General features: G+C 72.8%; 95 protein-coding genes, 2 rRNA genes and 1 riboswitch (1 of these 98 cut by a window edge). Of the genes, 38 read left to right on the top strand and 59 right to left on the bottom strand.

From position 1 onward, the window contains the following. Window positions 1-1,190, bottom strand: the 5' portion of a protein-coding gene (locus ACEZDE_RS20785) for a peptidase domain-containing ABC transporter (RefSeq protein WP_380537958.1). Its footprint begins 982 nt before the window's first position; the window shows 1,190 of its 2,172 coding nt (coding positions 1-1,190); it begins with the start codon at window positions 1,188-1,190; the stop codon falls past the left edge of the window. Window positions 1,191-1,469: 279 nt separating this feature from the next. On the opposite strand from ACEZDE_RS20785, the gene ACEZDE_RS20780 reads away from it, so the two are divergent. From ACEZDE_RS20780 to ACEZDE_RS20760, 5 genes are all read left to right on the top strand, one after another. Beyond that, entirely contained in the window at window positions 1,470-1,925 is a 456-nt protein-coding gene (locus ACEZDE_RS20780; RefSeq protein WP_380537956.1) for an XRE family transcriptional regulator, read from the top strand. Between the two features lie 195 nt (window positions 1,926-2,120). Then, entirely contained in the window at window positions 2,121-2,582 is a 462-nt protein-coding gene (locus ACEZDE_RS20775) for a ParH-like protein (RefSeq protein WP_380537954.1), read from the top strand. Continuing rightward, the gene (locus tag ACEZDE_RS20770; RefSeq protein WP_380537952.1) at window positions 2,575-3,900 is read left to right on the top strand and encodes an MAB_1171c family putative transporter; all 1,326 of its coding nucleotides are present in this window, start codon (window positions 2,575-2,577) and stop codon (window positions 3,898-3,900) included. Before ACEZDE_RS20775 ends, ACEZDE_RS20770 begins: the two co-directional genes overlap by 8 nt. A 181-nt stretch (window positions 3,901-4,081) precedes the next feature. Beyond that, window positions 4,082-4,777: a hypothetical protein gene (locus ACEZDE_RS20765; RefSeq protein ID WP_380537950.1), complete on the top strand. Its 696-nt coding sequence runs from the start codon at window positions 4,082-4,084 to the stop codon at window positions 4,775-4,777. Window positions 4,778-4,905: 128 nt separating this feature from the next. Then, entirely contained in the window at window positions 4,906-5,694 is a 789-nt protein-coding gene (locus tag ACEZDE_RS20760; RefSeq protein ID WP_380537948.1) for a YcnI family copper-binding membrane protein, read from the top strand. 126 nt (window positions 5,695-5,820) lie between these two features. On the opposite strand, the gene ACEZDE_RS20755 is transcribed toward ACEZDE_RS20760, so the two are convergent. Next, window positions 5,821-6,693 (bottom strand): LLM class flavin-dependent oxidoreductase, encoded by an 873-nt coding sequence (locus tag ACEZDE_RS20755; RefSeq protein WP_380537946.1) that lies wholly within the window; start codon window positions 6,691-6,693, stop codon window positions 5,821-5,823. A 155-nt stretch (window positions 6,694-6,848) separates the two neighbouring features. Between ACEZDE_RS20755 and ACEZDE_RS20750 the strand changes: the two genes are divergently transcribed. From ACEZDE_RS20750 to ACEZDE_RS20725, 6 genes are all read left to right on the top strand, one after another. Next, window positions 6,849-7,514, top strand: coding sequence for a TetR/AcrR family transcriptional regulator (locus tag ACEZDE_RS20750; RefSeq protein ID WP_380537944.1), 666 nt, complete (start codon window positions 6,849-6,851; stop codon window positions 7,512-7,514). A gap of 109 nt (window positions 7,515-7,623) precedes the next feature. Next, entirely contained in the window at window positions 7,624-8,502 is an 879-nt protein-coding gene (locus ACEZDE_RS20745) for a hypothetical protein (protein WP_380537942.1), read from the top strand. 268 nt (window positions 8,503-8,770) lie between these two features. Continuing rightward, window positions 8,771-10,123, top strand: a complete 1,353-nt coding sequence (locus tag ACEZDE_RS20740) for a Cys-Gln thioester bond-forming surface protein (protein WP_380537940.1) — start codon at window positions 8,771-8,773, stop codon at window positions 10,121-10,123. Window positions 10,124-10,277: 154 nt separating this feature from the next. Beyond that, a complete protein-coding gene (locus ACEZDE_RS20735; RefSeq protein ID WP_380537938.1) occupies window positions 10,278-10,733 on the top strand; it encodes a MarR family winged helix-turn-helix transcriptional regulator in 456 nt (151 codons plus the stop codon). Continuing rightward, window positions 10,730-12,577 carry an MFS transporter gene (locus tag ACEZDE_RS20730; protein WP_380537936.1) on the top strand — a complete coding sequence of 616 codons (1,848 nt, stop codon included), beginning with the start codon at window positions 10,730-10,732 and terminating at the stop codon, window positions 12,575-12,577. Before ACEZDE_RS20735 ends, ACEZDE_RS20730 begins: the two co-directional genes overlap by 4 nt. A 152-nt stretch (window positions 12,578-12,729) precedes the next feature. Next, entirely contained in the window at window positions 12,730-13,806 is a 1,077-nt protein-coding gene (locus tag ACEZDE_RS20725) for a YihY/virulence factor BrkB family protein (RefSeq protein WP_380537934.1), read from the top strand. A 73-nt stretch (window positions 13,807-13,879) separates the two neighbouring features. Here ACEZDE_RS20725 and ACEZDE_RS20720 read toward each other — a convergent pair whose 3' ends face one another. Next, on the bottom strand, window positions 13,880-14,530 hold the full coding sequence (locus ACEZDE_RS20720; RefSeq protein ID WP_380537932.1) for a TetR/AcrR family transcriptional regulator: 651 nt from the start codon (window positions 14,528-14,530) through the stop codon (window positions 13,880-13,882). Between the two features lie 89 nt (window positions 14,531-14,619). Between ACEZDE_RS20720 and ACEZDE_RS20715 the strand changes: the two genes are divergently transcribed. Next, window positions 14,620-16,227 carry an FAD-dependent monooxygenase gene (locus tag ACEZDE_RS20715; RefSeq protein ID WP_380537930.1) on the top strand — a complete coding sequence of 536 codons (1,608 nt, stop codon included), beginning with the start codon at window positions 14,620-14,622 and terminating at the stop codon, window positions 16,225-16,227. Between the two features lie 51 nt (window positions 16,228-16,278). On the opposite strand, the gene ACEZDE_RS20710 is transcribed toward ACEZDE_RS20715, so the two are convergent. Then, complete coding sequence (locus ACEZDE_RS20710) at window positions 16,279-16,920, bottom strand: hypothetical protein (protein ID WP_380537927.1); 642 nt, start codon at window positions 16,918-16,920, stop codon at window positions 16,279-16,281. Between the two features lie 134 nt (window positions 16,921-17,054). Between ACEZDE_RS20710 and ACEZDE_RS20705 the strand changes: the two genes are divergently transcribed. Continuing rightward, window positions 17,055-17,732: a response regulator transcription factor gene (locus ACEZDE_RS20705; protein WP_380537925.1), complete on the top strand. Its 678-nt coding sequence runs from the start codon at window positions 17,055-17,057 to the stop codon at window positions 17,730-17,732. Beyond that, complete coding sequence (locus ACEZDE_RS20700; RefSeq protein WP_380537922.1) at window positions 17,725-19,245, top strand: sensor histidine kinase; 1,521 nt, start codon at window positions 17,725-17,727, stop codon at window positions 19,243-19,245. Before ACEZDE_RS20705 ends, ACEZDE_RS20700 begins: the two co-directional genes overlap by 8 nt. Window positions 19,246-19,356: 111 nt before the next feature. Here ACEZDE_RS20700 and ACEZDE_RS20695 read toward each other — a convergent pair whose 3' ends face one another. Further along, on the bottom strand, window positions 19,357-20,139 hold the full coding sequence (locus ACEZDE_RS20695) for a DUF899 family protein (protein ID WP_380537920.1): 783 nt from the start codon (window positions 20,137-20,139) through the stop codon (window positions 19,357-19,359). Window positions 20,140-20,338: 199 nt separating this feature from the next. Between ACEZDE_RS20695 and ACEZDE_RS20690 the strand changes: the two genes are divergently transcribed. After that, window positions 20,339-20,722, top strand: coding sequence for a hypothetical protein (locus ACEZDE_RS20690; protein ID WP_380537918.1), 384 nt, complete (start codon window positions 20,339-20,341; stop codon window positions 20,720-20,722). Between the two features lie 152 nt (window positions 20,723-20,874). Here the strand turns inward: ACEZDE_RS20690 and ACEZDE_RS20685 are convergent, their stop codons facing one another. Continuing rightward, complete coding sequence (locus ACEZDE_RS20685) at window positions 20,875-21,486, bottom strand: TetR/AcrR family transcriptional regulator (RefSeq protein ID WP_449341710.1); 612 nt, start codon at window positions 21,484-21,486, stop codon at window positions 20,875-20,877. 128 nt (window positions 21,487-21,614) lie between these two features. On the opposite strand from ACEZDE_RS20685, the gene ACEZDE_RS20680 reads away from it, so the two are divergent. Continuing rightward, window positions 21,615-22,634, top strand: a complete 1,020-nt coding sequence (locus tag ACEZDE_RS20680; protein WP_380537914.1) for an aldo/keto reductase — start codon at window positions 21,615-21,617, stop codon at window positions 22,632-22,634. A 29-nt stretch (window positions 22,635-22,663) separates the two neighbouring features. Here the strand turns inward: ACEZDE_RS20680 and ACEZDE_RS20675 are convergent, their stop codons facing one another. From ACEZDE_RS20675 to ACEZDE_RS20655, 5 genes are all read right to left on the bottom strand, one after another. Next, window positions 22,664-23,941, bottom strand: a complete 1,278-nt coding sequence (locus ACEZDE_RS20675; protein ID WP_380537912.1) for a vWA domain-containing protein — start codon at window positions 23,939-23,941, stop codon at window positions 22,664-22,666. Further along, window positions 23,941-25,188: an AAA family ATPase gene (locus ACEZDE_RS20670; RefSeq protein WP_380537910.1), complete on the bottom strand. Its 1,248-nt coding sequence runs from the start codon at window positions 25,186-25,188 to the stop codon at window positions 23,941-23,943. The genes ACEZDE_RS20675 and ACEZDE_RS20670 overlap by 1 nt, the downstream gene beginning before the upstream one ends. Before the next feature lie 121 nt (window positions 25,189-25,309). Further along, window positions 25,310-26,758, bottom strand: coding sequence for a hypothetical protein (locus ACEZDE_RS20665; RefSeq protein WP_380537908.1), 1,449 nt, complete (start codon window positions 26,756-26,758; stop codon window positions 25,310-25,312). Window positions 26,759-26,899: 141 nt separating this feature from the next. Continuing rightward, a complete protein-coding gene (locus ACEZDE_RS20660; RefSeq protein WP_380537906.1) occupies window positions 26,900-28,072 on the bottom strand; it encodes a glycosyltransferase in 1,173 nt (390 codons plus the stop codon). 9 nt (window positions 28,073-28,081) lie between these two features. After that, entirely contained in the window at window positions 28,082-28,594 is a 513-nt protein-coding gene (locus ACEZDE_RS20655; protein ID WP_380538059.1) for a DinB family protein, read from the bottom strand. 311 nt (window positions 28,595-28,905) lie between these two features. Here ACEZDE_RS20655 and ACEZDE_RS20650 point away from each other — a divergent pair, with 311 nt between their 5' ends. Continuing rightward, entirely contained in the window at window positions 28,906-29,457 is a 552-nt protein-coding gene (locus tag ACEZDE_RS20650) for a hypothetical protein (protein ID WP_380537904.1), read from the top strand. 94 nt (window positions 29,458-29,551) lie between these two features. On the opposite strand, the gene ACEZDE_RS20645 is transcribed toward ACEZDE_RS20650, so the two are convergent. The 4 genes from ACEZDE_RS20645 to ACEZDE_RS20630 all read right to left on the bottom strand — a co-directional run bounded on the left by ACEZDE_RS20645 (window position 29,552) and on the right by ACEZDE_RS20630 (window position 31,985). Further along, window positions 29,552-30,328 (bottom strand): alpha/beta hydrolase, encoded by a 777-nt coding sequence (locus ACEZDE_RS20645; protein ID WP_380537902.1) that lies wholly within the window; start codon window positions 30,326-30,328, stop codon window positions 29,552-29,554. Window positions 30,329-30,546: 218 nt separating this feature from the next. Next, window positions 30,547-30,759, bottom strand: a complete 213-nt coding sequence (locus tag ACEZDE_RS20640) for a hypothetical protein (protein ID WP_380537900.1) — start codon at window positions 30,757-30,759, stop codon at window positions 30,547-30,549. Between the two features lie 69 nt (window positions 30,760-30,828). Beyond that, a complete protein-coding gene (locus tag ACEZDE_RS20635) occupies window positions 30,829-31,404 on the bottom strand; it encodes a YbhB/YbcL family Raf kinase inhibitor-like protein (RefSeq protein WP_380537898.1) in 576 nt (191 codons plus the stop codon). Beyond that, on the bottom strand, window positions 31,401-31,985 hold the full coding sequence (locus ACEZDE_RS20630; protein ID WP_380537896.1) for an isochorismatase family protein: 585 nt from the start codon (window positions 31,983-31,985) through the stop codon (window positions 31,401-31,403). Before ACEZDE_RS20630 ends, ACEZDE_RS20635 begins: the two co-directional genes overlap by 4 nt. 413 nt (window positions 31,986-32,398) lie before the next feature. On the opposite strand from ACEZDE_RS20630, the gene ACEZDE_RS20625 reads away from it, so the two are divergent. Further along, entirely contained in the window at window positions 32,399-32,779 is a 381-nt protein-coding gene (locus ACEZDE_RS20625; RefSeq protein ID WP_380537894.1) for a peptidase M23, read from the top strand. A gap of 244 nt (window positions 32,780-33,023) precedes the next feature. Continuing rightward, the gene (locus ACEZDE_RS20620; RefSeq protein ID WP_380537892.1) at window positions 33,024-33,779 is read left to right on the top strand and encodes a hypothetical protein; all 756 of its coding nucleotides are present in this window, start codon (window positions 33,024-33,026) and stop codon (window positions 33,777-33,779) included. A gap of 22 nt (window positions 33,780-33,801) precedes the next feature. On the opposite strand, the gene ACEZDE_RS20615 is transcribed toward ACEZDE_RS20620, so the two are convergent. The 3 genes from ACEZDE_RS20615 to tdh form a co-directional block, all read right to left on the bottom strand. Beyond that, window positions 33,802-34,800, bottom strand: coding sequence for a LysR family transcriptional regulator (locus ACEZDE_RS20615; RefSeq protein ID WP_380537890.1), 999 nt, complete (start codon window positions 34,798-34,800; stop codon window positions 33,802-33,804). 4 nt (window positions 34,801-34,804) lie between these two features. Beyond that, entirely contained in the window at window positions 34,805-36,016 is a 1,212-nt protein-coding gene (locus tag ACEZDE_RS20610; RefSeq protein ID WP_380537888.1) for a glycine C-acetyltransferase, read from the bottom strand. Between the two features lie 82 nt (window positions 36,017-36,098). Then, window positions 36,099-37,127 carry an L-threonine 3-dehydrogenase gene (gene tdh, locus ACEZDE_RS20605; protein WP_380537886.1) on the bottom strand — a complete coding sequence of 343 codons (1,029 nt, stop codon included), beginning with the start codon at window positions 37,125-37,127 and terminating at the stop codon, window positions 36,099-36,101. A gap of 305 nt (window positions 37,128-37,432) precedes the next feature. Between tdh and ACEZDE_RS20600 the strand changes: the two genes are divergently transcribed. After that, the gene (locus ACEZDE_RS20600) at window positions 37,433-37,906 is read left to right on the top strand and encodes a carboxymuconolactone decarboxylase family protein (RefSeq protein ID WP_380537884.1); all 474 of its coding nucleotides are present in this window, start codon (window positions 37,433-37,435) and stop codon (window positions 37,904-37,906) included. Window positions 37,907-38,105: 199 nt separating this feature from the next. Continuing rightward, the gene (thrS, locus tag ACEZDE_RS20595; protein WP_380537881.1) at window positions 38,106-39,332 is read left to right on the top strand and encodes a threonine--tRNA ligase; all 1,227 of its coding nucleotides are present in this window, start codon (window positions 38,106-38,108) and stop codon (window positions 39,330-39,332) included. A gap of 77 nt (window positions 39,333-39,409) precedes the next feature. Here thrS and ACEZDE_RS20590 read toward each other — a convergent pair whose 3' ends face one another. The 7 genes from ACEZDE_RS20590 to ACEZDE_RS20560 all read right to left on the bottom strand — a co-directional run bounded on the left by ACEZDE_RS20590 (window position 39,410) and on the right by ACEZDE_RS20560 (window position 49,512). After that, window positions 39,410-39,679 carry a hypothetical protein gene (locus tag ACEZDE_RS20590; protein ID WP_380537879.1) on the bottom strand — a complete coding sequence of 90 codons (270 nt, stop codon included), beginning with the start codon at window positions 39,677-39,679 and terminating at the stop codon, window positions 39,410-39,412. Window positions 39,680-39,771: 92 nt separating this feature from the next. Continuing rightward, window positions 39,772-41,469 (bottom strand): thiopeptide-type bacteriocin biosynthesis protein, encoded by a 1,698-nt coding sequence (locus ACEZDE_RS20585; RefSeq protein ID WP_380537877.1) that lies wholly within the window; start codon window positions 41,467-41,469, stop codon window positions 39,772-39,774. Between the two features lie 11 nt (window positions 41,470-41,480). Then, window positions 41,481-43,424, bottom strand: coding sequence for a TOMM precursor leader peptide-binding protein (locus tag ACEZDE_RS20580; protein ID WP_380537875.1), 1,944 nt, complete (start codon window positions 43,422-43,424; stop codon window positions 41,481-41,483). After that, window positions 43,421-45,268 (bottom strand): hypothetical protein, encoded by a 1,848-nt coding sequence (locus ACEZDE_RS20575; protein WP_380537873.1) that lies wholly within the window; start codon window positions 45,266-45,268, stop codon window positions 43,421-43,423. The genes ACEZDE_RS20580 and ACEZDE_RS20575 overlap by 4 nt, the downstream gene beginning before the upstream one ends. Further along, window positions 45,265-46,461: a hypothetical protein gene (locus ACEZDE_RS20570; protein ID WP_380537871.1), complete on the bottom strand. Its 1,197-nt coding sequence runs from the start codon at window positions 46,459-46,461 to the stop codon at window positions 45,265-45,267. The genes ACEZDE_RS20575 and ACEZDE_RS20570 overlap by 4 nt, the downstream gene beginning before the upstream one ends. Then, window positions 46,458-49,169 carry a lantibiotic dehydratase gene (locus tag ACEZDE_RS20565; RefSeq protein ID WP_380537869.1) on the bottom strand — a complete coding sequence of 904 codons (2,712 nt, stop codon included), beginning with the start codon at window positions 49,167-49,169 and terminating at the stop codon, window positions 46,458-46,460. The genes ACEZDE_RS20570 and ACEZDE_RS20565 overlap by 4 nt, the downstream gene beginning before the upstream one ends. Before the next feature lie 163 nt (window positions 49,170-49,332). After that, the gene (locus ACEZDE_RS20560) at window positions 49,333-49,512 is read right to left on the bottom strand and encodes a thiazolylpeptide-type bacteriocin (protein WP_380537867.1); all 180 of its coding nucleotides are present in this window, start codon (window positions 49,510-49,512) and stop codon (window positions 49,333-49,335) included. Between the two features lie 254 nt (window positions 49,513-49,766). Here ACEZDE_RS20560 and ACEZDE_RS20555 point away from each other — a divergent pair, with 254 nt between their 5' ends. Then, window positions 49,767-52,922: a discoidin domain-containing protein gene (locus ACEZDE_RS20555; RefSeq protein WP_380537865.1), complete on the top strand. Its 3,156-nt coding sequence runs from the start codon at window positions 49,767-49,769 to the stop codon at window positions 52,920-52,922. A gap of 98 nt (window positions 52,923-53,020) precedes the next feature. Here the strand turns inward: ACEZDE_RS20555 and ACEZDE_RS20550 are convergent, their stop codons facing one another. From ACEZDE_RS20550 to ACEZDE_RS20535, 4 genes are all read right to left on the bottom strand, one after another. Continuing rightward, window positions 53,021-53,839 carry a hypothetical protein gene (locus ACEZDE_RS20550; RefSeq protein ID WP_380537863.1) on the bottom strand — a complete coding sequence of 273 codons (819 nt, stop codon included), beginning with the start codon at window positions 53,837-53,839 and terminating at the stop codon, window positions 53,021-53,023. 143 nt (window positions 53,840-53,982) lie between these two features. Next, the gene (locus ACEZDE_RS20545; RefSeq protein ID WP_380537861.1) at window positions 53,983-54,348 is read right to left on the bottom strand and encodes a hypothetical protein; all 366 of its coding nucleotides are present in this window, start codon (window positions 54,346-54,348) and stop codon (window positions 53,983-53,985) included. Window positions 54,349-54,352: 4 nt separating this feature from the next. After that, complete coding sequence (locus ACEZDE_RS20540; RefSeq protein WP_380537859.1) at window positions 54,353-54,487, bottom strand: hypothetical protein; 135 nt, start codon at window positions 54,485-54,487, stop codon at window positions 54,353-54,355. Window positions 54,488-54,678: 191 nt separating this feature from the next. After that, window positions 54,679-55,215: an NUDIX hydrolase family protein gene (locus tag ACEZDE_RS20535; RefSeq protein WP_380537857.1), complete on the bottom strand. Its 537-nt coding sequence runs from the start codon at window positions 55,213-55,215 to the stop codon at window positions 54,679-54,681. Between the two features lie 144 nt (window positions 55,216-55,359). Between ACEZDE_RS20535 and ACEZDE_RS20530 the strand changes: the two genes are divergently transcribed. Next, window positions 55,360-55,935: a TetR/AcrR family transcriptional regulator gene (locus ACEZDE_RS20530; protein ID WP_380537855.1), complete on the top strand. Its 576-nt coding sequence runs from the start codon at window positions 55,360-55,362 to the stop codon at window positions 55,933-55,935. Between the two features lie 69 nt (window positions 55,936-56,004). Further along, entirely contained in the window at window positions 56,005-57,192 is a 1,188-nt protein-coding gene (locus ACEZDE_RS20525; RefSeq protein ID WP_380537853.1) for a GDSL-type esterase/lipase family protein, read from the top strand. 52 nt (window positions 57,193-57,244) lie between these two features. Here the strand turns inward: ACEZDE_RS20525 and ACEZDE_RS20520 are convergent, their stop codons facing one another. Further along, window positions 57,245-59,467, bottom strand: coding sequence for a glutaminase family protein (locus ACEZDE_RS20520; RefSeq protein WP_380537851.1), 2,223 nt, complete (start codon window positions 59,465-59,467; stop codon window positions 57,245-57,247). 676 nt (window positions 59,468-60,143) lie between these two features. On the opposite strand from ACEZDE_RS20520, the gene ACEZDE_RS20515 reads away from it, so the two are divergent. Further along, window positions 60,144-61,697 (top strand): alpha-L-arabinofuranosidase B, encoded by a 1,554-nt coding sequence (locus ACEZDE_RS20515; protein WP_380537849.1) that lies wholly within the window; start codon window positions 60,144-60,146, stop codon window positions 61,695-61,697. Between the two features lie 61 nt (window positions 61,698-61,758). Here the strand turns inward: ACEZDE_RS20515 and ACEZDE_RS20510 are convergent, their stop codons facing one another. Then, window positions 61,759-64,629 carry a penicillin acylase family protein gene (locus ACEZDE_RS20510; protein WP_380537846.1) on the bottom strand — a complete coding sequence of 957 codons (2,871 nt, stop codon included), beginning with the start codon at window positions 64,627-64,629 and terminating at the stop codon, window positions 61,759-61,761. Between the two features lie 65 nt (window positions 64,630-64,694). Continuing rightward, window positions 64,695-66,338 carry an ABC-F family ATP-binding cassette domain-containing protein gene (locus ACEZDE_RS20505; RefSeq protein ID WP_380538057.1) on the bottom strand — a complete coding sequence of 548 codons (1,644 nt, stop codon included), beginning with the start codon at window positions 66,336-66,338 and terminating at the stop codon, window positions 64,695-64,697. Between the two features lie 397 nt (window positions 66,339-66,735). Here ACEZDE_RS20505 and ACEZDE_RS20500 point away from each other — a divergent pair, with 397 nt between their 5' ends. Further along, entirely contained in the window at window positions 66,736-67,044 is a 309-nt protein-coding gene (locus tag ACEZDE_RS20500; RefSeq protein ID WP_380537844.1) for a hypothetical protein, read from the top strand. Window positions 67,045-67,056: 12 nt separating this feature from the next. Here the strand turns inward: ACEZDE_RS20500 and ACEZDE_RS20495 are convergent, their stop codons facing one another. The 6 genes from ACEZDE_RS20495 to ACEZDE_RS20470 all read right to left on the bottom strand — a co-directional run bounded on the left by ACEZDE_RS20495 (window position 67,057) and on the right by ACEZDE_RS20470 (window position 73,438). Further along, window positions 67,057-67,710, bottom strand: a complete 654-nt coding sequence (locus ACEZDE_RS20495) for a TMEM175 family protein (RefSeq protein ID WP_380537842.1) — start codon at window positions 67,708-67,710, stop codon at window positions 67,057-67,059. A 188-nt stretch (window positions 67,711-67,898) separates the two neighbouring features. After that, window positions 67,899-69,185, bottom strand: a complete 1,287-nt coding sequence (locus tag ACEZDE_RS20490; protein ID WP_380537840.1) for an MFS transporter — start codon at window positions 69,183-69,185, stop codon at window positions 67,899-67,901. 5 nt (window positions 69,186-69,190) lie between these two features. Then, window positions 69,191-69,796: a GNAT family N-acetyltransferase gene (locus tag ACEZDE_RS20485; protein ID WP_380537838.1), complete on the bottom strand. Its 606-nt coding sequence runs from the start codon at window positions 69,794-69,796 to the stop codon at window positions 69,191-69,193. Beyond that, on the bottom strand, window positions 69,781-71,034 hold the full coding sequence (locus ACEZDE_RS20480; RefSeq protein WP_380537836.1) for a type III PLP-dependent enzyme: 1,254 nt from the start codon (window positions 71,032-71,034) through the stop codon (window positions 69,781-69,783). The genes ACEZDE_RS20485 and ACEZDE_RS20480 overlap by 16 nt, the downstream gene beginning before the upstream one ends. Then, the gene (locus ACEZDE_RS20475; protein WP_380537834.1) at window positions 71,031-72,392 is read right to left on the bottom strand and encodes a DUF6271 family protein; all 1,362 of its coding nucleotides are present in this window, start codon (window positions 72,390-72,392) and stop codon (window positions 71,031-71,033) included. Before ACEZDE_RS20475 ends, ACEZDE_RS20480 begins: the two co-directional genes overlap by 4 nt. Next, window positions 72,374-73,438, bottom strand: coding sequence for a phytanoyl-CoA dioxygenase family protein (locus ACEZDE_RS20470; RefSeq protein ID WP_380537832.1), 1,065 nt, complete (start codon window positions 73,436-73,438; stop codon window positions 72,374-72,376). The genes ACEZDE_RS20475 and ACEZDE_RS20470 overlap by 19 nt, the downstream gene beginning before the upstream one ends. Window positions 73,439-73,701: 263 nt before the next feature. On the opposite strand from ACEZDE_RS20470, the gene ACEZDE_RS20465 reads away from it, so the two are divergent. After that, on the top strand, window positions 73,702-74,343 hold the full coding sequence (locus ACEZDE_RS20465; protein ID WP_380537830.1) for a DUF4328 domain-containing protein: 642 nt from the start codon (window positions 73,702-73,704) through the stop codon (window positions 74,341-74,343). 23 nt (window positions 74,344-74,366) lie between these two features. On the opposite strand, the gene ACEZDE_RS20460 is transcribed toward ACEZDE_RS20465, so the two are convergent. Genes ACEZDE_RS20460 through ACEZDE_RS20450 form a run of 3 tightly spaced genes read right to left on the bottom strand, consistent with a single transcriptional unit; the run spans window position 74,367 to window position 81,237 of the window. Continuing rightward, the gene (locus ACEZDE_RS20460) at window positions 74,367-75,968 is read right to left on the bottom strand and encodes a DUF6020 family protein (protein ID WP_380537828.1); all 1,602 of its coding nucleotides are present in this window, start codon (window positions 75,966-75,968) and stop codon (window positions 74,367-74,369) included. Beyond that, on the bottom strand, window positions 75,965-77,545 hold the full coding sequence (locus ACEZDE_RS20455) for a hypothetical protein (RefSeq protein WP_380537826.1): 1,581 nt from the start codon (window positions 77,543-77,545) through the stop codon (window positions 75,965-75,967). Before ACEZDE_RS20455 ends, ACEZDE_RS20460 begins: the two co-directional genes overlap by 4 nt. Next, a complete protein-coding gene (locus tag ACEZDE_RS20450; RefSeq protein WP_380537824.1) occupies window positions 77,542-81,237 on the bottom strand; it encodes a bifunctional glycosyltransferase/CDP-glycerol:glycerophosphate glycerophosphotransferase in 3,696 nt (1,231 codons plus the stop codon). Before ACEZDE_RS20450 ends, ACEZDE_RS20455 begins: the two co-directional genes overlap by 4 nt. A 274-nt stretch (window positions 81,238-81,511) precedes the next feature. Between ACEZDE_RS20450 and ACEZDE_RS20445 the strand changes: the two genes are divergently transcribed. The 4 genes from ACEZDE_RS20445 to ACEZDE_RS20430 are packed head-to-tail and all read left to right on the top strand — an operon-like array spanning window position 81,512 to window position 85,538. Next, window positions 81,512-83,062, top strand: coding sequence for a hypothetical protein (locus ACEZDE_RS20445; RefSeq protein ID WP_380537822.1), 1,551 nt, complete (start codon window positions 81,512-81,514; stop codon window positions 83,060-83,062). An 18-nt stretch (window positions 83,063-83,080) separates the two neighbouring features. Further along, window positions 83,081-83,530, top strand: coding sequence for a MarR family winged helix-turn-helix transcriptional regulator (locus tag ACEZDE_RS20440; protein WP_380537820.1), 450 nt, complete (start codon window positions 83,081-83,083; stop codon window positions 83,528-83,530). Then, window positions 83,527-84,972 (top strand): MFS transporter, encoded by a 1,446-nt coding sequence (locus ACEZDE_RS20435; protein ID WP_380537817.1) that lies wholly within the window; start codon window positions 83,527-83,529, stop codon window positions 84,970-84,972. Before ACEZDE_RS20440 ends, ACEZDE_RS20435 begins: the two co-directional genes overlap by 4 nt. Further along, window positions 84,969-85,538 (top strand): isochorismatase family protein, encoded by a 570-nt coding sequence (locus ACEZDE_RS20430; protein WP_380537815.1) that lies wholly within the window; start codon window positions 84,969-84,971, stop codon window positions 85,536-85,538. Before ACEZDE_RS20435 ends, ACEZDE_RS20430 begins: the two co-directional genes overlap by 4 nt. Before the next feature lie 27 nt (window positions 85,539-85,565). On the opposite strand, the gene ACEZDE_RS20425 is transcribed toward ACEZDE_RS20430, so the two are convergent. The 7 genes from ACEZDE_RS20425 to ACEZDE_RS20395 all read right to left on the bottom strand — a co-directional run bounded on the left by ACEZDE_RS20425 (window position 85,566) and on the right by ACEZDE_RS20395 (window position 93,512). Beyond that, window positions 85,566-86,753, bottom strand: a complete 1,188-nt coding sequence (locus tag ACEZDE_RS20425; protein WP_380537813.1) for a hypothetical protein — start codon at window positions 86,751-86,753, stop codon at window positions 85,566-85,568. Window positions 86,754-86,784: 31 nt separating this feature from the next. Beyond that, complete coding sequence (locus tag ACEZDE_RS20420) at window positions 86,785-87,453, bottom strand: response regulator (RefSeq protein WP_380537811.1); 669 nt, start codon at window positions 87,451-87,453, stop codon at window positions 86,785-86,787. Beyond that, window positions 87,450-88,688, bottom strand: coding sequence for a sensor histidine kinase (locus ACEZDE_RS20415; protein WP_380537809.1), 1,239 nt, complete (start codon window positions 88,686-88,688; stop codon window positions 87,450-87,452). Before ACEZDE_RS20415 ends, ACEZDE_RS20420 begins: the two co-directional genes overlap by 4 nt. Before the next feature lie 41 nt (window positions 88,689-88,729). Beyond that, window positions 88,730-89,539, bottom strand: a complete 810-nt coding sequence (locus ACEZDE_RS20410; RefSeq protein WP_380537806.1) for an ABC transporter permease — start codon at window positions 89,537-89,539, stop codon at window positions 88,730-88,732. Continuing rightward, on the bottom strand, window positions 89,536-90,480 hold the full coding sequence (locus tag ACEZDE_RS20405) for an ABC transporter ATP-binding protein (protein ID WP_380537804.1): 945 nt from the start codon (window positions 90,478-90,480) through the stop codon (window positions 89,536-89,538). Before ACEZDE_RS20405 ends, ACEZDE_RS20410 begins: the two co-directional genes overlap by 4 nt. Before the next feature lie 67 nt (window positions 90,481-90,547). After that, the gene (locus tag ACEZDE_RS20400; protein WP_380537802.1) at window positions 90,548-92,677 is read right to left on the bottom strand and encodes a SpoIIE family protein phosphatase; all 2,130 of its coding nucleotides are present in this window, start codon (window positions 92,675-92,677) and stop codon (window positions 90,548-90,550) included. A 40-nt stretch (window positions 92,678-92,717) separates the two neighbouring features. After that, on the bottom strand, window positions 92,718-93,512 hold the full coding sequence (locus ACEZDE_RS20395; RefSeq protein WP_380537800.1) for a VOC family protein: 795 nt from the start codon (window positions 93,510-93,512) through the stop codon (window positions 92,718-92,720). 170 nt (window positions 93,513-93,682) lie between these two features. Here ACEZDE_RS20395 and ACEZDE_RS20390 point away from each other — a divergent pair, with 170 nt between their 5' ends. Further along, window positions 93,683-95,272, top strand: a complete 1,590-nt coding sequence (locus ACEZDE_RS20390) for an SDR family oxidoreductase (RefSeq protein WP_380537798.1) — start codon at window positions 93,683-93,685, stop codon at window positions 95,270-95,272. A gap of 25 nt (window positions 95,273-95,297) precedes the next feature. Here the strand turns inward: ACEZDE_RS20390 and ACEZDE_RS20385 are convergent, their stop codons facing one another. After that, a complete protein-coding gene (locus ACEZDE_RS20385) occupies window positions 95,298-96,533 on the bottom strand; it encodes a S53 family peptidase (RefSeq protein WP_380537796.1) in 1,236 nt (411 codons plus the stop codon). A 476-nt stretch (window positions 96,534-97,009) separates the two neighbouring features. Here ACEZDE_RS20385 and ACEZDE_RS20380 point away from each other — a divergent pair, with 476 nt between their 5' ends. Further along, on the top strand, window positions 97,010-97,297 hold the full coding sequence (locus ACEZDE_RS20380) for a hypothetical protein (protein ID WP_380537794.1): 288 nt from the start codon (window positions 97,010-97,012) through the stop codon (window positions 97,295-97,297). 76 nt (window positions 97,298-97,373) lie between these two features. Here the strand turns inward: ACEZDE_RS20380 and ACEZDE_RS20375 are convergent, their stop codons facing one another. Continuing rightward, on the bottom strand, window positions 97,374-98,144 hold the full coding sequence (locus tag ACEZDE_RS20375; RefSeq protein ID WP_380537792.1) for a GntR family transcriptional regulator: 771 nt from the start codon (window positions 98,142-98,144) through the stop codon (window positions 97,374-97,376). A 147-nt stretch (window positions 98,145-98,291) separates the two neighbouring features. Then, entirely contained in the window at window positions 98,292-99,365 is a 1,074-nt protein-coding gene (locus ACEZDE_RS20370; protein ID WP_380537790.1) for a glycoside hydrolase family 19 protein, read from the bottom strand. Window positions 99,366-99,596: 231 nt separating this feature from the next. Between ACEZDE_RS20370 and ACEZDE_RS20365 the strand changes: the two genes are divergently transcribed. Together ACEZDE_RS20365 and ACEZDE_RS20360 are read left to right on the top strand one after the other, a co-directional pair. Beyond that, window positions 99,597-102,425, top strand: a complete 2,829-nt coding sequence (locus ACEZDE_RS20365) for an alpha/beta fold hydrolase (protein ID WP_380537788.1) — start codon at window positions 99,597-99,599, stop codon at window positions 102,423-102,425. Then, window positions 102,422-103,288, top strand: coding sequence for an ABC transporter permease (locus ACEZDE_RS20360; RefSeq protein ID WP_380537786.1), 867 nt, complete (start codon window positions 102,422-102,424; stop codon window positions 103,286-103,288). Before ACEZDE_RS20365 ends, ACEZDE_RS20360 begins: the two co-directional genes overlap by 4 nt. Before the next feature lie 98 nt (window positions 103,289-103,386). Here ACEZDE_RS20360 and ACEZDE_RS20355 read toward each other — a convergent pair whose 3' ends face one another. The 3 genes from ACEZDE_RS20355 to ACEZDE_RS20345 all read right to left on the bottom strand — a co-directional run bounded on the left by ACEZDE_RS20355 (window position 103,387) and on the right by ACEZDE_RS20345 (window position 105,867). Then, the gene (locus ACEZDE_RS20355) at window positions 103,387-104,583 is read right to left on the bottom strand and encodes a transglycosylase family protein (protein WP_380537784.1); all 1,197 of its coding nucleotides are present in this window, start codon (window positions 104,581-104,583) and stop codon (window positions 103,387-103,389) included. A 5-nt stretch (window positions 104,584-104,588) separates the two neighbouring features. Beyond that, a riboswitch (cyclic di-AMP (ydaO/yuaA leader) is annotated at window positions 104,589-104,750 on the bottom strand. Between the two features lie 149 nt (window positions 104,751-104,899). After that, the gene (locus ACEZDE_RS20350) at window positions 104,900-105,184 is read right to left on the bottom strand and encodes a hypothetical protein (RefSeq protein ID WP_380537781.1); all 285 of its coding nucleotides are present in this window, start codon (window positions 105,182-105,184) and stop codon (window positions 104,900-104,902) included. A 158-nt stretch (window positions 105,185-105,342) separates the two neighbouring features. Further along, window positions 105,343-105,867, bottom strand: a complete 525-nt coding sequence (locus tag ACEZDE_RS20345; RefSeq protein ID WP_380537778.1) for a MarR family winged helix-turn-helix transcriptional regulator — start codon at window positions 105,865-105,867, stop codon at window positions 105,343-105,345. An 83-nt stretch (window positions 105,868-105,950) separates the two neighbouring features. On the opposite strand from ACEZDE_RS20345, the gene ACEZDE_RS20340 reads away from it, so the two are divergent. Next, window positions 105,951-106,505, top strand: coding sequence for a YceI family protein (locus ACEZDE_RS20340; RefSeq protein ID WP_380537775.1), 555 nt, complete (start codon window positions 105,951-105,953; stop codon window positions 106,503-106,505). 98 nt (window positions 106,506-106,603) lie between these two features. Here ACEZDE_RS20340 and glnII read toward each other — a convergent pair whose 3' ends face one another. From glnII to ACEZDE_RS20325, 3 genes are all read right to left on the bottom strand, one after another. Beyond that, window positions 106,604-107,626: a glutamine synthetase gene (gene glnII, locus ACEZDE_RS20335; protein ID WP_380537773.1), complete on the bottom strand. Its 1,023-nt coding sequence runs from the start codon at window positions 107,624-107,626 to the stop codon at window positions 106,604-106,606. 209 nt (window positions 107,627-107,835) lie between these two features. Continuing rightward, a complete protein-coding gene (locus ACEZDE_RS20330) occupies window positions 107,836-109,056 on the bottom strand; it encodes a beta-ketoacyl-[acyl-carrier-protein] synthase family protein (RefSeq protein WP_380537771.1) in 1,221 nt (406 codons plus the stop codon). 181 nt (window positions 109,057-109,237) lie between these two features. Beyond that, on the bottom strand, window positions 109,238-109,903 hold the full coding sequence (locus tag ACEZDE_RS20325; protein WP_380537768.1) for a YigZ family protein: 666 nt from the start codon (window positions 109,901-109,903) through the stop codon (window positions 109,238-109,240). A gap of 199 nt (window positions 109,904-110,102) precedes the next feature. Between ACEZDE_RS20325 and ACEZDE_RS20320 the strand changes: the two genes are divergently transcribed. Beyond that, window positions 110,103-111,455: an NAD(P)/FAD-dependent oxidoreductase gene (locus ACEZDE_RS20320; protein ID WP_380537765.1), complete on the top strand. Its 1,353-nt coding sequence runs from the start codon at window positions 110,103-110,105 to the stop codon at window positions 111,453-111,455. 18 nt (window positions 111,456-111,473) lie between these two features. Beyond that, the gene (locus tag ACEZDE_RS20315) at window positions 111,474-112,817 is read left to right on the top strand and encodes a DUF5685 family protein (RefSeq protein ID WP_380537762.1); all 1,344 of its coding nucleotides are present in this window, start codon (window positions 111,474-111,476) and stop codon (window positions 112,815-112,817) included. Between the two features lie 317 nt (window positions 112,818-113,134). Here the strand turns inward: ACEZDE_RS20315 and rrf are convergent. Both rrf and ACEZDE_RS20305 read right to left on the bottom strand, forming a co-directional pair. Continuing rightward, a 5S ribosomal RNA gene (rrf, locus tag ACEZDE_RS20310) occupies window positions 113,135-113,251 on the bottom strand. Window positions 113,252-113,301: 50 nt separating this feature from the next. Next, a 23S ribosomal RNA gene (locus ACEZDE_RS20305) occupies window positions 113,302-113,404 on the bottom strand; the annotation flags it as partial.

Raw genomic sequence — 113,404 nt, 5'->3', positions numbered from 1 at the left:
AGCGCCTGGCGGGCCGCGCCGATCCGGGCCGCGGTTCGGCCGCGCAGCCGCACGGTGCCCTGGTAGGCGGTGAACAGCGTCTCCCAGCGCTGGGCGGCGCGCGCCTCGACGCCGTTGGCCTTCAGCGGGACGATCGCCTCCAGCGCCTCGACCAGGTAGCTCTGCTCCTCGGAGCGGGCTCGCAGCTCCTGTTGGGAGAGCGTGCGCATCCTGCGGTAGGTGATGCCGAGCACCAGCAGTTGGGCCAGGAACAGCGGTATCAGCGCGGCGGCGTAGAGCGGTGACAGCAGTAGCAGTCCGATCAGGTAGCCCACCAGCAGGAAGCCGTCGATCAGGGTCGACAGCAGCTGCTGGACCAGGGTCTCCCGGGTGGAGGCCACGCTGGACAGCCGCATCAGCAGGTCACCCCGGCCGCGGTCGAGGAAGAAGCCCATCGGCAGCCGGAACAGGTGGGTGACGAACCGTCTGCTCATCATCTGGTCGCCGCGGACCCGGACCGCCAGCAGCGCCAGTGCCCGTCCGAAGGACAGCGCCCCGCAGAGCAGGGCCACCGCGGCGATGCCGACGCCGATGCCGGTGAGCGAGCCGAGCCGGTCCCCCGGCACCACCGAGTCGACCACGGCCTTGGTGAGCAGCGGGGTGGCCAGGGCCATCACCTGCAGCCCGGCGGCCAGCGCGACCGTCGCGCCCAGCACCCGGCGGGAGCCGCGGGCGCCCACGAACTGGGCCAGGTAGCGGACCATCGGCGCGGCCCGCAGCGGCGTCCTCCGGCGTTCGAAGCCGGCTCCGGGGACCATCCTGAGCAGCACCCCGCCGTATCCGGCGGCGAAGCGGGCCCGGTCGTGCCGGCGGCGGCCGTGGGTGGGGTCGGTGGTGTGCACCCAGCGTGCGGTGACCCGGGTGACCACCACGAAGTGGTGCCGCGACAGAAAGGCGATGGCCGGGCCTTCGAGCGGCTGCTCGAAGGGGTCGGCGGAGCGGTCGACGGTGACGGTGAGCCCCGCCGCCTCGGCGGCGGAGACCAGCGCGGGCACCGACACCCCGTCCCGCCCCGAGCCCACCAGGGCGCGGCAGTCGGGGACGGAGGTGCTCCGGCCGTGGTGGCTGAGCACCATGGCCAGGCAGGCAAGACCGCACTCGCTCTGGGTGAGCTGATACCGCATCGGCACCTGCCGACCACGTCGGGCCATGCGCACGCCACCTCCCTCGTCTCTCGGTCTCATGTCAGCTGATGTGAATCGACTGGAGATTGTGTTCATCTCCGCTGACGCCCTTGAGCATGCCCGGAGCGCGGCTGGACTGTCAAGCGCCGTGAATGACGGATGCAAGTCCATTCATCTCAGCTGAGATGACCCGTGCGGGACAACCCGCTCCCGGGGGATGCGGTCTATGCGGATAGCAGCTAGGGTGGGCGCTCAGTACACGTTGCTTCACACAGGTTTGCGTCGGAGCGCGAAGAAGGAGGCGCTGTGACGGAGTCCGAGCAGTCCCCGGCGGCTCCCGCAGGAGATCCCGCGGGGGGTCTGGCCCAAAGGATCGACGCACTGTTCCAGGCGGTCCGCCGCCCGAACCGTGAGCAGTTCAGCCATGAGGAAGTCGCCAAGGCCTGCCGGGAGTCCACCGGCGAGACCTTCTCCGCGACCTACCTGTGGCAGCTGCGCACCGGTCGGCGGGACAACCCGACCAAGCGTCATCTGGAGGCCCTGGCCCAGTTCTTCCAGGTCCCGCCCGCCTACTTCTTCGACGAGGAGCAGGGCGCGGAGATCTCCAGGGAGCTGGCGCTGCTCGGCGCCCTGCGCGACGCGGGCGTGCGCAACATGGCGCTGCGCGCGGTGAACCTGTCCCCCGAGGGGCTGGACACCGTGAGCGATCTGATCGACGCGATCGCACGGCGCGAGGCCACCCGGGGCAAGGGCTCCCAGTAGTCCGCCCGCCGAGCGGCAGTCCGCGAGACGGTTCCCGAAGTCGCCGGCAGCAGCCGGGCCGGGGTGATGAAGCATGGGGGTCACAGGGTGCGTGTCGGCTGTCTTCACAACAGGGGCCTGGTCCGGCGATGTCGAAGAATCGACGACCAACTCCGGCTCCCCGAGGCCTTCGACGAGGACGACCTACTGGAGCGGGTGTCCGGCTTACGCGGTCGCCGGATCGAACTGATGCCGGTCACCGCACGCGACGACCTGCCCTGCGGCCTGCTGATCGCCACCGGCCAGGCCGACTACATCCTGTACAACGCGGACACCGAGCCGCTGCACCGGCGCCACATCCTCACCCATGAGTTCGCGCACCTGCTGTTCGACCACGTCGGCTCGACGGCGGTCAAGCTCGCCTCGGCCAAGGTGCTGATGCCCCATCTGGCGCCGTCCCTGGTCGAGCGGGTGCTCGGCCGCACCGTCTACACGGAGCCGCAGGAGCAGGAGGCCGAGTTACTGGCGTCCATGATCCTCAGCCGGTCCCGGACCGGCGGCGGACCGGCGGCGAGCGCCCAGACCTCGGGCCACTGGCTGGACTCCCTGCTCACCGTCCCCGAAGCCGTACCCGAAGCCGCCCCCGGTTTCGGATCCGCTGCGGGTGTCGATGGGTGACCTGGTCCTCTACCTGGCCCTGGCCGCGGGTGCGTTGGGCATCGGCATCGGCCGCTTCGTCGCCGCACGCCGCGAGGAGATCACCGCGGCCATGCGCCACGCCTACGGCTTCGCCTACATCCTGAGCGCGGCGATGGCCCTGCTGGCCCCGCCGACGGTGACTCTGGTCGACCGCGCCGCCCTGACCCTCGGCCTGCCCGACCTGTTCGACCTTTTCGACCTGCTCGGCGACATCCTGCGCTGCTGCACCGCCTGCCAACTCCACCTGCTCACCGCGGCGCTGGCCCTGCCGTCCAGGCCCGGGGCCTACCGGCGCGCCACCAGGAGGCGGCTGCTCACCGCCGCCGCGGTGGTCGCAGCCATGGTCCTGCTCTATGCCACCGCCCAGGTCAGGATCGTCAACGGCACCCAGCAGACCGGGAGTTCCCGGGGCTGGCTGCTGGCCGGCTACGACGCGCTGGTGACCGGATACGTGGTCGCCTGCCTGACCGCGCTGGCCCTGCGACTGGCCCAGCGCGCCCGCGCCGCCGAACCGGGCCCGCTGCGCACCGGCCTGCGCCTGCTGCTGCTCAGCACGGTGGTGGGCCTGCTCTGGACCGCCTGGGGCCTGGACGACGTGGTCGACGCCGCCCGCTCCGGCGCGCAGGCCTGCGGCGAGGACCCGGTCTCCGCGCTGCTCGGCGCGGGCTGCGTCGGGCTGCTGGTCATCACGGCGGCGACGGCCCTGGTCGGCAGACTCCGCACCGGCTGCGCCGACTGGTACGCCGCCTACCGCCGCTACCGCGCGCTGACACCGCTGTGGGCGGCGCTGCACCGCACCTTCCCGGAGATCGCGCTGATGGCCCCGGCCGGCCCGCTGCCGCCCCGGAACGCGCGGTTCGCGCTCTACCGCAGGGTCATCGAGATCCACGACGCCCGACTGCTGCTGCGCCGACACGTGGACGAGGAGTCGGTCGCCCGGGTACGCCGCACCGTCCTGGACGGCACGACGCCGCCGGGACGGGTGGAGGCGACCGTCGAGGCGGCGATCCTGGCCACCGCGTTGGCCCAGGCACGCAGCGGGACGCCGCCGACGCCGCCGGGCGGGGCCCGTCCCGCTCCCGCTGGCCCCGGCCCGACCGCCGCAGTTGTTGCTGCCCCTGCCCCTGCCCCTGCTGTTGCGGCGGCGGCCGACCTCGGCTGGGCCGGTTCCGCCGCCGCGGTGACCGGGCTCGACTCGGAGGCCGACCGGTTGGGCCGCGTGTCCCGCGCCTTCACCCGCTCCGCGGAGGTCGCCGCGATCCGGCGCAGCGTGCGGGCGTCCGGGTCGATGCGGTAGGGGGCTGAGGGTTCCGGAGGTCGTGCTTCCGGGGGCCGTGGTTCCGGGACCGGTTGTTCTGCGGGGGGGGCGATGTGCGGGCGTGCCTCGGGTGCGTACAGTAGCGGGGTCGTAGCACCCCGATTGCCTTGGCCGCGCATGGCCACGAAGGCTGCGGCCCCGGCGAGAGGATTCCGGCACGGTGCGTGCGTCTCTCGCGCTGAGGAGCCTGCGGGCGGGCATGTTCGCCGCCGTGTGCACGGCTCTGGCGGCTGCCGCGCACATCCTGTCGATGCAGGCGGTGCCCGGGGCGGCCAGCGTGGCCGTGGGATTCGCGGTGGTGGGGGTGTTCGGCTTCCTGGCGGGCTCCCACGAGCAGTCGATGCGGGCGATCGGCTGCGCGATGGGCCTGGTCCAGGTCGGCCTGCACCTGCTGTTCGACGCCACGATGCCGGTGCCGGGCCCTGCCATGGCCGGTATGCACGGTATGACGGGTATGCAGGACATGCAGACCATGCCGGGCATGGCCGATATGGCGGGGATGCCGGCCATGGCGGGTATGGCGGGCATGTCAGGCCCCGCGGTCGGCGCCGCGCACCACGCCATGAGCAGTCAGGCGGTCGCCGCCCACGCCCTCGCGGCGCTGCTGGCGGCCTGGTGGCTGCGGCGCGGAGAGGCGGCACTGTGGTCGCTGCTGCGCCATGCCGCCGCCCTCGCCCCCTGTCTGACCACCTGGCTGCGGGCCTGGATCACCCCGTCCGTGGAGCCCCCCGACCTCTTCGGCGCGGGCCACGGCTGGAGGGCGGCCTCCGGGCCCCGGTTTCACCTGATGCTCCGTCACGCGGTGATACGTCGCGGGCCGCCGTCGGCCGGACCGGTCCTGGTCCCGACCGTGTGAGCTGCCGCAGGCCTGCGGCGGCTCCGTCCCCGGCTCCCCGGTGCCTGTCCCCCGGGGGGCTGCCTTCACCGTTGGTCTCCGGCGGTTCTTCGCGATGCCGCCGACCCGAGCAGTTGGAGCATTCCACCATGTCCCTCACCTCTGTCACCCAGAGCCCCCGTTCGACCGGCACCGGCACGGCCACCCGCGGGCTGCGCCGCGCGGCCACCGTCGCCGCGCTGACCGCCGCCGCCGTCCTGGCCGGCGCGGGCGCGGCGTTCGCCCACGTCACCGTCCACCCCGACAGCTACCCCCAGGGCGCCTCTGACGGCACCCTGACCTTCCGGGTCCCCAACGAGGAGGACAAGGCCGACACCACGCAGGTCGACGTCTTCTTCCCGGCCGCCCAGCCGATCGCCTCGGTGCTGGTGGCCCCGCTGCCCGGCTGGACCTCGACGGTCAAGACGGTCAAGCTCGCCAAGCCCATCGTCACCGACGACGGGAACATCACCGACGCGGTCTCCGAGGTGCTCTGGACCGGGGGCAAGATCGCCCCGGGCCAGTACCAGGACTTCACCGTCGCCTTCGGCCAACTCCCCACCGGGGTCGACCAACTGGTCTTCAAGGCGCTGCAGACCTACTCGGACGGCAATGTCGTGCGCTGGATCGACGAGACCGTCAAGGGCCAGCCCGAGCCGGACCACCCGGCCCCGGTGCTGACGCTGACCGCCCCCGTCCCCGACGGCGGCGACAGCGCCGCGCCCTCCGCGGCGCCCAGCGCTGCCGCGTCCGCGGCGCCGAACACCAGCGCCGCCGCCACGGCCGCCAAGCCGAGCGACTCCACCGCGCGCGGCCTGGGCATCGCCGCCCTGGTCGTCGCCGTCCTGGCGCTGGCCGCGGCCGGTCTCGGCCTGGTCCGCGCACGCTCACGCCAGTAGCACCCTCGCCGCCGCACGTCGGCGAACGTCGGCGAACGTCGGCGCCGCGCACGTCAGCGCCACCGCGCCGACCCCGCCTCCGGCGATCCCCCTCCCGGGATCGCCGGAGGCGGGCCTGATCGTGCGTCAGCGGGCGGCGACCCGCACCCCGGCGATGAGTTCGTCGGCGACCCATCGGGCGACCCCGGCGGGGTAAGGGGCCGGGAGGCCGAGGACGAGGTGCTGGAAGCCCGCGGCGACCGCCGCGTCGATCGCGTCCCGGGTGTCGCGGGGGCGGTCGTAGTCGACCGCCAGGTGCATCGAGCGGGTGACGGCGGCGGGGTCGCGGCCGATCTCGGTGCAGTAGCGGTCCAGCAGCGCGCTGCGGTGGACGGCGTCGTCCAGGTCGCCGCCGGGGATGTTCCACACGTCGGCGTGCTCGGCTGCCACCCGCAGCGTCGCCGCCGAGCGTCCGCCGATCAGGATCGGCGGGTGCGGGCGCTGGACCGGCTTCGGATTGCCGAAGGCGCCGGTGAGTCGGACGTAGTCACCGGCGAAGTCGAACGGCTCGGTCTCGGTCCACAGCCGCCGGATGACGGTGCACGCCTCGGCCAGGCTGCCCACGGAGTGGGCGAAGTCGTGGAACGGCAGCCCGTGCGCCTCGTATTCACGCCGGGCCAGCGGGTGGTCCGGGCGCGAGCCCGCGCCGATCCCGAAGTCGAGCCGTCCGCCGGAGACCACGTCGACGGTCGCGGCGATCTTGGCCAGCATCGCCGGCGGCCGGAACCGGTTGCTGGTCACCAGCAGGCCGACCCGCAGCCGCTCGGTCTGCGCGGCGAGGGCGGAGAGCAGGGTCCAGCCCTCGTAGGCCGGTCCGCCCGGGTCGCCCTGGATCGGCATCAGGTGGTCGAACAGCCAGGCGTGCTCGATCTCGGCGACGGTGTCCGCCTCCCGCCAGACCCGGAGGACGTCGCGGTAGTCGACCTGCATGGGGGCGGTCATGATCCCGAAGCTGGGCATGGGATGGGTCCTTTCTGGCTGCGCCGGTTCGGCGCTTTCCGCAGGCCTGCCGGGGTCCTTGCGCCACAGGGCCCCTGCTAGCATCGAGAGCAAGCGGAGCAGCGTTCCGGTAAAAACCATATGGAACGTCGTTCCGCTTGGCAAGGCGTGACGGCATGAGCGACGGAGGCGGCAGCGCAGTGGCCGACATCGACGGCAGCGACATCGGCAGCGACGGCAGCGACATCGGCAGCGGGCCGGGCCCGGCGGCCCCCCGCCAGCGGGCCGACGCCCGGCGCAACAAGGAAGCGCTGCTGGAGGCAGCCGCCGCGGCCTTCGTAAGCTCCGGCGTGCACGCGCCCGTGCGCGACATCGCGACCAGGGCGGGCGTCGGCGTCGGCACGATCTACCGGCACTTCCCGACCCGGGCCGATCTGATCGTCGCTGTCTACCGGCACCAGGTCGAGGCATGCGTCGAGGCGGGCCCGACCCTCCTGGCGAACAGCGGCTCCGCGCACGCCGCCCTGACCCGGTGGATCGACCTCTTCGTCGACTTCCTGGTCACCAAGCACGGCCTCGCCGAGGCGCTGCGGTCCGACGACCCCACCTTCGTGACCCTGCACGCCTACTTCATCGACAGCCTGGTCCCGGTCTGCGCCGAACTCCTCGACGCCGCGGCCGAGGCGGGCGAGATCCGCCCCGACATCAAGGCGATCGAGCTGATGCTCGCCGTCGGCAACCTCTGCATCGGCGCCGATCGCGACCCCCGCTACGACACCCACCGCATGGTCGCCCTGCTCCTCGCGGGCCTGCGGCTCCCCCGGGCGCAGTCAAGTTCTTGACCGCTGTTCAGCTTCGGTCCATCGCTCCGTCTAGGCATGCACATGCCGTTTGGGAAGACTGGTGCGGTCCTCGGATCCACCGTCCCGCCCATGTGAGGGAGCGTCACCCATGCGCGCACCGTACCGGACCAAGGCCGCCCGTCGATCTGTCGTCGTGGCCGCCGCCACCTGCGCCGCGACGGCGCTCGCGCCGGTCCTCGGCGCGCACGCCGCGGGCTCCGGCTGGACCGTCACCGGGAGCAGCCAGCACAGCACCCTCACCGCCGGGGAGGGCGTCACCACCGTGCACAACGGCAGCGACACGGTCCTCTACCGGGGCGCGGGCTCGATCCCGCTGTCCGTGCTGGTCCAGGGCTGGAGCCACATCGGCGACCCGGACTCGGTCGGCGGCTATGTCTTCGACGCCTACCAGAGCGGCGCCTCCACTCCCACCAGCAAGATGTTCCGGGTCACCACGCCATCCGGCGCCGCCTACGAGTACACCCACGCCCTGGTCCCGGGCGAGCTCTACAACAACTCCTTCGACGCGGTCTCCCCCGACACCCAGTGGATGGTGGCCGGCGAGTGGGGCACCATGGACCACCTGCAGATCTACCCCACCCCGCTGCTGAACCCGGCGACCCCGGCCACCGGCGGCAGCCTCGCGCTGTCCGACGAGATCCGGCTGGACCACCCGGTCAACGACATCCAGGGCTGCGACTTCACCAGCGCCACCCAACTGCTCTGCGTCTCCGACGACTCCAGCCGCTCGCTGTTCGGCGACGACAAGCCGCTGCTGGAGGTGGACCTGCCGCACGCCCTGGACGGCGCCGACATCACCGGCCACGTCACCGACCTCGCCCCGATCCCGCAGACCAGCATCTGCTCGGGCAGCTTCGAGGCCGAGGGCGACGACTACGACACCGCCACCGGCGTCCTGCGGGTCGAGGTGATCCAGCCCAGCATCTGCGGCGCGGCCACCACCGTCTACACCTACACCCGCGGCTGAGGCCACCGAGGCCGAGGCCACCGCCCCCGATGAGGTCGAACGTCTGCCCGGTCTGAGCGGGAAAGGTCAAGAGGTGCTCTCGAACAGAGCACTTCTTGACATGCTCTACCCCCGAGTAAGGAAAGTTAGGTAAATCCCACTAGTATGCCCTTGCCACAGGGGGCACGCGATCTGCTGCCGCGTCAGCGGACCAAGCGAACGTGGTGCCGCGTAGCCCCTGGAACCATCGAAAGGGCAAGGCATGTTCGGAATACCAGGGCGGGGAGCAGTGAGGCTCGGTGCCGCGCTGCTGGCGGCGGGGGCGTTCGCGGCGGGTGCGCTGACGACGGCTACGACGGCGGCGGCGGACCAGAACGGCAGTGCGGTCGCCGTTCTCGGCAACGTACTGCACGGCCAGAGCGTCGACATCCCCCACGAGGGGCGGGGCACCGCCGGGACGGTGGCGCTCAAGGAGGACGGGCAGAGCCTGGAGGTCTACTGCATCGACCTCTACCACGGCACCAGCTCCGGGGTGAAGTACCAGGAGACCGGCTGGGACCAGTCCGTGCTCTCCAACAACCCGGACCGCGGCAAGATCCAGTGGATCCTGGAGCACAGCTACCCGGTGCTCAGCGCGTCCGCCCTGGCCCAGGAGGCCGGCGTCAACGGCCTGACCCAGGACGAGGCCGCCGCCGCGACCCAGATCGCAATCTGGCACTTCTCCGACAAGACGGACGCCACCAGCAAGGACAAGACCACCACGGCGGTCGCCAGTTGGCTGGAGCAGAACGCCACCAACGTCTCCGAGCCGGCCCCCTCGCTCGCCCTCTCCCCGGCCTCGGTCGCGGGCCAGAGCGGTGACAAGCTCGGACCGATCACGGTGACCACCAACGCCAAGTCGGTGGACGTCAAGCTCACCGCGCCGAGCGGGGTGCAGCTGGTCGACGGAAACGGACAGGCCGTCACCAATGCGGGCAACAACGACAAGCTGTATGTGAAGGTGCCCGCGGGCGCCGACGCGGGCACCGCGCAGCTCACCGCCTCGACCACGACCAACCTCCCGGTCGGCCGCGCGTTCAAGGCCCTGAAGGGCAACAGCCAGACGATGATCCTCGCCGGGACTGCCCCGGTCCAGGTCAGCGCCTCGGCCTCGGCCTCGTGGGCGCCCAAGGGCCCGGTCCCGGCGGCCAACGCCACCGAGGACTGCAAGCAGGGCGGCGTGGACGTCGTCGTGAGCAACGGCGGCGACCAGCCGTGGACCGCGCAGGTCAACGGCCAGTCGGTCACCGTCGCGCCGGGCGCCAGCGAGACCGTGCTGGTCCCGGTCAAGGAGGGTGACACCTACAGCATCACCGTCACCGGCCCGAACGACTTCAGCAAGACCTTCACCGGCGCGCTGAAGTGCCAGCCCACCGGTGGCGGCGGCACGCCGAGCGCGAGCCCGACCCCGTCGGTCTCGGCCACGGCGACCTCCCCCGCCTCGGGTCCGGCCACTCCCTCGCCCTCCGCGAGCGGCGGCCTGGCCGAGACCGGTGCGAGCAGCACCACCCCGGTCATTGCCGGTGTCGGTGCGGCGCTCGTGGTCATCGGCGGCGGCGTGGTGCTCTTCCTGCGCAAGCAGCGGGGCGCGCACGCGGGCTGACCCCCGGGTGAACTGACGCAGTGAAGCAGTGGGGTGTGCACGGCCGGTCGGCCGCGCACACCCCTTCTGCTTTTCCACGGGCGCGGCACCCTATTGCTAAGGCTGCTTTATAACGTAGCTTTAGCACATGAACGATGACACGGACCCTGCGGACGTGGACGCAGACACGGGCGCCGACGCGGGCATCGACGTCGACCGGATCGCCGCGACCCTGCTCGCGAGCGTCGGCATGCTGCTGAGACGGGTGCGGCAGATCCCCACCGGCGGCGGCCTCTCGCTGCCCGAACGGCAGGCCCTGTCCCGGCTGGACCACTCCGGCCCGGCGACCTCCTCGGAGCTGGCCCGGCAGGTGCAGATCACCGCGCAGGCGATGGGGGCCACCCTCGGCGCGCTGCAGGCCCGCGGCATGGTCGAGCGGCGTCCGGACCCGCAGGACGGCCGACGGGTGATCCTGAACGTGACCGACGCCGGGCGGCAGGAGCTCAGCGAGAAGCGCAACGCCAGGGCCGAGCTGTTCGCCCGCGCCCTCGGCGACACCTTCACCCCCGAGGAACTGAGGCAACTCGCAACGGCCGCGCCGCTGCTGGAACGACTGGCGCAGAACATATGAGCAACGACGCGACCGCCCCCGACACCGGCCGTGCCGCCAGCGGTGCCGCCAACGGCGCCACCGGCCGTGCCAGCGACCGCTACAAGTGGACGGCGCTGACCAACACCACCGCCGCGGTCTTCATGTCCGCGCTGGACGGCTCCATCGTGCTGATCGCACTGCCCTCGATCTTCCGGGGCGTGCACCTGGACCCGCTGGCACCGGGCAACATCGCCTACCTGCTGTGGATGATCATGGGCTACCGGCTGGTCCAGGCCGTCCTGGTGGTCACCGTGGGCCGACTGGGCGACATGTTCGGCCGGGTCCGGATCTACAACTCGGGGTTCGCGGTCTTCACTCTGGCCTCGATCCTGCTGTCGTTCGACCCCTTCGACGGCGGCCACGGCGCGATGTGGCTGATCGGCTGGCGGCTGCTGCAAGCGGTCGGCGGGTCGATGCTGGTGGCGAACTCGGCCGCGATCCTGACCGACGCCTTCCCCAAGGAGCAGCGCGGCTTCGCCCTGGGCGTCAACCAGGTCGCCGGACTGGGCGGGATGTTCATCGGCCTGGTGGCCGGCGGCCTGCTCGCGGCCTGGGACTGGCGCGCGGTGTTCTGGGTGAACGTCCCGGTCGGCGTCTTCTTCACGGTGTGGGCCTACCGGACGCTGCGCGAGACCGGGCAGCGCGGCGGCGGGCGGATCGACTGGTGGGGCAACGTCACCTTCGCGGTGGGGCTGAGCGCGATCCTGATCGCGGTCACCTTCGGCCTCCAGCCCTACGGCGGGCACACCATGGGCTGGACCAACCCGCTGGTCATCGGTCTGGTCGTGGGCGGCCTCGCGCTGCTGTCGGCGTTCACCGTGGTCGAGAGGCGGGTCGCCGCACCGATGATTCAGCTGAGCCTGTTCCGGCGGCGTGCCTTCACCTTCGGCAACCTGGCCGGCCTGGCCATCTCGATCGGCCGGGGCGGGATGCAGTTCGTGCTGATCATCTGGCTCCAGGGCATCTGGCTGCCACTGCACGGCTACGACTACAGCGCCACCCCGCTGTGGGCGGGCATCTTCATGCTGCCGCTGACCGCCGGGTTCCTCGCCGCCGGGCCCGTCTCGGGCTACCTGTCCGACCGGATCGGCTCGCGCGGGCTGGCCACCGGCGGCGCGCTGCTGTTCGGCGCCAGCTTCCTGGGCCTGATGCTCCTTCCGATCGACTTCAGCTACTGGGTCTTCGCCGTGCTGATCGCGCTCAACGGGATCGCCAGCGGGATGTTCGCCTCGCCCAACTCGTCGTCGATCATGGGCAGCGTCCCCGCGGGGCTGCGCGGCGTCGCCTCGGGCATGCGCGCCACCTTCCAGAACTCCGGCACAGCGGTCTCGATCGGGGCGTTCTTCTCCCTCATGATCGCCGGGCTGGCCCGCAGCCTCCCGCACACGCTCACCACCGGCCTCCAGCAGCAGGGCGTGCCGGCCCACATCGCCGCCCAGGTCGGCGGCCTGCCCCCGGTCTCCTCGCTGTTCGCCGCCCAACTGGGCGTCAATCCGATGCAGCACCTGCTCCAGCCGACCGGCGCGCTGACCCGGCTGACGGCGGCGCAGCAGCAGGCGCTGACCGGGCGTGAGTTCTTCCCGAACCTGATCTCCGGGCCGTTCCACTCCGGCCTGGTCGTCGTCTTCGCGTTCGGCGCGGCCCTGGCCTTCCTCGCCGCCCTCGCCTCGATGCTGCGGGGCGCAAACCCCGCGCCCGTCCCTGCCTCCGTTCCTGTCCCCGCTCCCGCCTCCGACAGCGGCGAGCCGACGGCGCCCGGAGCGGAGGGAACGCCGCGGCGCGCACCGGAGGCGCGCACGCCGTCGGCTACCGAGCGGGACTGAGCGGGCGGCGGCCGAGCCGACGCGGTGAGCCGATGCGGTGAGCCGACAAGCCCTGGAGCGGCGGTGTCTGCTGCTCCAGGGCTGTCGGCGCGTCTGCGGGGTACACGGACTCTGCCGAACGCAGGGCGCGACCTCGACCGAAGGACCGGGCATTGGCCACGATCATCGACCGCCTCGACGACTACCAGCGCCGCCACCGCTGGCTGAGCCTCCCGCTGGGCGTCGTCTACAAGTTCGTCGAGGACCAGGGCACCTACCAGGCCGCCCTGCTCACCTACTACGGCTTCGTGTCCCTGTTCCCGCTGCTCCTGCTGCTGACCACCGGCCTGGGCTTCGCCCTGCACGGCAGCCCCCACCTGCAACAGCAGGTCCTGCACTCGGCGTTGAACCAGTTCCCGGTCATCGGGGACCAGATCGGCGCGAACATCCACTCCTTCCACGGCAACGCCTTCGCCCTCGCCGTGGGCATCGCCGGCAGCCTCTACGGCGCCATCGGCGTGGCGCAGGCGGCGCAGAACGCCCTCAACCGGATCTGGGCCGTGCCCCGCCACCTCCGTCCCAACCCGCTGGTGAGCCGACTGCGCAGCCTGCTGCTGCTCGGCCTGCTCGCCACCGGCGTCATCCTCACCGCCGCCCTGACCGCGCTGTCGTCCACCTCGCACGTCTTCGGCGTCGACATCAGCTGGGCCGCGCGGATCGGCGCCGTCGTGTTCTCGGTCGCGCTGAACGCCGCGCTGATCATGCTGACGTTCCAGGTCCTGACGGCCCGTGTGCTGCGCCGGTCGCAGTTGTGGCCCGAGGCGGTGGCCGGGGCGGTGATCTGGCAGGTCCTGCTGGTCGCGAGCACCTACAGCGTCAACCACACGCTGCGCGGCAGCACGGCCACCTACGGCATGTTCGCCATCGTGCTGGGCCTGCTCGCCTGGCTCTACCTCGGCGCGATGACCTTCGTGCTGTGCGCGCAGAGCGCGGCGGTGCGGGCCCACCACCTGTGGCCGCGCAACCTGCTCGCCCCCTTCGTCGACGACCTCACCCTCACCGGGGCGGACAAGCGCGCCTACACCTCCTACGCCACCACCGAGTCCTACAAGACCTTCGAGAACGTCCGCGTGGTGTTCGACCAGGCGACGCCTCCAGCACAGGCGCTGCCCCCGGCACAGCCGCCGGTCCCGGCTCCGGCACCGGCGCCCGCCGACGAGCAGCGGGACGGCACGGAGGCGGCGTCCTGACGGAGAGCATCCTGACGAGGAGTGTCCTGACGGAGAGTCAGGCCTGGCTTCGCTGCGGCCTCCGCTGCGGGCGTCACCGCCGCGGGGTCAGCTGCCGCAGTCCGTTCTCCAGGAGCGCGAACCCGAGTTCCGCGGCGGCCACCGCGTCCGGGTAGCGCTCGTCGGCCGACTCGCCGTGCTCCAGACGTTCGGCGTTGTCGTCGGCCAGCGCCCAGCGGACGCCGACGATCTGGACCGCGGCCAGCCTCGCGGTGAGTTCCGGGACGTCCGCCGTCTCCCGCAGCGCCTGGGCGAGTGCGCGTTCGGCTCCGGTCTTGAACCGGTCCATCCGGGCGACCAGCGTGGGCGCGTCGAGGATCATCCGGCGGACCCGCCGCACCTGGGGGTGGTCGTTGAGCCCGGTGATCGGGTCCCGTTCGCGCAGCCCGGTGAGGAAGTGCTCACTCACCGCGGCCAGCGGATCGGTGCCGGGCGGGCGGGCCCGCACCACGCGGGCGAGTTCGGTCTCGTGGTCGGCGAGGCGGTGCACCACGAGGTCCTCCTTCGCCGGGAAGTAGGCGAAAAGCGTGCGCTTGGACACCTCGGCCGCCTCGGCCACCTCGGCCACCGACACCTGGTTGAAGCCGTGCTCCAGGAACAGCGTGATCGCCGCGTCGGAGATCGCCGCATGGGTCCGCTGCTTCTTCCGCTCCCGCAGCCCTGGATTGCCTGGCTTGCCGTCCACGCTCCACACCGTAGCAGGAGACTGCCCTCGGGATATTTCTGCACTTGGTATACATTTACCCCGAGGCGAGAAATCGAGAGGTGGGACGGATGAAGGCGTTGACCGACAGCACGACCGAGGTCGTCATCGCGGGCGCGGGCCCGACCGGACTGATGCTGGCGTACGAACTGGCCCTGGCCGGAGTCGAGACCCTGGTGCTGGAGAAGCTGCCCGAGCGCACCGAGCAGGCCAAGGGTGGCGGGATCCAGCCGCGCACCGCCGAACTGCTGGAGTCGCGCGGGCTGCTGGAACCGCTGCTGCGGCGGGCCGTGCCGGGCGAGCCGGTCGGCGGGCACTTCGCGGCCCTGCCGGTGCCGCTGGACTGCAGCCCCTGGCAGACCCGGCACCCGTTCCCGATCGCGATCCCGCAGGGGGAAGTCGTAGCGGTGCTGGAGGAACGAGCGGTCGCCGCGGGCGCGCGGGTGCGGCGCGGCGCGGCCGTGGCGGAGGTCGAGGCAGGTGCGCCGGTCGCGACGGGTACGGCAGGCGCCGCTGCCGTGGAGGGTGACGACGACGCGGTCGTCGTCGTGACCGCGGACGGTCTGCGGGTGCGGGCCCGCTACCTCGTGGCCTGCGACGGCGGCCACAGCACGGTGCGGAAACTGCTCGGGCTGCCGTTCCCCGGCAGGCCGGGGACGCATCAGGCCGTGCTGGCCGACATCCGGCTGTCCGCCGTGTCGCCGCTGGTGCCGGAGCAGGTGGGGCACATGAGCGCGCTGACCCGTCAGGCGGGCGGCTACTGGGCCATGCTGGTCCCCCGCGGCGGCGACCGGTACGGGATCACCTTCGGGCGGGCCGGCCAGGCGGACGACCCCGGCGACACCCCGGTCACCCACCAGGAGGTCGACACCGCACTCCAGGCCGTGTACGGCGAAGGGACGGTCCTCGGCGCCGTCGAGAACGCCTCCCGGTTCACCGACGCCACCCGGCAGTTGGAGCAGTACCGGTCCGGCCGGGTGCTGTTCGCGGGCGACGCCGCGCACATCCACCCGCCGCTGGGCGGCCAGGGTCTCAACCTCGGCATACAGGACGCGTTCAACCTCGGCTGGAAGCTGGCCGCGGTCGTCCAGGGCCGGGCGCCGAGCAGCCTCCTGGACAGCTACCACGCCGAGCGCCATCCGGTCGGGGCCCAGGTCCTGCACCACACCTCGGCGCAGCGCGTCCTGGCGGGCCCGAGGCCGAGCGAGGACGTGGCCGCGCTGCGCGACATCGTCATCGACCTGCTGCGGCTGCCCGACGCCAACCGCCACCTCGCGGGCCTGATGTCCGGCCTCGCACTGCATTACCCGCTGGTTGGTGAACACTCACTCACCGGCCGGCGGATACCTGACGCCGACCTGGTCACCGACGCAGGACCCACCCGGCTGTCGGCGCTGCTCCGCTCCGGACACGCCGTCCTGCTCGACCTGTCCGGAGCCGTCCGTTCCGACCTCTCCCTCCCCCCGCGGGTCGACCTCGTCCGCGCCACCGCCACCGGCAGCGGGAGCAGCGGCACCGGCACCGCCACCGGCGGCGAGGCGGGCACCGTACTGGACGCCGCCGCCCTGCTCATCCGCCCCGACGGCTACGTCTGCTGGGCGACGGACAACCCCGCCGCCCACGCCGACACCCTCCCTGCCGCAATCGCCGACAGCCTCGGCCTCGCGGCGACGCCCTGAGCCAAAGTTCAGAGCCAACGTTCAGAGCCGAAGCCGGAACCTGACCCGGAGTCAGCCGTCGACGACGGTGTTGCCGGTGACGGTGCCGCTGGTCCCGTCCAGCGTGATCAGGTGGCGTATGCCGTCGGGGCCCAGCACGGTGACCTGCCAGGCGGTGCCGCCGCCCTGTTCGGGGACCGGCTCCAGCGACTCGACCTTGCCGCCGGACACTGTGGCGGCGGCCTTCTGTGCGGCCTGGTCCGCCGGGAGCGAGGGCAGCGGGGCGGGCGCGAGCCGCGTCCCCGCACCCCCGGGGACGGCCTGCGACATCGCCTGGCTGCCCTTCACCACGACCGATCCCAGCGGACCGTCCGGGGCGCCGACCATGACCCGCTTGACGCCGGGCAAGCCGGGCAAGCCGTCCGGACCCACTGGGCCCGCCGGACCCACCGCCACGGCGCGCACCCCGAACCGCTCGCCCTGGTGGCGCACCACGGCCGCGGTGGCCAGCACCGTTCCGCCGACCACCACCACGACGACTGCTGCCCCGGCCGCGACCAGGCGCGACCGGCGGCCGGTCGCCCAGCGGCGGGCCTTCGACAGTTCCGCCTTCGCCGTCGGCTCCGCAGTCTCCGCCTCCTCCGGTGGCACGGGCCGGTCGGTGTGGTCGGGCGTGTTCGGCGGCACGGGTTCCGGCAGTACAGGTTCGGTCATCTCGGCTCCGTAAGGTCGTCGGCGGCCCGGGAGGGCCAGATGGTGCCGAGGATGCACCACCGCTCCTGAAGGCCTGCTGAAGATCCTGAAGACCTCTTCAGCCAGCCGGTTGCCCGAGCTGTCATCCTGTACCGGTGCGCGTACTGGTGGTCGAGGACGAACGGCGGCTGGCCGCCGCACTGCAGCGCGGACTGGAGGCGGAGGGCTTCGTCGTCGACGTCGCCCTCGACGGGGTCACCGGACTGCGGCAGGCCGGTCGTGCCCCCTATGACGTGATCGTCCTCGACATCATGCTGCCCGGCCTCAACGGCTACCGGGTCTGCTCCATGCTCCGCGCGGCGGGCAACGACGCCGGCATCCTCATGCTCACCGCCAAGGACGGCGAATGGGACGAGGCGGAGGCCCTGGACACCGGGGCCGACGACTTCCTGTCCAAGCCGTTCTCCTTCATGGTGCTGGTCGCCCGGCTGCGCGCGCTCGCGCGCAGACTCGGCAGCCGACCGCCCCAGGTCCTGCGGCTGGGCGACCTGGCCATCGACGTCTCCGCCCGCACCTGCACCCGGGCCAGCGGCACGATCCACCTCACCGCCCGGGAGTTCGCCGTCCTGGAGCAGCTGGCCCTGCGCGCCGGGCAGGTGGTCTCCAAGCGCGACATCCTCGACCACGTCTGGGACCGGAACTACGACGGCGACCCCAACGTGGTCGAGGTCCACGTCAGCGCCCTGCGCCGGAAGATCGACACTCCGTTCGGCCGCACCGCCGTGCAGACCGTGCGCGGCGTCGGCTACCGCCTGGCGGTGGACGGTGGCTGAACCGGTCGTGGCGGAGGCGGCGGTCGCGGCGGAGGCGGCGGCGCCCGCGGACACGCACCCGGCCGGACGGGGCGTTCACGCCGTCGGACGCCGGGTCCGTGCCGTCCGCGCCCGGCTGACCCCCAGCTCGGTACGCGCCCGCGCCACCCTCGCCGCCTCGCTGGTGGTGGCCGTCGCCCTCGGCGTGGCCTCGCTGGCCATGCTCTCGCTGCTGCGCGCCGACCTGCACGGCAATGCCGAACAGGGAGCACAGCTGCAGGCCGTGGCGGTCGCCAAGCTCGCGGCCGACGGACGGCTGACCAAACTGGTCCCGCTGGACCACGGCGCCGACTTCATCCAGGTGGTCGACGCCGACGGGAAGGTCATCGCGGCGAGCCAGAACATCGCCGGGCTCCCAGCCATCAAGCCCGTTCCCCCGATCGCCCCCGTCGGGCCCCGGGGCGCCAAGGTCCCCGCCCGGGTCGCCGTCGCCGCCAAGGGGTGGGACGTGGGTCCGCTGGGCGTCGAGCTGCACCAGCAAGTGACCAGCGTCGCCACCGACACGCCCCAGGGCCAGGTCGTCGTCCGCGCCGGGGTCTCGCTGCGCGCGGCCGACGCCGCCGAGTCCACCACCGCCTTCGTCCTGGCCGTCGGCTGCCCGCTGCTCCTGCTCACCGTCGGACTGGTCACCTGGCGCGTCACCGGCCGCGCGCTGCGCCCGGTGGAGGCGATCCGCACCGAGGTCGCCGCGATCGGCGAGCAGGCGCTGCACCGCCGGGTCCCGATCCCGCGCGGCGACGACGAGATCACCCGACTCGCCACCACCATGAACGCCATGCTCGACCGGCTCCACCTGGCCCGGCAGCGCCAGCGCCAGTTCATCGCCGACGCCTCGCACGAACTGCGCAGCCCGATCGCGGTCCTGCGGACCCAGCTCGAAGTCGCACTGACCCACCCCGACCCGGAGGTCAGGACCGGCCTGGTCGAAGGAGCCCTGCAGGACACCGACCGGCTGCAGGCCCTGGCCGCGGACCTGCTGCTGCTGGCCCGGCTGGACGCTGGTCCGGTCGACCGGCCGACAGCCCCGGTCGACCTCGGCGGGATCGTCCGCGGCACCGTCCTCGACCGCGGCGACGAGCGCTGCGCGGTCATCCTGGACCTGCCGGAGGAGGAGGTCCTGGTGCCGGGCAACCGGCTGTGGCTCACCCGGCTGGTCACCAACCTGCTGGACAACGCCCAACGGCACGCCCGGCAGACGATAACCGTCCGTGTGTACCGCGACGCCGACCGTGGCACGGGCCGGACCGAGAGCGTGCTGGAGGTGCACAACGACGGCCAGGCGATCGAGCCCGCCGACCGGTACCGCATCTTCGAGCGCTTCACCCGGCTGGACGACGCCCGCAGCCGCGACCACGGCGGCGCCGGGCTCGGTCTCCCGATCGCCCTGGACATCGTCCAGCACCACGGCGGCACCCTCGTGGTCGCCGACTCAGCGCACGGCGCCGCCTTCCGGGCCCGCTTCCCCGTCAGCTGAGCCGTCGTCCAGCTGAGCCGTCGTCGACTGAGCCGCCGTCAGCCGGGCCGAAAGCGGCACCGGCGACCACCGGCACCGGCCACCGCCACCGGCACCGTCGGTGACGACGCGTCAGTGGTGGTCGCCCTGTCGGCCGAGGGTCTCCTCGGGGGTCGCGTCGGGGCGGGTCCACTGCGGCGCGGGACGGCCGGTCGGGCCCCAGGTGGGGTTCCCGTCCACGTCCAGACGCCAGTACCAGCACGGGTTGTTGCCCTCCGGCCAGCCCTCGGGGTTGTCCTCCCAGGCCTCGCGGCGGCCGTAGGGGGTCCGGTCGAGCAGGGCGAAGGAGCCGCTGAACGCCTCGTTGCCGCGGCCGGTCGTGGCGTAGGTGAGGAACACCCGGTCGCCGTCGCGCAGGAAGCAGGTGAGGGAGCCCATGCTGCCGCCGACCGGCGGCTCTACGTCGCGCACCGAGTACCAGGGGTCGCTGTAGCCCATGAAGGCGACGAAGGGAGCCACCTCGTCCCAGCGGCCCGTGGTCAGGACGGCGTACGAGATGCCGGCGGCGTTGAGGTAGACGGCGTCCCTCAGGTGCCAGGCGGCGTTGGTGCAGCCCTCGCACTGCCCCTGGTGCGGCGCGCCGTCGTGCCACATGTGCTTGTAGACCATGAGCTCCTCGCGGCCCTGGAACAGGTCGAGGAACGGGACCGGGCCGTCGGGCCCGACCACCTCGACCTTTCCGTCGAACTCCACCATCGGCAGCCGCCGCCGGGCCGCGGCGATCGCGTCGCCCTCGTGGGTGTGCGCCTTCTCGCGCACCAGCAGCTCGTCCCGCGCCGCCTGCCAGGTGGCCAGGTCGACGATCGGCGGCTTGCCGGGGAGGCTGCCGCTCGCGGTGCCGGACGTGGTCGTCATGGTGCCCTCCGTGCTGTCTCGTTCCGTGGCGTCACACAACGCCCATGGAACAGGACTCCCGACCCGGCCGAAACTCATCGCGGCAGAACGGGCCGTTCCGTTCGGCGCCCGAGGGCACCGGCGCCGACGGACCGTTTAGGGGGGCGTGGGCAGGCAAGGCTACCGGTACGCATGAACCCGCCACCGGAGGAGGTCCGGCGTGAGCAGCGACAGCACCACCGACGGCAGCGGCTATCGGGACCGCTGGATCGAGTGCACCCCCGACGCCCTGCGGATCCGCGGCTACTACTTCCCCTGGGGGACGAAGAGCATCCCGTACCCGGCGATCCGGTCGGTCCGCCGGGTCGAGACGAGTGCGCTGCGGGGACGCGCGCGGATCTGGGGCACCGCCAACCCCCGCTACTGGGCCAGCCTGGACCCCGGGCGACCGGGGAAGCAGACCGCGCTGCTCCTCGACCTCGGGCGGTTCGTCCATCCCTTCATCACGCCGGACGACCCCGACGCGGTGGAACGCCTGCTCCAGGAGCGGAGCAACCTCGGCCCGGCGACCGGTGACGGCGAAGGGCGCGGCCCGCTCGTGTGACCGGGACGGCGGGGTTCATCCGTCCCGCGGGGTTCTCCGTCCAGCGGGGTTCGTCCGGCCGGTCGCGCGCACCCGAGGCCCGCGCCGGGCAGCGCGCTGCCGAAGGCGACCGCGGCCGGATCCACCGCGGTCAGGGTCACCCCGCGGTCAGATCACCCCCGCTGCCGCGGGCCGTTGCGCAGGCCGTCGATCAGGACGCCCACCATGCGCGCGCTGTAGCCGGGGTCCGCGCCGGGCACCGGCAGGCACAGGTGGGCGATGGCGAACAGCAGGTCACCGGCGCTGACGTCGTCACGGATCGCGCCGTCGGCCGCCGCGGCGTCGAGCAGCGCGGTGAGGGCGGGGGTGAGCCGCTGCAGGAAGTAGCCGGGCAGGGCGTCGTAGGCCGGGTCGCCCGAGTGCAGCGCCGAGGCGAGTCCCCGCTTGGTGCCCAGGAGTTCGGTGTACTGCTGGAGCCACTTCACCAGGGCCGTGCCGGGCTCATGGGCGGCGCTGAGCGGTGGTCCGGCGGCAGCGCAGGCGTCGATGTTGCTCTGCACCACGGCCTTGACCAGGTCGGAGCGCTGCGGGAAGTGGCGGTAGAGCGTCCCCACTCCCAGTCCGGCCAGGTCGGTGATCTCCTTCGCCGGGGCGTCGACCCCCGTGCTGTCGAAGACCGCCCTCGCGGCGTCGAGCAGCGCGGTGACGTTGCGCTGGGCGTCCGCCCGCAGCCGACGCGGGACGGCGGGCGCAGCGGTTGAGGGTGATGGCGCGTTCTCTGGCACATCTCGCACAGGAGTCCTCTTCCCTTCGCTCCTCCTCCGGTTGCATAACCGGAAAGGCTTTCCGTATAGTCGAAATCAAGCGGAAAGCCTTTCCGCTTAGCTCCAGAGTAAGCCATCGGGAGGCAGCCATGCAGTACCGCAACCTCGGCCGCACCGGCATCAGGATCAGCCCCTACGCCCTGGGCACGCTGATGTTCGCCTCGTCCATCGGCAATCCCGACCACGGGGACTCGATCCGCATCATCCACAAGGCGCTCGACGCCGGGATCAACTTCGTCGACACCGCCGACGCCTACGGCGACTCCGAGGAGGTCGTCGGCAAGGCCCTCAAGGGACGTCGCGACAACGTCGTCCTGGCGACCAAGGTGAGTCGGCCGATGGGCGACGACCCCAACCAGCAGGGCACCTCGCGCCGCTGGATCGTCAAGGCCGTCGAGAACTCGCTGCGCCGCCTGCAGACCGACCACATCGACCTCTACCAGATCCACCGGCTCGACCCCGGCACCGACGTCGAGGAGACCCTCTCCGCGCTGACGGACCTGATCCGCGGCGGAAAGGTACGCGCCGTCGGGACGTCCACCGCGCCGGCGTCCGACATCGTCGAGGCACAGTGGGTGGCCGAGCGGCGCGGCCTGGAGCGCTTCCGCACCGAGCAGCCGCCCTACTCCCTGCTCAACCGCGGCATCGAGCGCGAGGTGCTGCCGGTCACCCAGCGGTACGGCATCGGCACGCTCGTGTGGGGGCCGTTCGCGCAGGGGCTGCTCACCGGTCGGGTCCGCAGGGACCAGGAGAACGGACTGCGCCGGGCCGGCCTCTTCAAGCACCTCAACGACGAGCGCCGGATCGACGCGGTGGAACAGCTCATCCCGGTCGCCGCGGACGCGGGCATGCCGATGACCCACCTCGCGATGGCCTTCGCCATCGCCCACCCCGGCGTGACCAGCGCGCTGATCGGCCCGCGCACCATGGACCACCTCGACGACCTGCTCGGCGGCCTCGACGTCGCCCTCGGCGACGACGTGCTCGACCGGATCGACGCGATCGTCCCGCCCGGCACCGACGTCGGCTCCCTCGACCAGGCCTACGTGCCCCCGGCCCTGCGAGACGCATCCCTACGCCGCCGCCCGCCGAGCGAGCGCTCCGCCTGACCACCGCCGCCGAGCGGTTCCCGGACCGTTCACCGGGCCCCCGGGGGCGAGCCGATGTCGACCACCCGGGCCCACTCCGGCGGCGAGTCGGGGGCGTAGTCGGGATTCTCCTCGTCGTCCTGCCACCCGGCTTCGTGCTGCCGGGGGAACAGCCCGACCACCGTCCGGCACGGCGGGCGTTCGGACGGCCAGGGGGTCTGACCGTCCGTCAGCACCACGATGACGTCCGGCCTCGGCCTCGAACGCAGCGCTCTGGCGAAGCCCGCGCGCAGGTCCGTGCCGCCGCCGCCCAGCAGCGGTATCCCCTCGGCCCGGCACAGCTGGTGCACGGTCTGCGCCACCGCGTCGCACGGCAGCACGGAGACCAGGTCGCGACGTCCGCCCACGGCACGGGTGATCGCGGCGACCTCCAGCAGCGCGCTGCCGAGTTCGGTGTCGCTGACCGACCCGGAAGTGTCGATGACCACGCAGACCCGGGGCGGCCGGCGCCGCAGGCTCGGCAGGACCGTGCCGGGCACCGCGGCCGAGCGCCGCGACGGACGGCTGTAGCTGTAGTCCTCGCCCACGCCGGGCCCCGAGGTCGCCGACCGGACCGCCGCGCCCAGCAGTTCCCGCCACGGCTGCGGCGGGTGGAACACCTCCTCGGCCCATCGCCGCCACCCCTTCGGCACACTGCCCGGACGGCCGGTGAGGCCCTGCGCCACCCGGAACCGCACCACGTCGCGTTCCTGCGCGCTGAGGCCGTGCGCGCCGTCCGGTCCCAGCTCCCATTCCCGTTCGAGTCCGTCGGCGCCGCTGCCGCAGTCCAGCCAGGCAAGGTCCTGGGTGTGCGGCCCGAGCCGGAACCCGCGCAGGTAGTCCTCCATCAACTGCCCCTCGGGCAGCCCGAGCAGCCTCGGCTCCACCGCGCCGTCGGGCCGGACCAGTCCGTCGCCGAACGCGTCGTCGTTGATCTCGCAGTCCGCGGCGATGTTCATCCGCAGCCGCTCCCCCGGCCCGCTCAGCCCGTGCTCGCGGGCGAACCGGTCGCCGCGCCCGTGGTGGTCGCGCAGCAGGTGCGACACCTCGTGCACCCACACCCCGGCCAGTTCCTCCACCGGAGTGCGGGCCACGAACGCCGGGGAGACGTAGCAGCGCCAGTTCCGGTCGACGGCCATCGTCGGCACCCGCCGCGACTCCACCGTGCGCAGGGCGAACAGCGCGTCCGCCAGGTAGGGCCGGGCTCGGGCGGCGAGCAGCCGGGCGGCGAAGAGTTTGTCGCGGTCCAGTGCCAGCAGGGTCGGCGCGGACGGCGGGTGAGGGGTCATCAGTGGAGGCCGCCCTTCGCGGCGACCGCGATCCGGGCCGCCGCCCGGTCCGCGCGCCGGGACAGGGTCACCGTTCCGGCCAGCCGCTCGATCGACCTCGGGATGTCCCAGTCCTGCTGCCGCAGCGAGGCGAGCGTGGTGGCCGGGACGACCACCAGGTCCGGGGCCCCGGTCTCGACCGCGCGGACCAGGAGCGCCCACGCCGCGTCCCAGCGATCCCGGTCCGGCCGGTTGCGGACCGCCGCCACCACGCCGTCGAGCACGGCCTGCCGCAGGTCCCCCCGCTCGGGCAGGACCGCGGCGGCCGGGTCGGCGAGGAGATCCTCGGGGTCGGGCAGGTCCATCCGGTCAAGACCGGCCATCAGCTCCAGCCCCGGACCGTCCCCCACCGTGCCTCTGACCAGCAGGGAGAGAACTTCTCTGGACGATCCGGCCGCGGTCGCGAAGGCGATCAGACACAGCGTCATCTCCCAGCTCCGAGGCGACGGCCAGGGTCCGCCCCGGCGGGCCTCGCCGCTGGGCAGCCGGTGCACCAGCCCGGGACGGGCGGCCAGCAGCCCGCACACCGCCCGGCGTGCGGTGGCCACCGCCTGCGGCAGCCGCTCCGGGTCGAGCCGGGGCAGGGTCGCCCGCGGCCAGGTCCCGCCCAGGCCCCTGACCACGACCTCGTGGTCGTGCACCCACTGGAGGTGGACGAACCGGTTGGCCAGCGGCGGGCTCAACTCCCAGCCGTCGGCCGCCGAGGCGCGCGGGTTGGCGGCGGCCACGATCCGGACCCCGGTCGGCAGCCGCAGCGCGCCGATGCGCCGTTCCAGGACGACCCGGAGCAGGGCGGCCTGGACGGCCGGCGGAGCGGTGGACAGCTCGTCCAGGAACAGCAGCCCGCGCCCGGCCCGGACCAGGCGCACGGCCCAGTCCGGCGGAGCCATCGGGACGCCCTGTTCGGCGGGATCGGAGCCGAGGACGGGCAGCCCGGAGAAGTCGGACGGCTCGTGCACACTGGCGATCACCGTGGTCAGCGGGAGGTCCAGGGCCGCGGCGAGCTGGGTCAGTGCCGCGGTCTTGCCGATCCCCGGCTCGCCCCACAGGAGCACCGGCAGGTCGGCCGCCACGGCCAGGGTCAGCGCCTCCAGTTGGACATCGGGTCGCGGTTCGGTAGCCGCCTGGCGCAGCAGGGTGAGGAGCTCACCGGCGACGTTGAGTTGGGAGAGGTGGGAAGTGTCAGCGAACGGGGTGCTTATGGGCATAGGTGATCACCTTTGGTCAGAGGTGGACTGAAGCGGGCGCCTCCCGTCCGAACGGGGAGGCACGGGAGGGTGGAGGGGCACAACAGGTCGGCAGCGGGCAGACGGGCACAGCGGGCAGGCGCTACATCGCGTGGCGTGGGTGTGCGCGGCGGCGACGCAGCTTTCGGTCAGCCGCGGTGCGGCGGGCGGGACGGACCTGCTCTGCCCCGGCCCCGGGCACCGGCACGGGCTCGGAGCCGGGGCCGCATCCGATCAAACCGGCCCGGAACAGCCCGTAGGTGACCCGCCGGGCAGCGGCAGCCTCCAGCGCGTCCAACAGATCGCCGCCGCGCAGCAGTGCTTCCGGACCGAGCAGGTTCTCGACGACAGCCAGCGCGCCGACGGTGTCGCCGTGGTCCAGGCGTTCGCGGACGCCGGGGAGGCAGTCCGGCTGACGGTGCGCCACGTCGATCGCCTGGAGGCAGGGCAGCGGGGTACCGGTCAGCGCGACCAGCAGTTCCTCCCGGCGGATCTCGTCCGGCTTGTGGTCCAGCGGGACCAGGACGCCGTCCACCAGGCCGATCCGGTGCCGAGCCCCCCGGCATTCGACCAGGTGCGGCCGCCCGACACCGTCAGGAGGCCGACCCGAACCGGACGGTGAGTGATCCGGGACCAGGGCGGAGGCGACCAGCGGGTGCAGCCGGTCGGCCCCGATCAGCCCCGCGCGGAACAGTTCCAGGTCGGGCGGCACCCAGGTCGCCGCGTCCGGCAGCAACGGCAGCGACGACGCGGGCGGGCCGTCGCCCGGGCGCGCGGCCGAGATCCGCAGAGTCGGCGGTCCGGCGCCGTCCGGACCCGCGGACAGGTCGAGGACCAGCCGGTCCCGGGACCCGAGCCGGACCGCGACGGCACCGGCGGCGGCACTGGTGGGCCCTCTCTCCGCGCGGAGCAGGATCGCGGCCTCAGCCGCCCACCGGTCGACGGCATACGGGTGGTGTCCCCGCGGTTCCGTCCCGCTCACAGGGCGGTCCTCGGCTGACGGCCGGTCCGCCCCGGAGCGGACCCGCAGCTCATCGCTTCTGCCCGCGTCCCACAGATGCCGGTGCAGGTCGAGACGGAATCGCCGGTCGGGGTGGGGGTGCGGGTAGCGGGAGGGGCCCGGGACCATTCCGTCCCACAGCGCGAGGCTGATCCGCTGACCGGCATCGGCCCAGGCGGGCGGGGTCCGGGCCACGAGTCGCACCGGGCTCTCGCCGCCGTCCCCCGCAACGTCGTAGCGGGCGAGGGCGACGGTCAGCCCCGGCCGCAGCAATCCGTCAGGGGCGACCCTCGGCATGTGCCAGCGCAGCAGGTCGGGAGCCAGTCGCCGCAGATCGGCCCGGACCCGGGCAGCGAGTTCCCAGCCATGGACCCGCGCGACCGACCTCAACCGGAGATCGACATCGACGCCTGCGGCGGCACACGCCCCCGCCCAGTCCCCCGCGCGGCGGCGGGCGGTAGCAGTCTCGATCATGGACAGCGGCACGGCGAACTCGCGCACGCGCAGCCACAAGGAAAGGCGGGAATCCCCATACGCGTTCTCAGTGAGCATCAGCACTCACCTTGCGCGGACAGGACCCCCGATCTGATCACCGTGTGCATCATCATCGCGGCGAGCATAGCGCCCCTCCCCCTGCCCGACCACGGAATTTCGCCGCCCCCCAGGACAGGGCCCGCTGGCCGCTCGCCCCGACTACCGCTGTCGGGCCGCGAGTTCGGCGGTGAGGGTGGTGAGCAGTTCGTCGATGGTGGGCAGGGTGCTCATCTCCGTGGCAAGGCGCTCGGCTGCGGTGCGGTAGGCGGGGTCGGCGAGGACTGACTCGACCGCGGCGCGGATTCGGGGCGGGTCGTCGGGGCCGATCCGGCCCATGGTGTCCTCGGGGCCGCCGCTGGGTGTGACCACCAGGCCCGCGCCGGCCGCGTCCACCAGCCGGGCGTTGGCGGGCTGGTCGGCGAAGAACGGCACGACGACCAGCGGCACCCCCGCCGCCAGCGTGCCGAAGGTCGTCCCCGAGCCGCCGTGGCAGACCACCGCCGCGGCGGTGCCCAGGACGTCGCCCTGCGGCACCCACGCCTCGATCCGGGTGTTGGCCGGAACAGCGCCGATCGTGGAGACGTCGACGCCCCGGCCGACCGTGGCCAGCACCCGCACCGGCAGCCCGGCCACCGCTTCCAGCGCCGCCCGCACCGCTGCGGCGCCGCCCGGCAGTCCGCCCGCCACCGTGCCGAACGTGACGTAGACCAGCGGGGCGTCGCTGCCGCCCCACCAGTCCGGCAGCGGCGCGCGGCGGGGCTCGACGGCCTCGCGGAAGCGTCGGGTCTCCGCGAACGGCGACGGGTCGAGGGAGGCCGGAAAGCGCGTCAGATACGGGGCCAGGCGCAGCCGTTCGACGATCTGGTCGCCGTAGGGGGCGAGCACCGGGGCCACCATCCCGATGACCGAGCCCTCGATCTCCGCGGCCGAGATCGCCACCTGCGCCTGCGGGATGCCCAGCCGCCCTGCCGCCACCGCCGAGGCGTACTCGCACGGCTCGTGCAGCACCAGGTCGGGCTTCCACTCACGGCACGCCTCCTCGACCGCCGGCAGCATCGCCGCAGTGCAGAGCCGGCCGAAGAGGTCCCGGCCGACCAGCACCGCGGCCTCGTCCCGGGAGACGGTCGGGAACCGCTCCCAGATCGCCGCGACCTCCGCCGCGGGCGGCTCCGCGCCGATCCGGGCCGGGTAGCCGCGGGCCGCGACCGTCGCTTCGAGCTTCGGCGGAACCACCACCAGGATCTCGTCGCCGCGCCTCGCACAGGCGTCGATGAACGGTGTCAGCGGATTGAAGTGGCCCGAGCCCTCGGTCGAGGCGAAGAGTATGCGCACCGCACGAGCTTAGACGCCGGTGGCGCCGTCGATACGTTCACGGATCAGGTCGGCGTGGCCGCTGTGCCGGGCGTATTCGGCGATCATATGGGTGTAGATCCAGCGCAGGGTCACCTCGCCGCCGCCCGGGAAGGGCACGGTGGCCTCCAACTCCCTGGCCGCGCAGTTGGCGCGGGCCCGGACGGTCTCCTCCCGCCAGGCGGCCAGCGCCGCGGCGAACGGGGCGTCGGCGTCGGCGTCGGCAGGAACGTCGGAGAGGTCGAAACCGCCGCTGTCGCGGCCGGAAGCTGCTGTCGCGAAGCGGGGAGGTGCGTCCTCGCCCGCCAGGACCCGGCGGAACCAGTTGCGTTCGACCTCGGCCAGGTGCCGGACCAGCCCCAGCAGGGTCAGCGGCGACGGCTGCACGGAGGCGCTGCGCAGCTGCTCCTCGGTCAGGCCCGCGCACTTCAGGGCCAGGGTGGCCCGGTAGAAGTCGAGCCAGGCTTCGAGGTTGGTGCGCTCGTCGGCGGTCAGCGGCGGCATCGTTCGATCGTGGTCGGTCGTCATGATCACAGATCCTGCCAGCAGGGTCCGACAATCGGCCGCGGCGGCTCAGCTCGCGGGCGCCGTGCTGAGCATGGCTGAACGCGGCGTAGCGTTCGGCGAACTCGGCTGCCCCACCGCGTGTTCGACGGCGGTGGAGTGCTCGCGGACCTGGGCGAACCGGCCGAGGGGTGAGGGCGGGTCAGGAGACGCGGGGGGTGGGCGTATCGTTGATCAGCGCCCGGTCGCGCCGGGGACCGGATCCCCGAACCGCGGTCTGCCGGGCGGGCTCACCACGAAGGCGGTCCGCGATGTCCAGCGTCCCTGCTGCCCCCCGCATCCTGGTCGGGCTCGACGACCGTGCTGCCGACGGAACGGCCGCCGACCGCAGCGGCGCCCTGTGGCGGTTGGACCAGCCCGGCCGGCAGTTGGACGCGAACCTGGTGCGGCTCAGGCCCGACGCCGTGGTGGGCGAGCACGTCGAGCACGATCTCGACGTGCTGCTGGTGGTGGTCGAAGGGGACGGGTACCTCGACGGCTCCCCCTCCGGCCGCGAGTCGTTGACGCCCGGCGCCCTGGCCTGGCTTCCCCGCTCGGCGCGGCGGAACCTCACGGCGGGGCCCCGGGGGCTGGCCTACCTCACCGTCCATCGACGGCGCCCGGCCCTGGGCATCAAGGGCCCCGGGTTCACCGGGGCCCTTGGCGGGGACGGGGCCCTTGGCACGGGCGGGGCGGGCGGCGAGGGCGGCGAGGCGCCGTGCATGCTCGACCGGGTCTGCACCGCCTGCGGCCGGGTCTCGGCGGAGACCGCGGCCCTGTACTGCAGCCGCTGCGGCGAGGCCCTCCCCGCCCGCGACAGCTGACGGACCGTCCGGGCGGGGCGCCACACCCGCCGGTCCAGGCCGGTCCGGCGCAAGTCCGTACCGGTCCGGCGCTGCCCCGCGGCCGTGGCGCGGGTCAGCTCGCCGAGCTGCTGACCGGCCGTCCGAGATGCCGGGCGAAGAAGCGGACCGCGCTGTCGGCCTCGAACCGGGGCAGATCCTTGTGCCTGCCCGCGTTCACGTGCAACGACTTCTCGGTGGAGGCGAAGGCGTCGAACAGCGCCAGGCCCTGCTCGCGCGAAATGTGCTCGTCGTCCCACTGCAGGTCGAACTCGATCGGGACGGTGATCTGCGCCGCCTTCTCGGCCAGGGCGTCGGGCCAGTGCTGGCCGAAGACCGCGGCGGTGACCCTGGGGTCGGACGCCACGAACGGCACGCCGATCGCGGTGCCCATGTTGATGCCCCAGAAGCCGACCGGCCCGTCTGCGCCGATCTCCGGCAGTTCCTGGAGCGCGTCCAGGGTGGCCCGGTACTCGGGCACGGCGAGCCGCGCCAGGTGGTCGTTGTAGCGGACGACGATCGGGCCTTCCGGCTCGCCCGCCGCCCTGGCCCGGAACAGCTCGGCGATCTCGGCCTCGTCGTGCGCGGTGCGCGGCCGGTCGCCGTGACCGGGCGCGTCGATGACGGCGACATGGAAGCCGCAGCCGCTCACCAGGCGCTGGGCGCGGCCGGACATGGCCGGGTGCTTCTTGTGATTGCCGCCGCCGTGGGCCATCAGCACCAGGGGTGCGCGGTCGGCCGGGTCGGAGAGCGGCGACCAGAGGACGCCGGGGACGCCGTTGACGGTGAAGTCGCGTTCGAGCAGGCCGTTCGGGTACGACGACGGCTCGGAGGTGAACTGGAGTGAGTACATGGCTGATGCCCTTCGGGAGTGCCTGATGGTCGAGGCGCTCCCGGCGACAGCTACGTCAGTCGCCGACCGTGACACAGAGGGGGAGCACCCACACAGCGGATACAGCGTTCATGGGTCTCACCTCCTCGGGTGACGTCTCGGTCAACCGGACTGTAGCAGCCGGACGTTGTGCCACCCAACTGCTTTTCCGCCCAACGCTCCTCCGGCCGCGCCGCGGGCTAGCGGGACCGTCGCCCGAACAGCCAGTAGCCGACCGAGCCGAGGGTGTTCACCGCGCTGGCCGCGCGCCAGCCCTCCCTGCTCCCCCGCACCTGACCCGCGGTCCGCGAGCGCAGATCCCGCCAGGTCAGCGTGGCGGCGGTGACATGCACCACCGCCACCGCAGCGAGCACCGCCCGGTTCGGCTTCCTGCTCGGTTCCCTGCTCGTCACAGCCCCTCCCGATCCCGCCGTCTCCCCGTCGGCGGTAACACTACCCATGCCGACGACGGGCACCAGCGGTCAGCGCTCGAAGGTCCCGGTCAGCCTGCCCCTGGCGAGGACCGGTCCGGTGACGGAGGCCAGCACCGCGCGGGGCCTGCCCGCGGCGGACCCGGTGCCGTGGTCCACGGCGGTCGCCAGGGCGAAGAGTTGGAAGGCGTAGCGGTGCGGCCCGTGGCCCTTGATCGGACCGGGGCCCTGGTAGCCGCGTCCGACGGTGGACCGCAGGACCGTCACCCCGGCGGCGGGCTGCTTGGCGGAGAGGGCTCCGGCCGGAAGCCGGTGGGCGGAGCCGAGGCCGTGCGGGTCGATCAGGGCCAGGCAGTGCACTGCGGGACGGCTCATCGGGACGTCGAAGTCCTCGACGGCGAGCAGGAGTTGCGCCGTGCCCTCGGGCGGCGGGCTCCACTCCAGCTGAGGGGAGAGGTTCTTCCCGCCGAACCGCTTGAGGACGTGCTCCAGCGGAAGCGCGCCGCCGTCCTGGAACTGAGTACTGGTCAGGTCGAGCGGCTCGGAACTGTGCAGCTGGGGCTGGTTCCAGGCCAGGTGGGTCTCGCCGGCCCTGCGGTTCTTGAGGAGTGTGCCGAGAAGTGTCATCGGGTGGCCTTGAGGACGGTCAGGACGTCGGCGGTGGTGCCGTTCTCGCCGAGTCGGGGGAAGATCCGTTCGACGCTGTTGCGGTGCGTCTCGGGGTCCAGGTCGGTCATGGCGTCGGTGGCCAGGGTGACGTGGTAGCCGTGCTCGTGGGCGGCGCGGGCGGTGGACTCCACCCCGGCGCTGGTGGCGATCCCGGTCAGCACGATCTGGGTGACGCCGCGGCGGCGCAGCTGCAGGTCGAGGTCGGTGCCGTGGAAGGCGCCCCGGGTGCGCTTGGTCACCACGATGTCGCCGGGGTGCCCGGCCAGCTCGTCGATGATCTGGTCCCAGCCCTCGGCCCTGGCGTGGGACGCCCTGCTGGGGGCGTCGGTGCGGCCGGGGACGGCGTCGGAGCCGTCGGCGGCGGAGGTGGCCCGGACCAGCACCACCGGGAGCCGGTGGCTCCGGAAGGCCTCGGCCAGCTCGACCGTGCGGGCGATCACCTCGGGCACGGTGTGCGGGCTGCCGGGCATGGGGCGGAGGGCGTTCTGCAGGTCGATGACCACCAGCGCGGTGGTCGGGTCGAGCGTGGTGACGGCCATGGTGCGTGCGGCCCTTCTGACGAAGTACGGGGGAGGGCAGGGCGGACGTGCTCCCTCTCGCCGCCCATCCTAAAACCTTCAGTCCAGACTGTCCAGTTTCATCTGATCAGTCTCGTCTGAAGGATTTCCGACCGCCGATGGCCCGACTTGCCCCCGGAACCGCCCTTTGACCGCCTTACGATCTCACTGCCAGAATAGCGGCAAAATGGTGTCCATTGTGTGCGAGCAGACCCATAACCGGCTTGACAGGATCTCCCGCTCCCCCATAACGTCGCGCAAAGCGGGTCGAATTCGCATGCCCGCCGCCGTGGGGCATTCCGCCTTTATACGTGCAATTAAGGAGATGTATTGTGCGCCGTCGTGTGACAGCCGCAGCCTCGCTTGCCGCAGTGGTTTTCTCGCTCGTGGTCTCCGTGCCGCAGGCATGGGCCGGGAGCTACCCGGAGGCCGACTGCCAGCCCATGCCCGACAACCAGCGGTGCCTCACCCTCTACTACAACAGCAACCGTCAGGGCGCGACCGTCGCCTACCCGGTCGGCGGCAGGGCGTTCGGGACCGACACGTTCCTGACCGCGGGGGCCGGCCACGGCCTCGCCGTGAAGAACGACGCGGCATCGGCCTGGAACTGGGACGTGGACGGCTCCTACGCCGTCGTGTACTACTACAGCACGTTCTCGGGGCCGTGCGACATGATCGCCCCAAATACCGGTACGAACCGTCTCACCAACACCTACAACGAGAACGCCGCTTTCCAGTTCTACAACACCAAGCCGACCAGCTGCTCCGAATACTGAGAGCATTCCCTGCTGCCCGGGGCCGCGGTTTCCAGGCAGCAGGGCCCACACGACAGAGCGAAGAATGATGTCATCACGCAGGGCGTTCAGTTCCGTATGTATTTCCGTGGCCGCCCTCGCCGCGGCGGGCTGCAGCCAGAACGGCTCGGGCACGGCTGCTCCGCGGCCGTCCGCCAGCAGCCTCCCCACCGGCTCCCCGGTGGCGACGGCGCCACCGGGGAGCCCGTCCGAGGACTTCTCGGCCATGCTGCCGATGTACCGGTACAGCTACACCCAGCAGCAGGCCGCGCTGATCGAGTCCGCGAAGTCGGCCGCGACCGCCGGGTGCATGCGCGGCTACGGCTTCACCTACTCCCTGGTCCCGGCCGCCGCATCGCCGTCCTACTCCGACCGGCGCTACGGGCTGGCGGATGTCGCGGAGGCCAGGGCCTACGGCTACGCCCTGCCGGGGGGAGGCAGCGGGGCCGCCTCTGTCCCGCCGTTGACCGAGAGCGAGGAAGTGGCGCTCATGGGCAACCTCAAGAACCCGTTCGCGCCGGTGGACGAGAAGGTCGACGGGAAGCAGGTCCCGGTGGGCGGGTGCACCATGGCCGCGACGCAGCTGGTCATGGGCGCGCAGCCGCCCACCGACGCGCAGCAGGCCGCCGAGAGGATATCGATGGACGGTTTCCAGCAGGCGGCGCAGGCGCCGGCCGTCAAGCACGCCGTCGCCCTCTGGCAGCAGTGCATGAAGGCGTCCGGCTACCAGGTGAAAAGCCCTCTCGACATTGTCGACGAGCTGAAACTGAGCACGGTGGGGAAACCGGGGCCGAATGAGGTCAGGGTGGCCGTCGCCGACGCCTCGTGCCATGCGTCGGTCCGTCTCGGACCCGTCTGGTTCGACGCGGAGACCAGTATCGAAAAGGGAATGATCAGCAAGCAGTCGGCCCTGCTCGGGAAGCTGTTCGCCTATCACCGCGAAGTCCTGCTGAGGGCGACCGGAATCGTCGGGAAGCGGTAGTCGGCCGGGCCGGGCGCCGGGTTCAGCCGTCCTCGGCTCCCGGGCGGGCGCGGGCGGCGGCTGCGCGGAGGGCGTCCAGGACCGGGCGGAGCAGCGGGTGCTCCTCGGCCCCGGTCCGCACCGCGGCGAAGACCCGCCGGGTCACCGGGCTGCCGGCCAGCGGGCGGATCACCACCTCGGGCAGGTACACCCCGCGCAGCGCCGAGCGCGGCACCAGGGCCACCCCCGCACCGGCTCCGGCCAGGGCGGCGACCGCACGGAAGTCGTCCGAGGAGTGGATCACCCGGGGCTGGAAGCCGGCCCGCTCACAGGCTGTCATCACCACGTCGTGGCAGGGGTTCCCGGGGTAGGGGCCGATCCAGGACTCGTCAGCCAGGTCCTCGACCCGCACCCGCCCGTCCCCGGCGCCGTCCCCACTCCCAGCCCCGCCAACGCCACCGTCCCCACCGACGCCACCGCTCCCGCCAACGCCCCCGGCCAGCCGGTGCCCCCGGGGCAGCACCGCGTCGAACGGCTCCGCGTACAGCGGGACCCGGGACAGCCGCCGCTCCTCGTCCCGCGGCGCGCCCCGGTACTCGACCGCGACGGCGAGGTCCGCGTGCCCGTCCAGCACCATGGTCAGGCTCTCGTCGCCCTCGGCGTCGCGGACCCGGAGCCGGATGCCGGGAGCCGACACCGCCAGCGCGGCCATCGCCGGGGCGAGCACGGTGGTGATGCCGGTCGCGAAGGACACCGCGACCACCTCCCCCGCCTGCCCGCCCGCGTAGGCGGCCAGTTCCGCTTCGGCCCGCTCCAGCTGGGCCAGCACGGTGTCGCTGTGCGCCAGCAGGATCTGGCCCGCGGCGGTCAGCCGGACCCCGCGCCCGTCGCGGACCAGCAACTGGTGCCCGACCTCGGTCTCCAGCGCCGCCAACTGCTGGGAGACCGCGGACGGGGTCAGATACAGCGCGGCGGCCGCGGCGGTCACCGTACGGTGGTCCGCCACGGCCCGCAGGGTCCGCAGTCTCCGGGTGTCGATCACCCGGTCATCCTGCCAGGGACGCCCTCGCCGCCACGAACGCGGTGACCGCGCGCTCGACGTCCTCGGTGGAGTGGGCCGCCGACAGCTGCACCCGGATCCTGGCCTTGCCGTGCGGCACCACCGGGTAGGAGAAGCCGACCGCGTAGACGCCGTGCTCCAGCAGCAGGTCGGCCATCTTTCCGGCCTGCTCGGCGTCGCCGATCATCACCGGGGCGATCGGGTGGTCGCCGGGCGCGATCTCGAAGCCCTCCTCGGCCATCCGGCCGCGGAACAGCGCGGTGTTCGCGTAGAGCCGGGTCCGCAGCTCGGCGCCCTGGCCGGTCGGCGAGGAGTCCTCCAGCAGGTCCAGCACCTTCAGCGAGGCCGCGGCGATGACCGGGGCCAGCGAGTTGGAGAACAGGTACGGGCGCGAGCGCTGGCGCAGCAGCTCGACGATCTCCGCGCGGGCCGCGACATAGCCGCCGGACGCGCCGCCGAGTGCCTTGCCGAGGGTGCCGGTGAGGATGTCGACCCGGTCCATCACCCCGTGCAGTTCGGGCGTGCCGCGACCGCCGGGGCCGACGAAGCCGACCGCGTGCGAGTCGTCCACCATGACCATCGCGCCGTAGCGCTCGGCCAGGTCGCAGATCTGCTCCAGCGGGGCGACGTAGCCGTCCATGGAGAACACGCCGTCGGTGACGATCAGCTTGCGCCGGGCGTCGCCGGCCTCCTTGAGCTGCGCCTCCAGGTCGACCAGGTCGCGGTTGGCGTAGCGGAAGCGGCGGGCCTTGGAGAGCCGGATGCCGTCGATGATGCTGGCGTGGTTCAGCGCGTCGGAGATCACCGCGTCGCGCTCGTCCAACAGGGTCTCGAAGACGCCGCCGTTGGCGTCGAAGCAGGAGCTGTAGAGGATGGTGTCCTCCATGCCGAGGAAGGCCGACAGCCGGGCCTCCAGCTCCTTGTGCACCTCCTGGGTGCCGCAGATGAAGCGGACCGAGGCCATGCCGTAGCCCCAGCGGTCCAGCGCGTCCTTGGCGGCGGCGACCAGGGCGGGGCTGTCGGCCAGGCCGAGGTAGTTGTTGGCGCAGAAGTTCAGCACCTCGCCGGGGCGGCCCCCGGCGGTGACGTCGACCGTGGCGTTCTGCGGGGTGCCGATGACCCGCTCGGGCTTGTGCAGCCCGGCGGTGCGGATCTCGTCGAGGGTGGCGCGCAGGTCGGCGCGGACGGAGTCGAGCATCGGGGTTCTCCTCGGCAGGAAGGAAGGCGTTCGCGGCGGGGGCTGGTTCGGCGGTCGCGGCGGGGCGGCTCAGGCGGGGCGGTCAGGCGGTCCAGTCCAGGATGACCTTGCCGCAGCGGCCTCCCGCCGCCTCGTCGAAGGCCGCGTCGAAGTCGCGGTAGGAGTAGCGCCCGGTGATCACCGGGCTGAGGTCCAGGCCGCCCTCCAGCAGGACGGACATGGCGTACCAGGTCTCGAACATCTCCCGGCCGTAGACGCCCTTGAGGGTGATCATCGAGGTGACGATCTTGGAGAAGTCGACCGCGAACTCCTCGGCCGGCAGGCCCAGCATGGCGATCCGGCCGCCGTGGGTCATATTGGCGATCATCTCGCGCAGGGCCTCGGGCCGTCCGGACATCTCCAGGCCGACGTCGAAGCCCTCGCGCAGCCCCAACTGCCGCTGGCCGTCCTCGATCGTGGCGGTGCGCACGTCCAGGGCCAGGCTGACCCCGACCTTCTCGGCCAGCTCCAGCCGGAACGGGCTGACGTCGGTGATCATCACCTGCCGGGCTCCGGCGTGCTTGGCGACCGCCGCCGCCATGATGCCGATCGGGCCCGCGCCGGTGATCAGCACGTCCTCGCCGACCAGCGGGAACGACAGGGCGGTGTGCACGGCGTTGCCGAACGGGTCGAAGATCGCGGCCACGTCCAGGTCCACCGGCACCCGGTGCACCCAGACGTTGGACGCGGGCAGCGTCACGTACTCGGCGAACGCGCCGTCCCGGCCGATGCCCAGGCCGACCGTGCTGCGGCACAGGTGCCGCCGTCCGGCCAGGCAGTTCCGGCACTTGCCGCAGACCAGGTGGCCCTCGCCGCTGACCAGGTCGCCGGGGGCGATGTCGGCGACGCCCGGGGCCACCTCGACCACCTCGCCGACGAACTCGTGGCCCAGCACCAGCGGGGTGGTGATCGCGCCCTGGGCCCAGCTGTCGAAGGCGCGGAGGTGCAGGTCGGTGCCGCAGATCCCGGTGCGCAGCACCTTGATCAGTACCTCACCGGGGCCGGTCTCCGGCTCGGGCACGTCGGTCAGCCACAGGCCCGGCTCCGCCTTGAGTTTTACGAGTGCCTTCACTGACGGAGTCTCCTGAACCTGGGTGGGTGGCGCCGCGACGGCGGGGCCGCGGCGGCGGTCCCACCCTTCCGCTCCTCGCGGCCCGGGTCCATCGACGGTTTCTTAACCGCCACCCAAGCTGAGCTTCAAGGTCAGCGGAGGTGTCCGGGTCGATCCGTAACCGAAGGCGTACCGGCCGAAACGGACCGGAACAGCCGTCCGCCGAACGGCCCAGACCCCGTCCGTGTCACATCCGGCCGAGTCGCTCTGTCATAGCTGTGCAAGCACCGACCAGAACAGCACCGACGAGAACAGAGGAGTCCACCGTGGACGCCCGTCTGAACATGTACGCCAACCCGGCCGTGGCCAAGGTCCTGAAGCACGTCAACGCGGCGGGCATGGAGCTGCGCGGCATGTCGCTGCCGACCGCGACGCAGGAGCTGGTGAACCTCCGCGCCAGCCAGATCAACGGCTGCGGCTTCTGCACCGACATGCACACCAAGGACGCCACCGCGGCCGGGGAGACCGCGCAGCGCCTGCACCTGGTCGCGGCCTGGCGCGAGGCCACCGTCTTCACCGAGGCCGAGCGGGCCGCGCTGGAGCTGACCGAGCAGGGCACCCGCATCGCCGACGCGGCGGGCGGGGTCACCGACGAGGCCTGGGCGAACGCCGCCAAGCACTACGACGAGGACCAGCTCGCCGCGCTGGTGCTGCAGATCGCCGTCATCAACGCCTACAACCGGATGAACGTGATCAACCGGACGCCGGCGGGCGACTACCAGCCCGGTCAGTTCGGCTGACCGGGCGCCGTCGAAAAGGCGGTGCGGACCCGCGCCGAGGCCTGTTACCGTTCCGACCATGAAGCGCGCTGCTGCCATGACGACGACGCCGGAGAGTGTCCCGGCGCGCTGACCCATGACTCAGTCGAAAGCCCCGGGGCGAGTGCCCCGGGGCTTCTGCTTGCGGTGACTCGCCCGATGTCCGCGAGGAGACCCCGCCATGCACGACCACCGCAGGCTCGGCCGCGAGCTGAACCTCTTCGACACCGACCCGCTGATCGGCGCGGGCCTGCCGTACTGGCTGCCCGACGGCGCGACCGTGCGGCACAGCCTGGAGGAGTACATCCGCGCCGCCGAACGGCGGGCCGGCTACCAGCACGTGTACTCGCCGGTGCTCGGCAAACGGGAGCTGTACGAGATCTCCGGGCACTGGTCGCACTACAGCGACGACATGTTCCCGCCGATGGAGCTGAGCGGCGAACAGTTCGTGCTGCGGCCGAGCCTGTGTCCGCACCATGCGGTGATCTACCGCTCCCGCTCCCGCAGCTACCGCGAACTACCGCTGCGGATGGCCGAGTTGGGAGGCATGTATCGCGCCGAGCGGTCGGGCGCGGTCGGCGGGCTGAACCGGGTCAGGTCGATCCAGCTGAACGACGCCCATATCTTCTGCACCCTGGACCAGGTCGCGGACGAGGCGCGGTCCGCCCTGGAGCTGATCCGGCGTGCCTACCGGGCGCTCGGCATCAGCCCGACCCGCTACCGGCTCTCGCTGGCCGGTCCGGGCGGCAAGTACGTCGCCGCCCCCGAGAAGTGGCAGCGCTCCACCGCCCTGCTGGCCGAGATCCTGGACCGCTCGGGCCTGCCCTACCAGGCGGCCGAGGACGAGGCCGCGTTCTACGGCCCCAAGATCGACGTCCAGGTCACCGACGGCGCGGGCCGGGAGTCCACCCTGTCCACCGTCCAGGTCGACTTCCACCAGCCGGAGCAGTTCGACCTGCACTACATCGGCGCGGACGGCGCCAAGCACCGGCCGGTCATGGTCCACCGCAGCATCATCGGCAGCGTGGAACGGGCCGTCGCCCACCTGATCGAGCTGCACGGCGGCGCCTTCCCGGCCTGGCTCGCGCCGACCCAGCTGGTGATCCTCCCGATCACCGAGGCGGAGCGGCCGAACGCGGAGGCGCTCGCCCGGCGCTGCCTGGACGCCGGGCTGCGGGCCGAGATCGCCGGACCGGACCGGGGCAGCCTGGGCGCCCGCATCCGCGAAGCGCGGCTGGCGCCGTACCAGGCGGTGATCGGCGCCAGGGAGGCCGCGGACGACCGCGTCGCCCTGCGCCTGCGCGACGGCCGCAGCCTGGACCCGCTGCCCGCCGCCGACGCCCTGACCCGGATCGGCGCCCTGGTCGACGCCCACAGCACCGACCTCTGGGACGGGGCCGGTTCCTGACCGCCCGGGAACGGCTGCCCGGGAACGACTGCCTCCGGCCCGGGGTCCACACCGGGCCGGAGGCAGTTGATGGTGCGTCAGTTCACGTACAGGTCGGCTTCGCCGAGGATGCCGGAGCCGGTGAAGCCGGGGTTGAACGGGGTCCAGGTGCAGTAGTAGGCAGTCCACTGGTGGTTGGTGATGCCCTGCTGGCCCATGGTGTTGCACTGGTCCTGGTAGAAGTACTCGGCGTGCCAGGTGTAGCCCGGGGCGGGGGCAGGAGCCGCCTCGGCCGTACCTGCCGTCGCGAGCCCGGCGCCGAGCGCCAGGAAGGTGAGTGCTGCTGCCGTGCGGAGACGTCGAGTCATCGGGGAACGCCTTTCCGTAGGGGAAACGCGAGAAGGCTAGGGCTAATGGTCTGGACCAGTCAATAGCACCTCACTGGTCCAATCCGACACTCTCACCTGCCATTTGGGGGCGCAGGCGAGCGGCGGCCCAGCGGCAGCAGATACTGCAGCGGACAGTCCAGATCGTCCAGCCCGAACAGCTCGTGGGCGAGGTCGTCGTGGAAGCCGCCCAGGGTGGTACCGGCCAGTCCCAGCGCGGTCGCCGTGAGCAGCAGGGCCTGGGCCAGGTGCCCGGCCTCCAGTAGGCCGAGCCGCAGCGCCCGCAGGCCGTAGCGGCTTCGCAGCAGGGCGAGGTCCAGGTAGAGGCCGAGCAGCACCGGCGCCTGGTCGACGCCGATCCAGTCGGGGTCGTCGGCGGCGCGGGAGAAGTAGGACGAGAGCGGCTTGACCTCCTCGACCGACGGCGCCGGACCCACCGCCGACAGGCTGCGCCGCTGCGGAACGCACTGGTAGGTACCGGCCGGCAGGCCCTGGACGTCGAGGGCGATCAGCCGCAACCGCACGGTGTAGAGCGCACCCGCGCTCGGGTAGGGCCGGTGGCTGAGCGTACGGCGGGTGCCGTCGGCCGACTGCTGCTCGGTGCGGTGGCTTTCGGCGTGCGCTTCCCAGAGCAGCGCGCCGAGTTGGGGTGCGGTCAACGGACCGGTGAGCGGCCCCCGCGCCGAGCTGCGGCCGGTCAGCGCGGCGCGCAGCGAGATCTCCGGCAACGGGTCGGCGGGCAGCCCGATCTCCGTCCGCGCGGGTCCGCTGCCACCGCCCGGGGACGGCGCGGGCAGGGCGCGCACGGCGCTGTCGACGTTGCGGCCGATCTGGAACTTGCTCCGCTCCAGGTACTGCCGGTCCGGCGCACGGTGCCCGTCCGGGAAGAACGAGGGCGGCTCGCCCGCGTCCAGCAGGGTCCGGGCGGCCAGGCGGCAGACCGCCCGCTCCTCGTCGGGCGTGACGCCGAGTCGGTTGAGCATCATGTGCAGCTGGGAGCCCCACACCCACAGCGCCCGCGCCTCGTCGCCGTTCACCGTCGCCCGGACTTCGCGGTCGGCGGCGCGGACCCTGTCCACCCAGTCGACCAGCCAGCGGGCGGCGCTGCGCTGCTCCAGGCCCTCCTGGAGAGTCCGCACCCGCTCGACCAGCACCGCGTGCTGCCGTGCGAACACCGAGTTGACCTTGGCGTGAATCAACTCACCCGGCAGTAGGGGCACTTCCGTGGTCCAGCGCCAGCCGGAGGCATGCCGCCGAAGCCACTGCGCCGCGCCCAGCCGGTCCAGCCCGAGGGCGGTGGCCGTGGCGATGGCGACGTCCACTGCCAGGGTCACCCGACTTGCACCGGAGGGCTTCTGACGCAGCGCCAGCAGCGCCGCCCGGGAGGAGGCGACAAAGACCTCCTCGGCGATCGGCAGCGCGGCTGCCCCGCCGTACCGCTCGGTCTCCGGCACATACGGCACCGCACGGACCTCGGCGTGCCGCGACGGCCACGGGCCCTCGGTTCCGGGCCGCGCCCCGGCCAGCCGGGCCAGCGCCGACGGGAGGTCCGCGGCGGCGTCCGCGCTCAGCCCGCGCAGCCGTATCCGCAGGTGCGGGCCATCCTCCCCGTATCTGATGAAGAACCAGGCACGGGCGGACCCGGCGGCGACCAGGCCGTCCAGCAGCGGAGCCAGGTCGTCGGCCAGGAAGTTGTCGGTCTCCTCGGTGCCGATGTGCAGGAACAGATGGAAGCCGTGCCAGTCGGCGGAGCGGACGGGGCCGTCGGTCATGGTCGGGATCCTCAGGGGAACGGGTGCGGGTGGATGGCCAACTCGTGGTAGAGCAGCGGTCGTTCGGCGCGGCCCAGTCGGTAAGGGACCTCCAGCAGCCGGGGCAGCCCCCGGGTGCGGTGGTTGACGTGCCCGAAGGTCATCGGCAGCGAGCCGGGCACGATCACCTTGACGCAGTGCAGGCCGAGCCGGTCCCGCACCCCGGGCTCGTCCTGGCTGACCGCGATCACCTCCAGGCCCTCGCCGGACAGCCGCCGCACGGTCGAGGTCAGCAGCGCGGTCAGGTCGGCGACCGGCTGCGGCGCCCCCGGCCAGGCGTCGCGCCAGTCGAGCGCCGGACCGGCGCCGACCAGCGCGTCCAGCCACGGCCGGGCCTCCGGCAGGGTGCCGAGGCCCACATGGTCGTCGAGGGAGACCACCAGCTCCGGTGCGGTCAGCATCGGCCGCAACCGCTCCGCTGCACGCGGACGCCCCGGGGTGAGCGCCCGGTCGGCCGGCTCATGGACGTTGGTCACCACTTCGGTGACCGCCGAACGGATGGCCGCGCGCGGATCGTGGTGCGCTCCGGCGGCCAGAAACGCCAGCGGAGCCGCCGGGTTGTCGCCCCGGTAGCGGCAGAGAGCGATGACGGCTGGAACGCCCAGGTCGTTGGTGGCGTCCAGTAGCGTCAGCTGGTAGCCCAACAGCTCTGTACGGTCTATGAGTTGGGCCACCTCGGCATCGTCGTCCGGTAGGGCGATCCGGCGCAGCGGGGTGGCCGCGTACCAGGCCATCAGGAAGGCGTCGCGTTCGGCGACCTCGAACAGGCCGTACAGGGCCGCCTCCTGGGGGCTGTTGCCGACGCCGCAGCCGTTGGAGGACTCGTAGACGACGCGGGGGCGGTCCGGCCCCGGCCCCGTCGGCACGTCCCAGTAGGCGACGTGCTCGGGGACGGCGACCGGGCGCCGGTGAGTGAGCGACCACCCGTGCACCCAGTCGAGCTCCAGTTGCGGGGTGTAGGGCACGGACCGGGAGGCGGGGTGCCCGTGGTAGGCGGGGTCCGGCAGCCCCAGTCGTTCCGGGTCCACCGCGCGCTCGGGCCCCAGCGAGGCGAACGCGGCCCGGAGCACGGTCCTTCGGCCCATCGGGCGCATCCCGGCGAGCCGCTCGACCGCCTCGAACAGAGCGACCCGTTCGCTGCTGTCGAAGTCGGTGGACCGGCCGTACCCGCCGTCGTCCGCCAGCCGCCCGTCGGTGACCTGGGCACTGGTCAGGCCGAAGACCGAGTGCTCGGCCCGGCGCAGCCGACGGACCGGGCCGAACCGCTCGTCGTGCAGCACGGCCCGCATTCCGGTCAGGTCCGTACGGGAGTTGGCGCCGCGCAGGACGGCCGGGTCGGGCATCGGCCTCGGAACGGCCGGGACGGCGGCAGCCGCCGCGCTGTCCGGCGGGAGCGGGCGGCAGACCTCGCAGCCGCCGACCGGACGCACGCGGTGCGAGGACCAGGTCGCCCGGCCGTTGTGCACGATCCGGACGTCGGCCCCGTCCTCCTCCGTTCCCGGAACAGAGGCTCCCTCGGCGGGCCCGGTCCGCAGCAGCTCGGCGGCCAGCGCCCCGACGGCCTCCGCCAGCGCGGGCGACGGCACCCCGGCCAGCGCCAGGCCGGGGCTCCGCCACGGGACCCGGCCTCCGGCGGTGGCGAGCCGCTGGTACTCCGCGCAGCACAGGCAGGCGCGCCCGCCGGGCCGCAGCACCGGGCCCAGCACGGTCAACGCGCCGTCCAGCCGGATCGGCAGGTGAACGACCGGGTGGGTGAGCGCATGCCGGCTCAACTCCTCGGCCTGGCCCAGCGTCCAGTGCTCCAGCAGGACGATGGCCGTGCCCGTGGTGCGGGCGAGGGCGGCGGCGGCGTCCAGGACCGGCACGGCTGCGGTCAGCGGCGCGAGTCCGGAGGCCAGCGGCAGTCCGGTGGTCATCGGGAGCCTCCGGTCGTCCGCAGGACGGTGAAGCCGCAGCCGTGGAGGGCAGCCGCGACGGCCCGCGCGTCGGCGTCACCGGTTCCACCGGGAGCCCAGGGAACAGCGTGCAGCCCGGTCAGTTGCCGCAGAGCGGCTTGCAACTCCCGCTCCCGCGAGGCGACATCGGCCAGCCACTTGACCGTCCAGCCGTCGTCCTCCCAACCGGCGAACACGGCACCGGCGCTGGCGATCCCAGCGGACGAGCCGGTGGGCAGGCTGAGTTGACCTGGCGTCACATCCACTGCCGCGCAGTGGACGTGTGCCGTGGCCGCCAGGGCCGCGAACGCCGCCGCGTCGCCGGGGGTCGCCTCCACCGCGTCGCCCAGCAACCGGTCCGACCCGTCCCGGACCACCGCGCGGAACGCGGACCCGTCCACCCCGACCGGGACCACGGTGAGTTCGGCCGCGACACCGAGCCGCCCGGTGAGGGTGCTCCACCAGTGGCGCGCCTGCCGGTGGGGCGACAACCGCGCCTCCTGCGGCAGCGCGGTGGAACCACTCGGGACGGGCAGACGGACTGCCGCGCGCCGCAGCGCACGGCCCTGGGCGTGGCCCGGATCGACACCGACCGAGACCGCTGACTCCGCTCCTGACAGCCGGAGTTCGGCCGCCCGGCAGATCGCGTCGAGCCGGGCCATATCCACCCGCGCGGCAGCGGCGGTCAGCGTGCCGCCGCCCGGCAGCGGGCAGGCCGCCAGCGCCACCGGCAGCTGCGGCAGCGCGCCGGGCAGCGCCGGTGCGAGTGCCCCGACCACCTCGTCGCTCAGGGCCGCTGCTCGCCGCAGCGCCTCGGCCAGGGTGTCGGGTGGGGCAACCACCGCTGCCCGGTCCAAATCCAGCAGGTCCGGACCGAGCCAGCAGTGATAGCCGGACTGGAGCGGACGGGCGGTGGCGACCAGGACGGACGGGCGGTCCGGCAGGGTCCGTCGGTCGTCGCCCTCGCTCGCGGGGTCGAGCATCCCGGCGACCGCACAGAGCAGCCGCTGCGCGGCGGCACCGGCCACCAGCGTCGTCAGCACCGCCGAGCCAGCCCCGTCGTCGTCCAGCGCGGTGCGCTCCAGCCCCAGACGGAGCGTCAGGGCGGCCGCATCCGCGCGGGCCTGCTCCGGGCTGCCGGGCGCGGTGACGAAGGCCGTACCGCCGGACACCCCAGCGGCAACGGCCAGCCGCGCGCCGGTCCCGCCCGGCCTGCTGCCGTTGCCGTCCAGCCCGCCCGCGCCGCCGGTCCCGCCCGCGCCGCTGGTCCTGCCCGGCCCGCCGTCCGCGCCCCTCCCGCCGTCCGGTGACGAGCAGACAAGCAGGATTCGCCCCGGCGCGCCCTCGGCGGCGACATACCCGGGCGCGGCCCCACCCCGCGTCAGTGCCCTACCGGCGGCCTGCGCCAGCGCTCCCCCGGGCTCGGCGCCCAGCACCTCAAGCCGGGCGGACGCGATGGCCGCCGCAACCGCGTCGGGCCGGTCGGCGACCGCGCGCAGCCAGCGCACGGCGTCGCTGCCGTCGTCGGCGACCGGTTCGACCAGCAGGTCGTGCGCACGCAGGTGCCCGACCAGCATGCCGAGGGCGGCCCGGACCGGGGAACCCACGGGCGCGTCACGCAGCAGCGCGGTCCGGTCCCCCGTACGCAGGAGCTCGTCCAGCAGCCGCCACAGGCCGGGGAGCGCGCGGCTTCCCTCCAGGGTGACGTTCGACCGCCGGCCGCGCAGATGGATGCCGTCCCGGAGCGGGGTGACCGCCACCCCGGGCCGCAGCCGCCAGCCGGCCAGGGCATCGACGGCGTCGGCGGCATCGACCGGCCCCGTCATGAGGCACGCTCCACCGCGTCGACCACGGCCGTCAGTTCGGTCTGCCAGGCGTGCCCGGTGAGCACCGGGACGGCCCGGACGACCAGGTAGGCAGCCAGGTAGCGTTCCACCGGACTGACGTCGCAGATCGCGAAGAGCCGGTAGAGGGCATTGGTGCAGGCGCGGTGGACCAGGTAGTCGGGACGGCTCCACATCGCCCCGTCCGGGTCGGAGCGCCGCAGCAGGCGGTGGAACTCACTGAACCGCGTGCGCCGGTCCCGGTCCCAGCGCCGGGCCGCGGCGGCGTCGCCGGTGGCCGCCGCCCGGACCCGGTACTCGTCCGGGTCGCCCGCGAGGTTCGCCCCGGCGGTCAACCGGGCCTCGGCGAGGGTCCAGGCGGCTGCGGACCAGGCGGCCCACTGCTGCTCCCAGCCGGTGCTCCCGCCCTCGGCGACCCGGCCCACCAGGGCGGTCACCGCGCTGGCAGCGCCCTGCCAGTGGCCCGCGAAGGCCTGCCGCAGCCGACCGTCGCGGTCGTCGTGCAGGAGGAAGTCCTCCAGGTGAGAGACATAGGAGTAGTGGCCGCCGACCAGCCCGCCGGGGTGCGCGGCGGCGTGGGCCGCGAGCGCCGCCACGGCGAACTGGAGCCGCGCCGTCGCGCCGTCGCCGTGCCCGCCGAGGAATCCGGAGGCCGCCCGCAGCGCGGGCAGCCCGCGTTGCAGCAGGTCGTCGCGGAGAGCAGTGTTGTCGGGGCCGATCAGCGCGCGCAGCGGGGCGAGATCGACCCGCTCGATCCGCACCGTGTTGTCGGGCAGCACCGGTTCGTAGGGCGGCGCGATCAGCTCGGCCCGCCCGGCCCGGCCTGCCTGGGCGAGCAGGTCCGCGGTGCTGAGGTCGCTGACCGAGGGGTGGTCGCGGACCCAGGACCGGACCGCCGCCGCGCCCTGCCCGGCGGCCACGGCCACCCGGTCGGCCGGGCCCCGCAGCCTCAGCCGCAGGTGCGGACCGTGCAGCCAGTGCCGCTCCACCTGGACGGCCAGGCCCTGCGCCGCGCAGCGGTCGGCGAGCGGCAGAAAGGCCTCGCGCAGCAGCGGGCCCTTGACCGGGTCACGGTAGTAGGCGACCACGTCACGGGCGGCGGCGTCCTGCGCGGCGGCGGCGCACGCGTCGGCGTCCTGCTCTGCGGCGTCGCGGCTATTCGCGGCGCGGGTCATGACGCCGCCCCCGCCCGGTACGTCTCGGCGACGAGTTCGACGGCGGGCGCGGCCCGGTCCCGTCCGCCCGGGGCCGGAAGCGCCTCCTCCAGCGTCGCGCCGTCCGGGTGGCGGGCGAGCCACTTGGCCAGCGAGCGCAGGTGCAGGGCGTTCCCGAGGTCCACGAACTGCGGCTTGGGGCGGCCCAGATGGGTGAGGAACTCCTCGGTCGCCCGCCCGGACCGTCCGGCCTGCGCGGCTGGTGCCGCCGGAGCCACGGCCGGAGCCGGAACCGCAGCCGGGTGCAGAAAGACCTGCTCGGGCAGGTCGAGCAGGGCCCGCCAGCGGGCAACGACCGCCGCCGGTACGCCGCCCGACCCCACCGCGGCCTCGCTGCCGCCGCCCAACTCGGCACGCAGCGTCCGGACCACGCCCGGCGGCAGGTGCCAGCGGCGGCGTTGCAGCACCAGGTGGCGGTGCCGCAGCCGGGGTGTGCGGACCACCGGCCCGCCGGGAGCCTCCCGCGCCGACGTCGGGACCAGGGAGCGGAAGTCCACCACGCCGTGCGGATGGTCGGAGAGCAGCGCGGCGATCCGTCGCGGCAGCATGATCGGGGCGAGGAAGCCGCCGTAGAGCACGTCCAGCAACTCGCCGGTTGCGCACAGCCGTAGCCGTAGCTGGTCGGTCGCCCGGTCGTGGACGAGTTCCACCTCGGGCTCGCCGATCGAGGTCCAGCGGCGGTCCGGGCCGATCTCGTCCGGGACCAGCAGGGGATGCAGGTTGGCGTTGAAGCCGCCGACCGGTCGGACCTGCACGGCCCTGGCCCCCTCCGCCAGCCCGCGCCGGATCTGACCGGCCACCTCGATCCTGGCCGCGGGCTCCATCGCCCCGAGGAAGCGGCTGGTGAACCTGCCCCAGCCGCCGTAGACGTGGTTCACGCAGAGCAGTCCGTCCGGGGTGCCGCGCTGGAGGAAGTAGGAGTAGCTGGCCGGACGTTGCCGCATCCAGCGCGGCAGTCGGCCGCCGAGCGCACGGACCGCGTCGACCGGCAGCATGACATCGCCGTCCGGTGCGACCTCGACTGCGTCCAGCAACTCCCCTCGAAGCGCCGCGAGTTCTTCCACGCCGGTCGGAAACCGCCGGTGGTGACCGGGCCCGAGGGCGGCAAGCTGCCCGGCCTCCTCCCAGGCCTCGGCGATGTCGACGCCGAACTCCCACGGGTGGCGGCAGCTGCCTCCGGGCCCGTAGCGCGCCACGAACCGGTCGCGGGCGATCCTCCGCATCAGGTGGCCCAGGTCGAAGAGTTCAGCCAGCGCGGTCACCTCGCCCAGCGCCCGGTGGTCCTGGTCACCGAGCAGGCCGTCCAGCCGGACCGGCCGCGGGGCCACCACGTCCTCGGAGAGCACGTTCAGCGGCGCACTGTCGGCCGGCACCGGCCGTCCCGCCTCGGCGAGCAAGGTGCGCCAGTCCTCTGCCAGACCGGCCAGGACCGCGGGACGTCGCGGGGGCTCGGCCGCACTGAACTCCCTTGTCCTATCCGCGATTTCGTCAACGGCCAGCGCAAGCCGAGCGCCGTCGGACTCCGCCCGCAGCCAGGCGGCGAGGAGGGTCAGCGGGTCCTCATGCTGCGGGTCCACCGGTTCGGTGGGCACCAGCAGGCCCGCGGCGGCGAGGCGGGCCAGGAACGCGTCGGCCGCCCGCTCCCTGGTCGCATCGGTTCCGGCCGCACCGTCCAGCGCCGCGACCAACTTGTTCGCCAACTCCCCCAACGAGGAGGGCTTTTCGCAGTGCGCGTCGATCAGTTCCAGCGGTCCCGCCGCCGCCAGCTCGACCTCGTCCTCGGCGGTGACCAGATAGCGCCCTCCCGCGAACCTGACCCGGCCGCGGGCGTAGGCCGCGCGACCGTCGGCGATCCGCGCGCTGCTGGCCATCCGGTGCGGAAGCCTGCTCCGGCGACCCGGGTCGTCAAGCAGCGCCTCGGTCAGCGCGCTGACCAGGGTCCGGTTGACCTTGACCACTGAGGTCAACCCCTCGATCGAAAGCCCGGCCTGCTCCCAGGCCCGAAGGTCCGACCCATCGCCTGACGACGGGTCACACAAGCCCCAGCCCACGGCAGTGAACCAGGACAGCGGGCTGGTCTTGGTACCGGCCCGCAGCACCTGGCGCAGCACGCCGGGCTCCTCCTTGCGCGCCTTACGGTCCGCGACGCCGCTGCTCGCGCGATCGACCGCGCGCAGCAGGTCGGAACTGGTGAGGGCGACCGCCCGACGCAGCGCGGGCTCACCGCAGAGCACCGCCAAAGCGTCGCGCTCGGCAGTCAACGCTCCGTCAGAAAGCTTCCCCAGCAAGGTGATCATGGCACTCCGCCATCCGCGTAACGCCAGCCACTCCGCGAGTCGGGGCACCCGCTCGGGCAGGTCGCCCAGTCGGTCGAGCAACGCGGGCCGCGGCTCCCGCCCGTTGTGCAGCGCGCGACGCAGCGGCAGGACCACGTCGCGATGGACAGTGTCGAGGTGGCCGCCCCGGGCGGCGTAGAGGTCGTCGCAGAGCCGTGGCAGCAAGGCCGCGGCCTCCGCCTCCAGCGCGGTCAGCCGGGCCAGTTCGGCGCGGAACACGGCGGCGGCCTGGCTCTGCGCCGGGTACCGCAGCACGGTGGAGCGCAGCAGCGCGTACGGCGCGGAGCGGACCGCGTAGCCGTCGTCGCTGCCGGGCCCTGCGGAGTGCGGCATACCAGTGGTCCCGTCTCCCGGATGCGGTGGTGGTGGCTCTGGTTGTGCTTGTGTGGCTCTGGCGTCGGCCGGGGGTCGCACGCAGCTGTCGTGCGACCCCAGCCCTGCCGGAACAGCGAAGCACCAGAACGCCAGAACGTCAGAACGTCAGAACGTCAGGGCGCTACAGCGGGAGCGTCGGCGCCTCGGGCTGGGCGCACGAGGAGGAGCCCTGGCAGGAGCAGTTGCCCCATGAGGCGCCGGTCTCGGGGAGCGCGACGGTGTCGCGCATCGAGGTGACGGTGAGGTCGCTGAGGTCCAGCTCGCCCAGCTCGAAGCTCGCGCCGACGGTGGTTTCGGACATACGTTCTCCCAGGTTGGTGGGGATGGGAACCAAGGTGCGCGCCTTGGGTGGAATCGTGTTCAATCCGCGGAAACCGCCAGAACGTAGCGAGATCCACTCGAACCCGACTCGACCTTCCCCAGCCAATCCGGAGAGCCCTCTCTTCCATCAGTCTGTGGAATATTTTCTTTCATACATCGGAACCTTGCGACATTTCAACGTGCTCTGTACGGTCGGGGCGCCGGGCCACCCCCACGGTTCTGAAGGAGCATCAGATGCGTTCGATCCCCCTCTCCTTACACGGCGCAGGACGCGGCACGGGACGCGCCCCGCGCCTGCTGGTGGCCCTGGCCACCGCTCTCGGCACGGTGTGGCTGTGCTTCACCCCGGCCGCCCACGCCGCCCCCCGCAGCGCAGCGACCGTCCCCGCGGTATCCGCCGCATCCGCCGCCGACTCAACGGTGGGCGCCACCACGCCCTTCACCAGCTACGAGGCCGAGGCCGGAACCCTGGGCGGCGGCGCCAGCACCGTCTCGCTGACCTCCGCGCCGACAACGCAGTACGCCAGCCCGGCACTTGAGGCATCCGGACACGCCTACGTCCAACTCACCGGAACCGGCCAGTCGGTGCAGTGGACCAACACCACCGGCCAGCCGATCAGCTTCGTCGACGTCCGCGCCAGCATCCCGGACTCGCCGTCCGGCGGCGGTGCCACCGCGACGCTCGACCTGTACGTCAACGGCGTCTTCCGGCAGGCCGTCAACCTCAACTCCCGCCAGAGCTGGATGTACGAGGGCAACAACAACTACAACGGCAACGACCAGAACCCGGCGGACGGCGACCCGCGGGTCTTCTTCGACGACGCACACACCTTCGTCACCGGCGCCCCGATCGCGGCCGGAAGCACCCTCTCCCTGGTCAAGGACTCCGCGAACACCGCGGCCTACTACAACATCGACGTCATCGACGTGGAGAACCCGCCGGCTCCGCTCGCCCAGCCCGCCAACTCGATCTCCATCACCAGCTGCGGCGCGGTCGCCGACAACGCCCCGACCAACGGGGACGCCGACAGCCAGGCCGTGGACAGCACCGGCGCGATCCAGAGCTGCATCAACCAGGCGCAGTCCCAGAACAAGATCCTCTGGATCCCGCAGGGCACCTTCTACCTGAAGGGCACCACCGGTCTTACCGCCCAGGGCATCACCATCGCGGGCGCGGGCATGTGGTACAGCACCGTCTACCGTGACGTGCCGCTGCCGAACAGCACCCCGCTGGCGGCGGTCTTCTCGGTCACCTCGACCACCGTGCAGAACTTCCACATCGACTCCAACGCCACCAGCCGGGCCACGGTCGACGGCGCCGGCGGCGCCATGGACACCACCGGTAGCAACTGGGTCGCCAACGGCATCTGGAGCCAGCACGTCGAGTCCGGTTTCTGGGCCTCCGGCTCCGGCGGGACCGTCGAGAACAGCCGGCTCACCTCGATCTGGGCCGACGGCATCAACCTCAACAACGTCTCGCTCAACGGGACCACCGGGAACAACCTGACCGCGAAGAACAACTTCGTGCGCGGCACCGGCGACGACGCCATGGCGATCAACTCGGTCGACTACAACACCAACGGCAGCACGACCACGTACTACACCCCGATGTCGAACGTCACCCTGACGAACAACACCCTGATCGCGCCGTGGGGCGGCAAGGGCATCGGCATCTACGGCGGCAGCGGCCACCAGGTCAGCGACAACTACATCAGCGACACCGCACGCTACATCGGCCTGGGCGCAGGCCGGTTCGGCGTCAACGGCAGCGACCTGACGTCCGCGACGGTGACCGGCAACGTCGTGGTCAGGTCCGGCGGCAACGCCTACAGCCAGGGCCAGCCGGCGATGCAGATCGGCAACGGCGGCGACGGCCAGAACACCGGCGTGGTCGACCACGTCACCGCGACCGGCAACACCATCGCCAACTCGCTCTACGACGCGGTCGGCTTCTCCACCTCCACCAACACGCTGCTGCAGAACAACACCATCACCTCCCCCGGCCGCAACGGCGTGGTGATCGCGCCGCCGTTCTACCCGGCGCCGACCGGGTCGGCGACCATCACCGGCAACACCGTCTCCGGCCTGCAGGGCGGCGGCACCGCGTTCATCAACAACTCCAGCGGCTTCACCGCCACGCAGAGCGGCAACAGCTGGCAGGGCACCAGCCCGGTCGAAGGCCCCTTCGGCGGGACGGCGGCCGCGGTTCCCGGCACCGTCCAGGCCGAGAACTACGACACCGGCGGCCAGGGCCTCGGCTACAACGTCAGCTCCGTCAACGGAAGCGGCAACGGCTACCGGGCCGACGGCGTCAACCTGGAGGCGACCTCGGACACCGGCGGCGGCTACGACCTCGGCTGGACGTCCGGCGGGCAGTGGTTCCGCTACACCGTCAACGTCGCCACGGCCGGGACGTACACGGTGAGCCTGCGGGTCGCCGCGCCCAGCGCGGTGAGCGGGGCGCTGCACCTCTCCAACGCCTCCGGCGCCAACCTGAGCGGCGCGGTCAACCTCCCGGCCACCGGCGACTGGCAGGCCTGGACCACGGCCACAGCCACCGTCACACTGCCCGCCGGGCAGCAGATCCTGACGGTCAATCAGGACACCGGCGGCTGGAACCTCAACAGCCTGTCCTTCGCCAAGAGCGGTGGCGGCACTCCGGTGGGGACGTTGTCGGTCGCTCCTGCTTCGTTGACGTTCGCCAGTCAGGCGTTGAACACCGCGAGTGCGGCGCAGTCGGTGACGGTGACCAACACCGGTACGGCTGCGGCGAGTGTCACCGGGGTGTCCACGACGGGTGACTTCTCGCAGACCAACACCTGCGGTTCCTCGATCGCGGTCAACGGCTCCTGCACGGTCAGTGTGAAGTTCACCCCGACCGCCTCCGGTGCCCGTACCGGGAGCCTGAGCATCGCGGGCAACGCCTCCAACAGCCCGGCCACGGTCGCGCTGAGCGGCACCGGGGCCGGCACGGTGAGCACCAACCTGGCGGCCGGCAAGGCCACCAGCGAGTCCAGCCACACCGACGTCTACCCGTCCTCCAACGTCACCGACGGCAACCAGAACAGCTACTGGCAAAGCGCCAACAACGCCTTCCCGCAGTGGGTCCAGGTCAACCTCGGCTCCGCCCAGAGCGCCAGCCGGGTCGTCCTGCAACTGCCCTCCGGCTGGGGCGCCCGCACCCAGACCCTCACCCTGAGCGGCAGCACCGACGGCACCACCTTCACCACCATCAAGGCCTCCGCCGCCTACACCTTCGACCCCGCCACCAACAACACCGTCACCCTCACCTTCCCCGCCACCACCGACCAGTACTACCGCGCCACCTTCACCGCCAACACCGGCTGGCCCGCCGGCCAACTCTCCGAATTCCAGGTCTGGAACACCTGACCCCACCCCGCAACACGGCGCCGCCGGACGGAACTCCGCCCGGCGGCACCGAGGGCCGCAGCCGTCGTCCCCGCCGCTACTGACGGGTAGTCAGGGGCTCAGAGGTTCACTCCGCGCAGGCGGTGGGCGGCGGCTTTCAGCAGGGCCAGGACGTCGATGCGCTTGCTGCCGATGGCCTTCTTGACCTTCTCCAGCTCCGGCTGCAGCGGGTCGTCGCCGAGCTTGCGGCCCTCCTCCAGGATGGCCACGCTGATCAGGGCTGCCGCGGCGAAGCCGCACACCCCGGCCTCGCCCGCGCGTACGGCGTGGTCGGAGGTCGGGAGGGTCACCACGGGCACCGCCGCCTCGGCGATCAGCATGAACCCGTTGCTGGCGAATCCGGTCAGCATGCCCAGGGACCATTCCTCGATCCGGCCGGCCGCGGTCGACTTGTCCCCCAGGCCGGTCTGCCGGACCGCGTCGGCGGCCTGGGGCGCGCCCACCGCCAACGGGTCGTGGACCGCGCCGCCGAAGGTGCCGTTGGTCAGGACGCTCTGGGCCTGAACCGGGTCCATGCCCCGGGTGATCACAATGCTGCCCAGCGCCTGGAGCTGCGCCAGGGTCTGCGGCTGCTTCGCCACCCGGGCGGCCAACCGCGTGGCGACGTCGCCGCCGATCCGCTCCCGGCACCAGACCCGCGCCGTCTCGGTCACCGGGACGGCGTCGACCGCCTGCTGGACGAGCCCGGCGTAGACGTCCAGGACGTCGACGACGTCGAACGCCGCGGCGTTGCTCGCAGCCAGCGTGACGATCGAGGTCAGCACACCGCGCTGGACCGAGCCCTCGGGCGGCGCGGTCGTGCCCATCGCCGCGACCACTGCCCCCACCGCCGCCATGAACCCGGCGCTGTCGTACTTCTTACCGCTGATCGTTAACACAGGCCCCCCTGTTTCCGGGTCGGGCGCGACGCCCACCCCGTCGATGCGATCCGATGCACGCAGTGTGCCGCGCATCGCCGACGGACGCGGAGATTCCGGACAATTGGGGAGCGTCGACGGCATCACCGCAGGCGCACGGGGGGTCAGCCCCGGCGCACGGGGCGGCGTCCGGCGGCGGAGGATGTGCAGATGCCCTCGGCGTGCGCCTCGATCTCGTCGGGGTAGGCCGCGAGCGAGCGGCGAAGCAGTTGCGCGGGGCCCGCGGCATGGCGGCAACCGCCGCGCTGGTCGGCCTGGGTCGCCCAGCGTACGACCAGGTCGAACGCCCCCGGCGCGGACAGGTCGCGGAACGCCGCGGCGACCGGGCCGAGGCAGTCAGGACAGGAGCGGGCCAGCTCGCTCAGCATCCGCGCGGTCTCCGTGACGCCGCAGCGACAGGTCGGCCGCGGGGCAGCCGCCGCCCGGCCCCGCGCCGGGGCGGTGTGGACCTCCGCCACCGTCGTCGACATCCGCCTACGCGGCTTTCTTCGTCCCGGCGGCGATACGGGCCCCGCCCGCGCGAGGCACCACGACAGTGCCGCTGCGCGGGGTGAGCCGGCGCAGCGGGGCCTCGCCGGGACGCGTGGTGGTCGCGTTGATGAGGATCATGTCGGACTCCCGTCGGTGCGTTCGCTTTCGAGACCACGGTGAGCGCCGCTGATGAGAGCGGCATGAGCGCGCCCTCGCAGATGTGCTGAGAAGACGGGCCCGAAAGTGAACGGATACGCAGGCAGGAGCGGACGGGGCAGGCAACCCGGGTCAGCTCAGGCGCAGGCCGGGCCGGGCCGGGCCAGCCCAGGTCAGGTCAGGCAGCCCGCGTGGGCGAGGGCCTGCTTGAGCAGGATTCCCTGGCCGCCCGGCATCTCCTGCTGGACCAGCGGCGACGCGGCCTCCTGCGGGCTGAACCAGACCAGGTCGAGCGCGTCCTGCCGGGGACGGCAGTCCCCGCTCACCGGGACGATGTAGGCGAGGGACACCGCGTGCTGGCGCGGGTCGTGGAACGGTGTGACCCCCAGCGTCGGGAAGTACTCGGCGACGGTGAACGGCTGCAGCGAGGCCGGGACCCGGGGCAGTGCCACCGGGCCCAGGTCCTTCTCCAGATGCCGCAGCAGCGCGTCGCGGACGCGTTCGTGGTGCAGCACCCGGCCGGAGACGAGGGTGCGGCTGACCGTCCCGTCCGATCCGATCCGCAGCAGGAGGCCGATGTGCGTCACCTCCCCGCTGTCGTCGACCCGTACCGGCACGGCTTCCACGTACAGGATCGGCATCCGTGCCCGCGCCAGCTCCAGTTCGTCGGAGGGGAGCCAGCCGGGCGTGGTTTCGGTCGTCTCAGGCATTCGCTGATCGTACGTTCCGCCGGGCCCGACCCGCTGACCAACCGACCGGCACGTCGGGAACTGCATCAGCGCGGTATTTGCCTAAAGCTATTAGGCAAATGTAGTGTCGATATAGGCAACCGGAAGGAAGAGGGGCAGCGGGGCATGGCACGCGCAGGACTCACCGCGGAACGTCTCACCCGGGCCGGGGCGGAGCTGGCCGACGAGGTCGGCTTCGACCAGGTGACCCTTTCGGCGCTGGCCAGGCAGTTCGACGTCAAGGTCGCAAGCCTCTACTCGCACCTGAGGAACTCCCAGGACCTCAAGACGAAGATCTCCCTGCTGGCCCTGGAGGAACTCGCCGACCTGGCTGCCGACGCCCTGGCCGGGCGGGCGGGCAAGGACGCCCTGACCGCCCTCGCCGACGTCTACCGCGACTACGCCCATGAGCACCCCGGCCGCTACGAGGCCACCCGGTTCCGGCTCGACCCGGAGACCGCGGCGGCCAGCGCGGGCGTCAGGCACGCGCAGATGACGCGGGCCATCCTGCGCGGCTACGACCTGGCGGAGCCGGACCAGACCCACGCGGTCCGGCTGCTGGGCAGCGTCTTCCACGGCTACGTCGCCCTGGAGATGGGCGGCGGGTTCAGCCACAGCGCCCCGGACAGCCAGGAGACCTGGTCACGGACCATGGACGCGCTCGACGCGCTGCTGCGGAACTGGCCCGCAGCCACCCCCTGAGAACACCCCTGAACGCCCCCGAACGCCCCTGACCCGGAGCAATCCGAACACCCCTACCGGCAGGCTGATATGACGAGCACTCAGAACACCTGGACCAGTGCGCCCATCACTCCCGAGCTGCTCCGCGGCGCGCTCGACCTGGAGCGCACCGAGCGCGGCCTCCTGCCGCACCGGCTGCCCGCTCGGGCCCGTGCCCAGTGCGCCGACCCGCAGTTGGCCATGGTCGAGGCCCAACCCTCCGGCGTGCGGCTGGTCTTCCGCACCCGGGCCACCGCCGTCGAGCTGGACACCCTCCCCACCAAGCGCGCCTACGTCGGCGCCCCGCCGCGCCCGGACGGGGTGTACGACCTGCTGATCGACCACCGCCTGACCGACCAGGCGGTGGTGACCGGGGGCGACACCCTGGTCATCGACCTGGCCACCGGCACCGCCGAGAACCGGCCGGGTCCGGTCGGCACGCTGAGCTTCACCGGCCTGCCCGAGCGCGCCAAGCAGGTCGAGATCTGGTTGCCGCACAACGAGACCACTCAGCTCGTCGCGCTGCGCAGCAACGCCCCGATCGAGCCGGTGCCGAACAGCGACCGCAGGGTGTGGCTGCACCACGGCAGTTCGATCAGCCAGGGCTCCGACGCGGCGAGCCCCACCGGCACCTGGCCCGCCCGCGCCGCCATCCTCGCGCCGGTCGAACTGGTCAACCTCGGCCTGGGCGGCAGCGCGCTGCTCGACCCCTTCACCGCCCGCGCGATGCGGGACACCCCGGCCGACCTGATCAGCGTCAAGATCGGCATCAACCTGGTCAACACCGACCTGATGCGCCTGCGCGCCTTCGGCCCCGCGGTGCACGGCTTCCTCGACACCGTCCGCGAAGGGCACCCGACCACGCCGCTGCTGGTGGTCTCCCCGCTGCACTGCGCCATCCACGAGGACACCCCCGGGCCCGCCGCGTTCGACACCGGTGCCCTGAGCACCGGACAGCTGCGGTTCCGGGCTACCGGCAACCCCGCCGAGCGCGCGGCGGGCAAGCTGACCCTCTCGGTCATCAGGGAGGAGCTGGCCCGGATCGTGCGCGAGCGCGCCGCGCACGATCCGAACCTGGGCTACCTGGACGGCCTCGACCTCTACGGCGAGGCGGACGCCGCCGAACTCCCGCTGCCCGACCAGCTCCACCCCGACGCCGCCACCCACCAGCGGATCGGCGACCGCTTCGCCGACCTCGTGTTCGGCGGCGACGGCTTCTTCGCCGTCGAGCGCGCCTGACGCAGGCTTCGACGGTGTCACCCGCGGCCGGTGGCGGCCGTCGCCGCCGCGGCTACTGGCGCAGGCTCAGCAGCGCGAAGATGCCGCCGACCACCGGTCGTGCCTGGAAGCCGCTCTGATGGTTCGTCACCGTGTCGTACCAGTCGGTGAGCGGCACCCGGGACGGCGTGGTGTGGGCGAAGTCGTAGAGCGAGTCCACCAGGTAGCCGCCGACCGGGTGGCCCTTGAGCCAGGCCGCCGTCCACATCTCCCAGTCGCCCTTGGTGTAGGAGTGCCGGAGGTCCAGCGGGATGCCGTACTGGTTGACCTGGCTGAGGTACCAGTCGCCCTCCGCCTGGGCGACCGCGCGCGGCACCAGCTTCAGGCCGAGCAGCGCGTCCGGGTAGCCGTTGTACTTCAGGCTCCAGGTGCCGGGCTGGTCGTAGGCGAGCTTGAGGTGGTCGGACGTGGTGTCCTGGGCCTTGTCGACCCACTGGCCGATGTAGCTCCTCGCGGTGGCCAGGTAGGACGCGGCGTCCGCGGTCCGGCCCGCGGCGGTGGCGACCTGGCTCATCGCACCGATGCCGATGATGCCCTTGAGCGCCAGGTTGGCGCTGTGCGCGATCCAGCCGGTGAAGTCGTCGGTCTGGTTCTGGTTGCCGGGGTCGAGCGCGTTCGCGGTGAGGTAGTCGGCCCACTGCTTGAGGATCGTGTAGTGGGTGGTGGCGAAGGCCCGTGCGTTCGCGCCGCTGGTGCGTCCCAGGTAGGCCGCGCTCATGATCAGCATGTTGGCGGACTCCTCGACCGGCATGTCCTCCTCGTTGCCGTCGTTGTGCCCGGCCGCGTTGGGGTAGCTGGAGCCGAGGTCGTGTTCGGCGAAGGTCTTCGGCCAGCCGCCGTGCTCGGCGTACTCCAGCATCGGCGCGAGCAGCAGGCCCAGGTACTCCGGGTCGGCGTAGGCGAAGACCGGCAGGGCCGGGTAGGTGACGTCGATGGTGGAGACGTTGCCGTCGCTGGAGATCTCCTTGAGGAAGGCCCACGGCTTGCCGTCCCGGCTGACCAGCTCGGTCCCGGCGAAGGCCTGGCGCAGCGCGAGCGCGCACAGCGCCGCGTACTTGGCGCCGCCGACGGCCGTGGCCTCCTGCTGGATCCTGCGGTCGAGCGCGGCGGTGCGGGTCTGCGCGGCGCGGGCCTCGCCGTGGAAGAAGCCGGCCATGGCCTGCCAGCTGGACCAGTAGGACCGCCACAGCGGCGGCAGCGGCGTGCCGAGGTAGCTCACCGCGGGCTCACGGACGTGCCCGACCGACAGCACCGCGGACTCGGTGGTCCGCCGCACGCTGCCGAGGTCGAAGTGGAACGCGAAGACCGGCCAGTTGTCGCTGATGGCGCGCGGCTGGTTCGCGTCGGCGGTGTCGCCGAGCTTGCCGTTTGCCAGGAAGGCCGGGCGGACGGCGGTGTCGGCGCCTATCTGCCAGCTCAGCCCGGACCGGTTGCCGGCGCTCCAGACGACCGTGCCCCAACTGGCCATGTCGCCGTTCTCGGCAAGCACGCCGGGGGCGGAGGGGCCGAAGGACAGCGCGGTGACCGCGGTCGAGCCGGGGCCGCTGATCTGCTCCTGGTTCCAGCCGATCTTGGTGCCGGAGTCGCCGTGCGCCCACTCGCCGGAGATGTCGAAGTACAGGCCGACGTCATGGGCGCGGCCGTCGGTGCTGCTGACGTCCGCGGTGAGGTAGGACAGCGGCACCGACTGGCGGCGCAGGTCGCCGGGCTCGACCGGGGAGAGGAAGGTCAGGGTCAGCTCGACGCCGCCGCCCTCGAAGACGTACTGCGAGCGGGTCGCGGTGAGGGTCAGCTTGCGCTGCGACATCCCGCGCAGCACATGGCCGGTGATGTTGGGCGCGCCGAGGAAGAGGAAGGGCACCCCGTCGATGGTGGCGATGCCGGTCATCGCGGTGGTGCGGCCGGTCCAGAAGGAGGGCCAGGTGCCGGCCAGGTTGTCGGCGGGCATCCAGGTGCTCAGGTACGGGGAACGGACAGCCAGCGGGACGGCGGGCGGGCGGATCGGGTCGAAGGAGCCGAACACGGCCGACGGGGTGTGGCCCGAGGCGGACGAACCGACCGCGGCGGAGCCGGGAGCGGCGGCCGAGGCGCTCTGCGCCATGCCGGGCAGCAGCGTCGCGCCCGCGGCGCCGAGGCCGGCCGCGCCGGACCAGCGGATGAGTCCGCGGCGGCTCAGCCCGCCGCCCTGAGCGAGCTGCTCGGCGTCCCCGGACTGCGGGGCGGGGTCGTGGGTCATGGTTCCTCCAGGAGCCGCTCTGGTCCGAACGGCGGTGGTGGTGAGGGTGGGTGGACCCGCAGCAGAGACAGCTGCGAACGGAGCAGGGCCCGCGCAGACGGGGCGTCAGGGCGACAGGGCGCCGGAACCGCGTAACAACGTTGGAATTCTGAGCAGGAGAATGGCAGCACCGAACCGCGCTGTCCACCCCTCCCGCCCGGAGCGGCATCGACGGCCGTTGGCCGCAGGCCCCGGGTGACGGTCTGTCATTTGACGCCTGTATGCGCTCACCTGGGAAGATTCCCGGGACCAGGCGGACGGCACAACTCCACGATCCAGCCGTCCGCTCCCCCGGGGCCTTGACAGCCCAGGCGGCGTGCACCAAGGTCGATTACATCGTTGGAATTACCCACGTCCACCGTCCGTCGCGAGTCAGCCGCCTCGCCCTGCCCCAGTCGCCACCTTCCCCGCCTGTCCTGTGTGCGCTAACACCAATGCCGGTCACAAGCCTTGACGCACCCTCAGGCCCCGACCATAGTGAGGCCATCGCGCTGCTCCTCAGCAGCCAATCCTTGCGATGTCCCACAAGCGCGCCCTCAGGACAAATTGTTAGCGCTAACAATTTGCCACCCCGCGGGTGACGACATGCCAGGACGCCACACCGGATCGATCCACCGACGAACGAAGGAGTTCGCACGTGAGCATCTCGGGATGGGCACGCCGCACCCGGCGCACCCTGCTGGCGGCGGGAGCGGCACTCTCGCTCGCCGCCGGCATCCTCGTCGGCACCGCCACCACCTCGACCGCGGCCACCCAGCAGCCCTGCGACATCTACGCCGCGGGAAACACCCCCTGCGTGGCCGCGCACAGCACCACCCGCGCCCTCTACGCCGCCTACAACGGCTCGCTCTACCAGGTCAGGCGGGCGTCGGACAACACCACCAAGGACATCGGCGTCCTCAGCGCGGGCGGATACGCCAACGCCGCCGCGCAGGACTCCTTCTGCGCCGGGACGACCTGCGTCATCACCGTCGTCTACGACCAGTCCGGCCGGGGCAACAACCTCACCCAGGCGCCCGCGGGCGGCGCGGCGGGCGGCCCGGACAACCTGGCGAGCGCCACCGCCGCACCGACCACGCTCAACGGCCATGAGGCGTACGGCGTCTACGTGGCCGCCGGGACCGGCTACCGCAACGACCACACCTCGGGCATCGCCACCGGGGACCAGGCCGAGGGCATGTACGCGGTGCTCGACGGCACGCACTACAACGGCGGCTGCTGCTTCGACTACGGCAACGCCGAGACCAGCAACAACGACACCGGCAACGGCCATATGGAGGCCATCTACTTCGGCAACATCAAGGTCTGGGGCTACGGTTCGGGCAACGGCCCCTGGGTGATGGCGGACCTGGAGAACGGGCTGTTCTCCGGCGCCAACCAGGGCCTCAACGCCAACGACCCGACCGTGAACGACCGCTACCTGACCGCCATGGTCAAGGGCGAGCCGAACCAGTGGGCGATCCGGGCCGGCAACGCCCAGTCGGGCGGGCTGTCCACCTTCTACAGCGGCGCGCGCCCCAATGTCTCGGGCTACAACCCGATGCACAAGGAGGGGGCGATCATCCTCGGCATCGGCGGCGACAACAGCAAGGGCTCCGCCGGGACCTTCTACGAGGGCGTGATGACCTCCGGCTACCCGTCCGACGCCACCGAGAACGCGGTGCAGGCCAACGTCAACGCCGCGGGCTACGCGTCCTCGTCCGGGGCCACCGGGCCGCTCGCCCCCGGCTCCCGGATCTCGCTCCGGGCAACCACCGCCTGCTGCACCTCGGACTACATCCGCCACGACGACGCGGACAGCCAGGTGGTGATCTCCGCGGTCGACTCGGCGAGCACCGCCGCGCTCAAGGGCGACGCCACCTGGATCGTGCGGGCGGGCCTGGCCGACAGTTCCTGCGTCTCGTTCGAGTCGGCCAACGACTCGGGCCAGTACCTGCGCCACTCCAACTTCCAGCTCTATCTGGCGGCCGGCGACGGCAGTTCGCTGTTCGCGCAGGACGCCACCTTCTGCCCGCAGTCGGGGCACAACGGCCAGGGCTACTCCTTCCAGTCCGACAACTACCCCGGCAAGTACCTGCGCCACTACGACTACATCGGCTACATCGCCTCCGACGGGGGCAGCAACGCCTGGGACAGCGCCACCTCCTGGAGCGACGACACCAGCTGGCTGGTCGCCGCGCCCTGGGCCTGACCGAACGACGAGGGGGACGTCCCGGTGTCGCCGGGACGTCCCCCGCTGCGGGTCGGGTCGGTCAGCGGTGGGCCGGGTACTGGACCACCTGCTGGTAGGTGGGGCGGTTCTGCCAGTTGGAGGCGGTGTCGGTGACGCCGCCCAGCGGGCGCTGGACGATGGAGTCGGCACACCACTGGTCGCCCGCCGCGCAGCCGGAGTCGCCCGGGTAGACGGTCGCGGCCGGTTCCGCGGCGGCCTGCTGAAGGCTCGTCAGCAGCACCTGCCGGCACTGGGCCAGGCTGCCGCCGCCGCAGAAGACCTGCGGCAGGCCGCCGGTGACCGGCTCGCCGAGTACCGCGCGGAGGTCCTTGTCGACATAGGACCACCAGCCGTACTGGAACGACGAACCCTTGTGCGGGATGGACTCGTTGGCGTCCACCGGACCGCTGCTCGGGCCGGTCTGGCCGCCCGAGGGCGACTCGTTGATCTGCAGCACCCCGGTCAGCGCGGTGAACAGGTCGGAGCCGAGGCCGGGTTGGAACTCGGCCTGGACCAGCAGCGGCCACCAGGCGTCGAACGCCTGGATCGCCGCCCCGTCGGCGTAGCTGTGGCTGCCCGCAGAGGTCTCCTTGCGGACGGCCCCGTGCCCGAGCCAGGTCTTCAGCTCGGCGACGGCGGCGGCCTGGGCCGGATCGGTGACCGGGGCGCTGTCGATCACCTGGAGCAGCTCCGGCAGCACGTCCTCGCCGCGCAGGTCGGTGACCGCGGCGCTCTCCATCGCCTGGGTCAGCGTCGCCCTGGTGATCTTGGTTCCGCTGTCGACCAGGGCCTTGACCCGGGCGTCCAGCAGGTTCGCCCGGTGCACCGAGCCGTCGCCGAAGCCGGCCGCGGCGTAGTCGTCGGCCTGCTTGTTGTTCCAGGAGACGTAGTAGTCCTGGTCGACGTCCTGCGGGTGCTGGGACGGCGGGGTGTAGTCGGCGGTGTTGGTCGCCGGGTCGTAGTGCTGCCAGGTGTACTGCGGCGCCGCCCAGGTGGGCAGGTCGGGGGCTACCGAGGCCGGACGGACCGGGTTGAGCCCGGAGTTGTAGTAAGCGGTGTGCGCGGAGTCCGCGTAGAACCAGTTGAAGGTGTAGCCGATGTGCTGCGTCGCCTGCTGGAAGGTCTGCGGCGAGTCCACCGCCGACGGGTCGTTGAGCATCTGGAAGCCGATGATGGAGTCCACCTCGTGCTGGTAGGTGGAGCGCAGCGAGGTGTACGCCACCGGCACGCCGCCGACCGTGGCGCGGTCGGTGACCAGGCCGTAGTCGGTCCGGTACATGATCAGCCGATAGGAGCCGGCCGCGGTGGAGTCGGCCAGGGTCGGACTCCAGGAGTCGTCCCGCTCCAGTGCCTGCATCGGGGTGCAGACGCCGTCGGCCAGGTAGGCTGAGGAGTCCTTGGTGGCGGGGGTGCCGTCGGTGTTGCACAGGGTCACCGCATAGGTGTCGGTGATGTCCTGTCCGGCCGAGGTCGCGCTCCAGGAGTAGTCCTGGCCGCGTCCCAGCTCGACGTAGAAGCTGAGGCCGGCGAAGGCCGCGCCCCTGGCGCTGATGCCGGGGCCCTGGATCTCCTCCAGCATCAGCAGCTGCGGGGCGAAGTAGCCGGTCTGCGGGCCGAAGACCGCGATCGGGTTTCCGCTGTCGGTGTACTTCCCGGACACCACGAGGGCGTTGGACATGCCGTGCTTGGCGGTGAGCAGGTTGCCGGGGAGCACCCCCTGGTCGAAGACCCCTTGCAGCGGCTTGAGCGCGGCCGGAGCCTTCACCGGCTTCAACGCGGCACCCGCCGAGCCGCTGACTGCCGAACCACTGGCCGCCGAGCCGGTCGGGTCGTAGACCAGCTGCTGCGGGGTCACCGAGCCCGGGTCCGGCATGGCCAGGCCCTGCGGATGCGCCGGGTCCCCCGCGTACGGGAAGCTCTGGCCGTCGTGCAGGGTCTGCACCGCCTCGGGGTCGTTCCGCTCCCGGAACGCCTCCCAGACCGCGTCCCCCCGGGTGGTCCCGTACTTGGCCTCGGCGGCCTCCTTGACCAGCGCCGACTGCACCTCGCCGCCGCCGCCCGAGCCGAACAGCGCGCCGATCACCGAGGCCAGCGCGACCAGGTCGGTGAGCTGGAACGGCTGGATCGAGCCCGCGTTGGTGATCGGGTTGACCTGCCCGGTCAGGTCGTACTCGCCGGGGAAGGTCCGGCTGTTGTAGGCCTGGGTGATGTACTGGTTGATCCCGTCCACATACGCCTGCGCGTCGGCCAGGGCCTGCTGTCCGCGCGCGCCCTGCGCCGCGACCGATTCGATCTGCTGCTGCAGCTCCGCCTCGGTGTAGGGGGCGGCCTGCCAGAAGCTCTGCTCCAGCTGCCGGTTGGCGGCGGCCCCGCCCGCGAAGCTGCTCAGCTCGCCGCGGCCGACGTGCCGGAACAGGTCCATCACCCACAGCCGGTCCTGCGCCGCCGCGTACCCGGCCCCGAACTCGGTGCCGTACCGGGTGGTCCCGGTGATGTGCGGGACGCCGGTGGCCTTGTCCCGGACGATGGTGACGTCCGGGCGGGGCCGGACGGTGCTCGCCACCTGCCCCGCCGGCACGCCGAAGGAGGCGTCGTCGAAGAAGCTGCCCAGGGTGGCGTCGGTCAGCCCGGTGTACCCGTCCACCAGGGACGAGTACGGCCCGAGCTGGTCGTCGGTGTGGGCCGGGCGGGTGCCGAGCAGCCGGTTGGCGAGGATGTCGGCCAGCGTCGCGTTGCCGTTCTCGCCGGGCGGCAGGATGTCGTCGCACTGTCCCTGGCAGTAGTCGTTCGACTGGTAGCTGCGGGTGGCGCTCGCCCCGGCGCTGGCGCTGGTGGGCAGGGCCAGCGCCGCCACGGTGGCGAGCACCGCTCCCAGCGCGGCGGCGCGCAGGCGGATCCCGAAGGGTCCCATCGGCGTTCCTTCCTGACGGATTGTCTCACTGACGCTACGTCAGTTACCCACCAGTTTGGCAAGGCTCATGACAAGATTCCCGGCCGGGTCAGGCCGCCGGTCCGGTCCAGCTGCAGCCAGCGGGTCGGCTCGACCGTGCGCAGAAAGGGCAGGTCATGGCTGGCGACGACCAGCGCGCCCTGGTACGAGGCCAGCGCGGTGGAGAGCTGCCGCACGCTGGCCAGGTCCAGGTTGTTGGTCGGCTCGTCCAGCAGCAGCAGTTGCGGGGCGGGCTGCGCCAGCATCAGCGCGGCCAGGGCCGCCCTGAACCGCTCGCCCCCGGAGAGGCCGGCCACCGGCTGGTCCGCCCGCGCGCCCCGGAACAGGAAGCGGGCGAGCCGGGCCCTGATCTCGTTGTCGGTGGCGGACGGCGCGAAGCGGGCGACGTTGCCCACCACGCTGAGCCCCTCGTCCAGCAGGTCGAGCCGCTGCGGCAGGTGGCGGACCGGCACGGCTCGCTCCACCTCCCCTGCGAGCGGCGCGAGTTCGCCGACCAGGGTGCGCAGCAGCGTGGTCTTGCCCGAGCCGTTCGCCCCCAGCAGCGCGATCCGCTCCGGGCCGCGCAGGTCCAGGTCGATCGGCGCGGCGTCCGGCGCGTAGCGGGTGCGCAGTCCGCGCAGGGTGAGCACGGTCCGGCCGGGCGGGACCGCGGTGGCGGCCAGGTCGACCCGGATCTCCGGGTCGGCCCGCACCGCCGCCTCGGCCTCGCTCAGCCGCTCGCGGGCCTCGGCCACCTTCTCCTGCTGCTGGATGCGCAGCTTCCCGGAGGAGACCTGGGCCTGCCGCTTGCGCTCGTTCATGACGATCCGCGGCTCGCGCTTGTTCTCGGTCTGCTTCTGCCCGTAGCGCTTGCGTCGGGCCAGCAGGGTGTGAGTCTCCGTCAATTCGCGCTGCTGTCGCCGCATGTCGGCCTCGGCTGCGCGGACCGTGCGTTCGGCCGCCTGCTGCTCGACCGCGAGCGCCTCCTGGTAGGCGCTGAAGTTGCCGCCGTACCAGTGGACTTCGCCGTCGCGCAGATCGGCGACGCGATCGACCCGTTCCAGCAGGTCGCGGTCGTGGCTGACCACGACCAGCACCCCGCGCCAGGACTCGACCACCTCGTACAGGCGGCGGCGCGCGTCCAGGTCCAGGTTGTTGCTGGGCTCGTCGAGCAGCAGCACGTCGGGCCGCCGCAGCAGTTGCCCGGCCAGGCCCAGCAGTACGGCTTCGCCGCCGGACAGCTCGCCGACGGTGCGGTCCAGCCGGACCGCGTCCAGGCCGAGCCGGTCCAGGGCGGCCCTGGCCCGCTCCTCGACGTCCCAGTCGTCGCCGACGGCGGCGAAGTTCTGCTCGGTGGTCTCGCCGCGCTCGATGGCCAGCAGCGCGGCCCGGGTCCCGGCGATGCCCAGCGCCTCGGGGACCGGCAGGGCCGCGTCCAGCACCAGGTTCTGCGGCAGGTAACCGAGGACGCCGGTGACGTTGACGCTGCCGGCGTCCGGGCGCAGCTCGGCGGCCAGCAGCCGCAGCAGGGTGGACTTGCCCGCGCCGTTCGGGCCGACCAGCGCGGTGCGGCCGGGGCCGAGGGTCAGGTTCAGGCCGTCGAACAGGGTGCGGCCGTCCGGCCAGGTGAAGCCGAGGCCCGCGCAGACGAGCGAGGCGGGGACGGCGGGTGAGGCGGGGGTGGATTGCATCATGGGGTGGCTCCCGGGTTGTCGGATTCTCCGGCGGCAACGCGGTGGGAGACACCGACAGCCCGGCAGGGGGCACCCATGGACAGACCCTGCGGAAGAAGCCGCCCGGTGAGAAGAACAGGAGGGCTGCGAACAGGGGGACGACGGTCCAGGGCATGGTTGATCGCCGAGGTCGGGTGGGGCACACGTGCGCAGTGGCTACGGTGTCTCCGAGCTCAGACGAACAACGGCCTTCTCCTGTCGGGCGGCATCAGGTACGCCGCAAGCCTAGGCACCGGCTCGGCGTCCGGCAACGGAATTACTCGGCGACCGGCCGGAACGGACCGGGGCGGGCCGAGCAGGCTTCAGCTTGCGCATATGCCTGACGCATACCCTGCCAGGGGCGTAACGTGCCGCCATGGATCAGCCGCAGCGCAGCTGGGCCGAGGTCCTTGCCGACGAGCAGGAGCGCCTCGACCGCGCTGTCGCTCGGGCTCAGTCCGGGCACGGTACGCCGCAGGCACGGATCAGGATCGACCCCGACACCCGGACCGACGACGGCCTGGTCGCGGTCCGGGCGAGCCTGGCCGGGCGACCGGTGCAGGTCCGCGAGTACGTCACCGTCTACGAGCCCGGCCGTCGGCTGGAAGCGCCCGCGGTGGTGGAGCGGGTCGACGGGGAATGGCTGCACCTGCGTGTCGAGTGGCAGTCACGGGTCCGGCACTGACGAACGGTCGGCCTACTCCGCCCCGCCGCGGGCGTCCCGGGATTCACGGAGCGCCCGGGTTCCCTTGATCAGCCACGGCGTGGCGATCCACAGCAGCCAGCCGTACTTCGTGGCGAAGAAGACCGGGATGGACGCCCCGAACCCGATCATCACGCCGAAGCACTGCTGCCTGGTGTCGGGGACCAGCGTCGGCGAGGCGTCCGGGCCCTGGAGCGACTGCTCGTCCATGTGGAACACCATGGCCAGCATCAGCGTGGCGGCCAGGGTCTGCAGCAGCGCGTAGAAGCTCCAGCGCAGCGCGTTCGCGGTGAGCGAGTCGTGCCCCTCGGTGGTGAGCAGCTTGGTGGCGAACGGGTTGAGGACGATCATCAGCAGCCACAGCATGTTGAGGCTGCGCAGCCGCGAGTCCACCCGCCGGAGCCGGTCGAAGACCCGGTGGTGCTGCTGCCAGGCTGCCGCGATCACCACGAAGCTGATCAGGAAGGCCAGGTAGTGGCCCTGGTTGTGGCGTGCCGAGGCCCAGAGCTCGGCAGCTGTGTCCCCCGAGGGCACCGGGAGTTCCAGTGCCAGCAGGGTCATCGCGATGGCCACGACGGCGTCGGAGAAGGCGATCAGCCGATCGGCCGCGCGTGGGTCTTCCGGTCGGTCGTCCGCCACTGATTCCATCGCCCGTCTTTCGCTCGGTGCCGTGGCGTCAGCAAGCGCTGTCCCCACCTGGTCCGCTCCCCCGGAGGATACAGACCCGGCACGGCCGTGCGATCACCCCGCCGGTTCGGCCGGGCAGGCACGGGCGCGGGGACGCGCCGTACCTGCCCGGCCGGGTGGCGGACCGTCAGCAGACGCTCCCGCCGCCGCTACACGGCCTCCGCCTCGACCTGGGTCGACCGGGTGTCGGCGCTCTGGCCCTCGCTCCGGCCCTCGCCCTGGCCCTCGCTCCGCTCCTGGGCCGGCTCCGGCGCGGGGGCCCAGCGGATCCGGGTCGCGCACAGCGCCACGACCAGCGCGCAGCCGGCCACCGCGGCCATCCCCCAGGCCAGCCCGTCGGCGTTGGCGATGAAGCCGATCACCGGCGGCCCGCCCAGCAGCCCGACCGTCCCCATCGCGGCCACCAGCGCCAGCGCGTCCGACCCCTGCGCCGCCGCGGCCACATAGACGCACGGGGTCACCGCCGCGACGCCCAGGCCCACGCAGGCGAACCCGATCAGCGCCGGGACCACGCCGCCGCTCAGCAGCGCCAGCGCCAGCCCGACCCCGGCCAGCACGCTGCCGGTCCGCACGATCCGCCCGTCCCCCCAGCGGGCCCGCCAACCGTCGGTGAGCAGCCGGGCCAGCACCATCGTCACCGAGACGACCGCGATGCCCATCGGCGCCAGCTCGGCCGAGGCCTTGGCCACGTCCTTGAGGTAGAGCGAGGACCAGTCGTTCATCGCCCCCTCGGTGACCGTGCCGAACGCCATCGCCACGCCCATCCACAGGGTGATCCGGGCCGGCAGGGTGAACCGGGACCGCGGCTTCGGCGCGGCGGCCTCGGCTGCGGCCCCGGTGTCCGCCTCCGCGTCCGCCTCGGCGGGCTTGTCCTGGGTCAGCAGCCCCGGACGGGCGAAGCCGACCGCCGCCAGCAGCAGCCCGGTGGCGACCGCGAAGTGCACCAGTACCGACGAGGTCAGCAGGTTCATTCCGGACGCGAGCAGCGCGGCCACCAGCGACCCGCCGCTGAAGGTGGCGTGCAGGGTGGCCATGGTGTTCCGCTTGAACCGCACCTCCAGCGCCGCGCCCTGCGCGTTCATCGCCACGTTCAGCGCGCCCACCAGCACCCCGTCCGCGCACATCACCGCCAGCGCGGTCGGGTAGTTCGGCAGCTCCGCCATGGCGAGCAGCAGCAGCGCCAGGCAGAGCCCCGACAGCAGCGACAGCCGACGCGAGCCGAGCCGTCGCATCAGCATCGCCACCAGCGGGAACGACCCGGCCGCACCCACGCCGGTGGCCATCAGCAGCAGGCCCACCTGAGCCGCGCTCAGACCCAGGTGCGCCTTGATCGCGGGTATCCGCGACGCCCAGGTGGCGTACTGGAAGCCGAGCGTGCAGAACAGCGCCACCACCGCCAGCCGGCTTCTCCGGAACTCGTCCTGGACAGCGAACATGGGCGTCAGTCTCCTTCGGGGCAGTGCTGCGAGGGTGTGCCGCCCGGCGCGTCGCCGAGCGGTTGGGACGTGCCGAGCGGTTTGGACATGTAGACGGCGCCGGGTCCGTAGTGCAGTGGCGCGGCGACCCCGGGCTGCGGCGCGAAGCCGTGCCGCGACCAGAAGCCGTCGCTGCCCGCCACCGCGACCAGGGAGAGGTGCCGGCGCCGCTGGGTCCGCGCCACCGCTTCGAGGTGGCCCAGCAGCCGTCCGGCCAGCCCGCGCCGCCGCAGCTCCCGGGCCACGACCAGGTCGTGCAGGTGCAGGTTGTCCACGGCGAACGCGGTCTGCTCCGGCTCGCCGAGACCGGGGTAGCGGAACCTCGGATAGGGCAGCGCCAGCAGATAGCCCGCGACGGCCGGGCGCTGGGCCGGTCCGGCCAGCACGAAGCAGGTGCCCGGCGAGGCCTCCGCCCGCGACTCCAGCGCGTCCCGCTGCTCCGACAGCCCCAGCGCCGCGTACGCCTGCGACTCCAGCTCGGCGATGGACTCCCAGTCGTCCGACCCGATCTGACGGATACTCAACCCGGTGCCCGACTCGCTGCCCGACTCAACGCTCAGTTCAGCGCGCACACCGCCGCCTCCCTGCGCACGCAACTGGACCCGAGCGGCGGGAAGCCGTTGAAGCCCCGGGTCAGGTAGCTGGTGGCGTAGGCGCCCGCGGAGAGCACCCAGACCGGGTCGCCCGAGGCCAGCGCCCGGGGCACCGGGACCAGGCCGTGGCCGCGCCCGTACGCGTCGTCGCCGTCGCAGGTGGGTCCGGCGACCACGGCCTGCACCCGGGGCGCGTCCGGGCGGTGGGTGGGGAACACCAACCGGTACTGCAACTCGTCCATCTCGTAGAGGCCGTTGAACTTCCCGCAGCTCAGGTAGAGCCAGTTCTCCCTTTCTCCGCCCGGTTGCTGACGTGTGGTCAGCCGGGCCACATGGGCCCGGATCGCGCCGTGGTCGGCGACCAGGTGGCGGCCCGGCTCCATCACGAAGCGCAGCGGCCGGGCCGACACCCGTCCGAGCCGGGCCGTGCCCTCGCGGATCACCGCCAGGATCCGGTCCAGCGGCGGGTGCAGCGGCCGGCCGTGCCGGTCCAGGTAGCCGAGCGCGGGCAGGCCGCCGCCGAGGTTGACGTGGTCCGGGTGGATGCCGCGCCGGTTCAGCGCGGCGAGCGTGCCGGCCAGGGTGTCGAACGCCTCCTGCCAGGCCCCGGCGGTCATCTGCTGGGAGCCGACGTGCACCGACAGTCCGGCCGGGACCAGACCGGAGGCCCTGGCCGCCGCCAGCACGCCGGGGGCGTCCCGGGACGAGCAGCCGTACTTCCGGCTCAGGCCCCACAGCGCCCCTCGGCCGCTGGTGGCCAGCCGGCAGAACACCCGTGCGCCGGGGGCGTGCTGGGCGATCGCGGCGGTGTCCGCCACGCTGTCGGTGGCGAAGTCGCGCACGCCCAGCAGGTGGGCCGAGGCGATGTTGCGGTCGGACTTGACGGTGTTGCCGTAGTGGACCGAGCCGACCGGGGCCCCGGCCCGCAGCGCCTGGGCGATCTCCTGCGGGGACGCCGCGTCGAACCCGGCGCCCCGCTCGGCGAGCCGGGTCAGCACCCCGTCCACCGGGCAGGCCTTCACCGCGAACCGGACGTCGACCTGCGGCAGTTCGCGCCGCAGGGCGGTGTAGCGCTCCTCGATGCCGTCCAGGTCGTAGAAGATCCGGTCCTCGGCGGCGGCGGACAGTGCGTCAGACAGGTTGCGGGACAAGGCGGGCGGGGTGGGTGGCGTGGCTTCGGGCAGTGCGGCGCGCGGCGGCGCGCTCTCGTGCGTCATGTGCTGCTGCGCTCCAACTGTCGTCGCGGTCCCGGGGTGGTGGCGGTGGCGGCCGTGGTGGCGGCGGTCCCGGCGGTGGCCGCGGCCCGCATCAGCGCGCCCCAGGCGTCGGTCAGCAGCGCGAAGTCCTCGATGTCGCGCTGGGCCTCGGCCAGCAGCCGGGGCCCCGCCGCCGCCAGCTGGTCGGCGAAGGCGGCGTAGCGCCCGCCGAGACTGCGGTAGCAGTGGTCCAAGCGGCGCAGCCGCCACTCGTTCTCGGCCCGGTCCAGTGCGGCGCTCTCCCGCAGGAACCCGGCGATCGCCTCGGGCCGTACCCGGTCCCCGGCGTCGAGCAGCGCCGGGCCCGCCTCCGCCATCCGGGCGTAGACGGCGTTGAAGTAGAGCATCGACAGGAAGAACTTCACCAGCCGCAGCTGGTAGGCCGCGAAGCCGGCGTCGGTACGGCGTTCCGCGGTGTAGTAGTTGACGATGTGCCGGTTGTGCAGCACCCCGGGCAGCACGGCGTCGTGGACCAGGTGGATCAGGAAGTAGTCACTGCCGATGGTCTCGGTCGCCGGGGGCAGCGGCACCAGCTCCTGGACCTGGTGGAAGCTGATGTTGCACATGTCCACCCGCATCGGGTCCACCACGGTCAGCAGCGCGTGGTCGCGCCGGAACGGCTCGGTGCCCGCGCCCCGGAAGGACTCCGCGACCAGCTCCCGCTTCTGCTCCGCCGACCAGTCCACCGGCGCCCACAGGCTGACCAGGTCCTGGTAGACCTCCGGGTCGAGCTGCTGCACCTCGCCGATGTCCACCGACAGCTCGCCGACGAAGGAGGCGGCCACCATCGCCACCGGCCGGTGCGCCAGCGCCGGGTCCAACGCGGTCTCGGTGACCTGTCCGGACGCCTCCCCGGCCGGCCGGCCGAGCGAGGCCAGCTCGTGCCGGACCGGGTAGACCGGTACGCCGTCCAGCAGTTGGTAGCGGCTGTCGGAGTCGCGGCGGTGCACGGATTCGCAGCCCAGCGCCTTGGCGATGAGGAAGGCCCGGTTGGTGCAGGCCCCATAGGAGGCCCGGTCCGGCAGCATCAGGTCGAGCAGCCGGTCCGGCTCGGCGGGCCCGGCCTGCTCGACCACCTCGCGCAGGAACTCCCGCTGCGCCGCCTCGTCGAGGTGGTGCAGCAGCACGTTCGGCACCGGCGGCAGCGCGCGCAGGGCGGCGGCGTGCGCCTCCCTGGTCGGCCGGTCGGCGGAGTCCAGCACCAGCAGGTGCACCTCGACCTCGAAGTTCCGTGCCGCGTAGGCGGCTTCGCCGTGGACGGCGGCGATGGTGGCGGCGCAGGCACGGTCGGTGGGCAGGGTCAGACAGACACGGCGCATGCGCGGTCCCCGTTCGTCCGCACCGGCTCCTGGTCGGCCCAGGAGTCGAGGCCCAGCAGCTTGCGGCCGAGTGCGTTCAGCTCGGCCGGTCCGTACCGCAGCGACTCGTGCTTGTCCATGTCGCCGACCAGGGTGCCGTTCCAGTCCGGGGTGCTGAGGTGGCGCCAGGAGTCGATCCGGGACTGCCGCAGCTCCTGGTGCGACTCCAGCGCGGGCATCATCGACAGGTACTGCACCGCCCGAACCCCGCTCGCCGAGGTGTTGCGGGCCACCCCGTGCGCCAGCATTCCGTTCCAGATCAGCAGGTCACCGGCCCGCAGCCGGGGGCGCACCACCGGCATCAGCTCGCGGTCGACCTGGGGCCGGATCGGGTCGCGGTCCTCCGGCTGCGTCGTCTTCCAGCGGTCGAACTGCCGGAACAGCTCCGGGTCGCACTGGAACCCGCCCTCTTCGGGGCCGGTGTCGTTCAGCGCGATCAGCCCCTGCACCCGCTGCGGCAGCACGCCGAGGGTGCTGTCCACGTCCCAGTGCAGCTCGATGTCGAAGCCGCGCTCGGTGGGCGCGATCAGGGCGCGGTCGCGGTTGCGGACGTTGGGCGGGTTGAGGTTGAGCCGGTCCAGGGTGACCCACAGCTCGGCGCAGTCCCAGACGTCCGCGAAGGCGTCGTAGACCCGCTGGGACTGCCGGCTGTCCCAGATCAGCTGGTGCTGGTAGGCCTCGACGAACCCGTAGACGTGCAGCTCGCGGTCGAGGTCGGTGCGGAACGGGCGGTCCTGGTACCAGGTGTCGGGACGGGCGGGGTCGAGCCCCTGGAAGTCCCAGGCGAAGTCCAGCAGCCGGGCGGCTGCGGCGGCGGGGACGGCCTGCCGGACGACCACGTAGCCGTAGGTCTGCCAGAAGGCGAAGTCCTCCTCGGACAGGACGCGCAGCGGGCGCGACTTGCGCAGGTCCCGCAGCGGGGTCAGGGCCAGGTACTTCTCTCCGTCGGAGCTGAAGTACGGGAGGTCGGAGGAGGCTCGGAACAGGTAGGGATCAGTCGTCGGCATGTGTCGCTCCAAGATTCGAAACTGACTGAGGCCAGGCGGAATCGGCATGGGTGCGAAGCGCCGGGCAGCCCACGACGGGCTGACGCTGCGGCGGGTCATGCAGGGAGGGTCAGGAGTTCTTCAGTACCGTCGCGTCCTTCACTCCGGTAACTCCTGCCACTCCAAATTGGACTAGACCAAGTGGCCATGTCAACAGCTGATTCCAGCCAGACGCCCAGGCCAGTGTCTTGATCCCTCGACCGGCTGCGCTACAGTCCCGGCTCATGACCCAGCCGCCGCCGCACCGACCGGCCTTCCGCGACCCCAACCGCCAGGGCCGGGCCGCCCAGATCCTGATCGGGCTGTACGCCCTGCTGGACGCGGTCCACGCCGCCGTCACCCTGGCCGAGGGCCCCGGGCACGGCATGCTCCTGCTGGCCAATCTGAACCTGCCCGTGCTCATCGCGCTCGGGGCGGGCGTGGTGACGTTCCTGGTGTGGTTCCAGACCTCGCGGTGCAACGCGGAGACGCTGCGCCCCGGCACGTCGGCCTATACGACGGACGCCGCCGTGTGGTCCTGGTTCGCCCCGCCGCTGCTGCTCTGGCGTCCGCGCCGGATCGCGCTGGACGTGGCCCGCGCGTTCCGCGCCGACGGCGCGTCGGACCGGACGGTCCTGCTGGTCAACCTGTGGTGGGCGGCCTGGCTGGCACGTCTGGCCAGCTGGTTCGGCGTCACCGCGGAATCGCGGTACGCGACGGTGCCGGTGGTGCTGACCGAGTCGCTCGACCTGGTCGCCGCGGTGCTCGTGATCCTGGTGGTCCAGCGGCTGACCGACGCTCAGAACGCCCTGCTCCGGCCACCAGTGCCCCCGGTGTCCTCGGCGCCCGCGGCATCGGAGAGCGCCGGGCTGGCCGCGGAGGCGTGACGGCGGAGGCGTGACCGCGGACGCTACCCCGGCTCGTGCCCGGCCCCGGCGTCCGCCCCGCTGTCCGCCTCCGCGTCCGCCCCGCGACCCAGGCGGCTGAACAGCAGCGGCAGTGCCAGTACCCCGACCAGGGTCGGCCCCGCCATGTAGCGGTAGAGCGGCGACGGGCTGCCCACCACCACCGTCAGCTGGAACGCGGCCGTCGCCACCGCCAGCGCCAGCACGTCGGTCCGCCGCAAGCGCCAGGCCAGCCGCAGTACCAGCAGGTAGGCGACATAGCACCAGACCGCCCCGCCCCAGAGCAGCCAGCGCAGCTGCGGCACGGTGAGCAGGCTGTACCAGAACCGCGCCGCGCCGTGCAGCGGTGCGAACAGCGAGTGGGGCCGCATCACCGGGTAGTACTTGCTGGTGTACATGGCCGGCTGGCTCCGCGCGTAGCCGTAGAGGTCGGGCGACCAGCCGGTGCCGGGGACCGAGATCGGGTCGGCGCCGGGAAAGACCGCCCAGGCCGGGTGCGCCCGGCACAGCGTGGCGTCCAGGACCACGTCCGGGCTGCGCTTGACGGTGCGCAGGAACAGCCGCACCAGCGGGCGGTTGAGCCGGTTCGCGGCGGACTGGCTGAATCCGCCGCTGGTCAGGTAGTCGGTGTCGTAGCAGTCGGCCCCGGTGCTGGACCAGTGCTTCAGCGGGGCGACCTTGGCCATCAGTGCGGTGTCGGCCGGGGTGAAGGTGCCCGGGGCCTTGCTGTAGACGTAGGCGATGTCGGCGTAGAAGAAGGTGTTGCCGGCGTAGTTGGCCGGCTTGACCACGCCGAGGGCCGGGTAGAGCCCGAGGTCGAGGCCGAAGAACAGCACCACCGGCACCAGCACCGCGACCAGGATCCTGCGCCAGGCCCGCCGCAGCGGGAACAGCAGCACCGCACCGGCGATCAGCGCGGTGAGGAAGCCGTTGTTCCGGGCCAGGCAGGTGAGCAGCAGCGCCAGCGACAGCAGCAGCCAGTCCCGGCGCTGCCCGGTCAGCCGGGTGTGCCGGGGGCCGCGCAGCGCGTCGGCGGTCAGGTGGACCAGGGCGGCGAAGCAGAGCGACGCGCCGAGGACGAACGGCACGTCCTTCCAGACCCAGACCGTGAACGCGCCCGTGGTCGGCAGCACCGCGAACAGCAGCGCCCCGGCCACGATCCAGCGCGGGCCCACGGCGAACTTGCGCAGCCCGGCCGCGAGGTAGCCGACGATCGCGCCCGCCACCAGCACCTGGGCGAACGTCAGCAGCGCGTAGTCGCCGGTGACGGTCAGGCTGAGCCACACCGCCGAGTCGTAGGCGATGGAGTGGTCGTCGACCCAGGGGTGCCCGCTGGTGGTCTCGAAGGTGTAGGCGATGGTGTCGTAGCTCATCAGCCCCGGGTAGAAGGCCGCCCACCAGACCAGCAGCACCGCCTGGGTGAGCAGGGCCACCCCGAGCGGGAACCGCAGCCGGGGCGGGATCCGCCCGGTGACCCGGCGCAGCGCCGCACCGGCCCGGCCGCGCAGCGAGCCGTCCCGGACCGCCCCGGGGGCCGCCGCCGCGGCCTGCGGTTCCGGCTCGGGTCCCGAGGCGGGGTGGGAGACGCTGGTGGACACCGGGCTCATCGGGCCTCCCCCTCGGCCTCGCCGACGCACAGGGCCGGCTTCGCCGGGGCGAGCCTGGCCTCAGCCACCGCGGAGGAGCCGGGCCAGGCCGCCCCGGCCGGGTGCTCCCCCGGGCCCGGCCGCCGCAGCAGGTCCAGCAGCGGCAGGGTCATCAGCCCGATCAGCATCGCCGGCAGCATGTAGCGGGCCAGCGCCGCGGTGATGGCGATGATGACCGACATCTGCATGCCGAAGACGATCGCGACCATGCCGACCATCGGCCGGGCCACTTGCCGTCGGCGCAGCGCCACCCAGGCGACGGTGGCGTACGAGGCGTAGCACCAGAACGCGCCGCGCCACACCAGCCACTGCAGCTGCGAGGTGGTGCTGATCTGGTAGAGCCACCGCCCGAGCGAGTGCAGCCGCTGCACCGGCGGCCGGGACTGCAGCACCGGCCGGTAGCGGCTGTCGGCCATCCGGCCGTGCGCGGACGCCTGGCCGAACAGGTTGCGGGGGATGTCGGGCGAGGCGATGAGCGTGTTGCCCTCCAGCTTCGCGGGTCCCGGCCAGATGCCCCAGGCGATCTGCGACCGGCACAGCCGGGCCTGCGCCACGGTCTGCGGGGTGCGGTCGAGTACCCGCCACCAGACCTGCACCAGTTGGCTGTTGAGCCTGGCGGCGGCCTTGCGGTCGAGCGCGTTCATGGTCCAGTCGACGTCCCAGCAGTTGGCGGCCCGGCCGCCCCAGACCGACAGCGGGGCGACCTGTGCCATCACCGCCTTGTCGGCGGCGGTGAAGCTGCCGGGCGAGGTCCCGTAGGCGACCGCGATGTCGGCGTAGTTGAGGGCGTAGTAGGAGGTGACGTCGGGGCGGGCGATGCCGACGCCCGGGTAGACCGCGTAGTTGAGCACCAGGTAGAGCGCGGCGGTGAGGGCGGCCAGTCCGGTGATCCACAGCCGCATCCCGCGCAGCGCCACCAGCAGCAGCGGCAGCGCCGCGACCACCACCGTGACGCTGCTGGTGCGGAACAGCGCGATGCCGGTGAACCCGGCCTGCAGCAGCGCCAGTTGTACGTAGAACCAGCGGTCGCGCAGGGACTGCTGGCCGCGCATCCGCCGGGCGACCAGCCGGGTGGTCGCGGCGAACGCCAGCAGCATGGAGATGCCGAACGCGGCGTCCTTCCAGACGAACTCGGTGAAACTGCCGGTGGACGGCAGCGCCGCGACCGCCAGCGCCGCGGCGCCGCTCCACCGGCCGCGGACGCCGAGGTCGCGCAGCGCCACGCAGGTGTAGGCCAGCACCCCGGACACCGCGACGGTCTGAAGCAGCGTCAGCGGCCATACGTCGCCGGTGGTCTGGAGCGACAGCCAGAGCAGGCTGTCGTAGAGGATGGAGTGGTCCGAGGTCCAGTTGTCGGTGCTGACCTGCCAGACGTAGGTGATCGAGTCGTAGCTCATCAGCCCCGGGAAGAAGGCCAGCCACCAGAGCAGGTACACCGTCTGGCAGGCGGCGTACACCGCGAGCGGGAGCCGGAGCCGCTCCGGGACCCGCAGCCACTGCCGCCGCAGGGCGGCGCCGACCCCCGGCCGTCCGGTCACGGCTGCTCCCGCCGGCCCAGTTCCAGCATCCGGTCGACCACCCGCTCGGAGGCGCGGCCGTCGTCCAGGTCGCAGAAGCTCTCCCGGAAGGCGGTGTAGGCGGGGGCCCAGCGGCCGGCCGCGGCGGGGAGGTCCCGCAGCGCGTCGACCAGCTGCTCGGAGGTGCCCAGCAGCGGGCCGGGCGCCTGCTTCTCGAAGTCGAAGTAGAAGCCCCGGAGTTGGTCCCGGTAGTGCTCCAGGTCGTAGGTGAAGAAGAGGATCGGACGGCCGGTGACCGCGAAGTCGAACATCACCGAGGAGTAGTCGGTGACCAGCACGTCGGCGACCAGGAACAGGTCCTGGATGTCCGGGTAGCTGCCGACGTCCCAGACGAAGCCGTCGCCCGCGCCGGGCACCGGGTCCACCACGTGCGCGTGCGGCCGGATCAGCAGCACGTGGTCCCGGCCCAGCGCCGCGCGGGCCTGCTCCAGGTCGATCCGCAGGTCGAGCTGGTGGCCGCCCTGGTGCCGGACCCGGTCCTCGCGCCAGGTCGGCGCGTACAGCACCACCTTCTTGTCCTCGGGCAGGCCCAGGGTGCGGCGCACCCGGTCGGCCTGCTTCTCCCGGTCGGGGGCGAGCAGGATGTCGTTGCGCGGGTAGCCGCTCTCCAGGATCTCGCCCTGGAAGCGGAAGGCCCGCCGCATGATCGGGGTGCTGAACCGGTTCGGGGAGAGCAGCAGGCTCCACTGCCCGGCCTCGCGCTCCAGGTCCTTGAGGTAGCCGGTGTCGCTGAACCAGGGGTTGTCGAAGTCGAAGCCGATCCGCTTCAGCGGGGTGCCGTGCCAGGTCTGCACGATCACCTGGCCCTCCCGCCGCTCGATCCAGGGCGGCAGATGGGTGTTGCCGACGATGTAGCGGGACCGGGCCAGCGCCTCGTACCAGGCGGCGCTGTGGGCGACCACCTCGGTCACCCCGGCGGGGGCCCGCATCCGGTCGTCGCGGACCACCCACAGGTGGTCCAGCTGCGCGCTGCGGCGGACGAACTCCTGGTGCACCGCCCGGGGCGAGTCCGAGTAGGACTTGCCCTCGAACACGTCGTAGAGCACCGCGTCGCGCAGCGGGCGGCGGCGGGCCGCGGGGTAGTGCTGCTGCTCCAGGATCCGCTGGTGGTAGCTGCCGCGCTCGGTCGGCGGGAGGTCCCTGGCCGCCTCCAGCAGCAGCCGGTCGTGCCAGCGGCGTTGCAGCGCCACCTCCTTGCCGCGGGCGGTCACCCGCAGCGGCAGCCGGGCGTGGGCCCGGGGCGAGACGTGGGCCTGGGTCTCCACGAAGCCCTCGGGCGCGTCGGCCGCCTCGGTGCGGACGTACAGCCCCCAGGCCCCGCCGTTGAGCGGCAGTTCGCCCGCGTAGCCGTCCACCGGCACGGCCGGGAGCACCGAGCTGAACCGGCCGTCCACCGCCTCGGCCGGGTGCAGGTGGGTCTTGGCGTGGTAGGAGTGCCGCAGCACCCAGGAGAAGGAGTGCCGCCCCGGCCTCGGGAAGGTGCCCTCCAGCAGGAAGCCGCCGCCGTCGGGGGCCGCCGCGACCGACTCGACCAGGGGTTGCAGCGGCTGGTCGGACAGCTGCAGCCAGCCGCGCGGGGAGGCCTTGACGCTCAGCACCCGGGGTCCCTCGCCCGGAACCGTCGCCAGCGGGAACTGGACCGCGGAGCTGCACGTGCGGTCGTCCAGCACCACGCCGACGGTCTTGCCGTCCGGCAGCAGCAGGGCACTGCCCCAGCGGTCGCAGTGGCGCTGCCGCGAGCCGGGCCGCAGCCTCGCCTGCTCCACCCGGACCGCGGTGAGCCGCGCCGGGTCGAGCAGCACGGTGAACGGCACGGTGCCGTCCGCCTGCTGACCGTCCCTCTGCTGTTCCGGCGTCAGCTGGCCCAGGGTGACCGGGAGTTCCAGTCGGGCGGTGGAACCGGCCTCGTCGTGGTTCAGCCGCAGCAGCAGACCGCCCTGGCCCTGCTCCCCGGTGTCGTCGTGCCGGGCGGCGGCGAGCCGGGCGGCGCTGACGTTGCCGTGCAGCCGGATCAGGCCCAGGCCGTCCGCGCCGGTCTCGGCGTCCGCGCCGAACATCCGGGCCTTCACGGTCTCGACGCTGAGGTAGAGGTGCTGGTCCCGGATCTGCGGCACCAGCCTGACGTCGTCGGTCGCCCAGAGCGGGGAGGGGTACTGCCCGGAACCGAGCGGTCCGGCCTTGAGCCGGCTGCGCCGGGGGCGGCCCCGGCCGAAGACGGCCACGGTCACCTTCCAGACGCCGTCCCGCCACTGGCCCCGGTGCTTCAGCGTGTCAGCGTCCAGGGCCGCGGTGAAACCGGCCAGGTCGCAGTGCCGCAGCGGCTGGTCCCTGGCGTCGGCGGTGACCTCGGGCGAGGGGACGGTCCGGGCCGGGACCACCCGGGTGCGGCGGCTGCCCTGCTCGCGCAGCAGCAGGGCCTTGACCGCGTCGCCGCGCCGCATCGCCCCCAGGTGCTTGGGGTAGGCGAAGCCTTCGAGCCGCAGCACCCCGTCCTGCCAATCGGCGCGCTTGAGGCCCGAGCGGACCACCAGCTCGTGGTCCAGCCGCAGGATCGTGGCGGGCACCGGCCCGCGGCCCTCGGCCCGGAGGGTCTCGGCCCGCAGGAAGGGGTAGTCCGCGTGGTAGCGGACCGTGCCGCGCAGCGGGATGGCCGACGGGTGGGTGCGCTCGAAGGCCAGCAGGTCGAGCAGTTCCGGGAGCCGGCGCTGGACGGTCAGCCAGTACTTCAGCCGCAGCGGCTCGGGCAGCGAGGCCGGCACCTTCGGCCCGATCTCCGTGACCAGGCCGCCGACGTGGTCGAGGAAGGCCGTCCGGTAGGCGTCGCCGCCGTCCGGCAGGACCTTGAAGAAGATCGGGATCTCCTCGGACAGCGCGTTCAGGTCGTAGCGGCGGCGGAAGCCCGCATACTCGGGCCCGTCCTGCTCCCCGAGGAAGCGGCGGACCATGCCGATCGAGGTGACCCGGTCGACCAGGCCCTTGGGGTCGGTGCGGTTCTGGGTGATCGACCGCTCGCCCGCGTCGCGCTCGCGCCAGTGGTAGATCGGCTCGCTGAGCACGTCGACGCTCGTGGCGAGGAAGTGCAGCGGGATGCTCACCGGCGCGTCCTCGTAGAGGATGCCGGGGTACTCCATGGCGTGGGCGTCCCAGAACTCCCGGCGGTAGACCTTGTTCCAGGCGGTGCGGTCGGTGATCAGCGGGTGGTGCCGGGAGACGTGGGTCCGCAGTCTGGTGGTCTTGAACGGCTTGGCGTGCACCGGCGACTGGGCGTATCCGACCGAGCGGAAGCGCTGCACATTCCCCGAGACGAAATCGGACCCGGTGGCGTCGAGGGTCCCCACCATCAGTTCGTAGGCGGTCGTCGGCAGCGTGTCGTCACTGTCCATGAACGCGAGGAATTCCGCGTCCGGGTCGACGTTCCGGACCCCGACATTGCGCGCCGGGCCCAGGCCCTGGTTTTCCTGCCGGATCAGCCGGAATCGGCGGTCGGCCTCCGCGAACCGCTCGGCGATGGCCGCGCTCCCGTCCGTGGAGCCGTCGTCGACCATCACCACCTCCAGCTCGGTGAGGGTCTGTTCGGCGATGGACGTCAGGCACTCGTGCAGGTAGGGCTGCACGTTGTAGATCGGGACGACGACGGAGAGACGCGGGGCCATGAGTGGTGGTGAGCCTTTCTCGGGCAGACTGGCAGCGCATTCGCCTACACGTGACCTGGAATGTAGGAGCGCCATTGCCGCATCGTTCTTCGACCAGCAGTCACATAGGTGAAAAATAGCACCGCGTGGTCGAATCAGAGCGCAACGCCGCCCGCAGAACAAAGGACTGGGCCGAATGCGTGAACGGCCCGCGGACCGGTAAGACGGGTAAGCGAACGGTGTGACTGCCCCAGCCGTTACCCCGGTGTTAACCCGCGGCGGGGACGGTGGGACGGTGCCCGCACCGAACCGATTCCCGCTCCGCCGCCCGGTCGTTCCCCCGCGGCTGCGGATGCCGCTGGGGATCGCGGCCCTGGCCCAGGCCGGCTACCTGCTGTGGTGGGCGGCCTTCTACCCCGGGCTGTTCAGCTACGACAGCTTCACCTACAGCTACGAGGTGACGACCGGTCACTGGATCGCCGACCACTCGATCGCCTACGACGGCGCGCTGTGGCTCTCCCTGGTCGGCACCGGCGACTACGCCGCGCTGACCCTGGCCCAGACCGTGGCCATGGCCGCGGTGATCGGCTACCTGGCGGCCGGACTGCGCAAACTCGGCGTCAGGACCCGGTGGATCGCCGGCTCGGTGCTGCTCACCGTGGCGCTGCCCTCGACCGGTGCGTTCGTCGTCTACGCGTGGAAGGACGTGCCGTTCGCCATCGGCACGGTGCTGGCCTTCGCCGCCGTGCTGCACCTGGTGGCGGACACCCTGCGGCAACCGCGGCGGCACGGCGGCAGCGGCGGCGGTGCCGGTACCCGTAGCTGGCCGCTGCTCGGCCTCGGACTGCTGGTGGTCTGCCTGGCCCGCAACAACGGCTTCCTGGAGGTGGTCCTGATCGGCCTGGCGCTGCTGGCCGCACTGCCCCGGATGTGGAAGCGGACCACCGTCGTCGTACTGGCCCCGGTGCTGTGCTTCTTCGCGCTCTCCGACGGGCTCTACCCGGCACTGGGCGTGACCAAGCCGCTGAACAACGCCGCCTACAGCTTCCTGTACGGCGACATCGCCTACGCCTACAGCCGGCACCCGGGCACCTTCACCGCCGCCGACACCGCGCTGATGGCCGAGGTCGCCCCGCTGAAGCACTGGTCTGCCACCGGCGCCGACTGCTACCTGATCGACCCGGTGGTGCGCGGCAGCTTCGACCTCCCCCTGGCGGTCCGGCTCAACAGCCGGCTGACCGGCCTGTTCGGTGAAGTCACCGCCCGTACCCCGCTCGACGTGGCCCAGGCGACGCTGTGCCGGTCGCACGCCGCCTGGTCGGTCACCTCCGGCGCGGACCCGGTCGGCGTGGCCGGCACCACCGTCGACAAGGGCCTGATCGGCTTTGTCGCGACACACCCGGAGATCACCGGCAACCGGTACTACCCGGAGATGAGCATCCGGCCGCTGCTGCGCGCGCTGCACGGCCCCGCCAACGCCTGGGCCGAGGGGCTGCGCAGGTCGGGGCTGGTCTGGCTGGTGTGGGGCGGCGCGCTGTGGGCCTATCTGACCTACGCCGCGGTGCTGGCGCTGTTCGCCCGGCGGCGCCCCGGCGGACGGCGGCGCGAGGTGCTGGCCCTGGCCGCGGTCACCCTGGGCAGCCAGCTCAACGTCATCGCGGCGACCCCCTCCCCGCTGTACCGCTACCTGGCCGCGCCCACCCTGATCGGCGTGCTGGCACTGCCGCTGCTGTCCGCCCGGCTGCCGCGCCCCGAGCCGATCCCGGTCCCGGAGCAGGGGCAGGAGCCGGGGCAGCGAGAATCATCAGTCCTAACTGATGAGGTGAAACTGGACAGTCCAGCCTGAAGGTTTTACCGTGGGCTCATGGACGAGAACGTTGAGGGTATCTCGGAGTCGGCGGTCCGTGCGGCGAGCGACGTGCGGGTGGTGTTCAGCCGGCTGCGGCGGCGGCTGCGGGACACCTACGACACCGAGGGGCTGACCCCCACCCAGACCTCCGCGCTCAGCCGGCTCAGCAAGGAGGGCCCCCGGTCCGCCAGCGACCTGGCCGCCGCCGAGCGGGTCCGTCCGCAGTCCATGGCCGCCACCCTCGCGGCGCTGGAGGAGCGCGCCCTGATCCAGCGCCGCCCCGACCCCGACGACGGCCGCCGGCAGCTGGTCTCGGTGAGCGGGACCGGCCAGGCCTTCCTTGAGGACAAGCGGCGGGCCAGCGAGGAGTGGCTGGCCCGCAGCCTGCAGGAGCGCTGCACCGAGGCCGAGCGGCAGACCCTGATCGAGGCGCTGGCCCTGCTGGAGAGGCTCGCCCAGCCGTGAACGCCAGGCTCTCCCGGCTCGCCCGCTCGATACGCCCGCGCACCGGCGGCGGCTCCGGCACCGGCGGCGACCCGGGGAACGCCTTCGACCGCAGGCTGCTCGCCCCGATGGTCCTGGGCGCGGTGCTGAACCCGGTCAACTCCTCGATCATCGCGGTGTCGCTGGTGCCGATCGGCGCCGCGTTCGGAGCCCCGCCGTCGCAGACCGCCTGGCTGGTCTCCGCGCTCTACCTGGCCACCGCGATCGGCCAGCCGGTGGTCGGCCGGCTGATCGACCTCTACGGGCCGAGGCAGCTCTTCCTGGCCGGGACGGCACTGGCCGGAACCGCCGGGATCGTCGGCGCGCTGGCCCCGTCCCTGGCCGTGCTGGTCGTCGCCCGGGTGCTGCTGGGCTTCGGCACCTGCGCCGGCTACCCGGCCGCGATGTACCTCATCCGCAGCGAGGCCAAGCGCACCGGCCACGACAGCCCGGCCGGGGTGCTGACCCTGCTCGCCGTCTCCACCCAGACCATCGCCGTGATCGGCCCCACCCTGGGCGGACTGCTGATCGGACTCGGCGGCTGGCGGACCACCCTGGCCGTCAACCTCCCGCTGGCGGCGACCGGTCTGGTGCTCGGGCTGACCCGGCTGCCGAAGACCCCGCTGCCGCCGCGCGCCGAGCGCGGCCGGGTCAGCACCCGGCTGGACCCGGCCGGCATGGCCCTGTTCGCGGCGATGCTGGTCTGCCTGCTGCTGTTCCTGATGAACCCGCGGACCTCGGACGGGTACCTGCTGCTGCTCACCGCCGCCGCGGCGGCCGGCTTCACAGTCAGGGAACGGCGGGCCGCGGAGCCCTTCATCGACCTGCGGGTGCTGGGCGGCAACCTGCCGCTGCTGGCCACCTACGGCCGGGCGCTGCTCTCCTACGTCGTCTCCTACGCCTTCCTCTACGGCTATACCCAGTGGCTGGAGCAGGGGCGCGGACTGACCGCCACCCAGGCCGGGCTGGCCCAGCTGCCGCTGTTCGGCACCGCGATCGCGGTGTCCGCGCTGACCGGACGCCGCACCGAGATCCGCGGCAAGCTCCTGGTCGGCGCCGCCGCCCAGGTCGCCGCCTGCCTGCTGCTGCTGACGCTCGGCGCGGGCAGCCCGGTCTGGCAGCTGGTCGCGGTCGCCCTGGTGGTCGGCATCCCGCAGGGCCTGAACAGCCTCGCCCTGCAGAACTCGGTCTACCACCAGGCCGATCCGGAGCGGATGGGCTCCTCGGCCGGACTGCTGCGCACCTTCGGCTACCTCGGCGCGATCGTCGCCTCCGCGGCCGACGGGGTCTTCTTCGCCCGGCGCGCCGACACCGCCGGGCTGCACCACCTGGCCTGGTTCCTGGTCGCCCTGGCCGTGGTCTTCCTGGCGGTGACGCTGGCGGACCGCTCGCTGTCGGTGCGGGGGTCTAGCGTGGCCCCATGACCACACTCAAGAACCGGCCGAACACCGCACTCCTCGTCATCGACGTGCAGAACGGCGTCGTCGCGAGCGCCCACCAGCGCGACACGGTCGTCGCCAACATCGCCGCCCTGGTCGACCGGGCCCGCGGCGAGCAGGTCCCGGTCGTCTGGGTCCAGCACTCCGACGAGGGCCTGGCGGCGGGCAGCGACGACTGGCGGATCGTCCCCGAACTGGTCCCGGACGACGCCGAGCCGCTGGTCCCGAAGAACTACGGCGACGCCTTCGAGGGCACCGACCTGGAGCGGGTGCTGTCCGGCCTGGAGGTCGGGCGGCTGGTCGTGGCCGGGGCGCAGACCGACGCCTGCATCCGCTCGACCCTGCACGGCGCGTTCACCCGGGGCTACGACACCACCCTGGTCAGCGACGCCCACACGACCGAGGACCAGACCCAGTGGGGCGCCCCCTCACCCGACCTGGTGATCGCGCACACCAACCTGTACTGGACCTACCAGTCCGCGCCGGGCCGCACCGCGGGAACGGTGGAGACCAAGGACGTCGACTTCGGCGCCGCCGCCAGCGCCGGCTGACCCCGCCGGCACCGCTGACCCCGCCGGCTACGGCGGTCCCGGCCCCAGCAGCCAGATCGCGCCGTACACCGCGGAGGCGAGCGCGAGCAGGGCCAGGACCGCCGTGGTGCGCGCGGGCCGCAGCCCGGCCAGGTACAGCGCCAGCGGCAGCAGCAGCGGGAAGGCCGGGAGCAGCAGCCGCGGCTTGGAGTTGAAGTACGCCTGCGCGCCCAGCGCCAGTGCCGTCAGCACGCCGGTGTAGACCAGCAGCGCCAGCGGCAGCCGTCGGCGCAGGCAGCACCAGTAGGCCCAGAGCACCAGGCCGACGAAGACCAGCACCCCGGCCCCGGTCAGCAGGCCGGAGCCGCTGAGCTGCCGCCAGATGTAGCGGCCGTACGCCCAGCCGCCGTCGAAGCCGTTGCCCCAGGCGCCCTGCACCCGCAGGTAGGCCACCGGTCCCCCGGTCCACAGCACGTAGCCCAGCCAGCCGGCCGGGGCCAGCAGCGCGCCCGCCAGGATCCGCGGCCACCCGCCCCGCCGCTCCCACAGCGCCGCCGCCGCGCAGACCCAGACCGCGGCGATCAGCGCCACCGCCGAGACCCGGGTCAGCCCGGCCAGCGCGGTCAGCAGCCCGGCCCGCAGCCAGTGGCCGCGCAGCAGGCCGTGCAGCGCCCACGCCGCCAGCGCGGTGAACAGCGCCTCGGAGTAGGCCATCGACAGCAGGATCCCGATCGGCAGCGCCGCCCAGAGCACGACCAGCACGGCCGCCGCCCGGCGGCCCGAGGAGCGCTCGGCCACGGTGTGGATCCCCCACGCCGCGGTCAGCGCGGCGACCGCGCTGACCGCGAGCCCGGCGTCGGCCGGGGCCAGGCCGGTGAGCGCGCCGATCCCCCGCTCCAGCCAGGGCAGCAGCGGGAAGAACGCCAGGTGCGAGCGGGCCCCGGCGCCGCGCGTGGTCGCGGTCGCGACGTATCCGGGCCAGTGGTAGCCGTGCCGGGCGATGTCGCTGTACCAGAGCGAGTCCCAGCGCGCGGAGAGCAGTTGGTGCGGGCTCCGCCGCTCGGCCGCGCACCACGCCGCCAGCACCAGCAGACCGGCCGCCCGTACCGCGGTGAACCACCCCAGCGCGGGCAGCGCCCGCCGCAACGACGAGCCGCCCGGCGCCGCGACGAGCCGGGCAGCCGGGCGGGCCGCGGCTTCGGGAGCCCGCGGCGGTCGGGTCGGGCGCTGGATCACGCGGGCCAACCTATCGTGCGGCTGTGCGATGTCATGCCCCCGTGGCGCTGACCAGCCCTGACTCATAGCCGAAGACCACCAGCTGGGCCCGGTCGCGGGCGGCCAGCTTGGTCATGGCGTGGGACACATGGGTCTTGGCGGTGGCCGGACTGATGAACAGCCCGGCGGCGATCTCGTCATTGCTCAGTCCGCCCGCGACCAGCACCACCACCTCCCGTTCGCGCTCGGTCAGCAGCCCGATCCTGGCGACCTGCCCGGGGTCGTGCGCGGGGCGGCGGGTGAACTCGGAGATCAGCCGACGGGTGATCCTCGGCGCGATCAGCGCCTCCCCGCGCGCCACCACCCGGACCGCGTTGCGCAGCTCGCTCGGCTCCAGGTCCTTGAGCAGGAAGCCGCTGGCCCCGGCCCGGAGCGCGCCGTGCACGTACTCGTCCAGCTCGAAGGTCGTCACCACGATGATTTTGGTGCCGGCCGCCGCCGGGTCGGCGCAGATCCGGGCGGTGGCCTGGATGCCGTCCAGCCGGGGCATCCGGACGTCCATCAGCACCACGTCCGGGTGCAGCCGGTGGACCAGCTCCACCGCCTCCAGGCCGTCGGCGGCCTCGCCGACCACCTCGACGTCCTGGTCCCGGGCCAGCAGGGCGTGGAATCCGGCCCGGACCAGGGCCTGGTCGTCGGCGAGCAGCACGCTGATGGTCATGGGGTCTCCAGGGGAAGCCGGACGGTGACGCGGAAGCCGCCCGAGGGCAGCGGACCCGCCTGGGCCGAACCGCCCAGTGCCTCGGCCCGCTCCCGGATCCCGACCAGTCCGAAGCCGGGACGGGCGACGTCGCCGGGACCGGGGGCGGCGGCGCCGACCGGGCTGTCGTTGGCGACCTCGACCACCAGCGCCCCGTCGGCCGTGTCCTCCCGGCGCAGGGCGACCGTCGCCCGGCTCGCCGAGGCGTGCCGCAGCACGTTGGTGAGCGACTCCTGGACGATCCGGTAGACCGTCAGCTGGACCACGGCGGGCAGTTCGCGCAGCTCCCGGTCCGGGCCGGGGTCGAGCAGCAGCTCGACCTCCAGGCCGCTGCGGCGGCTCTGCTCGACCAGTTCCGCCAACTGGTCGAGACCCGGCTGCGGCCTCCGGTCGGCACCGCCGCCGGCGCTGTCGCCCCCGGTGCCGCGGAGCAGGTCCAGGGCCGCGCGCAGCTCCGGCATGGCCTGCCTGGCCGCGCCGCGCACGGTCAGCATCGCCGCCCTGGCCTGCCCCGGGCTGTCGTCCAGGACGTCGAGGGCGAGGCCGCTCTGCACCAGCACCACGGAGATGGTGTGGGCCAGGACGTCGTGCAGTTCCCTGGCGATCCGCAGCCGCTCCTCGGCGAGCCTGCGGCCGGTCCGCTCCTCGGCGGCGGCGGCGGTCTGCCGCAGCCGCTCCTCGTGCTCGGTCCGGCGGCGCCGGGCCGAGGCCCCGAGCGCCGCGCTCGCCGCCATCCCGAGCGGAGGCATCGTCAGGCTGAGCGAGTACCAAGGCAGTTGCTGCGGCGGCAGGGCCGGGACCAGCCAGCCGCAGAAGGCCAGCAGCGCCGCGCTGACCGCCCCGGCGCGGTCCGGGCCGTAGGCGGCGAGCGCGTAGCAGGCGACGAACAGCAGCACCCCGGGCGCGAAGCCCGGGTAACCGGCGGCGTGGTAGCCGGCGCAGCCGAGCAGGCAGCCGAGGGCGGCGGCCAGTGGACGGCTGCGGCGCCACAGCAGCGCCGCGGCGGCGGCCAGGGTCAGCGGATACGCCCAGCCCTGCGGCGGGACCGGCCCGGCGGCGAAGTGGATCTCGGTCCACACCCCGAGGCAGGCGAACGCGCCGGCGCCGGCGGCCAGCAGGACGTCGCCGCGCCGGTCGCCGCCGGACGGGGGCTCCGCCCCGGTGCGGCGGCCCGCCGCCGTGGCCGTGTGTTCCACAGCGGCAGCGTATGCGGCGCCGGAGCGGTCGGGTGCGGTGGTCACCCCATGTCGCCGGAGCCGGCCACCGAAACCGCCCCGGTGGCGGACACCGGCAGGACGGGCCGCCGGCCCCACCGGGGCCGGTGGTAGGCGACCGCGGCCAGGCCGCCGAGCAGCAGCGTCCAGCCGGCCAGGACCGCGACGTCGGCCCAGCCCGGCGCGTGCCCGGCGGCGACGGCCCAGCCCAGGTCGGCCAGCCGGTAGGTGGGCAGCAGGTCGGCGACGTGCAGGAAGGACGCGGGCAGTTTCGCGGGCGGCACCCACAGCCCGCCCATCGCGGACATCGCCATGTAGAGGGCGTAGCTCAGCGGGAACGCGGTCTCGGGGCCGACCGCGTAGCCGATCGCGGTGCCCAGCAGCGCGAACGGCAGGCTGCCCAGCCACAGTGCGGGGACCAGGGCCGCCCACTGCCAGGCGTCCAGCCGGACGTCCTTGGCCAGCACCGCGGTGAGGCAGACCAGCAGGATCGCGGGCAGCGCCACCAGCATGCCCGCGGCCAGCTTGGAGGCCATGACCTGACGGGCGTTCAGCGGAAGCGCCCGGAGCTGGTCGACCCAGCCGGTGGCGCGCTCCTGGGAGATCCGGGGGCCGGTCGCCGAGAGCACTCCCCAGATGGCTCCGTAGGCGGCCATCGCGACCATGATCTCCACCGTTCCCCCGAGCTGTCCCGGTTCCTTCGGGGCGCCGCCGAAGAGCGTGGAGAACAGCAGGTAGAAGCCGATCGGGGCGAGCACCCCGAGGGCGAGGTAGCGCGGGTCGCGCAGCATCCGGACGCATTCGAGACGCAGGTAGTAGCCGGTGCCGTTCATCGGGCTGCCTCCAGGGCGGGTGCGGCGGCGGCTGCGGCGGCGGCCGGCGCGGTGAGCTGCAGGAAGGACTCGTCCAGGCTGGGCGGGACGACGCTGAGGTCCCGCCAGGCCAGCGGCCCGGCGGCGAGGGCCCGCACGGTGGCGTCGGGGTCGGCGGTGCCCAGGGTCACCAGGTCGCCCCGGATGTCGACGCTCCCGGCGCCGAGCCAGCCGCGCGGCGGGCGGGCCGGTGGGTCGGACAGCCGGAAGCGGACCGTGGCCCGTCCGGCCAGGGCGCGGATCTGCGTCGCGGTGCCGTCCGCCACGACCGTCCCCCGTGCCATCACCACCACCCGGTCGGCGTTCTCCTCGACCTCGTCCAGGTAGTGGGTGGCGAAGACGATGGTGCGGCCGGTGGCGGCGTAGCCGCGCATCGCGGTCCAGAACTCGCGGCGGCCCTGGACGTCCAGGGCCCGGGTCGGCTCGTCCAGCACCATGGTGTCCGGGTTCCCGACCGCGACCAGGGCGAACTTCAGCCGCTGGACCTGGCCCCCGGAGAGCCGGTCGACCCGGCGCCGGGCCACCGCGGTCAGCCCGGCCAGCTCCAGCGCCTCGCCGACGGCCAGCGGACGCGGGTACAGCCGGCGGCCGAGGGTGACCAGTTCGGCGACGGTGACGCCGGGCATCGGCCCGCAGTCCTGCAGCATCGCCGCGATCAGGCCCCGGGCGACGGCGGTCCTCGGCGGCAGGCCGCCGACGGCGACGGTCCCGGCGTCGGGTGCGAGCAGGCCGAGCAGCATGCCGACGGTGGTGGACTTGCCCGCGCCGTTGGGGCCGAGCAGGGCGACCGTGCGCCCCCGGGGGATCTCCAGGTCGAGTCCGCGTACGGCGTGGACCTGGCCGTAGTGCTTGCTGACGCCGTGCAGGGTGACGGCGTCGGTCCGTAGTGGTGTGGTGTCCATACGCCGATGGTGCCGTCCGGCCCCTGGTCAGCGCGTCGGCCGGGCGATGCGGACCCGGTCGGCCCGACTACCCCACAGGATGTAGGCCGGCGCCGGACCGGAACTCGCACCACACCGTCTTGCCCGCGGGGTGCGGCTCGACGCCCCAGCGGTCGGCGAGGACGTCGACCAGGAGCAGGCCGCGGCCGGAGACCGCGGCCTCGCTCGGGCTGCGGCGGCTCGGCCAGCCGATCGAGGAGTCCTGGATCTCCAGCCGGATCCCCGGCCGCTCCCCCGGCAGCAGCTCGACCACCAGCGTCGCCCCGCCGTCGGTGTGCACCAGCGAGTTGGTGACCAGCTCGTCCGCGGCGAGTTCGACGTCGCCGCTGAGGCCCTCGACCCCCCAGCCGGTGAGCGTGCGCCGGATCAGCGCACGGGCCTCGGCCAGCCCGCCCGGGTCGGCCTGGTGCACCCGGCGCTCCACCCGCAGCGGCCCGCGGATCCCCGGCTCGGACCCGCGGCGGACCAGCAGCAGTGCCATGTCGTCGTCGGTCCCGGGCCGGTCCGGCCCCTCCCGGCAGAGGTGGTCGGCCAGCCGCTCGCTGCCCTGCGGGCCGGTCCGCACCGCGTCCGCGAGCGTCCGCAGGCCCTCGGAGATGTCCTGCCCCGGCCGTTCGACCAGGCCGTCGGTGCACAGCAGCAGGGTGTCGTCCGGGTCGAGGTGCAGCGCGGTCTCCGGGTAGTCGTCCAGCTGGAAGACCGTGGCGATGCCGAGCGGGAGCCCGCCGCGGACCTCCGGCCAGTCGGTCCTGCCGTCGGCGCGGCGCAGCAGCGGCCCGAGGTGCCCGGCCCGCACCGTCCGCAGCGCCCCCGACTCCAGGTCGGCGTCGATGTAGACGCAGGTGGCGGAGCGCTCGGTGTCGAGGTCGGCCAGGAAGCGGGAGGCCCGGGTCATCACGGTGGACGGGTTGTGCCCCTCGGCCGCGTAGGCGCGCAGCGCGATCCGCAGCTGGCCCATGATGGCCGCGGCATGGCTGTCGTGGCCCTCGACGTCGCCGACCACCAGGCCGATCCGGCGGCCGGGCAGGGTGATCGCGTCGTACCAGTCGCCGCCGACCTCGCGGGCCCGGTGCCCGGCCCGGTAGCGGACGGTGACCTCGCCGCCGCTGATCGGCGGGATCCGCCGCGGCAGCATGGTGGTCTGCAGGGTGGTGGCGAACTCCCGCTCCTGGTCGAACAGCACGGCCCGTTGCAGCGACTGGGCCACCACGCTGGTCAGCGCGATGTAGACGGTGCGGTCCTCGCTGTTGAACGGGCGGCCCTCGCCGAAGTAGAGCCCGAGCGCGCCCAGCGTCCTGGCCTGCGCCGACAGCGGCAGGAAGGCGGCGGCGTTGATCCCCATCTCGTCCGCGTAGGGGCCCAGCCGGGGGTAGCGGGCGCACAGCTCGACCCGGTCGCCGATGAACTGCGGGCGGCCGGTGCGGACCGCCTCGGCCAGCGGCAGCTGGTCGTCGAGCCGGCTCAGTGACAGGTCGTCATGCGCCCTGAGCGCCGCGGAGGGCGGATGGGTGGCCGCGACCAGCCGCATGAAGGCCCCCTCGACCAGGCCCAGCGCGAGCCCGTCGGTGCGGAACCGGCGCAGCCCCTCCTGGTCGGTGAGCACGCCGATCACGTCGTCGACGGTGAGCGCCTGGGCCAGGGCCTCGGTGGTGGCCCGGACCGAGTCGGTCCTGCGGCGGCGGTCCGCGCCCAGGGTGCGCATCGCCTCGGCGTGGGTGAGCTCCTCGTCGGCGTTCCTGACGATGCCCGCGATCCGGTACGGACGGGCCTGGTGGTCGCGCAGGATCCGGCCCTGGGTGTGCGCCCAGCGCAGCGACCCGTTGCGGAGCAGCACCCGGAAGTAGGCGGCGAAGCCGGGGCTGCCGTTCCGCAGCGCGCCGGAGACCACCGCGTCCAGCCTGCGGCCGTCGTCCGGGTGCACCCGGGGGGCGAGCGAGGCGGGACGGCCGTCGAACTCGTCCGCGCGCAGGTCGAAGACCTGGAGGCCGACCTCGTCGAGGAGGTAGGTGCCGGCGTCGAGGTCCCAGTCGAAGCTGCCCATGCCGTTCAGGGCCATCCGGTCGTCAGCGGCCGTCGGACGGCTCCGCAGCGGCACGTACCTGGCCGGCCGCTGGCGCGGGTCGTAGTCCTTGGGGCCGGGCGGCGGTCGGTTCTCCATGCGGGCGCTCCGCGGACGAGGACGGGCGAGGGGGACGGGGTCAGTGCGAGCTGATCAGGAAGAACTGCGCGCCCTGCGGGTCGCACAGCCGGGCCACCTCGCCGTAGGGCGTGCCGGTGGCTGCCTCGACCAGGGTGCCGCCCAGCTCGGTGGCCCGCTCGGCGGCGGTGGCCGCGTCGTCGACCGCGAAGTAGACGTGCCAGGCCGGGCGCTCGGGGGCGACCGAGGGGTCGCGCTCGGCGGTGGCCAGGGCCGCGATCCTGCGGCCGTCGGCGCGCAGCACCACCCGCTCGTGCTCCCAGGTCACGTCCAGCCGGTCGCGGTCCTGGGCGGCCCAGTCCAGGACCCCGCCGTAGAACAGGGCCGCGGCGAAGGCGTCGGTGGACAGCTCCATCCAGGCCGGGGCCCCGGGCAGCCGCAGCGCCTGCACCGGCCCCGGCTTGCCCTCCCAGAGCCCGAAGACCGCGTTGTCCGGGTCCACCGCGACGGCGACCCGGCCCGCAGCGAAGTCGACCGGGCCGATGCCCACCGTGCCGAGGTGCTCGCGCACCCGCTGGACCCCGGCCTCGATGTCCTCGGTGCCGAAGAACACCGTCCAGGCCGGTGCGCCGCCCCACTCCTCCGGCAGCGCGCCGACACCGGCCACCCGAAGTCCGCCGGCGACGGCGTAGGCGTACGTCCCCCAGCGCTCCTCGACGCACTCGAACCCCCAGCCGAGCAGGTCGCCGTAGAAGCGGCGGGCGTCGGCGGGGTCCCGGGCCAGCAGGCTGACCCAGCTGGGGGCGCCGGGAACGCACGACACCCCGGAACCGCCGGCCTCCGGCAGCTCGCTCACGCTGATCACCCTCTCCTGGCTCCTGCTCCCGGGCGTTTTCCGCCGGGTTCGTCCCGGCTTATCCGATTCTCGGGCCAAGCGCCGCTCACCGCCGTTCGGCGCCACGCCGGGAGGCCGGATCCGGGCGAGGATGGAGTGGAGCGGGGGTTCCGACAGCGAGGGAGCGCACCATGGCGCCGACGGCGACCGACCGGCACGGCCCCCGGGACGTTGGAGGCCGGGCGTTGCGCTGCCTGGTGACCGGCAGCACCGGCTACATCGGCGGGCGCCTGGTCCCGGTGCTGCTGGCGGCGGGAGAGGAGGTCCGCTGCCTGGTCAGGGACCGGCGGCGGCTGCGGGACCAGCCCTGGCAGGCCCGGGTCGAGGTGGTCGAGGCCGATGTGACCCGCCCGGAGACCCTCCCGGAAGCCCTCGCCGGGGTGGACGTCGCCTACTACCTGGTGCACGCCCTGGGCACCGGCAAGGATTTCGAACGCACCGACGCGCGGGCGGCCGAGGAGTTCGGCCGGGCGGCCCGGACGGCCGGGGTGCGGCGGATCGTCTACCTCGGCGGGCTGGTCCCGCGCGGGGTCCCGGACCGGGAACTGTCGCCGCACCTGCGGTCGCGGGCCGAGGTCGGCCGGATCCTCCGCGGCTCCGGGGTGCCCACGGCGGAGCTGCGCGCGGCGGTGGTGATCGGCTCCGGATCGGCGTCCTTCGAGATGCTGCGCTACCTCACCGAGCGGCTGCCGGCGATGGTGACGCCCAGGTGGGTGAACACCCGGATCCAGCCGGTGGCGGTGCGCGACGTGCTGCGCTTCCTGGCCGGCTGCGCCCGGCTGCCGCGGGAGGTGAACCGGTCCTTCGACATCGGCGGCCCCGATGTGCTGACGTACCGCGAGATGATGCTGCGCTACGCCGCCGTGGCCGGGCTGCCGCACCGGTTGATCGTGCCGGTGCCGGTGCTCACCCCCGGCCTGTCCAGCCACTGGGTGGGCCTGGTCACCCCGGTCCCGCGCGCCATCGCCCGGCCGCTGGTGGAGTCGCTGCGGTACGAGGTGGTCTGCGACGAGCACGACCTCGCCCGGTATGTGCCGGATCCCGAGGGCGGTCTGCTCGGCTTCGAGGACGCGGTCGCACTGGCGCTGCGGCGGGTCCGCGAGGCCGAGGTGGAGACCCGGTGGTCCTCGGCGTCCCTGCCCGGCGCACCGAGCGACTCGCTGCCCACCGACCCGGCCTGGGCCGGCGGCAGCCTCTACCAGGACGACCGGACGCTGACCGCGGACGTCGACCCGGCCGCCCTGTGGCGGGTGGTCGAGGGCATCGGCGGCGAGCACGGCTGGTACTCCTTCCCGCTCGCCTGGGCGGTGCGGGGCTGGCTGGACCGGCTGGCCGGGGGCGTCGGGCTGCGGCGCGGACGGCGCGACCGGGACCGGCTGCGGGTCGGCGACTCGCTGGACTTCTGGCGGGTCGAGGAGATCGTCCCCGGGCGGCTGCTGCGGCTGCGCGCGGAGATGCGGCTACCCGGACTGGCCTGGCTGGAACTCGGTGTGGAGCAGGACGCGCACGGCCGCACCCGCTACCGCCAGCGCGCCCTGTTCCACCCGCACGGCCTGGCCGGGCACCTGTACTGGTGGTCCGTCGCACCGTTCCACACGGTGGTGTTCGGCGGCATGGCCCGGAACATCGTCGGCCGGGCCCGCGACACACGCCAGGGCCCCGGTCGTGGGGACGACCGGGGCCCTGCCGCTGTGGGGGTTTCAGGGTGGAACAGGTGGTGACGGAACGTCAGTTACAGACGAACCGTCAGCCGGTGAAGGCGGCCAGGCCGTTGGGGGTGCCCAGGCCGGTCGGGCCGTCGTAGCCGGCCGCCGCGGCGCAGAGGTAGGCCGGGGAGCAGGTGGCGGTCTTGCCCGTGGTCACGTCGTTCAGCGACGAGGTGTGGGCGTAGAGGTCGGCCGCCGGGATGCCGGCGCTCGGGGTGCCGGCGTCGGCGTAGACCGCGGCGATCAGCGGCGAGGCGACGCTGGTGCCGCCGTAGACGACCCAGCCCGAGGCGCCGTAGGTCTCGTAGACCGCGACGCCGGTGGCCGGGTCGGCGACCGCGGAGACGTCGGCGACGGTGCGCTTGGAGCAGCCGGTGTCCTTCTGCCAGGTCGGCTTGGCGTCGTACTTGGAGCAGCCGGAGCCGGCCCCCTCGGTGCTGCTGGTGGACCACACGCTCTCGGTCCAGCCACGGGCGTTGGAGGCGGTCTTGAGCGAGGTGCCGCCGACCGCGGTGACGTACTTGGACGCCGCCGGGTACTCCACGCCGTAGCCGGAGTCACCGGAGGAGACGGTGATGGCAACGCCCGGGTGGTTGAAGTACTTGGTGTCGTAGGTCGTGTCGGAGCTGGACTCCGAGCCGCCGTAGCTGTTGGAGACGAACTTCGCGCCCAGGGTGACCGCCTCGTTGACCGCGGTGCCCAGGTTCGCCGTGGTGGCGCTCTTGGCCTCGACCAGGATGATGTGCGCGTTGGGGGCGATCGCCGAGACCATGTCCAGGTCCAGGGATATCTCCCCGGCCCAGCCGCTGTTGTTGCTGGGCAGCGAGGTGGTGCTGCCGGTCTGGCTGACCTGCTTGAAGCAGCCGCTGGCCACGGTGCAGGCGGGCAGCCCGAACTGGGACCGGTAGACCGCCATGTCGGACGCCGCGTTGGGGTCGTTGTAGGCGTCGACGATGGCGACGGTCTGCCCGGCGCCGCCGTTGGCCGGGAGGTTGTACGCGCTGAGCAGGCTGGACGGCCCGAAGCCCGAGGGGGTGGCATCGGGGGTGATGCCGAGGGCGTTGACGTGCTCGGTGGTGCTGGTGACCCTCAGCGCGTTGCACGCCATCTGGCCTGCCTTGTGCACGACCGCACAGGAGCGGACCCAGCTGGTGCCGCTGTGGGTGGCGGCGTCGGCGGGGGCCGCTGCCAGCAGGCCGGAGGCGGCCAGGGCCGCGGCGCCGAGCAGGGGAAGGACCAGACGGGCGGAGCCGCTGTGGTTCGTGGTGGTACGCAACGTACTGCCTCCAGGGTTGGGGGTGTGCCGGGGGCGTGCTGAGTACGTCCGCTCAGGACCCTGCCGCACACGGCGTCCCTTGGGGAGGGACAGCCTTGTGCGACGCGTGGGTGGGTGCCCTGTGGGGGTCGAGCACTGTGCCTCCCCGGTCCGGGGTGGCAACTGACGAGTAGGCTAGTGAGCTGACTGTGTCCCGACAAGACCTTGAATGTAAATTGCAGTCACCTAAAAGGAACCGCCGCTTCCGCAGGTCCGTGCAATGTGTCAAAACCACTGCTCAGCAAGGAAGTTCAGCGCATCTCCGACTGCCGCACGAGCAACGCCGGGACCGGTTGCTACCCGCAGCCACCAGGCGGATACGTTCCGTGCCACGGGAAAGCCAGATCGCGTGCACACTTTCTGAGCAAACCGTGCACATGCCAATCGCATATGCGTAAGGATGGTTGTGGTAGACGCCGAATAGCCGGGAGATTTCCGTGGGCCGTCACGCACCAGACCCGTTGCCCAGTCCGACCACCACCCGCACCCATCTGCGCGTGCTGTCGAACCTGCTGGCCAAGCATGCGGCCGACCTCCCGGACGCCACCCTGAGCGACAGCTCCCGCCAGGACGCCATCCGCCTGCTGGCGTGGGCGACTTCGGCCGCCGCGCTGGCCGCCGCGGCGCTGAGCGAGAACGACCCGGCGCAGGCCGTCCGCTACCGCAGACAGGTCAGGGAGACCCTGGCCGAGGCGCACGCCCTGGCCTGGTACCCCGGCGCCTGAGAGTCTATGACGGATTGTCATGTACGGATAGCAAGCCTCCCGGGCCTGCCGCCCGGTCAGCCCGTTGGCGAACCCGTCAGCCCGAGGTGTCGTCGAAACGCAGCCGGGAGGTGATCCGGTAGCGGTCGCCCCGGTAGACCGCGTGGGCGAACTCCACGATCCGCCCGGCGCCGTCCCTGGTGGTCCGCTCGACCTGGAGGATCGGCGCGTACACCGGGACGTCCAGCAGCTCGGCCTGCTCGGGGTTGGTGACGGCCGGCTCCAGCGTCTGCACCGCGTCCGACACCACCACCGCGAAACGTTCACGCAGCAGCCGGTAGAAGTTGCCGGTCTCCATGTCCTCCGGGAGCAGCCCCGGCACCAGTGCGGCCGGGAGCTCCAGCTGCTCGATCGACATCGGCGCGCCGTCCACGTCGCGGACCCGGGTGATCCTCAGCACCGGGTCCGCGGGGTCCAGGCCCAGCCGGGCCGCACGGGCCGGACCGGCCGGGCCGGTCGTGAAACGGACCACCCTGCTGGTCCAGTCCCCCTCGGCCGGCGGCACCGCCAGGCCGTCCGCGCTGCCGGACATCTCCTGGGTGACCTTGTGCGGGCTGGTGAAGGTGCCCTTGCCGTGCTGGCGGACCAGCAGTCCGCTGCGCACCAGCTCCTCCACCGCGGCCCGGACGGTCGGCCGGGAGACGCCGAGCCGGGTGGCCAGATCGCGTTCGGGCGGAAGGCTGGTCCCCGGCCCGGAGCGGCCGATCACCTGCATCAGGTGCCGCCGCACCAGGTCGCGCTTGACGGTGGGGGGTCTGTGGGCGGACGGCTCGGGGCTGTCGCCGCCGTCCCGATCGGTACTGGTCACGCCGCCATGGTCGCAATGTTCGGGGCCGTCCGTGCACCGGTTGGCCGGACCGGCGGGTCTTGACACTCGTCCAGGTGTCACGTCACCGTTGAGCGACGTGCGGCCCCCGCGCTTCCTGGCGCGCGGGGGCCGCACGTCGCGTGTCGGCTAGCAGGTCAGGTTGCCGCCGGGGCTGACCCCGAGGATCGCCGCGTAGCTCTCGTACTTGTTGACCCGGTCCTGCATCTCGGCGGTGTTGGCGCCGTTGCACTCGACGCTGCCGTTGATGCTGCGGATCGTCTCACCGAAGCCGGCGCCGTTGACCATCGCGTTGTGCGCGGTCATGGTGCCGGGGCCGGTCTGGGTGTCCCAGTACCAGAGCGCGGTCTTCCAGGAGATCGCGGCGTCGGTCTGGACCAGGCTGGGGTTGTCGAGCAGGTCGACGCCGAGCGCGTCCCCGGCCGCCTTGTAGTTGAAGTTCCAGCTCAGCTGCATCGGGCCGCGGCCGTAGTAGGCGTAGGTGCCGGCCGGGCAGCCGTACGACTCGCTCGCGCAGTAGTTGCCGGACTGGTCGATCTCGGTGATGTACACCAGGCCCCCGGTCTCGTGGCTGACGTTGGCCAGGAAGGCCGCCGCCTCCTGCGCCTGGACCGTGCTGCTGCCGGTCGTCGCGAACTGCGGGTAGGCGCTGAGCGCCGCGATCAGGCCGCTGTAGGTGTAGAAGGAGTTCCGGCTCGGGAACATCTGGTTGAACTGGGCCTCGCTGACCGGGAATCCGCCCGAGGACGGCGGTGTGGTGCCGCCACCGCCGCCGGTGCAGGTGTACGGCGACCAGTACCAGGTGCTGATGGTCGGGTCGTAGCCCGGGTTGTCGTGCGTGGCCTGGTAGTAGAGGCCGTTGCTGTACTGGACGATCGCACCGGCGCTGTAGTTGGTGCCGGCCACCCAGGCGGGGTAGTTGCAGCTGCCGGCCGGGGGCGTGGTGCCGCCTCCGCCGCCGCCACAGGCGCCCTGGTCGGTCCACACGCCGACGCTGCCGCCGGGGGTGTCGCCCTGGGTCCACCACTTGGCCTGCCAGTTGTCGCCGTTGTACGAGGCGGTGTTGCCGCCCACGTAGACGGTGCCGGAGCTCCAGGCCGCCGCGCAGGCGGGGGCGGCCGAGGCGGTGGGCTGGAACGTGACGCCCAGTCCGATCGCCAGGGCCAGGGTCAGCAGGAACGCCGCTATGCGGTGTCGGGACATCGGTCACTCCTTCATGCGGGTGGGGCCGCACGTGATCGAGGACAGGACTGTCCCCTCGAACCGCCGAGGCGGTCGGGAACAGGGAACATGTACCGACTCAACCGCCTTTGGTCTATACCTGTCAATGGTTTCGGGCCCAGGCTTTCCAGTTACGGATCGTCAGCCGGGCACCGATGCGCGGGGATGAACGTTCACCCAGCATCGGTGATCTCCACACTTCTAAGGACCTCCATGGCTTTTCGACTGCCACGCCCGCGACGCGCACTGGTCGCGGCAGCAGCAGCCGCAGCACTGCTGGTGGGGGCCGGCGCCTGGACCGCCGCCGCCGCGCACGGCCCGGCGGCGGTGCGGCAGCAGGACCAGGTGCTGTCGTTCCCCTCATCACCGGGCAGCAGTGCCACGGTGGGGATCGACACCTCCTACTTCACCTCGGGCGAGCCTGGCGTACGCAGACCCGCCATCCTGCTGGCGCACGGCTTCGGCGGCAGCAAGGAGGGGATGCGGCCCGAGGCGGAGGCCCTGGCCAGGGACGGCTACGCGGTGCTGACCTGGTCGGCCCGCGGCTTCGGCAAGTCCGGCGGCGACATCGGGCTGAACGATCCGGGACGCGAGGTCGCCGACGTCAGCGGCCTGATCGACTGGCTGGCCGAGCAGCCGCTGGTGCAGTTGGACGCGCCCGGCGACCCGAGGGTGGGCGTGGCCGGGGCCTCCTACGGCGGCGCCATCTCCCTGCTGGCGGCCGGCTACGACACACGGGTGGACGCGATCGCCCCGGAGATCACCTACTGGAACCTCTCCGACGCGCTGTTCCCTGACGGTGTGTTCAAGAAGCTCTGGGCCGGGATCTTCTTCACCACCGGATCGACCGGCGCCGCCGCGGGCGCCGCCTCCCCCGCCCCGACCGCCGGTGCCGGGACCGGGCCCGCTGCCGGCGCCGACGCCGACGCCGACCCCGCCTGCGGGCGCTTCTCCCCCGAGCTCTGCGCGATGTACCAGCGGGTCGCCGTCGCCGGGAAGCCGGACGCGGCGGCGGAGCAGCTGCTCGCCGCGCGCAGCCCCTCGGCGGTGGCGGACCGGATCAAGGTCCCGACCCTGCTGCTGCAGGGCCAGACCGACTCGCTGTTCCCGCTGGACCAGGCCGACCAGGCCGCCGCCGCGATCCGCGGCAACGGCGCGCCGGTCTCCGTGGACTGGATCGCGGGCGGCCACGACGGCGGGAACCAGGAGGCGGCCCGGGTGCAACAGCGCACCGAGGACTGGTTCGACCGCTACCTCAAGGGCGACCGCTCGGCGGACACCGGCCCGGCCTTCCGGGTCAGCCGCAGCAGTGGCGTGAACAGCACCGAGGGGACGGTCGCGCTGGAAGGCGCCAGCGCCGACAGCTACCCGGGGCTGGACGGGACGCCGCGTCAGATCGCGCTGACCGGACCACCGCAGACCTTCCAGAACCCGGCCGGGGCCGCCCCGCCCGCGGTCTCGGCGGTGCCCGGCCTGGGCTCGCTCGGTCAGCTCTCCGGACTGGGGCTCGGGGTGTCGCTGGACTTCCCGGGCCAGTCGGCGCAGTTCCTCTCCGCCCCGCTGACCACCGCGCTGCGGATCACCGGCTCGCCGACGGTGCGCATCCACGTCAGCGCCGACACCGACGACGCGGTGCTGTTCGCCAAGCTCTACGACGTCGCCCCGGGCGGCGGCAGCACGGCCGACGCCGGCACCGGCACCGGCAGCAGCGGCACTGGCGGCGGCAGCCAGGTGCTGCCGTCCCAGCTGGTGACCCCGCTGCGGGTGACCGGGGCGAAGGCCGGGGCGGACGTGCTGGTGCAGCTCCCGGCGGTGGACCACGAGGTCCCGGCCGGGCACCGGCTGCGGCTGGTGCTGTCCTCGACCGACCTGGCCTACGCCTCGCCGGTGCAGCCCGCGACCTACACCGTCTCCCTGCTCGACGGCGGGGTGAGCGTCCCCACCGACCCGGCGCTGCGCACCGCCGTGGCGCCGCTGCCGTGGTGGGTCTGGGGCCTGCCGCTGCTGGGCCTGCTGGCGGCGGCCCTGCTGCTGCTGACCGGCCGCCGCCGGAGCCGCACCGCCGTCCCGCCCGACACCGCCGAGCCCGACCCCGCCACCGTCCCCTACTCCGACTCCGACTCCGAGATCCCGCTGCTGATCAGCGGGCTGACGAAGCGCTATGCCGGGGCGGCGGACCGCTACGCCGTGCGCGACCTGTCGTTCCGGGTCGAGCGCGGCCAGGTACTGGGGCTGCTCGGGCCGAACGGCGCGGGCAAGACAACCACGCTCCGGATGCTGATGGGCCTGATCCGGCCGGACGGCGGCGAGATCCGGGTCTTCGGCCGGCGGATCCGGCCGGGCGCGCCGGTGCTCTCCCGGGTCGGCTCGTTCGTGGAGGGCCCCGGCTTCCTGCCGCACCTCTCCGGCCGGGCCAACCTCGACCTCTACTGGCGGGCCACCGGCCGTCCGGACCAGGACGCGCACCTGGCCGAGGCGCTGGCCATCGCCGGGCTCGGCGACGCGGTCGAACGGGCGGTCCGCACCTACTCGCAGGGGATGCGGCAGCGCCTCGCCATCGCCCAGGCCATGCTCGGCCTGCCCGACCTGCTGATCCTGGACGAGCCGTTGAACGGCCTGGACCCGCCGCAGATCCGGGAGATGCGCGATGTCATCGTCCGCTACGCGGCGGCCGGACGGACCGTCATCGTCTCCAGCCACCTGCTGGCCGAGGTCGAGCAGACCTGCACCCACCTGGTGGTGATGGACCACGGGCAGCTGGCCCAGGCCGGGCCGGTGCAGGAGATCATCGGCTCCGGCGACACCCTGCTGGTGGGGACCACGCTGCCGCTGGCCCCCGGCGTGCTGGAGAAGATCGCCGAGCTGCCCGGCGTCGCCGCCGCGGAGCCCGCCGAGGGCGGGTTGCTGGTCCGCCTGGACGGCGGGACCGCCGCCGGTCTGACCGCTGACCTGGTCCGCCTGGAGGTCCCGGTGCACAGCCTGGGACCGCACCGCCGCCTCGAGGACGCGTTCCTCACCCTGATCGGAGGCGCTGCCCTGTGAGCAGCACGCTCGACACCCGCGACACCGTCGCCCCCGGCTACACCGCCCGGCACACCCTGCCGCTGCGGGTGGAGGCCGTCCGGCAGCTCCGCAGGCGGCGGACCATGGCGATGGCGGCCCTGGTGGTGCTGCTGCCGCTGATCATCCTGATCGCCTTCGAGGTCGGCGGGAAGCCCGGCGGCCCGAACAACCAGTCCGGCTTCCTCACCGTCGCCACCGCCTCCGGGCCGAACTTCGCAGCAAGCGTGCTGTTCCTCTCCTCCGGCTTCTTCCTGGTGGTCCCGGTCGCGCTGTTCTTCGGCGACACGGTCGCCTCGGAGGCGGGCTGGTCCTCGCTGCGCTACCTGCTGGCGGCGCCGGTGCCGCGGTCCCGGCTGCTGCTCAGCAAACTGACCGTGGCGATGGGCTTCAGCGTGGTGGCGACGCTGCTGGTGCCGCTGGTCGCGCTGGCGGCGGGGACGGCCGCGTACGGCTGGGGTCCGCTGGAGCTCCCGGCCGGCGGCGCCCTGCCGGTCGGCACCTCGACCGTACGGCTGCTGGTCGCGGTGGCGTTCATCATGGTCAGCCAGCTGGTGACGGCCGCGCTGGCGTTCTGGCTGTCGACGGTGACCGACGCCCCGCTGGGCGCGGTCGGCGGGGCGCTGGGGCTCACCATCCTCGGCAACATCCTGGGCGCGATCACCGCGCTGGGCGGCATCCGCGACTTCCTGCCGACCTACTGGGCCTACTCCTGGGTGGACCTGCTGCAGACCCAGCCGCAGTGGGACGGGATGGCCAAGGGCGCCTCGGTCTCGGTCACCTACGCACTGGTGCTGTTCGCGCTGGCGTTCCGGCACTTCCGCGGCAAGGACGTGGTGTCCTGAAAGGGCGTTATCCCCGAAATGCCGATGGGGCCCGCATGCCGGAGTCGGCGTGCGGGCCCCATCGGTGAGGAGGCAACCTCGGTCAAGCGGTACGACGGTCAGCCGATGCGGCCGGCGAAGGTCGGCGCCCAGTTGGCGATGGTGTCGGTCTTGACACCGGCGCTCGGGTTGGCGGCCTCGACGTAGGCGCCGTTGCCGGTGTAGATGGCGACGTGGTAGGCGCCGGCGTCGCTGCCGTCGCTGGACCAGAACAGCAGGTCGCCGGGCTGGAGGTTGCTCAGCGAGACCCGGGTGGATGCGGCGGCCTGGTCCTCGCTGGTGCGGGGGATGGAGATGCCGGCCTTGGCCAGGGTGGCCTGGGCCAGGCCCGAGCAGTCCCAGCTGTTGGGGCCGGTGCCGCCGTACACGTAGGCGTCGCCGACCTGCGCCTGGGCGAAGGCGATGGCCGAGGCCATGCTGCCGGAGGCGTAGTTGCTGCTGTTGTCGCTGCTGCTCGCGGACGTGGTGGTCACGGCGGAGCTGGTGACCGCGGCGTCGCCGCTGGAGCTGGAGCCGGAGTTGCTGGAGCCGGAGCTGTCGGAGCTGGTGCCGGAGGTGACCACGCCACCGCTGAGCTTCAGGATCTCACCGGGGTAGATGACGTTCGGGCCCTCGGTCAGCGAGGCCCGGTTCAGCTGGTACAGGCGCTCCCAGCCACCGGAGACGTGCTGCTTGGCGGCGATGGTGGAGAGCCAGTCGCCGGCGACCACGGTGTAGGTGGTGATGTTGCCCGACGGCGCGGCGGAGGAGCCGGTGGACGCCGAGCTCGACGAGTGGGTGCTCGGGGTGGTGCTGGGCGCGCTCGCCGCGGAGGAGCTGGAGGAGCTGCTGGACGAGCTGGAGGAGGTGTCCACCTGGGCCGGCGCGCCGCCCGCGGTCAGACCGGCCTCCGGGCCGCACACCGGCCAGGCGCCGGGGCCCTGGGAGGCGAGGACCTTCTCGGCGATCGCGATCTGCTGGTCCTTGGTGGCCTGGTCGGCGGTGGCGGCGTACTGGGTGCCACCGTAGGCGGCCCAGGTGTCGGCGGAGAACTGCAGGCCGCCGTAGTAGCCGTTGCCGGTGTTGATCGACCAGTTGTTGGTGCTCTCGCAGCTGGCCACCCGGTCCCAGGTGCTGACCGGAGCAGCGGAGGCGGAGGTCGCGCTGACGAGCGGAATCGCGAGGCCGACACCGGTGAGACCGGCGGAGGCGATCAGACGCTGGGTACGGCTGTGGCGGGACTTGGCGGCACGGTGACGGCCGTTGTGGGACAGCATGAAAGTGCGTTCCTCTCCCACGCCTGCGAGGTGAGCTGTCGGATTCGGGCTGGAGTTGCCCGGCCGTGCGCTGCACGGCTTCACCCCTAGCTGCGACCATGTGTCCGTGACACGCGGTCGCAGCGGCAAACCTGGGTCCCCCGCTCCTGCCATGGTGCTGTGTGTGGGTCTTCGACATCCCCGGTGGCAGGACTCGGCGTTCCGGAGTTGTCTGTTCCGCTTAAACGCGGCGCCAGAAAGATAGACATACCGGAGGGCAAACTACAACCGGCTGTGATCTGCACCACACACCATCCCCCGCCGTTCGACGGGCGCACTACCCCCGACCGGCGCCCAGCGGGGTGATCACCGCACCCTCCAGCCGACCCCCGACCGCGAGCGCGTGCCCTCCGCAGAGCAGCAGCATGCCCCCGGCCGAGTCCGCCACCTGATGCGTCGCCAGATCCGGGCAGGGGGCCGCGAACCGGTCGTAGTCCCAGGTCCGCGGACAGCCGGGAGCGGCGCAGACGCTGCCGTCGGCGACGGCCCGCAGAGTGGCGCCGTGCTCGGGGCAGACGCCCCAGGTGACCTGGCAGCGGAGCGGGTCAGGGTTGTCGGACATGCATCAGACCTTTCGGACGAAGATGAGAGGGATATGAGAGAGGTCACAGCCAGACCCGGCCAACTCCCGCACACAGCAAGGACACAGGAGCATTTCCGTTAAAACGGACATACCACCTATAAGGCACCGTCAGTCGCGTCGGCCCAGGACTCGCAGGGTCAGGACTCGCAGGGATCGGGGTTCTCCAGCCCGCCGAGGATCTTCTCCGACACCGCGGCCAGCACCGCGACCTGATCCGCGCTCAGCCGGTCGAACACCAGCCGTCGGACCGACTCCACATGCCGGGGGGCCGCGGCCTCGATGGCGGCCTGACCGGCCGGGGTGATCACGATGAACGCACCGCGCCCGTCCGCCGAGCACTCCTCACGGGCTATCAGCCCGCGCTTGGCCATCCTGGCCAGGTGGTGCGACATCCGACTCTTCTCCCAGTCCAGCTCGCGCGCCAGCTCCAGAATCCGCCGCCGCCCCCCGTCCAGGTCGGTGAGGTGCACCAGGACGTCGTAGTCCGCGAGCGAGAGGTCGGAGTCAGCCTGCAGGTCGCGGCCGAGGCGGGCGGTGAGCTGTGCCTGCATCCGCAGGAAGGCACGCCAGGCCTGCTGCTCGGCGGCGTCCAGCCAGCGCGGCGCGGGAGCGGTCACGGTCGCGTTCGCCGGGGGCGCGGCCGTGGTGTCGAAGTCGTTCATGGAAACACCCTACATGCCTTGGTTGACACATCACCCATCTTTGCTAGGATCAAGGTGACACGTCAACCACTGAGGAGTCCACCATGGCCGCCACCCTCTCTCCCGAGCTCTCCGGCACCTACAGCATCGACCCGGCACACACCCGGATCGGCTTCGTCGCCCGCCACGCGATGGTCACCAAGGTCCGCGGCTCCTTCAACGAGTTCACCGGCACGGTGGTGGTGGACGCGGAGAAGCCGGAGCAGTCCTCGGCGACCCTCACCATCAAGGTCGACAGCATCGACACCCGCAACGCCGACCGCGACGGCCACCTCCGCAGCAACGACTTCCTCGACCTGGCCACCTACCCGGAGATCAGCTTCAGCTCGACCGGCGTCCAGCTGACCGACGACACCAGCGTGAAGCTCACCGGCGACCTGACAGTCAAGGGCGTGACCCAGTCGGTCACCATCGACTTCGACTACGAGGGCGCGGCCACCGACCCCTTCGGCAACCAGCGCCTCGGCTTCGAGGGCTCGCACGTGATCAGCCGCAAGGACTACGGCATCACCTGGAACGCGCCCCTGGAGACCGGCGGCGTGCTGGTCAGCGACAAGATCACGCTGGAGTTCGAGGTCTCGCTGGTGAAGAACGCCTGACCCCGCACAGCGCACCTGGCATACAGCGCATCCGCCAGAACGACGCAAGGGCCCGCCGGAATCCTCCGGCGGGCCCTTGCGTCGTACGTGCGGGTGGATCAGACCTGGTCGGCCTTCTCCAGCGCGGAGCAGCAGGTGTTGACCAGCAGCCGGGTCACCACATACGGGTCGACGTTGGCGTTGGGGCGGCGGTCCTCGATGTAGCCCTTCTGCTCCACCTCGACCTGCCACGGGATGCGCACCGACGCGCCGCGGTCGGAGACGCCGTAGCTGTAGACGTCCCAGGGGGCCGTCTCGTGCTTGCCGGTCAGCCGGTCCTGGATGCCGTGGCCGTACTGGTTGACGTGCTCCAGCACCTTCTCCTGGTCGGCGCCGAGCGACTCGCAGGCGGTGATGATGGCGTCGTAGCGCTCGCGCATCGCCTTGGTGGAGAAGTTGGTGTGCGCGCCCGCGCCGTTCCAGTCGCCCTTCACCGGCTTGGCGTCGATGGTCACCGCGACGTCGAACTCCTCGGCGGTGCGGTAGAGCAGCCAGCGGGCGACCCACAGGTGGTCCGAGGCGGTCAGCGCGTCGACCGGGCCGATCTGGAACTCCCACTGGCCGGGCATGACCTCGGCGTTGATGCCGCAGAAGGCCAGGCCGGCGGTGAGGCAGCGCTCCATGTGCAGCTCGACCACGTCGCGGCCGAAGACCTCGTCGGCGCCGACGCCGCAGTAGTAGCCGCCCTGGGCCGCCGGGTAGCCGTTGACCGGGAAGCCGAAGGGGCGGCCGTCCTTGAAGAAGTTGTACTCCTGCTCGATGCCGAAGATCGCCTCCTGCGCGGCGAACTGCTCGGCGATCGGGCGCAGCAGGGCCCGGGTGTTGGACTCGTGGGCGCTGCCGTCGATGTTGAAGACCTCGCACAGCACCAGCACGTCGTCGCCGCCGCGGATCGGGTCCGGGCAGGAGAAGACCGGCTTGAGCACCCGGTCCGAGGCGTGGCCCTCGGCCTGGTTGGTGCTGGAGCCGTCGAAGCCCCAGGTCGGAAGCTCGGCGCCGTCGGCCAGGATCCGCGTCTTCGAACGAAGCTTGGCGGTCGGCTCGGTGCCGTCGATCCAGATGTACTCAGCCTTGAAAGTCACGGGCGGCATTCCTCGCGGTGGGGTGGGAACGATGCGGTCGTCCGGTGGCGGTGCTCCGCGTCGCTGGGGAGGTCCGCTGTCGTGCTGTGCAGGAGACTCACATCTCGCAATTTCCCCGCTGTTGCCCATATGTGAACAGGAGGTTAACCGGCCTGCTGGGTGCCCCAGGTCACACTCGCAGACCGGGTGAACCGGACAGAACGTGCGAATCAGCGACGGGTGAAGGCCAGGCTCACGTTGTGGCCGCCGAAGCCGAAGGAGTTGGACACCGCCGCGTCCCAACTCCCGCGCCGGGGGAGGCCCCGGACCAGGTCCAGCTTGACCTCCGGATCCGGCCGGTCCAGGTTGCGGATCGCCGGGGTGACCCCGTCCCGCAGCGAGAGCACCGCCACCGCCGCGCCCAACGCGCCGGACGCGCCCAGCAGGTGACCGGTCATCGACTTGGTGGCGGTGACCACCGGATGGCTGCCCAGCGCGGAGGCGACAGCCGCGGCCTCGACCAGGTCGCCCGAGGGGGTCGAGGTGGCATGGGCGTGGACGTGTCCGACGTCCAGCGGGGTCAGTCCGCCGCTCTCCAGTGCCTGCCGGATCGCCCGGACCTGGCCGTGCTCGTCGGACGCGGTGATGTGGACCGCGCTGGAGGTCAGCCCCGCGCCGGCCAGCAGCGCGTGCACCCGCGCCGCGCGGGCCGCGGCCAGATCGGCCCGCTCCAGCACCAGGACCGCCGCCCCCTCCCCCATCACGAAGCCGTCCCGGTCCAGGTCGAACGGACGGGACGCGGCGTCCGGGTCGTCGTTGCGGGTGGACAGGGCGGTCATCTGCGCGAACCCGGCCAGCGGCAGCGGGGCCAGACAGGCCTCGGTGCCGCCCGCCACCACCACGTCCGCGCGCCCGGCCCGGATCAGGTCCAGGCCCATCGCGATCGCCTCGGCGCCGGACGAGCAGGCGCTGACCGGCGTGCGGGCGCCGCCGAGCGCCCCGAGTTCGATGCTGACCCAGGCCGCGGGGCCGTTGGCCATCAGCATCGGGACGGTGTGCGGGGAGACCCGGCGCGGTCCCGAGCGCTCCAGCACGTCGTCCTGGTCCAGCAGCGAGCACGATCCGCCGGTGCCGGTGCCGATCACCACCGCCAGCCGCTCCGGGTCGACCTCGGGCCGCCCGGCATGGGCCCAGGCCTCACGGGCGGCGACCACCGCGAGCTGCTCGCAGCGGTCCAGGCGCCGGGCCAGCACCCGTTCCAGCACCTCGGTCGGCTCGACCGCCAGCCGCGCCGCGATCCGCACCGGCAGCCCCTCGGCCCACGCCTCGGCCAGCGGGGCGATGGCGGACTCGCCTGCCAGCATCGCCTCCCAGGTGGCCGCCAGGTCACCGCCCAGCGGGGTGCTCGCGCCCAGCCCGGTCACCGCGACCCCGATCGTCCCGTCCGCCATGGCCGCACTCCTGTTCAGAGGAATCAAACCAATCCCGGCTCACGGCAACCGTCTACTGAGTCCGGGTCAGTTCCTGCTGAGCCCCAGCCTGGCACGGTGATCGTCCGGGAGGCAGGTGACACCGCCCACCGAGTCGCCCACGAAGTTCTTGTGGGATCCTCACAACTCGATCCTCACAAGCTCAGGGCCGCCACGGCAGGTCCACCCAGTCCGTCCCCAGCCGCTCCACCGCGGCCGATCCCGCGCTCGCCGCGGCCACCCACTCCTCGAATACCGCCGCGTCCGCCCCGGGGACGCCGACGTCGAAACGGACGCCGACGGCGGTGTAGTCGACCGCTCTGACCACGTGTCCGGCCGCCCGCAGCTCGTTCTCCAACCGTCCGGCCCGGACGTGGTCGGCCTCGACCGCGAACACCGTGACCGGTTGCCGGTGCACCAGCTCGGCCCGGTCCAGCGCGGCCGAGACCGCACCGCCGTAGGCCCGGACCAGGCCGCCCGCGCCCAGCAGCACCCCGCCGAAGTAGCGGGTCACCACCGCCACCGTGTCGGTCAGCCCGCGGCGGCGCAGCACCTCCAGCATCGGCGCCCCCGCCGTCCCGGCCGGCTCGGCGTCGTCGTTGGAACGCTCCCGGCGCGGCCGGTCGCCGATCACATAGGCGGTGCAGTTGTGCCGGGCGTCCCAGAACTCCTTGCGGGTCGCGGCGATGAAGGCCTGCGCCTGCGCCTCGTCCTCGACCCGCAGCAGCGAGCAGAGGAAGCGCGACTTCTTGACCTCGGTCTCATGGACCACGGGACGGCCGCCGGGGGTGGAGACGGTGAGATAGGGCGTCTGCTCCGCCGACGTCATCCCCGTGCTCCGTTCCGATCGATCGCGCCATGGGCGGCCGTGCGACCGTCCTCCCTGGTCAGGGTAGGTGCTACGGGCCGTCGCCGACCAATGCCGGGCTACCGGCCGGCGGCCGTCGCCGAGGGCCTTTTCCGTCGGCCCGGCCGAATGCGCGGAACCGCTCGCCGCCGGGGAGCCGCCGCCACTACGCTCACCAGGCATGACGACGGGTGGGCGGGGCACGGCGGTGGTCATCGGCGGTGGGCTGGCCGGATGCCTCGCCGCCTGGGCCCTGGTCGGCGTGGCCGACCGCATCCTGGTGCTGGAACGCGACCGCTATCCAGAGCAGCCCGCCTTCCGTCCCGGCACCCCGCAGAGCCGGCACGCGCACCTGCTGATGGAGGGCGGACGCCGGGCGCTGCACGACCTGCTGCCGGGCCTGGACGCCGACCTGCTGGCGCACGGCGCCGTTCCGGTGCCGGTCCCCGGCGGGCTGCGCTGGCTCAGCTCCGGCGGCTGGATGCCGCGCTTCGCCACCGACCTGACCTTCCTCTCCGCCACCCGCCCGGTGCTGGACCAGGCCGTGCTGCGGCGGGTGCGCAGCGAACCGTCGGTGACCTTCGTAGAGGGCACCGAGGCGGTCGGCCTGCTCGGCGACGGCACCGCGGTCACCGGCGTCAGGGCCCGCACCCGCGGCGCCGCGCCGGGCGGGACCGGGGCCGGATCGGCGGGCGCCGTCGAGGAGTTGGCGGCCGACCTGGTGGTCGACGCCTCCGGCCGCTCGTCCCGGACGCCGCAGTGGCTGCGGGCGCTGGGCTGCGCCAAGACCCCCGAGGACCGGGTGGACGCAGGCGTCTCCTACACCTCCCGGCTGTTCCACCACGCCCCGGGCATCGACGCCTCGCTGTCCGCCCTTTACATCCAGACCCAGGCCCCGGACCACCCCCGGCTCGGGGTGCTGCTGCCGGTGGAGGGCAGCCGATGGGTGGTCAGCCTCGGCGGGCTGCGCGGCTCGGAGCCGGAACCGGGCGCGGCGGGCTTCGACGCCTTCCTCGGACGGCTCCGCGACCCGGCGCTGCGCGAGGTGCTGTCCACCGCGGATCCCGCGGGCGAGACCTACGGCTTCCGGCCGGGGGCGAGCGTCCGCCGGCACTACCAGCGCGGCGCACCGGACGGCCTGGTCGTGATCGGGGACGCCGCCTGCACCTTCAACCCGGTCTACGGGCAGGGCATCTCCGTCGCCGCGTTCGGCGCGCTGGTGCTGCGCGACGGCGTCCGGGCGCGCGGGCTGCGCCCCGGCACCGCCCGCCAGGTCCAGGCCGGGATCGCGGCCGTGGCCAAGGACGCCTGGATGATGGCCGCGGCCGAGGATGTACGCTTTCCGACCACCACCGGCGGCCCGTCCGGTGCCGTACTGCGGCTGCAGCACCGCTACTTGGACCGGGTCGTCGCCCGCGCCGGCCGCGACCAGGAGGTGTGCGCCAGGTTCAGCGAGGTGATGACCCTGGTGACGCCGCCGACTGTCCTGTTCCGTCCCAAGATCGCGTGGCCGGTGCTGCGCGACCCCCGCTGAAAGGCTCCGTTCCCTTTTATGTTCGGAATCATCAGGCCCTGCCGCCACCGGCTCACGGAACAACTGCACCGCTCCTGGACCGCCCACCTCTGCGGCCTCTGCCTGGCCCTACGCGACGACCACGGCCAACTGGCCCGCACCGCGACCAACTACGACGCACTGGTGGTGTCGGTATTGGTGGAAGCGCAGGTGGGGACGGGTGGCTCCTCCGGCCCGTACGGTTCCGTCAGCTTCTCCGGTTCCTCCGTCTCCCCCAGTTCCGTCAGTGGACGGCGAACCGCGGGCCCCTGCCCGCTCCGCGGCATGCGCACCGCCTCGGTCGCCCACGGCGAGGGAGCCAGACTGGCCGCAGCGGTCTCACTGGCGCTGGCCTCGGCGAAGGTCCGCGACCACGTCGCCGACGGCGACGGCGCCTACGCCCGGCGCCCGGTCGCGCTGACCGCGGGCGGCATAGCCGACCGGTGGGGGCGGCAGAGCCGACGCGGCGGCACGGCACTGGGCTTCGACACCGGACTCCTCTTCGAGACGCTCGGCCGACAGACCGCACTGGAGCAGGCCGCCGGGCTCGGCACCTCAGTCCTGCTGGTCACCGCCCCGACCGAGGAGGCGACCGCACTCGCCCTGGCCCACACCGCCGTCCTGGCCGGACGTCCGAGCAACAGCGCGCCCCTCGCCGAGATCGGCCGCCTCTTCGGCCGACTGGCCCACCTCCTGGACGCAGTCGAGGACCTGACCGAGGATCAGGCCACCGGCGCCTGGAACCCGCTGGCCGCAACCGGCACCAGCCTGGCCGAGGCCCAACGGCTGTGCGACGACGCCGTCCACGGCGTCCGCCTGGCCCTGCGCGACGTCGAGTTCACGGACGGCGCCCTGGCCCACCGGCTACTCGCCCACGAGACCGCCGCAGCAGTACGCCGCACCTTCGGGCACGCAGGGATCGCCAGTCCTGCGGCTTCGACAGCGGCTACGGCACCCGCCGCCCCTCCGACAGCCACGGCCCCTGTCGCCCCCACAGAGGCAAGGCAGGTCGGCTACCCACAGGACCCGAACAACGGTGGCCGCGACAAGAGCAAGCAGCAGCGCCCCACCGACCCGTTCACCTCCTACCGAGCCGCTGGCCCGTTCGGTCCGGGCGACAGTGCCCCACCCCGCCGCCGCAACCCACTGGCCGGCTGCGCGATGTGGACCCTGCTCTGCTGCACCTGCCAGGCCTGCTGCCGCGACGACTACGAGGACCCTTGCAACGGCCGCCGCCGCCAAGGCCCGTGCAGCGACCTGGACTGCTGCGACACCTGCGACCTCAACTGCTGCGAGGCCCTGGAGTGCTGCGAATGCTGTGAGTGCTGCGACTGCGGCTGCTGAAAAACCCGCCAGGTGGGGTCGGCCTTCGCCGTTGGTGCGGTGTCGGGTCCGTCTCGCGCCTGCGGCGCACTGCAGCAACGACGCGGGAGCTGGGGCGGGGTTCGGGTTGGTGCCTGGCTGGCGGGTCGGGGAGTGAATACTCACCAACCCCAACCACCCCGGGGCTCTGTCTTGTGGTTGCTGCTGTGCGCCGGAGGCGCGAGACGGCGCCGCCAGGTGTTCTACGGTGAAGGCCGACCCCACCAACCCGTCTGTTTTGTGTCTGGAACGCAGGTAACCCCCCTGACACTAGGTCAGGGGGGTTACCTGTAATGGTTGTTCGGCGGCGTCCTACTCTCCCACAGGGTCCCCCCTGCAGTACCATCGGCGCTGTGAGGCTTAGCTTCCGGGTTCGGGATGTTGCCGGGCGTTTCCCTCACGCTATGACCACCGAAACTCTTTGAGGCCGGTTGCCTCAGAACCAGACAGTGGACGCGTAGCAACTATGGTCAAGCCCTCGGCTTATTAGTACCGGTCAGCTCCACCCCTTACAGGGCTTCCACATCCGGCCTATCAACCCAGTCGTCTACTGGGAGCCTTACCCACTC

It is taken from the genome of Streptacidiphilus cavernicola (assembly GCF_042510955.1).
Taxonomy (GTDB): Bacteria; Actinomycetota; Actinomycetes; order Streptomycetales; family Streptomycetaceae; genus Streptacidiphilus; species Streptacidiphilus cavernicola.
Note: the sequence above shows the minus strand (reverse complement) of the source record. Positions and strands in the feature narration are given on the sequence as shown.

What these genes read in the sequence shown, in the direction of transcription:
- ACEZDE_RS20770 (WP_380537952.1), top strand. Translation starts at nt 2,575, where the DNA reads ATGGGTGACCTGGTCCTCTACCTGGCCCTGGCCGCGGGTGCGTTGGGC.
- ACEZDE_RS20325 (WP_380537768.1), bottom strand. Translation starts at nt 109,903, where the DNA reads ATGACGTCGGCGGAGCAGACGCCCTATCTCACCGTCTCCACCCCCGGC.
- ACEZDE_RS20570 (WP_380537871.1), bottom strand. Translation starts at nt 46,461, where the DNA reads ATGACCCGCGCCGCGAATAGCCGCGACGCCGCAGAGCAGGACGCCGAC.
- ACEZDE_RS20420 (WP_380537811.1), bottom strand. Translation starts at nt 87,453, where the DNA reads ATGACCATCAGCGTGCTGCTCGCCGACGACCAGGCCCTGGTCCGGGCC.
- ACEZDE_RS20390 (WP_380537798.1), top strand. Translation starts at nt 93,683, where the DNA reads ATGGCGCCGACGGCGACCGACCGGCACGGCCCCCGGGACGTTGGAGGC.
- ACEZDE_RS20470 (WP_380537832.1), bottom strand. Translation starts at nt 73,438, where the DNA reads ATGCCGACGACTGATCCCTACCTGTTCCGAGCCTCCTCCGACCTCCCG.
- ACEZDE_RS20525 (WP_380537853.1), top strand. Translation starts at nt 56,005, where the DNA reads ATGACGAGCACTCAGAACACCTGGACCAGTGCGCCCATCACTCCCGAG.
- ACEZDE_RS20530 (WP_380537855.1), top strand. Translation starts at nt 55,360, where the DNA reads ATGGCACGCGCAGGACTCACCGCGGAACGTCTCACCCGGGCCGGGGCG.
- ACEZDE_RS20675 (WP_380537912.1), bottom strand. Translation starts at nt 23,941, where the DNA reads ATGACCCCTCACCCGCCGTCCGCGCCGACCCTGCTGGCACTGGACCGC.
- ACEZDE_RS20670 (WP_380537910.1), bottom strand. Translation starts at nt 25,188, where the DNA reads ATGCCCATAAGCACCCCGTTCGCTGACACTTCCCACCTCTCCCAACTC.
- ACEZDE_RS20655 (WP_380538059.1), bottom strand. Translation starts at nt 28,594, where the DNA reads ATGCCGCCGCTGACCGCCGACGAGCGCACCAACCTCGAAGCCTGGCTC.
- ACEZDE_RS20365 (WP_380537788.1), top strand. Translation starts at nt 99,597, where the DNA reads ATGGCTTTTCGACTGCCACGCCCGCGACGCGCACTGGTCGCGGCAGCA.
- ACEZDE_RS20355 (WP_380537784.1), bottom strand. Translation starts at nt 104,583, where the DNA reads ATGCTGTCCCACAACGGCCGTCACCGTGCCGCCAAGTCCCGCCACAGC.
- ACEZDE_RS20555 (WP_380537865.1), top strand. Translation starts at nt 49,767, where the DNA reads ATGCGTTCGATCCCCCTCTCCTTACACGGCGCAGGACGCGGCACGGGA.
- ACEZDE_RS20580 (WP_380537875.1), bottom strand. Translation starts at nt 43,424, where the DNA reads ATGACCACCGGACTGCCGCTGGCCTCCGGACTCGCGCCGCTGACCGCA.
- ACEZDE_RS20410 (WP_380537806.1), bottom strand. Translation starts at nt 89,539, where the DNA reads ATGAACGGCACCGGCTACTACCTGCGTCTCGAATGCGTCCGGATGCTG.
- ACEZDE_RS20730 (WP_380537936.1), top strand. Translation starts at nt 10,730, where the DNA reads ATGAGCAACGACGCGACCGCCCCCGACACCGGCCGTGCCGCCAGCGGT.
- ACEZDE_RS20575 (WP_380537873.1), bottom strand. Translation starts at nt 45,268, where the DNA reads ATGACGGGGCCGGTCGATGCCGCCGACGCCGTCGATGCCCTGGCCGGC.
- ACEZDE_RS20715 (WP_380537930.1), top strand. Translation starts at nt 14,620, where the DNA reads ATGAAGGCGTTGACCGACAGCACGACCGAGGTCGTCATCGCGGGCGCG.
- ACEZDE_RS20500 (WP_380537844.1), top strand. Translation starts at nt 66,736, where the DNA reads ATGGATCAGCCGCAGCGCAGCTGGGCCGAGGTCCTTGCCGACGAGCAG.
- ACEZDE_RS20370 (WP_380537790.1), bottom strand. Translation starts at nt 99,365, where the DNA reads ATGTCCCGACACCGCATAGCGGCGTTCCTGCTGACCCTGGCCCTGGCG.
- ACEZDE_RS20545 (WP_380537861.1), bottom strand. Translation starts at nt 54,348, where the DNA reads ATGTCGACGACGGTGGCGGAGGTCCACACCGCCCCGGCGCGGGGCCGG.
- thrS (WP_380537881.1), top strand. Translation starts at nt 38,106, where the DNA reads ATGCACGACCACCGCAGGCTCGGCCGCGAGCTGAACCTCTTCGACACC.
- ACEZDE_RS20495 (WP_380537842.1), bottom strand. Translation starts at nt 67,710, where the DNA reads ATGGAATCAGTGGCGGACGACCGACCGGAAGACCCACGCGCGGCCGAT.
- ACEZDE_RS20590 (WP_380537879.1), bottom strand. Translation starts at nt 39,679, where the DNA reads ATGACTCGACGTCTCCGCACGGCAGCAGCACTCACCTTCCTGGCGCTC.
- ACEZDE_RS20460 (WP_380537828.1), bottom strand. Translation starts at nt 75,968, where the DNA reads ATGAGCCCGGTGTCCACCAGCGTCTCCCACCCCGCCTCGGGACCCGAG.
- ACEZDE_RS20465 (WP_380537830.1), top strand. Translation starts at nt 73,702, where the DNA reads ATGACCCAGCCGCCGCCGCACCGACCGGCCTTCCGCGACCCCAACCGC.
- ACEZDE_RS20320 (WP_380537765.1), top strand. Translation starts at nt 110,103, where the DNA reads ATGACGACGGGTGGGCGGGGCACGGCGGTGGTCATCGGCGGTGGGCTG.
- ACEZDE_RS20760 (WP_380537948.1), top strand. Translation starts at nt 4,906, where the DNA reads ATGTCCCTCACCTCTGTCACCCAGAGCCCCCGTTCGACCGGCACCGGC.
- ACEZDE_RS20480 (WP_380537836.1), bottom strand. Translation starts at nt 71,034, where the DNA reads ATGACGCACGAGAGCGCGCCGCCGCGCGCCGCACTGCCCGAAGCCACG.
- ACEZDE_RS20535 (WP_380537857.1), bottom strand. Translation starts at nt 55,215, where the DNA reads ATGCCTGAGACGACCGAAACCACGCCCGGCTGGCTCCCCTCCGACGAA.
- ACEZDE_RS20405 (WP_380537804.1), bottom strand. Translation starts at nt 90,480, where the DNA reads ATGGACACCACACCACTACGGACCGACGCCGTCACCCTGCACGGCGTC.
- ACEZDE_RS20695 (WP_380537920.1), bottom strand. Translation starts at nt 20,139, where the DNA reads ATGACGACCACGTCCGGCACCGCGAGCGGCAGCCTCCCCGGCAAGCCG.
- ACEZDE_RS20680 (WP_380537914.1), top strand. Translation starts at nt 21,615, where the DNA reads ATGCAGTACCGCAACCTCGGCCGCACCGGCATCAGGATCAGCCCCTAC.
- ACEZDE_RS20585 (WP_380537877.1), bottom strand. Translation starts at nt 41,469, where the DNA reads ATGACCGACGGCCCCGTCCGCTCCGCCGACTGGCACGGCTTCCATCTG.
- ACEZDE_RS20650 (WP_380537904.1), top strand. Translation starts at nt 28,906, where the DNA reads ATGTCCAGCGTCCCTGCTGCCCCCCGCATCCTGGTCGGGCTCGACGAC.
- ACEZDE_RS20665 (WP_380537908.1), bottom strand. Translation starts at nt 26,758, where the DNA reads ATGCTCACTGAGAACGCGTATGGGGATTCCCGCCTTTCCTTGTGGCTG.
- ACEZDE_RS20635 (WP_380537898.1), bottom strand. Translation starts at nt 31,404, where the DNA reads ATGACACTTCTCGGCACACTCCTCAAGAACCGCAGGGCCGGCGAGACC.
- ACEZDE_RS20620 (WP_380537892.1), top strand. Translation starts at nt 33,024, where the DNA reads ATGCTGCCGATGTACCGGTACAGCTACACCCAGCAGCAGGCCGCGCTG.
- ACEZDE_RS20350 (WP_380537781.1), bottom strand. Translation starts at nt 105,184, where the DNA reads ATGTCCGACAACCCTGACCCGCTCCGCTGCCAGGTCACCTGGGGCGTC.
- ACEZDE_RS20610 (WP_380537888.1), bottom strand. Translation starts at nt 36,016, where the DNA reads ATGCTCGACTCCGTCCGCGCCGACCTGCGCGCCACCCTCGACGAGATC.
- ACEZDE_RS20475 (WP_380537834.1), bottom strand. Translation starts at nt 72,392, where the DNA reads ATGCGCCGTGTCTGTCTGACCCTGCCCACCGACCGTGCCTGCGCCGCC.
- ACEZDE_RS20565 (WP_380537869.1), bottom strand. Translation starts at nt 49,169, where the DNA reads ATGCCGCACTCCGCAGGGCCCGGCAGCGACGACGGCTACGCGGTCCGC.
- ACEZDE_RS20505 (WP_380538057.1), bottom strand. Translation starts at nt 66,338, where the DNA reads ATGCAATCCACCCCCGCCTCACCCGCCGTCCCCGCCTCGCTCGTCTGC.
- ACEZDE_RS20540 (WP_380537859.1), bottom strand. Translation starts at nt 54,487, where the DNA reads ATGATCCTCATCAACGCGACCACCACGCGTCCCGGCGAGGCCCCGCTG.
- ACEZDE_RS20340 (WP_380537775.1), top strand. Translation starts at nt 105,951, where the DNA reads ATGGCCGCCACCCTCTCTCCCGAGCTCTCCGGCACCTACAGCATCGAC.
- ACEZDE_RS20510 (WP_380537846.1), bottom strand. Translation starts at nt 64,629, where the DNA reads ATGGGACCCTTCGGGATCCGCCTGCGCGCCGCCGCGCTGGGAGCGGTG.
- ACEZDE_RS20490 (WP_380537840.1), bottom strand. Translation starts at nt 69,185, where the DNA reads ATGTTCGCTGTCCAGGACGAGTTCCGGAGAAGCCGGCTGGCGGTGGTG.
- ACEZDE_RS20430 (WP_380537815.1), top strand. Translation starts at nt 84,969, where the DNA reads ATGACCACACTCAAGAACCGGCCGAACACCGCACTCCTCGTCATCGAC.
- ACEZDE_RS20315 (WP_380537762.1), top strand. Translation starts at nt 111,474, where the DNA reads ATGTTCGGAATCATCAGGCCCTGCCGCCACCGGCTCACGGAACAACTG.
- ACEZDE_RS20560 (WP_380537867.1), bottom strand. Translation starts at nt 49,512, where the DNA reads ATGTCCGAAACCACCGTCGGCGCGAGCTTCGAGCTGGGCGAGCTGGAC.
- ACEZDE_RS20450 (WP_380537824.1), bottom strand. Translation starts at nt 81,237, where the DNA reads ATGGCCCCGCGTCTCTCCGTCGTCGTCCCGATCTACAACGTGCAGCCC.
- ACEZDE_RS20645 (WP_380537902.1), bottom strand. Translation starts at nt 30,328, where the DNA reads ATGTACTCACTCCAGTTCACCTCCGAGCCGTCGTCGTACCCGAACGGC.
- ACEZDE_RS20710 (WP_380537927.1), bottom strand. Translation starts at nt 16,920, where the DNA reads ATGACCGAACCTGTACTGCCGGAACCCGTGCCGCCGAACACGCCCGAC.
- ACEZDE_RS20520 (WP_380537851.1), bottom strand. Translation starts at nt 59,467, where the DNA reads ATGACCCACGACCCCGCCCCGCAGTCCGGGGACGCCGAGCAGCTCGCT.
- ACEZDE_RS20440 (WP_380537820.1), top strand. Translation starts at nt 83,081, where the DNA reads ATGGACGAGAACGTTGAGGGTATCTCGGAGTCGGCGGTCCGTGCGGCG.
- ACEZDE_RS20330 (WP_380537771.1), bottom strand. Translation starts at nt 109,056, where the DNA reads ATGGCGGACGGGACGATCGGGGTCGCGGTGACCGGGCTGGGCGCGAGC.
- ACEZDE_RS20630 (WP_380537896.1), bottom strand. Translation starts at nt 31,985, where the DNA reads ATGGCCGTCACCACGCTCGACCCGACCACCGCGCTGGTGGTCATCGAC.
- ACEZDE_RS20745 (WP_380537942.1), top strand. Translation starts at nt 7,624, where the DNA reads ATGCGCGCACCGTACCGGACCAAGGCCGCCCGTCGATCTGTCGTCGTG.
- ACEZDE_RS20400 (WP_380537802.1), bottom strand. Translation starts at nt 92,677, where the DNA reads ATGGAGAACCGACCGCCGCCCGGCCCCAAGGACTACGACCCGCGCCAG.
- ACEZDE_RS20755 (WP_380537946.1), bottom strand. Translation starts at nt 6,693, where the DNA reads ATGCCCAGCTTCGGGATCATGACCGCCCCCATGCAGGTCGACTACCGC.
- ACEZDE_RS20750 (WP_380537944.1), top strand. Translation starts at nt 6,849, where the DNA reads ATGAGCGACGGAGGCGGCAGCGCAGTGGCCGACATCGACGGCAGCGAC.
- ACEZDE_RS20345 (WP_380537778.1), bottom strand. Translation starts at nt 105,867, where the DNA reads ATGAACGACTTCGACACCACGGCCGCGCCCCCGGCGAACGCGACCGTG.